This window comes from Paenibacillus silvae (assembly GCF_014639235.1).
In the GTDB taxonomy this organism is placed as follows: domain Bacteria; phylum Bacillota; class Bacilli; order Paenibacillales; family Paenibacillaceae; genus Paenibacillus; species Paenibacillus silvae.
On sequence record NZ_BMFU01000007.1, the window covers coordinates 1 to 115,343 of the forward strand.

83 protein-coding genes and 1 rRNA gene (1 of these 84 running past the window's edge) are annotated in these 115,343 nt (G+C 45.3%); 18 read left to right on the plus strand and 66 right to left on the minus strand.

What is annotated here, in order from left to right; genetic code table 11:
* Positions 1–298: ribosomal RNA gene (locus IEW26_RS20775) — 16S ribosomal RNA — on the minus strand; the annotation flags it as partial.
* Between the two features lie 578 nt (positions 299–876).
* On the opposite strand from IEW26_RS20775, the gene IEW26_RS20780 reads away from it, so the two are divergent.
* On the plus strand, positions 877–2,262 hold the full coding sequence (locus IEW26_RS20780; protein ID WP_188593723.1) for a molybdopterin-dependent oxidoreductase: 1,386 nt from the start codon (positions 877–879) through the stop codon (positions 2,260–2,262).
* 165 nt (positions 2,263–2,427) lie between these two features.
* Here IEW26_RS20780 and ligA read toward each other — a convergent pair whose 3' ends face one another.
* From ligA to IEW26_RS20895, 23 genes are all read right to left on the minus strand, one after another.
* Positions 2,428–4,440 carry an NAD-dependent DNA ligase LigA gene (ligA, locus tag IEW26_RS20785; RefSeq protein ID WP_188593724.1) on the minus strand — a complete coding sequence of 671 codons (2,013 nt, stop codon included), beginning with the start codon at positions 4,438–4,440 and terminating at the stop codon, positions 2,428–2,430.
* A 346-nt stretch (positions 4,441–4,786) separates the two neighbouring features.
* Complete coding sequence (pcrA, locus tag IEW26_RS20790; RefSeq protein ID WP_188593725.1) at positions 4,787–7,159, minus strand: DNA helicase PcrA; 2,373 nt, start codon at positions 7,157–7,159, stop codon at positions 4,787–4,789.
* Positions 7,160–7,789: 630 nt separating this feature from the next.
* Positions 7,790–8,485 carry a heptaprenylglyceryl phosphate synthase gene (pcrB, locus tag IEW26_RS20795; protein WP_188593726.1) on the minus strand — a complete coding sequence of 232 codons (696 nt, stop codon included), beginning with the start codon at positions 8,483–8,485 and terminating at the stop codon, positions 7,790–7,792.
* A 215-nt stretch (positions 8,486–8,700) separates the two neighbouring features.
* Positions 8,701–9,576 carry a phosphatidylinositol-specific phospholipase C/glycerophosphodiester phosphodiesterase family protein gene (locus IEW26_RS20800; protein ID WP_188593727.1) on the minus strand — a complete coding sequence of 292 codons (876 nt, stop codon included), beginning with the start codon at positions 9,574–9,576 and terminating at the stop codon, positions 8,701–8,703.
* 134 nt (positions 9,577–9,710) lie between these two features.
* Complete coding sequence (locus tag IEW26_RS20805; RefSeq protein ID WP_188593728.1) at positions 9,711–11,111, minus strand: undecaprenyl-phosphate glucose phosphotransferase; 1,401 nt, start codon at positions 11,109–11,111, stop codon at positions 9,711–9,713.
* On the minus strand, positions 11,108–12,097 hold the full coding sequence (locus IEW26_RS20810) for a glycosyltransferase family 2 protein (protein WP_188593729.1): 990 nt from the start codon (positions 12,095–12,097) through the stop codon (positions 11,108–11,110). The genes IEW26_RS20805 and IEW26_RS20810 overlap by 4 nt, the downstream gene beginning before the upstream one ends.
* Before the next feature lie 129 nt (positions 12,098–12,226).
* Complete coding sequence (gene cysC / locus IEW26_RS20815) at positions 12,227–12,829, minus strand: adenylyl-sulfate kinase (protein ID WP_229729961.1); 603 nt, start codon at positions 12,827–12,829, stop codon at positions 12,227–12,229.
* A gap of 105 nt (positions 12,830–12,934) precedes the next feature.
* Positions 12,935–13,777 carry a sulfotransferase family protein gene (locus IEW26_RS20820; protein ID WP_188593731.1) on the minus strand — a complete coding sequence of 281 codons (843 nt, stop codon included), beginning with the start codon at positions 13,775–13,777 and terminating at the stop codon, positions 12,935–12,937.
* Positions 13,778–13,865: 88 nt separating this feature from the next.
* The gene (gene rfbD, locus IEW26_RS20825) at positions 13,866–14,711 is read right to left on the minus strand and encodes a dTDP-4-dehydrorhamnose reductase (protein WP_188593732.1); all 846 of its coding nucleotides are present in this window, start codon (positions 14,709–14,711) and stop codon (positions 13,866–13,868) included.
* Positions 14,708–15,733, minus strand: coding sequence for a dTDP-glucose 4,6-dehydratase (gene rfbB, locus IEW26_RS20830; RefSeq protein ID WP_188593733.1), 1,026 nt, complete (start codon positions 15,731–15,733; stop codon positions 14,708–14,710). Before rfbB ends, rfbD begins: the two co-directional genes overlap by 4 nt.
* Before the next feature lie 28 nt (positions 15,734–15,761).
* Positions 15,762–16,307 carry a dTDP-4-dehydrorhamnose 3,5-epimerase gene (gene rfbC, locus IEW26_RS20835; RefSeq protein ID WP_188593880.1) on the minus strand — a complete coding sequence of 182 codons (546 nt, stop codon included), beginning with the start codon at positions 16,305–16,307 and terminating at the stop codon, positions 15,762–15,764.
* Between the two features lie 18 nt (positions 16,308–16,325).
* Positions 16,326–17,069, minus strand: a complete 744-nt coding sequence (locus tag IEW26_RS20840) for a sugar phosphate nucleotidyltransferase (protein WP_188593734.1) — start codon at positions 17,067–17,069, stop codon at positions 16,326–16,328.
* Positions 17,070–17,086: 17 nt separating this feature from the next.
* On the minus strand, positions 17,087–17,491 hold the full coding sequence (locus tag IEW26_RS20845) for a GtrA family protein (protein WP_229729962.1): 405 nt from the start codon (positions 17,489–17,491) through the stop codon (positions 17,087–17,089).
* Positions 17,442–18,377, minus strand: coding sequence for a glycosyltransferase family 2 protein (locus IEW26_RS20850; RefSeq protein ID WP_188593735.1), 936 nt, complete (start codon positions 18,375–18,377; stop codon positions 17,442–17,444). Before IEW26_RS20850 ends, IEW26_RS20845 begins: the two co-directional genes overlap by 50 nt.
* The gene (locus tag IEW26_RS20855) at positions 18,358–19,401 is read right to left on the minus strand and encodes a DegT/DnrJ/EryC1/StrS family aminotransferase (protein ID WP_308423548.1); all 1,044 of its coding nucleotides are present in this window, start codon (positions 19,399–19,401) and stop codon (positions 18,358–18,360) included. The genes IEW26_RS20850 and IEW26_RS20855 overlap by 20 nt, the downstream gene beginning before the upstream one ends.
* A 79-nt stretch (positions 19,402–19,480) precedes the next feature.
* Complete coding sequence (locus IEW26_RS20860) at positions 19,481–20,035, minus strand: acyltransferase (RefSeq protein ID WP_188593736.1); 555 nt, start codon at positions 20,033–20,035, stop codon at positions 19,481–19,483.
* Positions 20,032–20,445, minus strand: a complete 414-nt coding sequence (locus IEW26_RS20865; protein WP_188593737.1) for a sugar 3,4-ketoisomerase — start codon at positions 20,443–20,445, stop codon at positions 20,032–20,034. Before IEW26_RS20865 ends, IEW26_RS20860 begins: the two co-directional genes overlap by 4 nt.
* A gap of 27 nt (positions 20,446–20,472) precedes the next feature.
* A complete protein-coding gene (locus IEW26_RS20870; protein WP_188593738.1) occupies positions 20,473–22,311 on the minus strand; it encodes a hypothetical protein in 1,839 nt (612 codons plus the stop codon).
* A gap of 23 nt (positions 22,312–22,334) precedes the next feature.
* The gene (locus IEW26_RS20875; protein ID WP_188593739.1) at positions 22,335–23,966 is read right to left on the minus strand and encodes an acyltransferase family protein; all 1,632 of its coding nucleotides are present in this window, start codon (positions 23,964–23,966) and stop codon (positions 22,335–22,337) included.
* A gap of 28 nt (positions 23,967–23,994) precedes the next feature.
* Positions 23,995–25,347 (minus strand): mannose-1-phosphate guanylyltransferase/mannose-6-phosphate isomerase, encoded by a 1,353-nt coding sequence (locus IEW26_RS20880; RefSeq protein ID WP_188593740.1) that lies wholly within the window; start codon positions 25,345–25,347, stop codon positions 23,995–23,997.
* A gap of 11 nt (positions 25,348–25,358) precedes the next feature.
* Positions 25,359–28,673 carry a glycosyltransferase gene (locus IEW26_RS20885; protein ID WP_188593741.1) on the minus strand — a complete coding sequence of 1,105 codons (3,315 nt, stop codon included), beginning with the start codon at positions 28,671–28,673 and terminating at the stop codon, positions 25,359–25,361.
* Between the two features lie 18 nt (positions 28,674–28,691).
* Positions 28,692–29,975 (minus strand): ABC transporter ATP-binding protein, encoded by a 1,284-nt coding sequence (locus IEW26_RS20890; protein WP_188593742.1) that lies wholly within the window; start codon positions 29,973–29,975, stop codon positions 28,692–28,694.
* Between the two features lie 12 nt (positions 29,976–29,987).
* Positions 29,988–30,770, minus strand: a complete 783-nt coding sequence (locus IEW26_RS20895; protein WP_188593743.1) for an ABC transporter permease — start codon at positions 30,768–30,770, stop codon at positions 29,988–29,990.
* 99 nt (positions 30,771–30,869) lie between these two features.
* Here IEW26_RS20895 and IEW26_RS20900 point away from each other — a divergent pair, with 99 nt between their 5' ends.
* Positions 30,870–33,335 carry an O-antigen ligase family protein gene (locus IEW26_RS20900; RefSeq protein WP_188593744.1) on the plus strand — a complete coding sequence of 822 codons (2,466 nt, stop codon included), beginning with the start codon at positions 30,870–30,872 and terminating at the stop codon, positions 33,333–33,335.
* Between the two features lie 103 nt (positions 33,336–33,438).
* On the opposite strand, the gene IEW26_RS20905 is transcribed toward IEW26_RS20900, so the two are convergent.
* The 9 genes from IEW26_RS20905 to uvrB form a co-directional block, all read right to left on the minus strand.
* Positions 33,439–34,230 carry a class I SAM-dependent methyltransferase gene (locus IEW26_RS20905; protein WP_188593745.1) on the minus strand — a complete coding sequence of 264 codons (792 nt, stop codon included), beginning with the start codon at positions 34,228–34,230 and terminating at the stop codon, positions 33,439–33,441.
* Positions 34,231–34,504: 274 nt separating this feature from the next.
* Complete coding sequence (gene galU / locus IEW26_RS20910; protein WP_188593883.1) at positions 34,505–35,392, minus strand: UTP--glucose-1-phosphate uridylyltransferase GalU; 888 nt, start codon at positions 35,390–35,392, stop codon at positions 34,505–34,507.
* A 133-nt stretch (positions 35,393–35,525) separates the two neighbouring features.
* Positions 35,526–39,335 (minus strand): DEAD/DEAH box helicase, encoded by a 3,810-nt coding sequence (locus IEW26_RS20915; protein WP_188593746.1) that lies wholly within the window; start codon positions 39,333–39,335, stop codon positions 35,526–35,528.
* Positions 39,336–39,478: 143 nt separating this feature from the next.
* Positions 39,479–41,992, minus strand: a complete 2,514-nt coding sequence (locus IEW26_RS20920) for a U32 family peptidase (protein WP_188593747.1) — start codon at positions 41,990–41,992, stop codon at positions 39,479–39,481.
* A 269-nt stretch (positions 41,993–42,261) separates the two neighbouring features.
* Positions 42,262–44,157, minus strand: a complete 1,896-nt coding sequence (locus IEW26_RS20925) for a stalk domain-containing protein (protein WP_188593748.1) — start codon at positions 44,155–44,157, stop codon at positions 42,262–42,264.
* 42 nt (positions 44,158–44,199) lie between these two features.
* On the minus strand, positions 44,200–45,369 hold the full coding sequence (locus IEW26_RS20930) for a S1C family serine protease (RefSeq protein WP_188593884.1): 1,170 nt from the start codon (positions 45,367–45,369) through the stop codon (positions 44,200–44,202).
* 318 nt (positions 45,370–45,687) lie between these two features.
* Positions 45,688–45,900: a hypothetical protein gene (locus IEW26_RS20935; protein WP_111273485.1), complete on the minus strand. Its 213-nt coding sequence runs from the start codon at positions 45,898–45,900 to the stop codon at positions 45,688–45,690.
* A gap of 1,619 nt (positions 45,901–47,519) precedes the next feature.
* Positions 47,520–50,378 (minus strand): excinuclease ABC subunit UvrA, encoded by a 2,859-nt coding sequence (gene uvrA, locus IEW26_RS20940; RefSeq protein ID WP_188593749.1) that lies wholly within the window; start codon positions 50,376–50,378, stop codon positions 47,520–47,522.
* Positions 50,379–50,584: 206 nt separating this feature from the next.
* A complete protein-coding gene (uvrB, locus tag IEW26_RS20945) occupies positions 50,585–52,576 on the minus strand; it encodes an excinuclease ABC subunit UvrB (RefSeq protein ID WP_111269158.1) in 1,992 nt (663 codons plus the stop codon).
* Between the two features lie 169 nt (positions 52,577–52,745).
* Between uvrB and IEW26_RS20950 the strand changes: the two genes are divergently transcribed.
* Positions 52,746–53,546: a flagellar motor protein gene (locus tag IEW26_RS20950; protein ID WP_188593750.1), complete on the plus strand. Its 801-nt coding sequence runs from the start codon at positions 52,746–52,748 to the stop codon at positions 53,544–53,546.
* Positions 53,530–54,372, plus strand: a complete 843-nt coding sequence (locus IEW26_RS20955) for a flagellar motor protein MotB (protein WP_188593751.1) — start codon at positions 53,530–53,532, stop codon at positions 54,370–54,372. Before IEW26_RS20950 ends, IEW26_RS20955 begins: the two co-directional genes overlap by 17 nt.
* Positions 54,373–54,738: 366 nt before the next feature.
* Here the strand turns inward: IEW26_RS20955 and IEW26_RS20960 are convergent, their stop codons facing one another.
* Genes IEW26_RS20960 through IEW26_RS20970 form a run of 3 tightly spaced genes read right to left on the minus strand, consistent with a single transcriptional unit; the run spans position 54,739 to position 58,041 of the window.
* Complete coding sequence (locus tag IEW26_RS20960) at positions 54,739–55,914, minus strand: ABC transporter permease (RefSeq protein ID WP_188593752.1); 1,176 nt, start codon at positions 55,912–55,914, stop codon at positions 54,739–54,741.
* A complete protein-coding gene (locus IEW26_RS20965) occupies positions 55,907–57,094 on the minus strand; it encodes an ABC transporter permease (RefSeq protein ID WP_188593753.1) in 1,188 nt (395 codons plus the stop codon). The genes IEW26_RS20960 and IEW26_RS20965 overlap by 8 nt, the downstream gene beginning before the upstream one ends.
* 11 nt (positions 57,095–57,105) lie before the next feature.
* The gene (locus IEW26_RS20970) at positions 57,106–58,041 is read right to left on the minus strand and encodes an ABC transporter ATP-binding protein (protein ID WP_308423549.1); all 936 of its coding nucleotides are present in this window, start codon (positions 58,039–58,041) and stop codon (positions 57,106–57,108) included.
* Positions 58,042–58,288: 247 nt separating this feature from the next.
* On the opposite strand from IEW26_RS20970, the gene IEW26_RS20975 reads away from it, so the two are divergent.
* A complete protein-coding gene (locus IEW26_RS20975; protein ID WP_188593754.1) occupies positions 58,289–59,506 on the plus strand; it encodes a sensor histidine kinase in 1,218 nt (405 codons plus the stop codon).
* Between the two features lie 27 nt (positions 59,507–59,533).
* Entirely contained in the window at positions 59,534–60,235 is a 702-nt protein-coding gene (locus IEW26_RS20980; protein ID WP_188593755.1) for a response regulator transcription factor, read from the plus strand.
* 57 nt (positions 60,236–60,292) lie between these two features.
* Here the strand turns inward: IEW26_RS20980 and IEW26_RS20985 are convergent, their stop codons facing one another.
* The 5 genes from IEW26_RS20985 to ftsE all read right to left on the minus strand — a co-directional run bounded on the left by IEW26_RS20985 (position 60,293) and on the right by ftsE (position 66,489).
* Positions 60,293–61,621, minus strand: a complete 1,329-nt coding sequence (locus IEW26_RS20985) for a PDZ domain-containing protein (RefSeq protein ID WP_188593756.1) — start codon at positions 61,619–61,621, stop codon at positions 60,293–60,295.
* 63 nt (positions 61,622–61,684) lie between these two features.
* Positions 61,685–63,157 carry a S41 family peptidase gene (locus IEW26_RS20990; RefSeq protein WP_111269149.1) on the minus strand — a complete coding sequence of 491 codons (1,473 nt, stop codon included), beginning with the start codon at positions 63,155–63,157 and terminating at the stop codon, positions 61,685–61,687.
* Positions 63,158–63,366: 209 nt separating this feature from the next.
* Positions 63,367–64,647 (minus strand): murein hydrolase activator EnvC family protein, encoded by a 1,281-nt coding sequence (locus IEW26_RS20995; protein WP_145404378.1) that lies wholly within the window; start codon positions 64,645–64,647, stop codon positions 63,367–63,369.
* A gap of 248 nt (positions 64,648–64,895) precedes the next feature.
* Positions 64,896–65,813, minus strand: coding sequence for a permease-like cell division protein FtsX (gene ftsX, locus IEW26_RS21000; protein WP_188593757.1), 918 nt, complete (start codon positions 65,811–65,813; stop codon positions 64,896–64,898).
* Complete coding sequence (gene ftsE / locus IEW26_RS21005; RefSeq protein ID WP_056693908.1) at positions 65,803–66,489, minus strand: cell division ATP-binding protein FtsE; 687 nt, start codon at positions 66,487–66,489, stop codon at positions 65,803–65,805. Before ftsE ends, ftsX begins: the two co-directional genes overlap by 11 nt.
* Before the next feature lie 253 nt (positions 66,490–66,742).
* On the opposite strand from ftsE, the gene IEW26_RS21010 reads away from it, so the two are divergent.
* Positions 66,743–68,176 (plus strand): VanW family protein, encoded by a 1,434-nt coding sequence (locus IEW26_RS21010; protein WP_188593758.1) that lies wholly within the window; start codon positions 66,743–66,745, stop codon positions 68,174–68,176.
* 973 nt (positions 68,177–69,149) lie between these two features.
* On the opposite strand, the gene IEW26_RS21015 is transcribed toward IEW26_RS21010, so the two are convergent.
* The 3 genes from IEW26_RS21015 to IEW26_RS21025 form a co-directional block, all read right to left on the minus strand.
* The gene (locus tag IEW26_RS21015) at positions 69,150–70,712 is read right to left on the minus strand and encodes an MDR family MFS transporter (protein WP_188593759.1); all 1,563 of its coding nucleotides are present in this window, start codon (positions 70,710–70,712) and stop codon (positions 69,150–69,152) included.
* Positions 70,713–70,903: 191 nt separating this feature from the next.
* Complete coding sequence (locus tag IEW26_RS21020; protein ID WP_145404381.1) at positions 70,904–71,731, minus strand: polymer-forming cytoskeletal protein; 828 nt, start codon at positions 71,729–71,731, stop codon at positions 70,904–70,906.
* A 13-nt stretch (positions 71,732–71,744) separates the two neighbouring features.
* On the minus strand, positions 71,745–72,368 hold the full coding sequence (locus IEW26_RS21025) for a YhbD family protein (RefSeq protein ID WP_111269142.1): 624 nt from the start codon (positions 72,366–72,368) through the stop codon (positions 71,745–71,747).
* 161 nt (positions 72,369–72,529) lie between these two features.
* Between IEW26_RS21025 and IEW26_RS21030 the strand changes: the two genes are divergently transcribed.
* The gene (locus IEW26_RS21030; protein WP_188593760.1) at positions 72,530–73,318 is read left to right on the plus strand and encodes an alpha/beta hydrolase; all 789 of its coding nucleotides are present in this window, start codon (positions 72,530–72,532) and stop codon (positions 73,316–73,318) included.
* 151 nt (positions 73,319–73,469) lie between these two features.
* On the opposite strand, the gene IEW26_RS21035 is transcribed toward IEW26_RS21030, so the two are convergent.
* The gene (locus tag IEW26_RS21035; protein ID WP_188593761.1) at positions 73,470–75,107 is read right to left on the minus strand and encodes a PucR family transcriptional regulator; all 1,638 of its coding nucleotides are present in this window, start codon (positions 75,105–75,107) and stop codon (positions 73,470–73,472) included.
* A gap of 170 nt (positions 75,108–75,277) precedes the next feature.
* Here IEW26_RS21035 and allC point away from each other — a divergent pair, with 170 nt between their 5' ends.
* The 7 genes from allC to IEW26_RS21070 all read left to right on the plus strand — a co-directional run bounded on the left by allC (position 75,278) and on the right by IEW26_RS21070 (position 85,131).
* Positions 75,278–76,522, plus strand: a complete 1,245-nt coding sequence (gene allC / locus IEW26_RS21040) for an allantoate deiminase (protein ID WP_188593762.1) — start codon at positions 75,278–75,280, stop codon at positions 76,520–76,522.
* Between the two features lie 26 nt (positions 76,523–76,548).
* Positions 76,549–77,787: a pyridoxal-phosphate-dependent aminotransferase family protein gene (locus IEW26_RS21045; protein WP_188593763.1), complete on the plus strand. Its 1,239-nt coding sequence runs from the start codon at positions 76,549–76,551 to the stop codon at positions 77,785–77,787.
* A 680-nt stretch (positions 77,788–78,467) separates the two neighbouring features.
* A complete protein-coding gene (locus IEW26_RS21050; RefSeq protein ID WP_188593764.1) occupies positions 78,468–79,811 on the plus strand; it encodes a uracil/xanthine transporter in 1,344 nt (447 codons plus the stop codon).
* Positions 79,808–81,136 (plus strand): amidase family protein, encoded by a 1,329-nt coding sequence (locus IEW26_RS21055; protein WP_188593765.1) that lies wholly within the window; start codon positions 79,808–79,810, stop codon positions 81,134–81,136. Before IEW26_RS21050 ends, IEW26_RS21055 begins: the two co-directional genes overlap by 4 nt.
* Positions 81,133–81,993: a fumarylacetoacetate hydrolase family protein gene (locus IEW26_RS21060; RefSeq protein ID WP_188593766.1), complete on the plus strand. Its 861-nt coding sequence runs from the start codon at positions 81,133–81,135 to the stop codon at positions 81,991–81,993. Before IEW26_RS21055 ends, IEW26_RS21060 begins: the two co-directional genes overlap by 4 nt.
* Before the next feature lie 323 nt (positions 81,994–82,316).
* Positions 82,317–83,711, plus strand: coding sequence for an NCS1 family transporter (locus tag IEW26_RS21065; RefSeq protein WP_188593767.1), 1,395 nt, complete (start codon positions 82,317–82,319; stop codon positions 83,709–83,711).
* 61 nt (positions 83,712–83,772) lie between these two features.
* A complete protein-coding gene (locus IEW26_RS21070) occupies positions 83,773–85,131 on the plus strand; it encodes an allantoinase (RefSeq protein ID WP_188593768.1) in 1,359 nt (452 codons plus the stop codon).
* 184 nt (positions 85,132–85,315) lie between these two features.
* On the opposite strand, the gene argH is transcribed toward IEW26_RS21070, so the two are convergent.
* From argH to argC, 7 genes are all read right to left on the minus strand, one after another.
* Entirely contained in the window at positions 85,316–86,719 is a 1,404-nt protein-coding gene (argH, locus tag IEW26_RS21075) for an argininosuccinate lyase (protein WP_188593769.1), read from the minus strand.
* Positions 86,720–86,829: 110 nt separating this feature from the next.
* Positions 86,830–88,065: an argininosuccinate synthase gene (locus tag IEW26_RS21080; protein ID WP_145404391.1), complete on the minus strand. Its 1,236-nt coding sequence runs from the start codon at positions 88,063–88,065 to the stop codon at positions 86,830–86,832.
* A gap of 90 nt (positions 88,066–88,155) precedes the next feature.
* Positions 88,156–89,121 (minus strand): ornithine carbamoyltransferase, encoded by a 966-nt coding sequence (gene argF, locus IEW26_RS21085; protein ID WP_188593770.1) that lies wholly within the window; start codon positions 89,119–89,121, stop codon positions 88,156–88,158.
* Positions 89,122–89,466: 345 nt separating this feature from the next.
* The gene (locus IEW26_RS21090) at positions 89,467–90,720 is read right to left on the minus strand and encodes an aspartate aminotransferase family protein (RefSeq protein ID WP_188593771.1); all 1,254 of its coding nucleotides are present in this window, start codon (positions 90,718–90,720) and stop codon (positions 89,467–89,469) included.
* A 362-nt stretch (positions 90,721–91,082) separates the two neighbouring features.
* Entirely contained in the window at positions 91,083–91,865 is a 783-nt protein-coding gene (argB, locus tag IEW26_RS21095; RefSeq protein ID WP_145404780.1) for an acetylglutamate kinase, read from the minus strand.
* Positions 91,866–92,351: 486 nt separating this feature from the next.
* The gene (gene argJ, locus IEW26_RS21100; protein WP_188593886.1) at positions 92,352–93,590 is read right to left on the minus strand and encodes a bifunctional glutamate N-acetyltransferase/amino-acid acetyltransferase ArgJ; all 1,239 of its coding nucleotides are present in this window, start codon (positions 93,588–93,590) and stop codon (positions 92,352–92,354) included.
* A gap of 149 nt (positions 93,591–93,739) precedes the next feature.
* Positions 93,740–94,789, minus strand: coding sequence for an N-acetyl-gamma-glutamyl-phosphate reductase (argC, locus tag IEW26_RS21105; RefSeq protein WP_188593772.1), 1,050 nt, complete (start codon positions 94,787–94,789; stop codon positions 93,740–93,742).
* A 326-nt stretch (positions 94,790–95,115) separates the two neighbouring features.
* On the opposite strand from argC, the gene cls reads away from it, so the two are divergent.
* Positions 95,116–96,564, plus strand: coding sequence for a cardiolipin synthase (gene cls, locus IEW26_RS21110; protein WP_188593773.1), 1,449 nt, complete (start codon positions 95,116–95,118; stop codon positions 96,562–96,564).
* Between the two features lie 132 nt (positions 96,565–96,696).
* Here cls and IEW26_RS21115 read toward each other — a convergent pair whose 3' ends face one another.
* From IEW26_RS21115 to rfbH, 9 genes are all read right to left on the minus strand, one after another.
* Positions 96,697–97,605 carry a YitT family protein gene (locus tag IEW26_RS21115; protein WP_111269126.1) on the minus strand — a complete coding sequence of 303 codons (909 nt, stop codon included), beginning with the start codon at positions 97,603–97,605 and terminating at the stop codon, positions 96,697–96,699.
* Positions 97,606–97,699: 94 nt separating this feature from the next.
* A protein-coding gene (gene prfB, locus IEW26_RS21120) for a peptide chain release factor 2 (RefSeq protein ID WP_145404396.1) occupies positions 97,700–98,813 on the minus strand; the annotation gives its coding sequence in 2 pieces (ribosomal slippage) (positions 97,700–98,740 and positions 98,742–98,813; 1,113 coding nt in all).
* Between the two features lie 291 nt (positions 98,814–99,104).
* Positions 99,105–101,609 carry a preprotein translocase subunit SecA gene (secA, locus tag IEW26_RS21125; RefSeq protein WP_188593887.1) on the minus strand — a complete coding sequence of 835 codons (2,505 nt, stop codon included), beginning with the start codon at positions 101,607–101,609 and terminating at the stop codon, positions 99,105–99,107.
* 720 nt (positions 101,610–102,329) lie between these two features.
* Entirely contained in the window at positions 102,330–102,890 is a 561-nt protein-coding gene (gene hpf / locus IEW26_RS21130) for a ribosome hibernation-promoting factor, HPF/YfiA family (RefSeq protein WP_188593774.1), read from the minus strand.
* A gap of 441 nt (positions 102,891–103,331) precedes the next feature.
* Positions 103,332–103,529: a cold shock domain-containing protein gene (locus tag IEW26_RS21135; protein ID WP_024631599.1), complete on the minus strand. Its 198-nt coding sequence runs from the start codon at positions 103,527–103,529 to the stop codon at positions 103,332–103,334.
* 238 nt (positions 103,530–103,767) lie between these two features.
* Positions 103,768–104,664, minus strand: coding sequence for an NAD-dependent epimerase/dehydratase family protein (locus tag IEW26_RS21140; protein WP_188593775.1), 897 nt, complete (start codon positions 104,662–104,664; stop codon positions 103,768–103,770).
* Between the two features lie 14 nt (positions 104,665–104,678).
* Entirely contained in the window at positions 104,679–105,794 is a 1,116-nt protein-coding gene (rfbG, locus tag IEW26_RS21145; protein ID WP_229729963.1) for a CDP-glucose 4,6-dehydratase, read from the minus strand.
* On the minus strand, positions 105,752–106,549 hold the full coding sequence (rfbF, locus tag IEW26_RS21150) for a glucose-1-phosphate cytidylyltransferase (protein WP_188593777.1): 798 nt from the start codon (positions 106,547–106,549) through the stop codon (positions 105,752–105,754). The genes rfbG and rfbF overlap by 43 nt, the downstream gene beginning before the upstream one ends.
* Positions 106,546–108,129, minus strand: coding sequence for a lipopolysaccharide biosynthesis protein RfbH (gene rfbH / locus IEW26_RS21155; protein WP_188593778.1), 1,584 nt, complete (start codon positions 108,127–108,129; stop codon positions 106,546–106,548). The genes rfbF and rfbH overlap by 4 nt, the downstream gene beginning before the upstream one ends.
* A 231-nt stretch (positions 108,130–108,360) precedes the next feature.
* On the opposite strand from rfbH, the gene IEW26_RS21160 reads away from it, so the two are divergent.
* On the plus strand, positions 108,361–110,250 hold the full coding sequence (locus tag IEW26_RS21160) for a glycosyltransferase family 2 protein (RefSeq protein WP_188593779.1): 1,890 nt from the start codon (positions 108,361–108,363) through the stop codon (positions 110,248–110,250).
* A gap of 245 nt (positions 110,251–110,495) precedes the next feature.
* On the opposite strand, the gene IEW26_RS21165 is transcribed toward IEW26_RS21160, so the two are convergent.
* On the minus strand, positions 110,496–111,386 hold the full coding sequence (locus tag IEW26_RS21165) for a polysaccharide deacetylase family protein (RefSeq protein WP_188593780.1): 891 nt from the start codon (positions 111,384–111,386) through the stop codon (positions 110,496–110,498).
* A gap of 264 nt (positions 111,387–111,650) precedes the next feature.
* Between IEW26_RS21165 and IEW26_RS21170 the strand changes: the two genes are divergently transcribed.
* A complete protein-coding gene (locus IEW26_RS21170; RefSeq protein WP_188593781.1) occupies positions 111,651–112,775 on the plus strand; it encodes a hypothetical protein in 1,125 nt (374 codons plus the stop codon).
* Positions 112,776–112,849: 74 nt separating this feature from the next.
* On the opposite strand, the gene IEW26_RS21175 is transcribed toward IEW26_RS21170, so the two are convergent.
* The 4 genes in view from IEW26_RS21175 to IEW26_RS21190 are tightly spaced (at most 27 nt apart) and all read right to left on the minus strand, a layout consistent with a single transcriptional unit that may run on beyond the window.
* Complete coding sequence (locus IEW26_RS21175) at positions 112,850–113,608, minus strand: SDR family NAD(P)-dependent oxidoreductase (protein ID WP_188593782.1); 759 nt, start codon at positions 113,606–113,608, stop codon at positions 112,850–112,852.
* Positions 113,601–114,683, minus strand: coding sequence for a 3-oxoacyl-ACP synthase III family protein (locus IEW26_RS21180; RefSeq protein ID WP_188593783.1), 1,083 nt, complete (start codon positions 114,681–114,683; stop codon positions 113,601–113,603). The genes IEW26_RS21175 and IEW26_RS21180 overlap by 8 nt, the downstream gene beginning before the upstream one ends.
* A 9-nt stretch (positions 114,684–114,692) precedes the next feature.
* Positions 114,693–114,911, minus strand: a complete 219-nt coding sequence (locus IEW26_RS21185) for an acyl carrier protein (RefSeq protein ID WP_188593784.1) — start codon at positions 114,909–114,911, stop codon at positions 114,693–114,695.
* 27 nt (positions 114,912–114,938) lie between these two features.
* Positions 114,939–115,343, minus strand: partial view of a 3-oxoacyl-ACP synthase III family protein gene (locus tag IEW26_RS21190; RefSeq protein WP_188593785.1) — the 3' portion only. Its footprint extends 567 nt past the window's final position; only the last 405 of its 972 coding nucleotides appear in the window; the start codon falls outside the window, past its right edge; its stop codon occupies positions 114,939–114,941.

The window sequence follows — 115,343 nt, forward strand, 5'->3', positions numbered from 1 at the left end:
TACGCATCGTCGCCTTGGTGAGCCGTTACCTCACCAACTAGCTAATGCGCCGCAGGCCCATCCTCAAGTGACAGATTGCTCCGTCTTTCCAGTTCCCTTCAGGCAAAGAAAACAAGTATTCGGTATTAGCTACCGTTTCCGGTAGTTGTCCCAAGCTTGAGGGCAGGTTGCCTACGTGTTACTCACCCGTCCGCCGCTAAGTATCAAGAAAGCAAGCTTCCTATCCACTCCGCTCGACTTGCATGTATTAGGCATGCCGCCAGCGTTCGTCCTGAGCCAGGATCAAACTCTCCAATAAAGATGAATTTCGTCAGCGTGGTTAAGCGCTGTGAAACTCATCAGGGTATTGAAAAGAGCGATAAGCTCATTTTGAATCTGACGATTCATTTAAAACATTGTTACTATCCATTTGTTCAGTTTTCAAGGAACTTGTTCACCCTACCTTCTGTTGACTTTTGCCAACCAGACAGGAATTTTATCTTATCATGTTAACTCTTCTTCTGTCAACATTATTTTTCATCAATCTTCAAAGCAATTCGACTTTCATCTGTTTGAAGCGACAAGAAATAATATATCATGCTGACAATCTTTTAGCAAGCACTTTATTCAATTTTTATCATATTCATTGATATCAGCAGTATCCTTCATATTTATTTGATGGAAGTGATCCAAAAACTTTATAATAAGGTATCTTAAATTAGAGGAAGTGCGCTGAGCTTTTATACCCAAATATGCCCCTTTACTCAGCATACAGCTTTTTTCAACTTATCCCTTCATATATGTCTCTCTTTACTAAACAACTGTCATTGTACATCTATTTCGTTTAAGGTGTTGGCCTGCGAATTCCCCCAAATCCATAACGCGAGGTGAATACATATGAAGCAATGGTTAAAAACAATCCGCAAGGGTTATGGTAAAAAGCTGGTCTCCATTCATGCCTGGAATGCGTGGATTGTTGTTATTCTCGCCGTTTCCGGTCTCATGTTGATTGGAGGCTTCTGGCGTGAAACGCTGGGCATTGGTCGTGTATGGTTAAAATGGCTGCATATCGCTGTTGGTCTCGCTATGCTTGTCCCTGTAGTGTATTACTTATTTCTTGCCAGCAAGCACTGGAAGCAGCTTCGCAATAAGCCATGGCAAAAGGCAAATACACTCATCGTGCTGGCCCTTCTGATCGGCTGGTTACTTTCAGGTCTTGTCTTGTGGCAGTTCAAGCTCGCTGGGCCAAGCTGGTCAAACGCCGCGCTTCTCATACATGATCTGCTCACTTGGGTGGGTTTACCTTATATCATCTATCACTCCATTACACGCACACGATGGTTAAAGGACCCTGCACGACGCACGATCCAGACCAACGAATCTTCAGCACACAGTCCAGGTGTACAACATGCGGCTAATTCCTTCCCTGTAACGGATAAGCCAGATACACGGAACACACCAGCAGCGATATCTTCTGCACGTGCAGAGAGCGATTCCAGCAGAACCTCCGCATCAAAGCTGGAAAAGCCGCAGCCCGTGTACACCCGTCGCGCTTTTATCCGCTCTGCCGTTGGCGTAGGACTCGCGGTTACACTTGGACCAACCTTCGTATCGTGGATCGGCAAAAATCTCAAGTTCGATAACAGCATAGACAGCATGCTGGAGAACGATCCCAATCAGATGATTCCGCTGCCGCAGCCATCATCCGCATCTTCTCCCCCGATTGGTGGCGGAGCTGAAGGGCATTTTCGCGTATACACGGTTACCCCTATTCCTTCCTTCTCCAATGCCAACTGGTCATTTCGAATAGATGGACTGGTGGAGCGTGCACAAATCTGGAATTGGGAGCAGTTCGTCAAGCTTGCACGGACTGTACAGATCAGCGACTTTCACTGTGTAACGGGCTGGTCCGTGTATAAAAATACGTGGGAAGGCATCCCGCTGAAGCATTTTCTGGAGAAAGCCGGTGTAAAACCAGGAGCGCACAGCGTCAAGTTTTATTCAGGTGATGGCGTGTATACAGATGCCATCACGATGGAGCAGGCAGAGATGGATGATATTATGGTCGCTGTCATGCATGACGGCAAGCCTATTCCTGCTGACCTTGGTGGCCCCGTACGCCTGATCATTCCACAGATGTACGCCTACAAATCGGTCAAGTGGCTAAACCGCATCGAGATTATCGACAGTGAGCATATTGGCTATTGGGAAGAACGGGGATACGACAAGGATGCCTGGTTACCCGGGGCTTCTCAGCTTTATCCGAATACAAGTGGATCATAAAAAAGTGGATTGGCGAAGCGAGTTTTTACACCCCACCATTGCTACTCAAAAAAAGAAGCCTCCAGACACACGTCATATCCGTGGTCCTGGGGGCTTCCTTCTAGTCATCCCTTACGATTCATTATCTCCTATACAAAAGCAAATAAGTTTCGTCTGCTTCATCTGTTACGAATTCAACAAACGTACCAGTTCATCCTCATCCTCGATGGTCGGAATGCCAAGATCATGAGCTTTCGTTAATTTGCTGCCTGCCTTCTCTCCGGCAATGACGAGGTCTGTCTTTTTAGATACACTGCCTGTAACCTTCGCACCAAGCGCTTCAAGTTTCTGTGTTGCCTCTTCACGCGTCAGCTGATGCAGCGTTCCTGTGAGTACGACCGTTTTGCCACTAAAGAAGGAATCCTCCGCCACAACTGCCGGCGCTTCCGGTGCTTGTGCTTTCACGCCCAGATTCAGCATCTTCTCAATTGCCGCTTGAGTGAACGGATCAGCGAAGAAATTAACAATACTCTCTGCTACAATTCCACCCACGTCTGGCAGCTCGACCAATTCCTCTACGGTGGCGTTCATGATTGCGTGCAAATCACGATAGTGATCGGCGAGCATGCGTGTGGTCGATTTTCCTGTGTTCGGAATTCCCAAGGAATAGAGGAACGAAGCCAGGTCCCGATCTTTACTTTGCTCAAGCGCAGCAAGAAGGTTATTTGCTTTCTTTTCGCCAAATCGCTCCAGCTTCACCAGATCATTAAACTGCAATGTATACAGGTCAGCCGGCTCGCGCACGTTTAATTCATCATAAAGCTGAATGGCTGTTTTCTCGCTAAACGTCTCAATATCCATCGCATCCCGTGAAGCAAAATGGGAAATACGAGCTACGGTCTGTGGTTTGCAGGCAAGCTTGTTGTTACAGAACAAATGCGCTCCGCGCTGCTCCAGAGGGAAGCCACACGCAGGACACTGTTCAGGGTAGATGATCTCTTCGCCGTCATTTTCTTCAGTCACTTTGCCGAGAATTTCAGGGATAACATCGTTGGAACGACGAATAAAAACACGTGAACCGAGCGCATACTTCAGATTTTTACGTTCAATATCGCCAACATTGTTCAGCGTACAGTTTTGTACAGTCACTCCCGCAAGCTCGACAGGCTCTACTCGCGCCAGTGGAGTCACTTTGCCGGTTCGTCCAACATTCCACACCACTTCTTTCAGCACGGTTGTTGTCTCTTCCGCTTCGAACTTGTAGGCTACTGCCCAGCGAGGGAACTTGTCCGTATAACCCAACACTTCACGTGTCCGCATATCTGTCAGCTTGATTACAGCTCCATCAATCAGGTAATCCAGCTGTCCACGGTTTTCCTGAATCGCTGCGAGCTGCTCCATCACATCGTCAAACTCATGGAAGTAGGTAATCGATGGATTCACTTTGAAGCGGTTATGCCGCAGGAAATCCATCATTTCCTCGTGTGTGGCGAACTTTACATTATCCGAATATCCGATGTTATAAAAATAGGCATTTAATCGACGCTCAGCCGTCGTTTTCGGATTCAGGTTGCGCAGCGCACCTGCCGCTGCATTCCGTGCATTTTTGAGCGGCTCGGCAGCCGTTTCATTGTATCGATTCAGAACAGAAAGGTTCATGATGCCCTCGCCCTGCACTTCAATGGTGCCGTCCGTATACGGAATTTTGAGCGGAACAGACTTGATCGTTTTGACCTGAGCCAAAATCCCTTCGCCCACCGTCCCGTTACCGCGCGTAGAAGCTTGCACCAGTTCACCATTGGTATATGTCAGGTTCAAGGTGAGTCCATCAAATTTCAACTCGATGACATAGCCCGGGTCCGGCAGGGGATTCTCCGGGTTTTTGCTATTGTAGTCATTGACCAGCTTCAGGACACGTGTATTCCAGCTGCGCAGCTGCTCAATGTTCTGTGCTTTGTCCAGACTCCACAATGGGGATAAATGACGATGCGGGGTGAATCCTTTCAGCAGTTCGCCCCCTACACGTTGTGTAGGAGAATCGGGCAGTACGATGCCGCTCTCCTGCTCCAGTGCAACCAGTTCATCATACAGCAGGTCATACTCCTTATCACTGATCTGCGGCTGATCCATTGTATAGTACTGATAATTATGCTGGTTCAGCTCGGTAACGAGTTGCTCCATCCGGTGCATCGGGTCCATATCGGGCCATCCCTCCGTAAATTTAATATATGTATATAAGTTGAACTATTTCTTTACACATTAACGAAGAGGACAGAAAAAACCTGAAAAAGCAGAGCGATCGCCTGAAAGCTTTCTGCAAGAAAGCTGCATCGGAAGCATACGCTGTTCACCGGGTTTTTACCTTTGGATAGTGGAATCCAAAAAATCTGGGGATAACAGCGATTGGAAGGTTATTCTGTCATCGAAGTGGGTTGTGTAAAATCTTTAGTTCAACTTATATTGAACGAACATGCCTACTGCTCAAACGAACATGGAAGTATCAATTTCCTGGCAGTTCGATAAGATACAATAGGCCGTTTTATTCTTATTCCACTTTGGTAATCGGGGCGAATCCGGCGAGCAGACGTTTCACGCCCACTGGAGCCGGGAAGGCAATCTGCAGCTCGGTGTCGTTACCGCTGCCTTTGACCGCTACGATGGTACCCGTTCCCCATTTGCCGTGCTGCACTTTGTCTCCTGCTTTGAAACCTGCCGCACTATCGGACGAGACAGATTTCGAAGCTGACGTTGGTGCTGCAGTTGCTGGACGCGAGGTGCTTGTTGTTACCCGTGACGTCGGTCCAGAGGATGCCATTGCAGATGACCCGCTGCGGCTTTGCTGTTCAAACAATTTGGTAGCACTTGCTGCCCTGCCACCGAAGTTGCTTCCGCCGCTAGAGCCCAGACCACGTCCACCATACGATCCACCACCTGTGCTGGAGCCACGGCGATACCGATCACGTGCGATAGACGTATCTTCCTTCAGCTCATCCGGAATTTCATCGAGGAAACGAGAGGGCGGATTGGCCGTTGTACGTCCAAACAAGGTACGCATCTGCGCACAGGACAGGAACAGCTGCTCTTCTGCACGTGTAATACCGACATAAGCCAGACGACGCTCTTCCTCCAGCTCTTCGTTATCCATAAAGGCCCGGCTGTGCGGGAAAACCCCTTCCTCCATACCAATGATGAAGACAACCGGGAACTCCAGACCTTTCGCACTGTGCATGGTCATCAATGTGACCGCATCGCTCTGATCCTCTTCATCATCGTTCATGCTGTCGATGTCTGCAATGAGTGCCAGATCGGTGAGGAACGAAACGAGCGTTTTGTCTTCATTATTTTTCTCAAATTCCATCGTTACCGACAGAAACTCTTCAATATTCTCCAGCCTTGCGCGAGATTCAATGGTATTTTCCTTCTGCATCTCGTCACGATACTGGCTCATCTCGAGAATCTTCTCCGTCAGCTCCGTCACCGAGAGGTATTCGACCATCTGGTGAAGTGCCGCGATCATATCATAGAATTCTACCAACGCATTACGTGTGCGACCCGCAAAACCAAGATCGTCCACCACCTGTAATACGCGGAAAATGGAAACTCCACGCTCTCCCGCTGCCGCTGCCAGCTTCGCTACGGTTGTATCCCCGATACTGCGCTTAGGCACATTAATGATTCGGGTTAAGCTTATATCATCATCCGGGTTGGACAACAGACGCAAGTAAGCGAGAATGTCCTTGATCTCTTTCCGATCATAGAACTTGATGCCGCCGACAATCTGATATGGAATGTCTGACTTGATCAGAATTTCCTCGATCACCCGGGACTGTGCATTCGTACGATACAAAATCGCGTGATGCTGATAGGATTTGCCGTTTTTCACATTTTTACTAATCTCCGAAGTGACAAAATACCCTTCATCATGCTCGGAATCCGCGCGGTATACTTTGATCTTCGAGCCGCCTTCTTTGTCCGTCCACAGCTTCTTCGGCTTACGGCCCGTATTCAGGCCAATCACTTCATTCGCCGCATTCAGGATATTGGAAGTGGAACGATAATTTTGCTCCAGCATAATCGTTTGTGCTTCAGGGTAGTCTTTTTCAAAGTTAAGGATGTTGGAGATGTCCGCTCCACGCCAGCGATAGATCGACTGGTCACTATCCCCTACGACACAGATACGATGATGACTGTCAGCCAGCATGCGGCATAGCATGTACTGTGCACGGTTCGTATCCTGATACTCGTCGACATGAATGTACTGGAATTTCTTTTGGTAAAAATCAAGCACTTCCGGCACTTCCTTGAACAGTTGAATCGTCGCCATAATCAGGTCGTCAAAGTCGAGCGAGTTGTTGGCTCTTAACCGCTTCTGGTACATCGTATACACCTTCGCTACAATGCCTTCGAAATAGTCGCCAGCCTGCTTCTCATATTGCTCAGGGCTAATCAGTTCGTTTTTGGCTGTGCTCATCATTGCCTGTACGGCTTTCGGTTCAAACTTCTTCGTATCAATATTCTGATCCTTCATACAGCTGCGAATGACGGATAGCTGGTCGGATGAGTCCAGAATGCTGAAGTTGGATGTAAAACCGATGCGTTCAATGTCTCGGCGCAGAATGCGCACACACATGGAGTGAAATGTGGATACCCAGATGTCACGGCCCTGTGAGCCGCCTACCAGTTGGGAAACCCGATCCTGCATCTCCCGGGCCGCTTTGTTCGTAAACGTAATCGCCAAAATGCCCCACGGGGGTGCTTTCCGTGTTGCGATGAGATAGGCGATCCGGTGTGTCAGCACCCGGGTTTTGCCCGAGCCGGCACCGGCCATAATCAGCAATGGCCCATCGGTTGCCTCCACAGCTTGGCGTTGAGGCGTATTCAGCCGCGCGATGGCGTCATGTATATTTACAGGTTGCATGCATGCATGCTCCTTTCGTTGGTTGATCAGTATAAGGGGGCATGGGGTTACACTTGTCACTCCGAGTGCAGTAGCATCTTCCGGTCGCAGTTATTCCCGAATTTTTGAATATAAGATCTATACAATTTGAACTAAAGTAGGTTTACCCGGACACTCCGATGACAGAACAACCTTCCAATCGCTGTTATCCCCAGATTTTTTTAATTCCATTTTGCAAGGGGAAAATCCGGTGATAAAGGCGATCGCTTCGCTTTTCCAGGTTTTTTCTGTCCTCTCCGTTCACGTGTAAATGAATGGTTCAACTTATATAGTGATAAAAACTCAGGAATAAAGGCGAAAACTTCGTTTTTTCAGATTCTTCTGCACTCTCCGTTCGCGTGTAAACATAGTTTCCTTAGACTTTGGATGTAGTTAGAAACAACAAGAAAACTGTAGTAGCTTTTCAGTTTTATAATAAAACTCCATTGTTGCATTACTTCTGAGCTCTGCAATTGTACATAAACCATAAATCGTAAATACAATTGTGGTAAAAGGTTTAAAATCCCGAGTGCGATATTACCTCGTTATAAGGGCAAAGTTCTATTTTAACAGATTCAAAGAGGATTGTGGGGGTTTGGTAAACTAAACCGTTCAGGCGCTGCCTTTCACGGCTTGTACCGTCTCCAATGCCTGACTTAAATTGCTGTACACGATATTGCCAACAACAACGGTATCAGCAGCTTGAGCCGCTTGTCCTGCTTTCTCGGCTGTATCAATTCCACCGCCATAAATCAGGTGTGCACGCTCCAGCTGTCTATGTGTCTCGCTGACCAGTTCCATATCACCAAATGTTCCGCTGTACTCCATATATATAATGGGCAGATTCAGCAGCCGTTCTCCAGCCTGAGCATAGGCCGTCGCAGCCTCTGTAGTCAGTTCCGTATCTGCTCCGGTTAACCTCGCCACCGTAGAGTCCGCATGAAGCACAATATACCCTTCGGCAATCAGCATATCCCACGGAATCAAATAGCCGTAACGTTCAATTGCCCGCTGGTGTTGTCCAATGATCCACTGGCTGTCCGTTGTGTTGAGCACCATCGGAATCAAATACCCGTCAAACCCGGGCACAACCGCCTCCAGATCGGATACTTCCAGCATACAGGGCAGCTCGTAACGGCGAACCCGGGACATCAAATCGACGGTATTATCATACGTAATTCCTGATGAGCCGCCGATGATAATCGCATCGGTCCCTGACATGCATACCTGATCGAGTGCATCGTCCGTAATTTCCCGGTCCGGGTCGAGCTTAAATACGTGTCTCCACTGCTTAATCATGTCTATCAACGAACATTCCTCCAGAGGTTCTTCTGCATCCTTAAAAGCTTGTAAACTAAGTCTAAGTCAGCAGGCAGCAGGTGTCAATGTTCGTATAAAAAGGCGAACAGAAAAACACAGACTTTTCCCTGTTTTTAACCTCAAAAAAGTCTGTGTCCTGAATATTAAGCTTTTCTATTCTCCTTATATCTGCCCAGCTTTTCTTTATCTTTGCCCTACCGTGTTTAAGGGTTCCAGGCAAATCTGGTGTTCAACTCTTCCATTTCCTGCTCGGTGAGTACATCTGAATATACCCCGTACACTCCCCATTTCTCATAATTCGCAACCTGTTTGGTATCGTTGATCGTATGCACGTAGGTGACGGCTCCCGCCTTCTTCAGCCGGGCCACGAAGTTCTGATTCACTTTATACTCGGGCATCGTTACGGCATCAATATCATTATTTTGCACAAACTGCACGACCTGATCCTCTGTATCCTGTGTGGCATACAGCGTGTATATGATGGAAGGGAATGGATAGACCTCCTTGACCTTCTCTAGCATCGGTTCATTATAAATCTGCACCACGACTCGGCTTAAAGCAGACGGATCATGTTTCTTCCCTGCATCAACCAGCGATTGAAGCACCTGCTGTATATCTTCGTCCTTTTGCTCCTTGGTGTCGGTGACGATATACATGTCGGGGTACCTGGACAACACGTTCATAATGCCATCTGCATCCATAGGCTGGTACATGCCCAGAATGGGTGTGTTCATAAATTCATCATGAGTAAGTGCTCCGGCCTGCTTCTGTTCAGGCAATTCTTCATCCTGTCCCAGCATTTTGCTCATATTGGCGGTCCACTCATGCCTGGCTACAGCCACACGATCAGAGGTCAGCATAAAATCAATCTCGAATACTCTCGTGCCTTTCTCGTAATTGGCAATCATCGCTTCATATGCATTGGTATACGGCTGTTCCCGAATGCTTCCCATCGCATGGGCAATCAAACGATAGTTGGCAAAGCCGTCGCGTCCTTCCTCACTCTGGCTGTCATGCGCCAGGAATAACGTTCCTACCGTAACAAGCAGCAATGTCAAAACAGCAGCGATTCGTTTCATATGATGTTCACATCCTTATGTGTCACATTGCATTCTCATTTTGGTAACTAACTACCCGAATTGGATCAGAACAAAACAAAAAACCGCTCTGAGGCGGTTATTAGAGGTTGCGAGATATAGAAGAGAAAATCCAATCAATGTGCATTCTTCAATCCATTGCGAATGGTTTCCCATATAATTTTAATATCAAATAATAAAGACCAATTTTCAATATAAAAAATATCCTGTTCAATTCGATCTTCAATGGAGGTATCTCCACGTAGCCCTTTACTCTGAGCTAACCCCGTAATACCTGGACGAACGTGATGTTTAATCATATACTTCGGTATTTCATCCCGAAACTGATTGACATAGTATGGTCGTTCCGGCCTTGGCCCAACTACACTCATATGGCCTAACAATACATTGAAAAATTGAGGCAACTCATCCAGACTTGTTCGTCTAATAAACGTTCCAAATGCGGTCCGACGCGGGTCATTTTGAGTCGACCATCCTGTGTCTTCAACACCCTCAGGCATTACTTTCATGGAACGGAACTTATACATCATAAAATTGCGTCTGTTAAGTCCAACACGCTCCTGTTTGAAAATAATCGGCCCCGGTGAGGTCAAACGCACACCTAACGCCACAATGAGCATAATTGGAGATGTAACGATGATCGCTGCGAGTGAAAATACAATATCAAAGACTCGTTTCATGAGACGATTCACGGCAATGTCCAGTGGAATGTCGCGCACGTTAATCATCGGCATGCCTGCAAAATTATCAAAGTGAGGTCGTGCTGGCAAATAATCGAAGAAATCTGGAATTATCAGTGTGCGTACTCCTGCCTTTTCACACACATTGATAATATGCGAGTATTTATCATGTGCATCTAAAGGCAAAGCCAGAATAACCTCATCTACAAAATGCATAGACAGAAATTCTTCCAGTTCATCAATACGTCCTAGAATAGGACTGTATCTCTTTTGTTCCAACTGATCCCAATGGCGGTAATCATCCAGAAATCCCGTTACTTCATAACCCAGTTCAGGATAATTTTTGAGTTTATCATAGAAACGCTTGCCAAGCGAACCTGCCCCTAGAATAAGCACGAATTGACGGTTGAATCCTTTTTTTCGCAATCTTTTTAATTGTAATTTCACCGTATAACGATACATCAATGTGAAGGACACATTGCCGATCATATACATAGCCAGGTATGCACGCGAGATATTGATTTCTTTGAAAAAAAACATCAGGCTCAGCAGCATGAAGAATGCCACACCATGCGATTGGACAATTTTCCAAAGTTCATCGACAAAGCGTTTTTTGCGTTTAGGTACATAAAGTGACGATAACAGACCTGCCAATATAGCAAGCACCGCATATACGAGGCTCCACATCATATATTTTTCGATCGGCAGCGGGTTCTGATTCGTCAAAAGATCACTTTCGAATTTCAACCACCATGCCAGCAGAAAGGAAAGCTGAATAACAGCAAAATCAGACGCGATATACAATTGAGTTAAAAACCGTTGATTACGTCGAATCATGATTTCACCTCGGAAGATACTTCATTTTTTGCTCTCATCGACGCTGTAGTTCTCTTCGAACGAGAAGGAAGAGATACCCAGCTACGCAGGAGGGATAACATGAATTTTAACGCAATGCCCATCCACACAGCTGCATTCATCAATGGATTATATTTCTTTGCGTAGTGTTTGCGGTGAAACACCCACATGGCTCTATGAAACTCATATGTAATTTTCAAAGGTTTACGCCGGGCACTTCCGCCCTTATAATGCACAATATATGTACGCGGATAATAATAAATGCCCCATCTGGCCTCTTTGATGCGATAACACCAGTCTATATCCTCACCGTACATGAAGAAGGTTTCATCCAATCCCCCCACTTGATCGATGGCTTCGCGCCGCACGAGCATGAACGCACCGACAAGACAGTCTACCGGATACTCATCATCCGGACTTAGATGTCCGAGCTGGTACTGGTTAAACTTCGGACGATCCGGAAAAAGACGAGACAAACCAAACGCATAATAGAATGATGCAGATGGTGTAGGAAACCCCCTTTTGCATGCCTTATCCAATGAGCCATCGGGAAGAATAACTTTGCAACCCGATGCGCCCATTTCCGGATGACGATCCATGAAGGAGATCATGGTTTGCAACGTATCTGGCTGGATAACGGTATCAGAATTGAGGAGCAAAATGTAGCGTCCGCTGGCTATATCCATTCCTTGATTGTTAGCTACAGCAAAGCCGGTATTGCTTGAGTTAGCAATCATCCGAACATCTGGATACGTACTCTGAATGGCTTGAACTGAATCGTCCCTTGAAGCATTGTCTACGACAATAATCTCAGATTGGTAGGAAGTCTGAGACGCATAAACTGACGCAAGGCAATCCAAGGTCAGTTGGCGTGTATTGTAGTTAACGATGATAATAGTTATATCAGTAATGTCGACCTTTTCTATGTTTTTATCATGTAAAATAGGGCCCTCTTTGAATCTGCTCATTGCTAAAAACTCCCGACTATTGTTTCTAAATGTAGAAATCGCCTAAAAGTACTCATCTACTGGGAGTATAGCACATTATGGGTCAACGAACTAAGTCCGCTTTCCATTTCGGACGAGGAGATATCTGAATTAAATCAGGTTTTTGATCAAAAGATAATCAACAACAATATTGATACAATCATGAAAGCTATTTTTATTGGTATCCAATATCAATTCAGGATTGACAGGTTCTTCATATGGTGCAGATATTCCTGTAAAGTTAGTAATCTCACCCCTTATAGCTTTTTCATATAGACCCTTTGGATCTCGTTTTATACATACTTCAACAGGGCACTTCACAAAAATCTCCACAAATTCTCCGGGTTCAAACAAATTGCGAACATTTTCTCGATCTTCTGTATAAGGAGATATGAATGCAGCAAGAACAACTAGTCCAGCATCAACAAAAAGCTTGGAGACTTCACCGACTCTACGTATATTCTCTTTACGATCTTCAGGTTTAAATCCCAAGTCAGCATTCAGACCATGTCTGAGATTATCGCCGTCAATTACATATGATCGTACACCACGATCATGTAAGACTTTCTCTAACTCCACACTTACCGTAGATTTCCCAGATCCTGATAGACCTGTTAACCACAGGACGAAACTTTTGTGTTGATTTAATTGATGTCTATCAGCCCTAGTAACGCGATTATCGTGATAAACGATATTTTGACTAGTATATTCCAAGTTCATATCTCCTTACACCCTTACATTCTCATATTTAGGCTTATCCGATTTCAAGCTGTAAAGATTCTTAGTTAAGCATGCTGTTAATAACAACTATAAACAATTTCAATTACGATAACCAAAAAAGTTGATAGCTTCTGAAGCTTGTTTATCGATAACATCAAGCATGTCCTGTGTTATATTTTCTTTCCATGCATATGCTCTTGTTTTCATAATATCTTTGCTTACGTTCTCATGATGAGATACATTAAGATATTTTTGAGCTCGTGTTGATTTCTCTAACATGTTTTCGTCAAAAGGAACCCCTAGAAAGTCTGTCAACTGATGTAATATATGATGCGGTTCATGAAGCAAATCTTCATATTTAATCAGAGTATATTTTTGCTCACTTTTACTATACAACTGATTAAGATACAGGTTGGAATCGCACCACATTCTTGGAAAAAAGGTTTCGATGTTATCTTTCCAGTCAACGTCCCAATCGACGTTTTTCAAAGAAAGAATAACGTCTCTTATATCTCTTACAATATGAATTATCTTAATAGACTCTGACCCAAGACCAGTTTCTTCAAGAACTCTAATATTTAAGAGATCATTAGGAGATTTATCTCCCCCAATCATTGCACCATTATTCTTAGCAGATGCATTAAACAAGTTAGACAAAATAGAATCTAACTTATAATCCGACTTCCAAACAATATTGATTACTTCATTTACTGACAAAGATTGTCCTAGGCTGCAAGAAAAACGTTTAGAGGATACAATCATCCTCGAGATTAAAGATTTACCAATAGCTTCATCTTCTATCCGATTTAAGATAAAAGCCAATGGAACAATAAAATCCGTTTCATCAGGTATATGAATATAATTATTGGCACTTAACAATGTAGAGAGTAATGTGGTTCCCGACCTAGGAGAACCGAATATTATAAAAATATCTATCCCCACTCTCAAATTAATTTAACTGTTCATCAAAATAGATCTCTTCCAATTCCTTAATAAACATAGGATTTGGAAGAGACGTCTATTGTGCACCTTATATCTCCTTCAGGAAGTCTTTTAACCCCTCGCGCCATAATCTCAAATCGGAAAAACCATTTGTACGAATCGATGTATGATCCATAACTGAATTACGTGGTCGCAGAGCAGGGCGTGGAAATTGTTCGGTTGTACAAGGCTCTAACTGTGTATACATGCCTACTTTTGACTCTTCAAAGATAGCCTGAGCGAATTCATACCATGTACATTCGCCTTGATTCGAAGCATGATATATCCCGTATTTTTCAGAGGCTATAAGCTCAAGCAGAAATTTAGCTAAATCTACAGTATACGTTGGTGATCCTTTTTGATCGTTTACAACCTGTAACTTTGGTTTCTGTTGTCCAAGTTTCAACATTGTTTTCACAAAATTATTCCCATAGATGCCATACACCCACGAAGTGCGGACAATAAACCAACGTGAAGATAATGATTGTACCAAGACTTCCCCAGCTCGCTTGGATTTTCCATAAATACTTTGTGGATTGGTATTGTCATATTCCTGATAGGGAATCTCAGACATGCCGTCAAATACATAATCAGTACTGATATATATAATTTTTGCCCCTACCTGCTCAGAGGCTACCGTAACATTACGCGTTCCTACGGTATTGACCCGATATGCTCTGTCTGGCTCTATCTCAGCATCATCAACTGCGGTATAGGCCGCACAGTGAATGACTATCTCTGGATGGTAGGTTGCTATGACTTCCTGGCATTGCAGATAATCAGTAATGTCCAGTCGTTCGCGATCACATCCCAAAACATCGTGCCCCTCTTTTTCCAAGAGAAGCACCACATCACGTCCCAGTTGTCCGCTAGCTCCAGTCACCAAAACCCTCATGCCTTAGTGTCTCCTAAACGAGACCCGTACTGCTTTTCATAGTACTCTTGATAAGCACCAGATTGAATCCGTGTCCACCATTCTTTGTTATCCAAATACCACTGAATTGTTTCTTTTATGCCAGACTCGAAGTTGTGTTTCGGCTTCCAACCAAGCTCCGTCATTGTTTTAGTGGGATCAATACCGTATCTTCTGTCATGTCCAGGGCGATCCTGTACATACTGAATCAGAGATTCGGATTTACCTAACTGTTCCAAAATGGTTTGTACAATGTGTACGTTTGTTCGCTCGTTATTTCCACCGATATTGTAAACTTCGCCATTCCGTCCCTTATGGATAACCAGATCAATTGCACTACAATGATCTTCTACATACAACCAATCCCGAATGTTTAAGCCGTCACCATAGACTGGTAAAACTTCATCATTCAGTGCACGCGAGATCATAAGTGGAATAAGTTTCTCTGGAAATTGCAGTGGACCATAGTTATTCGAACAACGGGTAATATTTACAGGCAAGCCGAATGTTTCATGATAAGCCCGTACCAGTAAATCTCCTCCAGCTTTAGAAGCAGAATAAGGACTATTAGGCTGTAAAGGAGTATCTTCAGTAAACAGACCCGTAGATCCTAGTGATCCGTAAACTTCGTCTGTAGATACTTGAACAAATTTAGTGATGTTATGTTTTTTGGCTGCATCCAATAGAACTTGAGTGCCATTAACATTTGTTCTTACAAACACATCCGGTTCAAGAATACTGCGATCCACATGAGATTCAGCAGCAAAGTTGACAACTACATCTACATCTTGACTAATCAGGCGATCCATCTCTGTTGCATCTGTTATATCTGCTTTTACAAAGATATGGCGATTGTTACCTTCAAGAGATCTCAAGTTTTCCAGATTACCTGCGTAGGTAAGAGCATCTACATTAATAATCTCATAATCTGGGTATTGCTCAAGCATATACATAACGAAATTACTTCCAATAAATCCGGCACCGCCGGTAACGAGCAGTTTCATGGGGTTGAAACCTCCTGTTCCTTTGCTATCAAAAATTCATTTCTGCATCCTTAAACAGTGGGTGCTTTGTGTCTTTCTCTGATAATATGGGGTTAGATGTAGGCCAATCTATTCCAAGTGATGGATCATCCCATAATATTCCACGATCATGCTCTGGAGAATAGTATTCGTCCACTTTATACAACACTTGGGTATTGGGTACCAACGTACAGAAACCATGAGCAAACCCTTTAGGCACTAGTAACTGTCTATAATTATACTCACTTAGGATAAATGCCTCCCATTGACCGTACGTCGGAGATTCTTTACGTATATCCAAAATAACATCGTAGATCGCTCCAGCGATAACACGAATTAATTTGGTTTGAGCTCTGGGATTGAGTTGATAATGCAAGCCTCGTAGTACACCCGATTGTGCAGAAAGAGACTGATTGTCTTGAATGAATTGATAATTTAATCCCTTGTTTAACATGATTTGTTCATTGAAACTTTCCATAAAGAAACCACGATTATCCCCATGAACAATGGGTTCAAGCAATACTGCGCCATTCAGCCTGGAGGAAGTCACTTTCATCATTGAACTCCCCTTATATTATATTTTTAGTTTTCCAAACTCTTCTCCAAAATGAATTTCTTGCGAAAGCTCATTAGCTCTAGCAAGAGAGGCATGTGTACCTGCATCAGTCCACCAACCTTGCAAAATGTCAAAGCTTAGTTCTCCTTTTTGAATATATGCATTGTTTACATCCGTTATTTCAAGCTCACCACGTCCAGAGGGTTTCAACGTCTTAATGATATCAAAGACTGTGCTATCAAACATGTATATTCCAGTCACTGCATAATTGCTCTTAGGCATTTGCGGTTTTTCTTCAATAGATACTATACGTTCGCCTTCAATTTCAGGAACACCGAAACGTTGCGGATCTGAAACCTCCTGAATTAAAATCTTTGCTCCAGTTCCCTGAGCTCTAAAGTTATCCACGTAAGTACTAATATCATCCGAAAATACATTATCCCCTAATATGACAATCATTTGGTCATTCCCTACAAAATGTTTTGCAAGATCTAGAGCCTGAGCAATACCTCCAGCCTCGTCTTGAACTTTATAAGTAAAAGTAACTCCCATATCCTTCCCACTACCAAGAAGATTGACGACATCTCCCATATGTTCTTTACCTGTCACAATAAGAATATCCTCAATACATGCCAGTTTTAGCTTGTGCACCGAATGAAATATCATAGGATATTTCCCAACAGGAAGAAGATGTTTATTGGTGACTTTGGTCAAGGGAAAAAGGCGTGAACCCGTACCCCCGGCAAGAATTATACCTTTCATGAAAATATCGCCTCCATTTATTTGCTTTTTATAATCATTTTTGATAAGAGAAAAGTGATTGGAACAGTAACTACCATAGCAACCAAAGGCACAATCTGAGCAAGCATTTGAGCAAACTCTACTAGAATATACATCATTAGCATATTGACTAAATACTGTACTATATAAACTAGTGGGAATTTAAGGAATTTCCGAAATGATATTTTCTCTTTAAAAACAAATACAGAATTTAAATAATAAGACAGAAAAATTCCTGCGACATAAGATATGGAGTAAGAAATAGAGTAATTATAGAAATGTAGCAATAATAAATACATCAGATAAGTAGCCAGGGTATTTATTCCGCCACTAATTAGAAACTTTAAAAACTCCTTATTCAAATGTTTGGTCAATAACATAGGAAGGCCGTTCCCTACTTTCATCTAATATCCTCCAAAGATATTCTCCAATTGTCCCCAACATCACCATGATAACTCCCAACAAAAATGTTATAAGAGCTACAATCGTTGTCCATCCCTTTAACTCAATAATTCCGAATACCGTACTGAATACAACAAAAAGTCCATACAGTATGCTGAACAGTGCTGTGAAGAATCCAATGAAAGACATAATTCGGATTGGAGCATAAGAAAAACTGACAAACGAGTCAATGAATAGTTTGATTTTTTTTGCTAGTGTCCATCTTGACTCGCCTAGCTTACGCTCTTGTCTGACATAAGGAATTTGAACTTGATCATGTCCAAGCCAGAAGATCAAACTCATTATATTCGTGTTCTTTTCCTGGATTCGAAGCACTTCCTGAACAACCTGCCTATCAATTAGTAAAAAATCGAATCCACCTTTAGGATATCCCTTTAATGCCATTTTCTCTAACAAGTAATAATATGTATTAGAGAATAGCTTCTGAGAAAAAGATTCTTCACGATCCGATCTGGTTCCAAGTACAACCTTTTTGTCGATCTTCCAGTGGTCCAGCATCTCTCTAAACATTTCAGGTGGGTCCTGTAAGTCAGCGGCTATAATTCCAACACAATCTCCGGTTGCATATGCTAATCCAGCTTGAATTGCAGCCATCGAGCCGAAGTTCCGGCTAAGCTTGACAACCTTAATACGTTGATCTTGACTCCTTGCCTCAAGAAGCAACTCCAAAGATTTATCTTTGGAACCATCATCAACAAATACAAACTCTAGATCACACTCTGGCAAAAGATTTTGTAGTTTTTGCAACCGTGGCACGGTGTGTGGAATGTTCAACTCATTGTAATAAATGGGCACCACTATTGAGAATTTAATTCGTTCTGTACTCATTTATAACCTCCACAACTCTCAAAACCTCTCCCATTTCCATAACCGGACTTATAGGTAGACTTACTACTTCAGCATGAATTTGCTCAGAAATAGGAAATGCAAGATCACTCCACTCTCTGTAAGCTTCTTGCTTATGAGGTGGGATCGGATAATGAATCATTGTCTGCACACCGTTCTTATTCATGTACTCCATGAAGTGATTTCGTTTCTGCACTCTAATGACAAACAAATGCCATACATGAGATTTTGAAGTATGTTGTACAATAGGTAAAATCACTTCTGAATTTAATATATGGTCAGAGTAATACGAAGCTATTTCTCTTCTTTTTTCATTGTCCTGATCAAGCCACTTTAATTTTTCACTTAATATTGGTGCCTGAAGTTCGTCTAGTCTGCTATTGTATCCCTTGTATATATTCTCATATTTCTTATGTGAGCCATAATTACGGAGGGCCATTAATCGGTTATACAGTTCTTCATCATTTGTTGTGATCGCCCCACCGTCTCCTAAAGCGCCTAAATTTTTACCTGGATAAAAACTGAATGCAGCTGCATCTCCCAAATTCCCAACTCGTTTATCTCCATATAAAGCACCGTGAGATTGAGCACAATCTTCTATAACTTTCAGATTATATCGATTAGCTATTTCGAGAATTGGATTCATATCACAGGCTTGTCCATATAAATGAACGACTAATATCGCTTTCGTATTTGGAGTGATATGTGCTTCTATTTTGGCAGGATCCAGATTAAATGTTTGTAAATCCGGTTCTACCAAAACAGGGACAGCACCATTAGCAGAAATTGATAAAATCGAAGCAATATAAGTATTAGATGGAACGATTACTTCATCACCAGGTCCAATATCATAACCATGAATAATAAGTTCAAGCGCATCCAGTCCATTAGCCACGCCTACACAATATTCTGTTCCACAATATTCCGCAAAATCATCTTCAAAAGCTTTCACACTACTACCCAAAATGTACCAGCCTGAATGAAGTACTTTATGTACTCCGTCCATAAGAGCCTTCTCATGCCGTAAGTTTATTTTCTTGAGGTCCAAAAAAGGAATCACTATAGTCACCTATTTCCATGAAGTATTAAATCTCAACAATCAGACTTCGATCAATACGATATTTTTTATGACATTCCGGGCATTCCAACAATTGATTTAATTTCTCTCCACAATTACAGATATAACTCTTAAACACTGCTGGATTCCCATACCATAGCGTATTGTTAGGGATATCTTTAGTAACAACAGAACCAGCACCAACCATAGCATATTTGCCAATTGTATTCCCAGCAATTATAGTTGAATTTGCGCCTATAGATGCCCATTCTTCAAGAATGGTTTTAAGAAATTCAGTCGAGTACTGTTTAGATCGGGGTCTAAGATCATTAGTAAAAGTAACATTAGGTCCTATAAAAACATTGTCTTCAATTCTAATCCCGTCCCAAATGTACACTCCAGACTTCACAGTAACGTTATTACCAATAACGACATCATTCTCAATAAATGTATGGTCGTTAATATTACAGTTTGAGCCTATTTTTGCGTTTGGTAACACATGGGCAAACGCCCATACCCTAGTGTCGTCTCCAATATCGGTAGTCTCTACAATCGCTTGGGGATGCACAAAATGACTACTCATCCGCCGTATACCTCCCTAAATTGATTATAGTCGCGAATGTAATCTTCAGGGTCATATAAATGTGAAGCAAGAACCAAAAGTACACAATCAGCAGAAAAATCATACATCTCATGCCAATCATTTGGCTCAAGAATTAAAAGCTTGGTAGGTGAATCTAATAGAATATCAGTTTTGCGTTCAATATTATCCAAAAAAACTGTACACTTTCCGGACACACAAACTAATGCTTGTCTAGTTTTATGATGAGCATGGAATCCTCTTCTAACTCCTTCCGCTGTGCCATAGATATAAAAAATCCTTTTTGTCTCAAACGGTACATTGATATTGCTCTCTATTACCGCTAACATTCCTCTCTCGTCACCTAATTCCTGAATATCAATTAATCTGCTGTTTAAAACAGGATTACTCATACTTTCCCTCCAAAATTAAAATCTAAATTAGTACACAACCACAATAGAATCCAAATCAATTGAACCATCGTTGCTTTCCACGTTCGACCACTTGAGATCATTCAATATTTGAAACATGTTATATGTCACATGTAATCTAACATTTTCATTTTGCGTCTTAATAGTATCAGTTCCCATCAATGTAACTGAACTGTCCAAAGCAGATTTATCCTTTTTCATATTAGCAATTAATAAATATTCATCATATTTCGAAAAGTTAAATATATTAACATTATTTGTTAATAAAGTATTATTTTTAGAGTCTATTTCTGTTATTTTACTAAAAATCATATATTGATTAGGTTCTTTAGCAGACTGCTTATATTTCAAGTAATAAACCTGTTCAAGATCAATTTCAGGACTTAGTTCTTTAACTACTGTTATTTTCTTATTAAGTTTGTACGTAAAATAATCTGTCCAATAGGAGTCGTGTATTCCAACTGAACCAATATAATCCCAAAGGGTTGGTGCGTATAAAACAGAATTCTCTGGAATATTTTTTAGAAATTCTGTGTTTATTAATTCATCTACAGCATTCCACTTATAGGTAGACATCGTCTGATATTTAGAAATGTATTTATTAGTGATATCTGTCGAGACACTGAAGAATACAATCAGCATGCAAAAGAAAATGTGTATTATTCTCTTTGACCACTTTGAAGTAGCCCATTTTTGTACAAATACCATAACTGCAACAATCGAAAGCATAAGGGCAAAATAAGAGAAGTAGGATGCTGGCATCCCCAACTGTCCATTCACAACAACAGCTTCTTGATATAAGGGAGTTACAGCCAGCAGTAGATTAGGTATAAAGAAGTAACACAAACTCACCAAAACAATAATAATACTCTTCCTTAAACTAATGCTAATATTATTATTTTTTATCACATATAGGTAAAGACTCACTGCTATGATCGCCTTTACAATCCATTGCGCCTCAATTATATTCATAACATATTTAAAACTACCTATTGGATAGACAGTGTCATTGTAAATCGCAAGCAGATATTGGTACTTATGTTCAAATAAGTAGTATGATGGAATTGAAGAGATGCTGAACTGCCAGAGTACACGTATAATATTCATTATGTTAATATCATTATCCAATTGCGCGCCCTGATAATACCCCCCATTAATCATTCTAAACAAGAGATAAAAAATCAAATAAACCAAAACCAAGAGCCCAATTGGAACAAGTTTTTTAATTACTATTTTCTTATTTTGTGTAAATATAAGAGTTAATAATACAAAAACTGGAGAATATAATACAAACAATTCATATGAAAATAATACAACTGCATAACTTACCATAGTAAAAATCAAATGTTTTTTTGAACTGGTTTCTAACCATTTCATAAATAACAAAAATGAAAGTAAAAGAAAAGCAAATGGAAATGTAAAAAAGCCGGGAAAACTGGTTATGGGATTGTGCTCCCAACTGTTTTGTAAAGATACAATCATAAACATAAATGCTATATACGCAAATATATTATTCTTAAATAACTTAGCCACGAAAATCGACATCAATGAAATATTCAAAAGCAGTGATGAAAGTGTTATTATTTTGAAATATATAAAGTTATCAAACATAAAAGGGATGTAGTAGAAGAAACTCGCCAAAAAGTTTGTTCTGCCCTGGAATTTCCACGCTTCATAAAAATTCCGCATGTAAGTCAAGAAATCCTCATTATATGCATTCAAAGCATTTTTCAAGTCATCATTAATAATTAAACCAATTTTTAATAAGGGATAAAACGCTAGAATAACAAGCAACAATAAGTATAGCCATTCTTGTCGTCTAAAGTTGCCTTTCTCATTCAAATTCAATTCTAATGCTCCTCCTTGAAGAACTAATATTTCACTTCTATTTTACTAATCAATGCACTCATTTCACGCTTATCCTCGCTGGTTGAATCAGGAGAATGAACGTCATTAAACTCGATTTGTATTGTAGAACTCGCTTTCCCATTTTCAACTGGTATATCCAGAAAAAAACCTTCACCAGTCTTAAGTGGAGTCGTATATATCTCCTCATCATTCAAGTATACCTTTATAGAATTTATTTCAGTAAAGGTGTCTGGAACAAATCCATTAATCAACAACCGACCTTTGATTGGTAAGTCAAGGACAATACCTGCCTTCTTGGCAACCCAACGATACTTCTCACTATTATTCTGAGGAAGCCAGTCACCTTTAAGAATGTTCTGATTCTTTGTATATGGAAACTCAATAGTTTTAGGCTGTAATTGATACGTAAGAAATATCACAGTAGCAACTATGAAATAAACGCCAAACTTAATCCAATTCATACGGAAGAGATAACCGCATACTTTAGTTATCCAACCGTTCCAATTGTCATTCAAACGAGAGATAAACAATATTTGACTTTTCCCAAGAAGACTTCGCTTTTTCAAACGTAAAGCCTTTTTTTCTATTACATACCATGAAGCAATCGCTAATAAATATGTCATTGGAAGCGAAATCAAAAAATTCAACCAAATGTTAGTTTTCCCACCATATAAATATGTTACCACTTGTTGAATAGGAAAAGCATACAAATATAAACCGTATGAAAAATCCCCATACTGAGTTAAAACAGTCGCTTTAGATTTAGGCAAATAAGCGAGATAAAGAATCAAATATGTTCCTGCAATGACAAAAACGGGCTTAAACCCTCCATTGAAAAGGGACACCGCTATTAAAGAAAGACTGACCATCGCCAACTCTTTCCTAATTACTATAACATCCTTGAATAAGTACACCACGCTACCAGCCATGAAATAAACAGACAATTCAACCAAAGTCTTGATCTCTAACCCGAACAAATGTCCACTGTTAACTAATTGCGTATCACCAAATGTATAAAAATAATACAAGATTAAAGAAATTAAAAGTACCACATATCTATGTCTTAGAAGCCCGAAAAAACCAATAAGGCCAACAAGGAGATAACACAGGAATTCAAATGGTATCGTCCACAAAGAACCATTAACTGTCCCTTTATAAGCATTGGTTTCAAATACCCCTGGTAAATTCCATTGCATAGGGAATAAGAACACTGCTTTGAGATATTCTCTGATTCCTTCGCTAGTTAAGTAGTCTGCTAATGAAAGTGATGTAACAATAGGTCCCATGATAAATGTAGAAAATAGTATTACTCCTATTAGTCCTGGGAAAATTCTTAGTATCCTAGATTTAAGAAAAACAATTAAATTATTGGAATGTATATAACTCTGAGTAATCAACAATCCACTTATAACAAAAAATGTAAATACAGCCAAATTACCGAAGTTGACTTTCCCGTTGGATAAGTTACTTAAGGGCTCTTCCACCCCACTACCCGACAATGGATAGGCATGAGAAAATATAACAAATACTGCTGCAACCAGTCTAATGAGATCAAAATAATTCTCTCTCCCCATTAATAGTTCACTTAGGCCACGTATTTCTTTTTGTTGTTTATTACCAATCACTTTACTCATTCTGCACTCCTCATTGCTGATATAGGCATCATCTTCTCACAACATCATCTTCACCTACATACTCGCCAACTTGAACTTCAATCAAATGTAAATCGATCTTCCCCGGATTTTCAACGGTATGCTCGTCACCCATCTGAATGAAAGAGGATTCATTCCTTCTAAGCAAAGATTGTTCCCCATTTACTGTAATTAACGCTGTACCGCTGACCACGATCCAGTGCTCATTACGATGAAAATGTTTTTGCATGCTGAGCCTTTCTCCTGGCTTTACCACGACTTTTTTTATCTTGTAATTTGATGAAACATCCAGCTCCGTATGATTTCCCCAAGGCCTATAGGCAGTAACATGATTATCGCAAAGATTAGATTTTCTTAACTTTAATTCATTCACAACTTCTTTTACTTTTTGAGAAGAGCCTTGTCTGGATATCATCAATGCATCTGGCGTATCTACAATAATCAAATCTTCTACATCAATAGTCGCAATAAGCCTGTCATTCGATATAACAAGATTTCTAGAAGAGTTGACTTGAATATAATGATCACTCAAGGAATTACCTGCTTCATCTTGAAGCAATTGTTCATATAGAGCCTCAAAACTGCCTAGATCAGACCATCCAATGTCAGAAGAAACGACTTTTACATTTGAGCTGTGCTCCATTACCGCATAATCAACGCTATTGGATGGTATAGACTCCATTTTTTCTTTAGGTATACGTATTGTGTCATAATGTGTATTTGCATCATTAAAAGCTAAACGTGATTTTTGGAAAATTTCCTCATCAGAGAGCCGTAACTCTTTAAGAAACACACCTGCTTTAAACAAAAACATACCACTATTCCAATAATAGTTTCCTGATCGTAGATATCTTTCAGCAGTTAAATGATCCGGTTTTTCTTTGAAAGAAACTACATCCTGTCCATCTGCTTCTATGTAACCATAACCAGTCTCCGGGTAATTCGGATTTATTCCAAATGTCACCATATGCCCCTTAAGAGCCAGATTTTTGGCAGTTTCAAGACAGCGATTGTAAGCTTCTTGATTTTGAACAACATGATCAGATGGAGTAACAAGCACTAAATCGTCTTCACCTGCAGCAAAACAAGCCAGAGCGATAGCCGGCGCAGTATTCCGGCCGACCGGCTCCAATATAAATTTATCTGCTTTCATCTCAAGCTCATTAAGATGATCCAAAGCCAGAAAATACTGTTCTTCATTAGATACAATATATGTTTGATCACACAGGGAATTGTTTCTCTCCACAGTCATTTGGAATAAAGAGCGGTCTCCCATCATTTTATTAAATTGTTTAGGATACAGCGTCCGAGACAGTGGCCACAACCGGGTGCCATTCCCTCCGCATAACACAACATTAATCATATCGGTATCTCCTAGTCTTCAAAATCGAGAGTTAGAATATTACTAGCCGCTTCTCTCGTAAAATATTTTTCTACATACTGGACTGATTCTCTGGAACAAGCATTCCACATCATTTCGTCTTGATACAGTTGAATAATAGAATCAGCAAATTGTTGAGCATCATTGGCGATCATCATCACTTTCTCAGACTCTTCTAGTCCTTCTGAACCGATTGAAGTTGTAACAACGGGAACTTGATAATACATCGCTTCCACTACTTTTCCTTTGACACCGGCTCCATAACGTAAAGGAACAACTACAAGTCTGGACTGATTATAATATCTTTCAAGTTCTTCATCGGATACAAACCCCGTAATGATTACATCCTCATTAGATCTTGCTTTCAAATCCTCTGGAGGATTGGATCCCACAATATAAAGTTTTATGCTTGGAATACTCTGTTTGATGCTAGCGAAGATTTCATCTAGAAACCAGATAACCCCATCATAATTAGGTGTATGATTAAAGCCACCAACAAACAATAAATCTTTTCTATAATCAAACCCATTAAGCTTGTCAGTGGGATGATATGAACTTTCATATGGGAATAACGGTATGTTTCTCACCGGTTTATCAGGAAATTCATTTTGTAGTAATTCTTGTTCATAAGAACCTACAACGTGAATAACATCAGCATTATCAAAGAGTGAAAACTCTGTTTTTCTCCATTCTTCAGAAGCCTTCAAAAGACTCGTATTTCCCGTTAGTTCATAATTTCTCATCTCTCTAAGATAATGGAGATCATGACCGAAATAGATAATTTTCGCAGAAGTACTTCTACGGAAGATTTCCATGTATTTTATAGAGATGTGCGGGCGATTGAGATAAACATAATCAATATAGGCGCCATTATCTTTTATCCATTTGTCAATATTTTTTGAATAATAGTCTCCATATAGAACTTCAATTCCCATTGATTGTAAATTGGAGGTGTAGGGTTCATGTCTGAAGAAATTATCACCAATGAAGATCACATGAAAGCCCATCGATACAAATAACTTCAAGTAATAATATGTCGCTCTTCCTCCCGCATCTTTATCGTAATGCGGTACATAATGATCTACAACAACAATTGTTTTTTTATCTTTACTTCGATCCCTAGCCCAAAAGATATGTTCCGCATTGGAGAAATGTTCTTGCTTAAGTACTGACTCCCATTTTCGTAAAAACTTTTCTTTGTTTGTGACTTGATAACTTTTAATTCCACTATTTGTGTCCGTTCCATGCGATATTCCTTCGAAATGAATAATAATAGACTTAGGTTGAAAAACAACTTTGTAACCCAAATCTCGAATTGAAAATGCTAAATCTGTATCCTCAAAATAAGCAGGCACATAACGCTCATCAAACCCACCAAGTTTTTTCCATAATTCATGTTTAACTAAAATTGCCGCTCCAGAAATATAGTCAACAGATTTCACATAGTTGTACTCCGGTTTGTGCGGGTCGTCTAATCTTCCATAATTCCATCCACTCGCATCATTCCAAATAATCCCACCAGCCTCTTGCTGCCTGCCGTCAGGATATACTAACTTAGATCCTGCCATACCAATTTGTGAATCTGAATCCATTAAATCGACCAGAGAGCTTAGCCAGCTAGGTTGTACTTTTGTGTCATTATTGAGGAAAAATAAATATTCTCCTCTGGCAGATGCAGCAGCATGATTACAGTTAAGTAGAAAACCTCGATTTATGCCATCTCTTACTACTTTAACATTGGAAACAAAATCATTTATGTTTTTTGTCTCATCACTCGACATATCGTCTGCTATGATAATTTCATAAGACACATCTGGAGTGTTTTCAAGAATGGAGGCCAAACAAAGATACGTATACTTCCATTGATTGTACACGGGGATGATAATTGAAACTTTTGGATTTCTTGCAATCGGAAAGTTCAAATGAACATACTCAGTAATATCAGGCTCTGACGCCTTAAGAGACGGAAGCACTTCTTCTTCATGTTTATTGATGTAACTGTCAATTCTTCCGTTGAGTCGACCTGTGCCTTCAGATTTCAGGTAATATTTTAGTTTTCGAAAATTACCCCGATTCAAAGCAGATAACATTAATTGAGGTTTCTTTATAGTCATTTTGGCAAGCTTCAACAACATACGCCGCTTACTATTCATAGGAACTAAACTATCTCTCAAACGATAATAACGATTTAAAACATTCCAACCGCTTGATTTATAAATATTTTGGAGTACCCGCTCTTCTTGAAGTAATTTTTCAATATGCCCTTTTTGGTTCTCAATTTGTACTAATTGCTCATTCAGCTGCTGTAATAAATCTGCTCTTCCTTTTTCTGAAACTTGAAGTTTTTCCTCCGATTTCTGTAGAGCGTCGCAAAGCTCTTTCAATTTCTTCTCATTATTTTTATTTTCTTTCTCGTAGTACTTCAATGCGCTAGTTAAATCTTTTGTCGCATTCTTCATTTCTACAGTTTTGCTACGAATAGATTCAAGTTCAGTATATTTTTCTCTCAAAAATTCAATTTCCTTATTTTGAATCTCAATATGATTATTCCGTTCTGCTACTTCCTTTTGTAGAGTGTTAATACGTTCCACTAAATTTCCATATTGTCTCGATTGAACACTAACATAATTTATAGGCTTAGCTTTTTGAGAATCATTAGAGCAAAACGCAATCATATACTTTTCGTAGTACTCCTCATTTCCCTTTTGCTCTTGTACAACAAACTTAGCCTCTGCTGAGGTCGAAGGATTATCAATTATAGATACCACTTCAAACCTCTGAGAGACTATATTCACAGTGAGGAAATGGTTCTTAAGAAGTTCATTAAATTCCTCTTTATATAATTCTTTCACATGAAATTCGTTACTGTACCCTCTTTGATCAGAGTAATATTTTTTGTTTGGAGTAGAAATAATGAAAGTTCCATCTTCCTTCAACAGCCTTCGGACCTCTTTTAAAAAAGATAACTGAGTTTGTTCATCTACGTGTTCTAACGTTTCAAATGATACAATGATATCAAAAGACTGATCAGGAAAAGGCATATGATCTATGCTAGCAATAAAATATTCAAGATTATTCTTAACATATTTTTTCTTAGCATGATTGATAGTCTCCAAATCGATGTCTACACCAATGACCTTAGATGCCGAATTAGATAGCAGAAAAGAACCATACCCTTCGCCACATGCAGCATCCAAAACTGATTTATTTTTGACTAATTGATCGAGCATTCTGTACCTTTGTGTATGTTCAATCTCTAATTCTTCATCTGATTTATCAGGTATAAAGCGCTCCCCCGTAAATTCCAAATGTATCCTCCCCACTTTCTATACAATTGCTGAAAAAGAAATAGCATTTAAACAAAGAATACCACTAACCGATTCATAGCCAGTGGGTAACACCTCTACCAATAAAGCATCATGGACCCAACTGTGTTGTTTATGTTCTTGTTGAGAACCAGAGGCAATTGCCGGAGATATTGTATAAGCTCCATGATTAAGGCTCGGGAATCGAAAAGCAAAGTTAAAAACGTATCCTTCTCCCGGCTGAAGTGATTCGATTTCATACCCCAAAATATAGTTGTTAGTTTGAAAAATAATATTACCAAGCCGATCTTTCATTGAAAAACCAATGATGGGCTGTTCAATAGTCTCTTTGATATTCAGTCGTATCAAAACTTCCACTTCCTGTTCAACTTCAACAAGGACAACTTTCTCTTGACTGTCAGCTTCAACCATCGAGATCCCAGTAATCATCGCTTTCTCATCACCCATCATATCGAGATCACCTTGTAGTGGATCAACTATATGTGACTTTGAAGAACCTCTAAACTGTTCTATAGAATTCGAAAGTTCATCAGCTTCAAGTTTTTTATAATTAGCCCCAATCATAAAAGCTTGGTATTTTTTCGAAATATTCCTTGGTACCCCTTCTTCTATGAGCTTTCCTTCATTAATCCAAATGACCCGATCACAATACTTGTTAATTACAGACATATCATGCGTTACAAATAAGATGGTCTTTGTTTGCTTTAACTCATCAATTTTCCTGTAACATTTTTGTTGAAAACGTATATCACCTACACTAAGTGCTTCATCTACAATCAATATATCGGGATCCACATTTATGGCTACTGCAAATGCTAGTCTTACAAACATGCCACTGGAGTACGTTTTAACAGGTTGGTATATAAATTCACCAATATCTGCGAATTCCAAAATCCCCTCTAGCTTCTGTTGCATTTCTTCTCTAGAAAAGCCCATAATCGTGCCATTCAGAAATATATTCTCCATTCCCGTAAGTTCAGGATTAAATCCTGCACCTAACTCTAGCAGTGCAGAGATGCTACCTTGAACCATCAAGGAACCAGAGGATGGAGTAAGTACCCCTGTAATCATTTTCAGCAGTGTAGATTTTCCAGATCCGTTTTTCCCAATAATACCTAAGCATTCACCCTTATTTACATGAAAGTCAAGATGATCTAGAGCAGTAAATTTTTTGTGATAAACCTTGTTTGTAAAATGTAAAGCTTCCTTTAAACGATCTACTGGTTTATCATACAATTTGTATTGTTTGGTCAAGCCTTTAGCTTCAATCACATAATTGTTCATTATAATCCACCTTTAAAGAACATCAGCAAAATGCGGTTTAAGTTTACGATATAAAAAGTATCCTACTATAAGTGTAAGAAATGTAAACGACCAAAAATAAATCGTTAACTTTAAATCTTGCCAGAACCATTGACGATAAATAAAAATTCTTCGGTAACCATCGGTGATGTAGTACATAGGATTAGCTTTAAATAGAAACATATATTTTTCTGGAATCATTTTTAATGGGTACATAATTGGTGTTAACCAAAAGCCAAATTGAACGATCAAAGCCACAATCTGTCCGGTATCCTTAAAAAACAAAATTACTGAGCTGGTTATCCAAGATAATCCTAATACAAGAAATAATGTAGCGATCAAATAATAGAATATTTGTAGATAATATAATGTAAATTCATATCTATATATAGAAAACATGAGTACAAGAAAAAGCAAAAAAAACAAATGTACAAACAATGAAGAACAAATACGAATAATTGGAAGTATCTCTAATTTGAAAACAACTTTCTTAACAAGGAAACTATTTTCGGTTACAGATGTGGTTGCCGTTTGAAAAGCATCCGAAAAGAAATTCCACGGAATCATAGCACATATTAGCCATAATATGAATGGTGCATCATCTACAGGGGTTGATCTAAACCCAACCTGAAACACAAACCAAAACAATAGGATTGTTACCAAAGGCTGAATAAACGCCCATACAGCACCAAAATAAGATCCGAGATATCTCTTTTTAAAATCGTTTCTAGCCAAATCAAAAATCAGCCGTCTCATCTTTATAAATTCAGCATACATATTTTAAGTTCCTCACTTAGCTCATTTTAATCGAGTGGTACAGCATAATGATCATGTGATAGAATAATGTCGTATCTACCAGAAAAGGAGAATCAAACCTTGTCGAATCCAGTATACGGGAAACAGATCAAATCGTCGAGTAAAGCTACGCCCCACTCGGCATCGACGCTCCTATGGTCTTTATCCATAGGGCTTATCTTATTTTTACTCTGGTCCGCGTTCCAAGTTGCGCTATTTAATGGTCAATTGCTGCAATTCGAGGCACCCATTTATTGGGCTGTTGCCATTACAACCCTCCTGTTCATCCTTTGGGTGGGAATCTACTTTAAACAGATGAAGTTAGAGACACAACAAGATTGGCTCAAAGTAGCCGTCATATTACTTCCTCTTACCTATGTACTATCTCTTATTAATGCCGCATCAGAATACTTGGCTACTAATATGATTCTCATCCAGAGTCTTTATGCCATGATTTTTGTGATGATGATCTACCTGCTTCAAAACAACAAAATCAATTTTATCATACAGTCTTCCTTAATAGGTATTGCTTATGTTATTGTCGGTTTTGGTTTGTTAAATTGGCTGGGTGCATTCAATTTTGCTGGTAAGTTAATTGGATGGTTTTCTGCGGGTGTAATCAATGGTGTATATAACCAAGCAATTTGGAATGATTCCAATGGTGCCCGGCTCGCGTCCGTATTTCAGTATCCCAATACATACGCAGCATTCCTAATGGCTTTTCTTTTTATTTCAATTTTCAGCATGATTCGTTCCAAAAGACTATATACACAACTATTGCATGGCTTCATGCTTGTACCAATTATCCTGTCTCTGCTACTTACTCTCTCACGTACGGGACTTGTTATGCTGCCTATCGTATTTTTTATCCTGTTGCTTTTGCTTAAACCAGCCAAACAAATTCTATGGTTTATCTATAGTGGGGTTTCGGCGATCGGTACTCTGCTGGTATTGAATCCAATCAATACTGCTGGGCTTGAATTGCAAAAGCAATTCACAGGTTCTCTTGCGGCTAAAAGTTGGTTGATCCTCATTGTAGCCTCTCTTGTTGTTGCTTTTTTGTGCTTGGTTAATCAGCGCTTTGTAGCTCCTAAGCTTGAAGGCAAGCTTCAATCCTGGTCCTCTCGAAAAGCATCAAGTTTATGGATTCCACTCGGTTCTGTTGCACTAACTGTTGTTGTAGCTGCGCTTCTGCTCGGTACGAATGTCCGTAACATTTTGCCAGACAGCATCAGTACACGACTTGAAAATATTAACTTTCAACAACACAGTGTGCTAGAACGTATTACGTTCTATAAAGATGCCGCGAAACTGTTTACTGATTATCCTGTAATCGGGGCAGGTGGGGGAGCATGGACTGCATTGTATGAAAAGTATCAAAACAATCCATATGTCAGCTCTCAAGCACATAACTTCTTCATGCAATACCTTGTTGAGGTTGGACTGATTGGATTTTTAATATTCATGGCATTTATAATTTATGTTTTCTATCAATATATACGCTCATATGTCTTAAGGAATGAAGAGGAGCGGGAATCCCATTTCGTGTACTTTATTGTTTCCATGTCAATTCTCGTGTTGAGTCTTCTTGATTTCAATATGAGTTATGTATTTATTGGAATGTTAGTGTTTATTGGTCTCGGTGGCATGGCTGCCGCGATGGAGCCTCAACCAACTCGTCATTTAAAAATGGGAGGAGTTGCGGCACGCGGAGTTTACAGTACAGTTGCTGGAATAGCTATTATTGTGCTTCTCATCGTCTCTGTTCGTCTCCTGCAAGCTAATCATTATGCCATTGAAGGAAATGAGCTCGCAAGTAGCAGTCAGGATTTCCAGCAAATCAAAGCTCCACTGGACAAGGATTTGTCCATCCGCAGCACACATCCGGATTCATTAATGCTTCTAGCGTCACTTTATCAACAAGGCTACACGCAAACGAATGATGAGCAATTCTACACAGCAGCCGTACAATTGCTGCAGCGTGGCCTCGAAGCAGAACCATTTAATAAAGGTATGGTAAGACAACTCATTGGCATATACGAATTAAAAGGCGAAAATGACCAGGCATATACACTACGAAAAGAATATGCAAGTAACTATATCTGGGATATGAACTGGTATGAGCAATTGATCAGTCGTTCATTCGATCTGGGGTATCAGGCACTTAGACAAGGGGATACTACAAAAAAGAATGCCTATTTCACTTCGGGAATTGCTGCATATCAGCATGTAGTAGATGGAGTGGAACACCTTAAAACTCTCCCTAAAGGACAGCTTCAAGGTCAGCCATTCCAGATCACCCCAACCATGATTCTCAATGCTGGGAAAATGAAATATATGTCCAACGACCTTCCAGGAGCTACCGCTTTACTTAAAACAGGAATTGCGGAAGATCTGACGGATGCGACGAATCGTGAAATTGCTCGTTGGTACCTCGCTTCACTCGAAAGGGAATATAAGCTAGACGAGGCTCTATATAATAAACTGATTGCCATCTCATCTAGTGAAGCAGACGAAATTAAGCGAATTGCAAAATTAAATTTCTGAGTTCCAAAGTTAATAGCCCATGATTAGATCGATCTAATCATGGGCTATATTTAGCTACTATTAAACCTAGAAGGAGCTACATCAAAAATGAAATTGTTCCAATCTATAAAACTTGTGCAAATAAAATGACTCTATCAAAGTCTGAGTACTGATCATACATTGCTTTAGGAGGTACTGCAAGGTATATTCGATCAAACCCAACTGCATACAACATTTGATACAACGCATCTAAAGTAGGTACTATTACAATAGACAGGTCATCTTGAACATGGTTCTTATCTGACGTATAGACTCCTATGCTACTACCCGTTTTAAGACTAGTATCTGCCCCATTCAGTATCTGCGAATTAGGCATAGTTCTTGTTACTTGAGTTTCAATAACACACATTTTACTAGTTAAAGATCTAACTTTTCTAAGTGCTCCGATTGGATTTTCTAAATGATAGAGTAATCCCAAGAAAAGAGTAAGATCGAATGTTCCAAATTCATTATCTTTTATATCAAATAGGTTTTTGTTAACATAAGAGATATTTTGAAGATTTGCTATTTCTTTGATTTCGTTCGCTTTATTTAAATGTTCATTACGAATATCAAATCCAATTACCTCTGAAGCCCCTCTTATTGCAATTTGAGAGGCAAACCAACCTTGGTTACAGGCGATATCAAGACATTTAACCCCCTTCCATTTACCTCCAAAAAATTCATCTAAGTATGGAAAGATAATATCTGCTCTAGTTTGATGAATTGTATTTATTAATTCATTATCCAAATTAGTAGAAATACCATTAGAGAAATTATATTTGTAAAACCATCCGTCATGCTTCTTTATTGCAGCTTCAGTTTGTTCAGCTGATTGATTTGTTTGAAGATTCAGTATTGATTTTGATGTATACATTGCTTTACCCCATTCATTATGGATTTAATCCTTATTCATATGCTTTAAAATATATTGAATCAAAATCTGAATTCATGAGCCATATGATTATATATGAAATGTACCCTTCAATAACCATTCAGCTCTAGACTTAACTTGAAAGGTCAATTTGTGACATGTTTTTTTAGTTAAAAAATGGTCAAGAGCTAAAATGAAAACCTTAACCTCATGTGGATACATTTCAGAAAAGCCCTATACTTGGCTTAACAGTTCTTCATACAATGTTTTTTTTAATTCAAGTCTCAACATGTCTCTGTAAAACTTTTTTCAAATAATTCAGCAAATCCTCTCGCAGATCAGGACGCTGGAGTGCATAGTGAATGGATGTTTCAATAAAACCTAACTTCTCACCCACATCATGGCGCAAGCCATCAAAATGATACGCAAGTATTTGTCTCTGCTCATTCAGACGGGATAAAGCATCCGTCAACTGAATCTCTCCACCTACACCCGCAGACTGACTCCCCAAGATTTCGAAAATGTCGGGAGTAAGAATATAACGGCCCATAATCGCTAGATTCGAAGGGGAATCCTCCGTTTTCGGCTTTTCAATCAAACGACGCGCACGGAAGACACGTTCATCCGTACGAGTTAGCAGCTCTCCGTCCACAATACCGTAACGAGAAACATTGTTCCATTCGACAGGCTGTACGCCCACAATGGGTGACTGTAATTCGTCATAGACTTCCATCATTTGTTGCAAACAGGGCTTTCCAGATTCTACGATATCATCTCCAAGAAGCACAGCAAAAGGCTCGTTACCGATAAACTTGCGAGCACACCAAATGGCATGTCCCAGCCCTCTCGGTTCCTTTTGACGTATATAATGAATATCCGCCATTTCTGACGATTTTCGAACCTCACTTAGCAACTCCCACTTTTTTTTATCGACGAGATTCTGCTCAAGTTCAAACGAATAATCAAAGTGATCCTCGATTGCCCGTTTTCCTTTTCCTGTAACGATAATGATATCTTCAATGCCTGAGGCAACAGCTTCTTCGATAATATACTGAATGGTTGGCTTGTCCACGATGGGCAGCATTTCTTTGGGCATGGCCTTGGTGGCAGGCAAAAAACGGGTTCCCAGTCCGGCGGCTGGGATGATCGCTTTGCGAATACGTATAGGAAACACTCCTTTGGCTGCATTAGTAAGATGGTATAGAAGCTGCACGATCAATTCGGTTGAGATAAGAGATACATTTCTCTATACATTACCATAAATAATTGAAAATCGTTGTATAAAAAACAGACTTGCTCTAAACCATCAACAGCTCGCGTATGTCCTGTTCGCATAATGTCGTTGATCCCCCGTCGCCCGGTTCGATCACCTCGGCAATGAGATCCTTCTTGCGCTGCTGCAGCTCCAGAATTTTCTCTTCAATGGTGCCCTCCGTGACCAGACGAATCACCTGAACGACCTGTTTCTGACCCATCCGGTGCGCGCGTCCAATCGCCTGTTCCTCGACCGCAGGGTTCCACCACAAATCATATAAAATGACAGTATCTGCTCCCGTCAGGTTAAGCCCGGTTCCACCAGCCTTGAGCGAGATGAGAAACAGCTCCGCTTCCCCCTCGTTAAACCTGCGGCACATGTCCACCCGGCTCTGGGCAGGGGTCTGTCCATCCAGATAGAACAGGCTGTTTCCTTGGGCTGAAAGGGTCTGACGTATAAGATTAAGCATGCTCGCGAACTGGGAGAAGATCAAAATCCGTTTACCCGCGGCCAGACAGTCCTGAACGGTCTCAAGCAGCTGCTCCATTTTGCCCGAATCCCCCTGATATCCATCTACAAAAAGAGCCGGGTGACAGCATAACTGACGCAGGCGGGTGATTCCGGCCAAAATTTTGATCCGATTTTTCTGGAATCCGTTATCCTCCATATTTTTCGTCGTTTCATCCTGAAGCTGAGACAGATAAGCCGCGTACAGCTTTTTCTGCTCTACCGTTAGCTCGGAGCGCTGCACTGTCTCGATACGATCCGGCAGCTCTTCCAGCACGTCTTTCTTCAAGCGGCGCAGTATGAACGGCCTTACCATCCGCGAGATGCGTTCCGGCGGCAGATCACGAAATCTTCTATAGCTCGGGAACAGCCCAGGGAATATCGCTTCAAAAATAGACCACAGCTCATCCAGCGAATTTTCCACGGGTGTGCCTGTCAGGGCAAAACGGCGCGGCGCCTGAATCTGCTTGACGGCCTGAGCCGTCTGGGATGACGCATTTTTGATCGCCTGTGCCTCGTCCAGAATCAGCGTATGGAAGGTGCGACCCAGATACGTATCCAGATCACGGCGCAGCAGCGGGTATGATGTCACAACGACGTCTGCCTGATCCAGTTCCTCCAGCATGCTGGCACGTTCGTGCTTTTGCCCGGCCGCAATCAATACGTTCAGATGCGGAGCAAAACGGGCAAACTCATTCGCCCAGTTGTAGGTCAATGAAGCGGGCGCAACAACCAGAATCGGCGGATGAGTGGTGCGTGTGCGGATGGTCAAACCGTCCTGCTGAGAGATATGCCATGAATTATCTGCGTTTCGCGATGCACTGGCGGCGTCCATTGATATCTGCCTATGCTCATCTATTAATAAGTTGTGAGTCGAGCGGCTGCCCGCTTCCAAATCTGTGCCCAATGCCGCCTGGTTCGATCGCGCCTGTTCCTGCTCATATACGGGATTCTCCTGCAGCGATGCTGTAATATAGGCGATGCTTTGCAGCGTTTTTCCCAATCCCATATCATCAGCCAGAATGCCGCCAAACCGATAATGCGCCAGTGTGCGAAGCCATTGATACCCGCTCGCCTGATAATCACGCAGGACAGATTCAAGGGTCTGAGGCAGCGGAAAGTCCATCCGGTGGGGATCACGCAGATCATCGAGGAAACGTTTGAGCGAGCCTCCCCATTTCACATGACCGGATACCTCGTCTCGGCCTGGAAGCTGCAAAGCCCTTACTGCAGGCAGCCGGATATGGCTGCTCTGGATGTCTCCTGCCTCCAGCCCAAGCGCATCAGCCATCTGAGCGAAGCTGCTTGCACCATCATGTTCAAGTGACAGGAAGACACCGCTTCGCAGGCGGAAGAAAGCTTTCTTTTCCACAATGCTGCGCATCAGCTCTTGCAACTCCTGCTCATCAACTCCCTCCATCTCGAAGGAAATCTCCAGCCAGTCCAGTCCTTTCCCCAGATCAGCACGCACCTTCGGCGGTACTGGATGAGTCGGCATCATCGCTTTCACCGCATTGGGCATGTAGATATCCGCCAGCTTCTCCAGTTCGGGTAAAAGGTGATACAACACATCATAGATCGCGTCCTCGCGCTCACTTGCCCAGACACTGCCCTCGCGCTCCAGAAAGGAGCGGTCCAGCCGCTCAATCAGATTGCGTTCCTTGAAGCGGTCGCGGATCAGAATAACCTTCTTTTCTTCTTCCTGGATCAGATACTCTGCGAGCGGGTTGATCACCATCACACCATAATCAAATTCCAGGCGGGCTGTAATGCGTTCCCGGTAAAAGTCGATATACAGCTTCGGTGTCAGCTCAGGCTCGGCAATCCGCTCACGCACACGTGAATCAATTGATAGATGCCCCAGTGTCCTCAATTCCGGTACAACATGCTGCACAAACTCATCCACCTGCTGCGCCGATATATCAATACTCTCTTTGATTCCATAAGACGTGAGCGCACTGCTAAGGTCCTCCAGACTCCGGATCTGCATTGGCTCCAGCATATAGAACTGGCCTTCAAGCACCGCTGCATCATACGCCGGAAGCAGGATCAACTCACGCAGTCCCGATACCTCCAGTTGATATCCTTCATTAGCCCCCTCTGCAATTCGATAAAACAAGGGCAGCGCTCCTTCTGCCACAGCAAGCGGCCCGTTAGCCAGTCCCGCTCCCTCCATCCGACTGTCAGCCTGCAAAAGCAGCTCTAACAGCGGTTTCCAGATCATAGGCGCGATCAAAATATCCCTTCCGTCCGAAGCCCCCAAATACCCGGAAATTGACTGTCGGTATGCTTCTTCACTCTGCTTCATGCGAATGAGCATGGATAGAATCGATTGATCCCGGGCATTAAACACATGCAGCAGCGGATCATAATGGAACAGCTTGGTGAAGGACATCGGCTCGCCCTTTTCGACACAGCTCAGAAACTGCTTGACCTTCTGTACAACATAGAGACGTTTGTTGCCCACCTTTAACTCAAGCGCAAGCTTGGCTCCTCCGCGAGAAACGTGCACCAGCTTGCAGATGAACTGAACCTGAAGCTCCTCACGCAGCATGGAACGAGTGACTGGTGCCGTATATTTCTGCTCCCGTTCATGCGGCAATCTGCGCTTTTTGGCAAACAGGGACAAAATCTGATCTGCTGTACGGTAGGACGGTTTATCCGCGGAACGCCCCCAGCCTGAAGCAGAGCTTGGACGACCCGCCTGCGCAAAGGGAGACGGCGTTAACGCCTCCGGTTGTTGCCGCGGCTCTTCCCGCTGAGCCCGTGCAGAAGCTGGAGAGTCGATGCCTACACGATGAGATATCGCTGACGGTTCAGAGGATGCATACCTGACCTCGTCTGATGATGCCGATGTCCAACTGGACGAAGACTTTGATAAAGAAGGGAGCGAGGATGCGGATAAAGCCGATGTTGAATTCGAAAATGAATCTAAAGTTAAATTTGAAGCTGAAGTTGATAATGACGTTGATGGAGACGCTGTGTAAGGCCGCTCCCATGTCTCTTCTTCGACCAGTGTACCCACTTTTGATGGCCCCTTGCTGCTTGATGGCTCTGGCGTGTCCGCACGTTCATGTATCGCGAGCAATACAGCGGCAATATGCTTGCAGTAGTCATAGTAGTTGCCATATGCCGGGCAATCGCAATGTGCTTCAATCTCTCCCGCATCATCCAGATCAACCTGAACCTTATACGACTGGGTGCCCCGGACAACTGCCTCATAATGACACCCGTCCTCACTCACCGTCAGTTTGCCAATCCTGCCCGACTGTTGATATTCTTCTCCGCGTTTAAATGCCGTAACTCCGCACAGCAATTTGATATCCATTATCGTAAATGGCACCATATTTCACACCTCCTTGACTGCAGATGCCCCTTTTATAGAAAAAACCCCAAGAGCTCCGTAAAGCAGAGATTGGGGTTGCTTATTAAGTTGAAATAAGGTTTTTGTGTAAAAAATAGTTCAACTTATTTAGCTTGTTGTTGCATTTATTTCACCAATTGACCGCGTGTTACGCCCAGCTGGTTCGTTGCTTTCAGTGTTTTCCATACTTGCGTACCGCTGATTTCGCCGCGCAGTGCACGGTTATACAAGTCGATAACTTCTTTTACTTGCTCCGGCGTCTCTTCCAGGAACTCTACCCGGTAACGGGATACACCCAGATCCATGAAGTTGGTCAGGTATTCGGCTCCCGATTGTTCTACTGCGTTATAAACGGTGTTACGGCAGCCTTCATCTACACGTACCGGGTGAGACATACCGATCCGGTCCTGCAGGGATGCCCGTTTTTCCTCACAAGGGCGACCACAGTTCGTATAGTCCGTACCTTCACTCATAAACGTACAGTATACGCAGTGCTCGGTATGGAACATCGGCAGATGCTGATGAATAACGACCTCCGTCTGGCTTGTCCGCGAGTTGCCGAGCAGATCAACCATCTGCTGAATGTTCAGGTCATACGATGGGGTGATCCAGTCACAGCCTGCTTCCAGGAACAATTCAACCGCTTTGTGATTGGCAATGTTCAGGGAGAAGTCGCCGATCAGCTGCGGATGCTTCGCGTCCGGGTTCATTCTGCGGTGACGCAGATAGAAATACAACGCACCTGTGTTGCGTACCAACACGGCATCCGGCTCCAAACGCAGGATGTTGTTGTGGTAGCCGTTCTCGCCAGGCATATGGATGCGCGGTGTAGCCAGCGCAATTTTGCGGCCTGCGGCATGCACAGCTTCCACCGCTGCCGGGAACTGCTTGATGAACTCGAAGTCGGCGTAGATCATGCCGACACCCGCCTCCAGCGCTGCCTCCACTTGTGGCAGGCTGCGGCACAGCGCGGTCAGCTCCGCTTGACCGCGAGCTACTGGCGATGCCGGTTGTACCGCATCGCCGTATACGTCCACCGCCCGTTTCACGTAGATGGGCGGTTTAGGGCGCTCGCCCGCGAGTTGTTCAACCGCCTGACGGCGAATATTATTCAACTCGCGCATCGGGATGATGACGTCACCGTGCAGGTTGACGTCCAGTTCCTCCAGCTGGAACACGGTGCCGCCGAGACGTCCGAATTGCTCCTCGAGCAATTCATGGGTCATCGGACGTTTCTGGGCAATGTCCAGTTCCATCTCCGAATCCACGCGCACGGTTGTGCCCTTCTGCACGTCGGTCCACCACGTGCTGAGCGGCTGGCCCGGGCTGCCGATGACTTTGACTTTGACCGGGAAGACCCGATAAGGCTTGTCGGTCTCAAAGGTTTGGCGCAGACGTTTGTCGAGCGCAGGGTCATTCGTTTTCCATACCTTATCGCCCACCTTCACGCGGCGTAGGTCCACATCACTGCGACCTGGCACGAGGTCTACGATCCAGCCCTCGCCAGCTTCGCCTTCGATCTTCACACCTTTGCGGCGTACATCATATACACGTCCGCCTTCTTCTTTTTTCGTTGGATCACCCGCGTCAAATACAATGCCGTCTCCACGCTTCACAGGTGCATCCAGCTTCAGCACAACACCGTCACGCAGCACTTGGTCTACCCGACCAAGATACACGCCGCGGCTTTTCGGGAACGTACCGTCCACCAGTTGTTTGTTGTTGATACCATCCAGGAAACCATGTGTGAAACCACGCGAGAAGCTTTGCTGCAGCTCACGGATTTCTTCTTTGCTTGCTCGTGTATTGTCACCGTCAAAATAACGGTCAATCGCTTTACGGTATTTGCTAACGACATTCGCTACGTACTCCGGCGTTTTGAGGCGGCCTTCGATTTTGAAAGACGTCACGCCCGCTTCGATCAATTCCGGCATAATATCAATGGCTGCCAGATCTTTCGGAGACAACAGGTATGCCACATCCCCCATTGGCTGGTGCACACCATCCACCATAAGGTCATAGGGCAGACGGCAAGCCTGCGCACATTCCCCACGGTTCGCGGAGCGTCCGCCCCACATTTCGGAGGTCAGGCACTGCCCGGAATAAGACACGCAGAGTGCGCCGTGCACGAATACTTCCATCGGAAGTTTGGCCTGCTCGCCGATCTTCTGAATCTGCTTCAGATTGTTCTCCCGTCCGAGTACGACACGTTCCATGTCAAACGGCTTGGTAAACTCCACCGCTTCAGGTGACGTAATCGTCATCTGCGTGGAACCGTGAATCGGGAAATCCGGCGAGATTTCACGAATCATTTTGACCAGACCCAAATCCTGTACAATAACGGCATCCACACCTGCATCCACGCAGGCATCAATTAGTTCCTTGGCGTCTTTCAATTCATTTTCAAAAATCAATATATTAAAGGTCAGAAACCCTTTTACGCCATAACTGTGCAAAAACGCCATAATCTCCGGCAGCTCGTCCATGCGGAAATTGTTCGCGCGTGCACGTGCATTAAACTTTTCGACTCCGAAGAAAATCGCATCCGCACCGTTGGCTACCGCCGAACGCATGCAATCCCAGTCCCCTGCCGGTGCCAGAAGCTCAACGTCTTCTCTTCGTATTGTTGCTGTTTTCATGTAGATCCTCCCCATACCGGCCTGTGCCGATGTTCTTCCCTTGGTACCTGATTTTCGATACACCTGCATTGCTGTCAACGTCAAGTATCACGATATCTATACATTATGTCTGTATTGCCTGAAATTCAGGCGTACAGTCTCTCTATTTATGCAATCAGCAGTAATAACTCCTGAACTAGTATAGTGTACCACTTCTGCACTGACTCTTCTACGCTTTCCTGAAAAAACCGGAAGGTCCTCAGACCCCCCGGCATTATTTCTGGTTCACCTTATTTATTAAAAGTAAATGAGTTCACTGCCTTCTCCAGCATATCTGCCTGGACCTGCGTACGATTGGCATCATTCAAACCTGTGGTGATCGTATACGTCGTGCCATTCTTCTCAAACACAATCTGACGTCCGGTATACGGCACGCCTTTGTCCGATTCATGATACGTGAAAGAGAACGCCGGTACTCCAGCAAAGGTCAGCTCTTCACTGCGAATCAGATTAAAGCTCTTCCGGGTCTTGGCTGCCTCGGCATACGCCTCTCTCAGCTGACTTACTGTCATCTCGATGGATTTGTCCTCCGTAGCCGCGATGGATAATTCTCCACCTGTAAAGGTATAAATGACAGGGGAGCTTTCAAACTTATCACTGTACGGCGTCCAGTAGCGCGGGATATCGACGCTGTAATGGTAACGCTTGGACGTGCGAGTGATTGTTTTCGTTTTGTCTGTCAAATATGGATCTTCATCCAGCTGACCAAAGTTATCTTCGACCATTTCGAACTCGATCTCGATGCTCTTCATAATGCGTTCAAACCATGCCCGGTCATCCTTCTGTTCCTCAGGGAAGGTATACTCCACATAATAACGATACCCGTTCTTCTGCAAAAGAACGTCGAACTCCGTCTGCCAGCCCGCGCCGAAGTTATAACGGAACTCGTTTACCTCCGCCGTTTCACCGTATATCTCAGTCTTGAAGGAGCCCACTTGTTCATAGCTTTCGGGCGTAAACGTATCACTCATCCACTTGTGCAACTGGTCACTCCAGTCTTTCACCGTTGCCCCGGCCTTGGCAGAAGTCACGCGAAGCTGCAGATAAGCACCGTCCTCGCTTTCATATACCATGTTTTTATTATCCATGGACCAGCCTGCCGGAACCCTCAAGCCGATACCATAATCCTCATTCCATACTACACGCATGCCATCTTCTACCGTTGAAAGGTCCTTGATCGTGCGATCGGACTGTGCGTAGCTTGGCTCAAAGGAGTTCAGCAATGAAGCGTGCTTGCCCAGATCCTTGTAATTCGTTGCTTCATAATCCGCTAAATAAACATCATATTGACGCCCATCATGGACATACTGACGGAGCTCCCATAACAGACCTTCCATATCTTTGACAACGACACGTGCATACGGTTTGTTTTTAGCAGCTACGGCTTCACGATCAAGGATCGTATCTCCCGACTGTTTGGCCACCTGTACAAGCTGTGTCAGCAGGTCGTCCGCATCCAGTGCTACATTCTGGTCGCTCACGTACACTTCCAGGTAATAGCTTTCGTCCGCTGCTCCAAAGGTCATCATGCTTTCCTGCTCGCTGGATTGCAGCACAAGCAGATCAGCCGGGTAATGGATGGACCAGCCATAGTAGCTGTTGCCGATACGTGTTTTACCCTTGTCCAGATCAATGCCGCCATCATCTGTCCCCTCACCCGTTTGCAGCAGACGAATGACGATCTCTCCCGAACTGTTCGGCGCAATCGTAGCACCAATTCCAGTAGCAACCGGGCGAAGCGGAACCATCAGCACACCATTCACCATTTTGGGCGCTGCACCCATCTCCACTTTGATGCCATCGATCCAGGCGATAGGGCTGTTTATCGTCAAGGCCGCCACATGCGGGCCTTGTTTGATTTTAATTACGTCATTTTTCTCAAGCACGATCTCACTGCCAAAAGCCTTCTTGAACACCCCGACAGGTACCATGGTTACCCCTTGAATTACAAGAGGTTTCGTAATATTTTGTTTCTTGCCGTTGATAAAAGCACTGGTGCTTCCTGCTTTGACCCGCAGCTCGCTGGTAACCAGTTCATCCGATGCCCACACCGGCAGCGCTGTTCCAGCCAACAACACACCCGCCAAAACAGCCGTGCTTAACACACGTAACCATGACTTCTTCATTCCGTTCATTCGTCCTCTCTACATCCGGTTACTTGCCGGCTCTTATTCTTCTTCGTCTGCCAAAAGTGAATCATCCGCCTCGTCCAGCAGGACTGCACGATCAGCAAGGACCAAGGTGCGGGTAACAATATCTCCATCGGTTTGCACCAGCAGCTTCACTTTTTGTCCAGGCAAGTAGGCTTTCAGCAGCTCATTGATGTCTACAACCGAAGATACACGTTTGCCTGCTACGCTGTAGATAGCATCGCCTTCTTTAATCTTGGCCTTTTTGGCTTCCGGGCTCAGCACTTCCGTTACGGTCAGTGGATCTTCCGCAGGCAGGCCTACAATGGCGGACCAGCTCTCTTCCAGCTGCAGACCGAGGCTTGCCCGTTTGATTGCTCCATACTTGAAATATTGATTCACGACATAATTAACAGTATCAATCGGGATGGAAAATCCCATGCTCTCAATGCCCACCGCTGAGAATTTCATCGAGTTAATTCCAACGACTTCGCCCTTCAGGTTAACTAGGGGTCCTCCGCTGTTACCCGGATTAATGGCCGTATCCGTCTGAATGAGACGGTAGGATGCTTCCACGCCGCGATTCAGACCACTTATGACACCGACCGTTGCCGAGTTGCGCAATGAAAAAGAGATTGGCGTACCAATCGCAATGACCGTTTCACCCACAACCGCTTGTGAAGCTTTGGCAAATGTAGCCGGTTTGAGTGACTTCGCATTAATTTTAATGAGTGCCAGATCACTTAACGGATCACTGAATGATTCGGTTATGTTATATGTATTGCCATCTGTCGTGACCACGACCGGATTGATCAGTCCATCAATGACATGGGCGTTGGTTACAATCCATCCATTCGACCGGATAATGACACCTGTACCATGCGCCAGATTGTAACGATCGTTATCCGGACCGTCCTGCCCCTCTGTTGATTGGCCAATAATGCCTACAACCGACGGAGATAGCTTTTCAATTACTTTCGGAATGGCCGAACTTCCTTTATACGTATACGTTCCTGACTTTGAATCGTACTGCCCGCTGCCGCCAAACATGTTCACCAGATCCTTGGTATTCACATACACCTGGCCGTCGATGACTTTCGCTTGCAAGCCTGTTTTGGATGCCGCTGCACCAGCTGAAGCTGCCATCATACCGATGGAGAGCGCCGTGACCATCATTATAGCTGTTACTCGTTTCACTACCCTTTTCATCATTTCACCTGACCCTCTCTATACATCCTTCTTGCGCGACTGGACAGGCGATCCCTGGCCGAATCTATGATCTCTCTCATCTGCAATACTGGTATCCCTCAATGTATCATACAAATAATGGCTATACAATCGTTTTAATTTTCGATTTAATTCGACAAAAATTGCAGCTGGATTGTTAAAAAACAACCATGAAAAAACACCTTCCATGTCTAGCGTGGAAAGTGTTCGTTATTACCATTGCATGTCCATATGTCTGTTGTATGCCAGGTTAGTTAATACTGCTTTGTACTCCATTACATTGCCACTACTATTGTCGCGTTATGAACCAAACCATCCCGTAATCATCGCATAGTCTGTCATCAAAAATACGAGCAAACTGACAACTGTAAACCCGATGGCAAACAGATTTTTCTTCGGTGCCCGCAGTAAACGGACCAATCCGATGAAGATCAGGATTGTAAACAGGATGACAAAGATATCAAATGCATTAAAATTCGATGTACTCGCCGTGGCAGCTTCTGCAAGCAGCATAGATAGACAGACCTCCTCACCATAGTTGAACAACTGATTAACGCATACCCTAAACTCTTCCTCTATGTTATCTGTACCCTGTTAGTAATGCAAGCCCTATCATCCAGAAAAATGAAAAAAATCCAGCCTGACCTCTCTGCCCACGAAAGCTTGCCCCCTCTTATATGTAAACACTTTCATTAAATCACTCGATTCATGAACATTTCGTATTTTTTGTCGACCACAACTGTAACTAGCGGCCGCTGCCCCTCACCAAATCATAGCCATTTCTTATCCCGAGAGGGCGATGACTCGGAAGATGACTCCGAAGTGGAAAATGAAGCTGAATGAGGAGGAGTGTCTATAGACGTACTGTTCTCTATATACGTGATTACGCTCGTTGGAGGTGTTCCTATGAAGACGTGGATTGGTGTGTGTGGGCGGTATGCTCTGAGGACGTGGGATCGGTGCGTGAGCGGTGTGCCCTGAGGACGTGGATTGGCGCGTGAACGGTGTGCCCTGAGGGCGTGGATTAGTGCGTGAGGGGTATGCCCTGAGGACGTGGATTAGTGCGTGAGCGGTATGCCCTGAGGACGTGGATTAGTGCGTGAGCGGTATGCCCTGAGGACGTGGATTAGTGCGTGAGCGGTATGCTCTGAAAGCGGGGATCGGTGCGTGGTAGTCGTGGTAACTAATCATGTTGGAGAGACGAAGCGCTAACGATCTCCAGAAAGCTTATTTCGCCTAATATGACGTGTTTATAAATCTAACGAATCGAGGGAACCCTATTTTACTCAAAATCATCAAAACATAGCCTAATTCACACATTTTTGTTGGAATAGCATTCCTAGGAATCGTTAGAATTTTTCGCACCCATTAAATGCCTACAGCTGATGCGGCTGACCGACTTTGCTGAGTAATTGGTACAACTTACGAATTTGAATTGTGATTTCTAGTTCTGACTTGCAACTTGCAAACTGCGAATGGCAAAAATCGTGACTAGAGGCTTGAGAATTTTGAATTGTAAATTGTGAATTGCAAATCGCAGATTGCGAGTTTTGACTCTCGACTTGAGACTTGCGAACTGCGAGTGGCGTCTCGTATCTGGTGACTTTTGGCTTGTGCGTGTAACTTGATACTTGGGGTTCGGGCTTGTAACTTGAGACTTGTCACTTTTGGTTTCAGCCTGTAACTCCTGACTTTTAGCTGCAGCTTGTAACTCGTGACTTTTAGCTGCAGCTTGTAACTCGTGACTTTTACCTTGCGGCTTGTGGCTTGGATCTTGTGGCTTACGGCAGCTTTAATCTTGAAAACTGCGAATAGCTGCTCGTGACTTGATACTTGAGAGCTGATACTTGAGACTTGAGACTTTCGAATTTTAAATTGTGACTTGCGGCTTGTAACCTGCGACTTGTGACTTGTCACTTTTGGCTTGTGACTTGCGGCTTGCCAACATACAGACTTATCACCAAACTTACAACTTATGCCTTGCAACGTACAGCTTGCTGCACATGGCAGAAACGAATTCAACACGGACATAATGCAAAAAACCTTCTGCACCTGGGAGAGAGTGCGGATGATCATGCACAGCTCTTCTCAGGCGTTGAAGGTCTTTCTTCAGCTTATTACACGCTATAAGGTTAGTCTGCCAGTTGCAATGCCCGGCTTCGTTCCGTATCGCGCTCCAGAACAGGCTTCAGGTACTTGCCCGTGTATGAAGCTTCCACTTGAATGATATCCTCCGGCGTTCCTGTCGCTACAATCGTGCCGCCGCCGCTACCGCCTTCCGGCCCCAGGTCAACGATATAATCGGCTGTTTTAATCACATCCAGATTATGCTCGATGACAAGCACGGATTCGCCTGAATCCACGAGGCGATGCAGTACGTTCAACAATCGATCGATATCATCAACATGCAACCCCGTTGTCGGCTCGTCCAGAATATAGATCGTTTTGCCGGTACTGCGTCGGTACAGCTCGGAAGCAAGCTTCACACGCTGTGCTTCACCACCGGACAATGTCGTTGCAGGTTGACCCAGATTAATGTAGCCCAGTCCAACATCCAGCAGCGTTTGCATTTTGCGGTGAATCTTCGGAATGTTCTCGAAAAATTGAGTTGCGTCCTCCACCGTCATTTCGAGCACATCTGCGATATTTTTATTTTTATACTTCACTTCCAGCGTTTCACGGTTGTAACGTTTGCCCTTGCAGACTTCACACGGTACGTATACATCCGGCAGGAAGTGCATCTCGATTTTGATAATGCCGTCTCCGCGGCAGGCTTCACAACGTCCACCTTTGATATTAAAGCTGAACCTGCCTTTTTTGTATCCGCGTACCTTCGCTTCGTTGGTCTGTGCAAACAGGTCACGAATATCGTCAAATACACCTGTATATGTGGCCGGGTTGGAACGCGGTGTGCGGCCGATTGGCGACTGGTCAATATCAATGACTTTATCAATATGCTCCAGTCCGCGAATCTCCTTATGCTGACCTGGGCGTACACGCGCACGATTCAGGTCACGCGCCAGCGTTTTGTACAAAATCTCGTTAATCAGTGTTGATTTACCCGAACCGGATACTCCGGTTACCGCAGTAAATACGCCGACCGGAATCTTCACATTCAGATTCTTCAGATTGTTTTCTTTCGCTCCGCGCACTTCCAGCCAGCGGTCACCCACACTTCGGCGCTCCGTACGAACCGGGATAAACTTCTTGCCGCTGAGATACTGACCCGTTAACGATTTCTCGTCGTTCATTATCTCCTCAGGTGTACCTTGCGACATGACGGTGCCGCCGTGAATACCTGCGCCTGGACCGATGTCGATAATATAATCTGCCGCCATCATCGTATCCTCGTCATGTTCAACCACGATCAAGGTGTTTCCGATATCACGCATATGCGCCAGCGTAGAGATCAAACGGTCATTATCCCGCTGGTGCAGACCAATACTCGGCTCATCCAGAATATAGAGTACCCCCATCAGACTGGAACCGATCTGCGTAGCCAATCTGATCCGTTGCGCTTCACCCCCGGATAATGTTCCGGCAGCACGGCTTAGCGTCAGATAATCCAGACCGACATTGACAAGGAATCCAAGGCGGCTGTTGATTTCTTTTAAAATCAGCTTCGCAATCGTCTGCTCTTTCTCCGTCAGCTGCAGTGAATCAAAGAAACGTCCCGCTTCACCGATCGACAGACCCGTTACATAAGCCATATTGTGGTCATTAATCGTAACTGCAAGGCTTTCGCGTTTCAAACGCTGTCCTTTACACGTACCACATGGCTTCGCACTCATATATCCTTCGATAAATTCACGGATGCCTTCAGAAGCCGTTTCGCGATAACGGCGCTCCAGATTATTCACAATGCCTTCAAACGTAACCAGTGCTTCCTTGCGCTGACCAAAATCATTTTCGTAACGGAAACGGATTTTCTCCGAACCTGTGCCTTGCAATAGCTTGTTCATCTGATCGGCAGGCAGATCCTCCACAGGCACGTCCTGCGGAATGTTGAAATGCTCGCATACGGATCTGAGGAACTGTGGATAATACGTGGACGTTCCGCCTGTCCAGGCATCGAACGCTCCTTCTTCAATTGTTTTGCTGCGATCCGGTACAAGTAAATCCGGGTCTACAATCATTTTCACACCCAGACCGTCACAATCCGGGCAAGCACCAAACGGACTATTAAAAGAGAACATACGCGGTGCAAGCTCATCAATGCTGAAGCCGCAAACCGGGCAGGCAAAGTTCGAACTGAATCGCAGCTCTTCTTCGCCAATGATGTCAACAAGCAGCTGCCCGCCGGACAGATTAAGCGCCGTTTCAATGGAATCCGCGAGGCGTGCCTGAACGTCATCCTTTACGACAATCCGGTCAACGACAACATCAATGGTGTGTTTTTTGTTTTTCTCCAATTGAATGTCCTCTGACAGATCACGCAGTTCACCATTCACCCGCACACGGACAAAACCTTGTTTGGACACGTCAGCGAATACACTTTTGTGCTCACCTTTACGTCCTGCAACAATCGGTGCGAGAATCTGCAGACGGGTACGTTCCGGGTACTGCATAATACGGTCCACCATCTGTTCCACCGTTTGCGATGTAATCTCGATGCCATGATCCGGACAATGCGAGTGGCCGATACGCGCGAACAAAAGACGCAAATAATCGTAAATTTCGGTAACCGTCCCGACAGTGGAACGCGGGTTACGGCTTGTTGTTTTTTGATCTATCGAGATGGCAGGAGACAACCCTTCAATGGAATCCACATCCGGTTTCTCCATCTGGCCCAGGAACTGACGCGCATAAGCCGACAATGACTCTACATAACGCCGCTGTCCTTCGGCATAGATCGTATCAAAGGCCAGCGAGGATTTGCCTGATCCGCTCAAGCCGGTCAATACGACAAACTTGTCACGCGGAATGGTAATATCAATGTTTTTCAGGTTATGCGCTCGCGCGCCTTTAATGACAATATTCTCGCTCGCCAATACTATTCATCCTCTCATTGCTAATCTATAAACCTTTTAACCAATTTTATCTGTTATACCAGTATTGACCTGATTACAACATTTCAATATGGAATAATATCGGATCATTTATGCCGGTTCATTACTCAACAAGAGAACGGCCAATTGGCCGTTCTCTTATCGCAAATTCTCCATCCAAGAACATCTTCTATCAAATTACGAACAATCTATTCAGCTCGCAGCTCCAGCAGTGCATCACGCAGCTCGGCAGCACGCTCGAACTGAAGGTTTTTGGCTGCATCTTTCATCTCTGCTTCCAGACGCTGAATGAGCGACTGACGTTCCTTCTTCGACATCTTCTCGGCAGCGCCGGTCAGATACTCGTTTTTCGATTCGGCAACCTTCGTTGCCTCAATGACATCACGCACTTTTTTGCGAATCGTCTGTGGTGTTATGCCGTGCTTCTCATTGTATTCCATCTGTATGGCGCGGCGGCGCTCCGTCTCTTTCATCGCTTTATCCATGGAATCCGTCACTTTGTCACCATACAAAATAACTTTACCATCGCTGTTCCGCGCCGCACGACCAATCGTTTGAATGAGCGAGCGCTCGGAACGCAGGAAACCTTCCTTATCGGCATCCAGAATCGCTACCAGTGATACTTCCGGCAGATCCAGACCTTCCCGCAGCAAATTGATCCCGATCAGGACGTGGAATGTCCCCAGCCTCAGATCACGCAGAATGGCCATACGTTCGAGCGTTTTGATCTCGGAGTGCAGATATCGGACCTTGATGCCAATCTCTTTCAAATAATCCGTCAAGTCTTCCGACATCTTCTTCGTAAGCGTGGTGATCAGCACCCGCTCATCCTTCGCAATCCGGTCATGAATCTCGGCAATCAGATCATCAATCTGCCCCTTCGTCGGACGCAGCTCAATGACAGGATCAAGCAGACCGGTTGGACGAATGATCTGCTGCACCATCGTATCTGTATGCTCGATCTCATAAGGACCTGGGGTTGCCGAGACATAGATAATCTGGTTCATTTTCTCTTCAAATTCTTCGAATTTGAGCGGACGGTTATCCAGAGCAGATGGCAGCCTGAAACCGTGATCTACCAGCACCGTCTTTCTCGCCTGGTCACCATTGTACATCGCCCGAATCTGCGGCAGGGTCACATGAGACTCATCGACCACAATCAGCATGTCATCCGGGAAATAATCGAGCAGAGTATACGGCGTATCCCCACGCTCACGGAAAGTCAGCGGTCCGGAATAGTTCTCAATGCCCGAGCAGAAGCCCACTTCCTTCATCATCTCGATATCATACCGCGTACGCTGCTCCAGCCGCTGAGCCTCCAGCAGTTTGCCCTGCTCACGCAGCACTTCAAGACGTTCTTCCAGTTCACGCTCAATATTCACCAGCGCCACACGCATCGTCTCTTCCTGTGTTACGAAGTGAGATGCCGGGAAAATAGCAATATGCTCGCGCTCACCGATCAATTCACCCGTCAAAACATCAATTTCGGTAATTTTCTCAATCTCGTCTCCGAACAGTTCGACCCGAATCGCATGTTCACCCTTGGAAGCCGGGAATATCTCAATGACATCACCACGAACACGGAACGTGCCCCGCACAAAGTTAATATCATTCCGCTGGTACTGAATCTCCACCAGACGTGACAATATCTGATTGCGCGGCTTCTCCATGCCTACCCGCAGTGACAACAGCATGCTGGAATAATCATGCGGCGAACCGAGACCGTATATACACGACACACTCGCTACAATAATGACATCCCTGCGCTCAAACAACGAGCTGGTCGCCGCGTGCCGCAGCTTGTCAATCTCTTCATTAATGCTTGAATCCTTCTCGATATACGTATCGGATGAAGGAATATAAGCTTCTGGCTGGTAGTAGTCATAGTAACTGACAAAATACTCTACCATGTTGTTCGGAAAAAATTCCTTGAACTCACTCGCCAGCTGCGCTGCCAGTGTCTTGTTGTGCGCAATAATCAGCGTAGGACGCTGCAGCTTGGCAATCGTCTGTGCAATAGTAAATGTCTTGCCCGTACCCGTTGCACCCAGCAGTGTCTGGTATCTCTTCCCTTCCTGAACACCCTTCACCAATTCCTGAATGGCAGCAGGCTGATCACCCTGGGGAGAAAACTCTGACTCGATTTCGAACGTTTTGTCGCTCATAATAATATCGCTCATTGCCGTATCTCACCCTATCGTCTAAAATAATAGTCACTATATATTGTCGAAGTTCCCCGAATTTCCAGTTGGGAAAACTTATAGTAATAGGAATATTTGTTCCCGTTCAATTATACCTTGTTCGTTTTCGTGTTGCAAACGTGAATTGAAGATAGGAGTGGGTTAATTTATGGATATTGCGACACTTATCGGTATAATCGCCGGAATTGCCGCAGTCATCAGTGGTTTTCTGTGGGAAGGCGGACAGCTGTCAGGTCTGCTTCAGAAAACCGCTGCTTTAATTGTGTTCGGTGGAACGATTGCTGCTGTTGTGGCCAGCTTCCCCACATACCGTCTGCGTACGATACCTGCTGCATTGCGCATGGCGTTTGGACGTCATCGTTACGATTCCAAACAATGGGTGGAGGAACTGATTGAGATGTCCACCATTGCCCGCAGATCGGGGGTGCTTGCTTTGGAGCGCAAAGTTGTAGATCATCCCAATCCATTTTTACAAGATGGCATCCAGATGGTGGTTGACGGAACAGACCCGGATATTGTTCGCCAGATTCTGGAGATGGAGATTGACTCTGTCGAGCAGAAGCATGAAGGTTACGCCAAAATATTCGAAGCAGCCGGTGGCTATGCCCCAACGATGGGTATCATCGGGACCGTAATGGGACTAATCCAGGTGCTTGGAAGCTTAACTGATCCCACGGGGCTCGGGCCAGCTATCGCTGTTGCTTTTACCGCGACCCTGTACGGGGTGGCCAGTGCCAACCTGATCTTCCTGCCTATCGCCTCCAAGATCAAGTCCAGAAGTGCTGACGAAGTTCAGGCGATGGAGATGATGCTCGAAGGTGTGCTTGCAATTCAGAACGGTGAGAATCCACAGCTTGTCCGCAAACGGCTGGAGTCTTTTACACTCGCACATCGTCAGGACGCACCGTCACCACTGGCAAAGGAGGGATTGGATGAGTCGGCGCAGTAAACGGCGTGCGAAACGTGAGACGGCTGACCATCGGGATCGGTGGATGATTACCTATGCCGATCTTATTACGCTGCTGCTGATCTTTTTTGTCATCATGTACGCCATGAGCAATCTGGATACAGGTAAATACGACGTCGTTACCCAATCCCTTCAGAGCACTTTTAACAAATCCAACTCCATACTTGAACTGGGAAATGGACTCGGGGATACTCCCGGTCAAACAATCAGTAAAACACCTTCTGCCCAGGTTCAGGGGGAATCGGATGACAAACAGGAGAACCCTGCATCGGATTCGGAAAAAGATACCCCGGATGATACCAACCGTCCGCTTACCGAACGGGAAGAGCAGTTCAGAACACAGGAGCAGGAGCTGCAGAATCTGTTCAATGTGATTACCCAATATATTGAGGATAATAAACTGGAGAACCAGATTTATGTTGCGGACAAGCCGCAAGGTATCTCCATTACGCTCAGTGACCGATTTCTGTTTGACCAGGGACAGGCTGCACTGAAAAAGGATGCGGCACCTACACTCAGCAAACTTGCAAGCTTGTTTCGTAATCTTCAAATGGTCGTCAGTATCGAAGGGCATACGGACAATGTTCCGATTGGAGCAAACTCGACCTACAAGGATAACTGGGAGTTGTCTGGTGAACGTGCATTATCGATCCTGCGTTTTTTTCTGGATAAAGAAAAACTTGATCCAGACCACTTCCAATATGCAGGATACGCAGATACTCGTCCAACCGGAGATAACAAAACTCCTGCCGGACGGCAGAAAAACCGCCGGGTTGAAATTACCGTTCTTCGCCAGCTGCAGCCTTAGTTGATGACTGAATGTGATGCCTTCTAATAAATCGAGCTTGTCTGTTCCGTTATGATGGAACCAATCATGCAGCTTCAAGAATGTGCTGCCCTGCATTATGACATGGTGGTATACTTTCGAATCTGTAGAGACTAGAAACAGCAAAAAGCACGTCCTGCGGTATGTTCATCTACCTGACAGACGTGCTTTTTTGATTTTATTTTTACCTACATTACCTATTCCTCTTTTACCTACATCATCTCATCCTCTATTACCTAAACATCTAATCCTCTATATTATCTTTCGATCTAATCCTCTACTTAAATTCATTCGTCTATTCGTTTATTTATCCACTCATCTATTGATTCTATGCTTGTTCTCGCATCACTACGCATCCGTACCTGGCTGATCTGGCCGAAGGATGGCGGAGCCGACAGCCAGCAATATCACAGCCATTGCACACAGAATGAGCAGAGGAAGTGTAATGTCTGCGAGCGTACCCCCGGCAGAGATCGTTTCGACGGCCTGAATCGTCCATTTCTGCGGCACAAAGTTCGCCAGCTTCTGCATATATTCCGGCATGATGGACAAGGGCCAGAAGCAGCCTCCAATCATACAGGTGGGTACAATAATAAGGGAGTTCAGCATACTGGCATTTTTCGTTTCACGGATCAGACCGCTTACTGTGCTTGCAAGCCCCATGGATACCAGCATAAACGCGCCAAGAATCAGAAAATGAATGCCAAACGGAATTCCTGCATCATAATGCAGCACCCACCTGCTAATCCCCAGCACAAGCACAATCTGGATGACTCCGATCGCAAGACTGCCCAGAAAATTGCCCAGCGCAATCTCGTAGGACCTGACTGGAGCCGTATACATCCGGGCCATCGTACGCTGCTTACGATCCTCCATAATAACAGACACTGCACTGGTTAACAGCCCCATCATAAACATGACGGTAAACCCGGTGACATTATTCAGCCCTGGCTTGGGATAGAGCCGCAGATGCAGTTCTTCCCCTGATAACGTATGCTTGCTCAGCTCTTGAAGCAGCTCTTCAAACTTTTTCCCGGTGTCTACCGCTTCAAAATTAGAGGAAGACTTTAGAGAAAAGGCACGAACAGCAGATGCGGACTGCATAATTCCCTCTGTCAAACCTTCAACAGCCGCCCGAAGTGTATAAGAACTTTCACTGACACGCATCTCGATCAGTTCGATATCAGTCTGCTTGCCTTCCAGCAGTGACTGTGTGTAATGAGCCGGAATAACGATGCCCGTGCTGCCTTTTTGCGAAACGATATCCGACCTCACTGCTGCTTCACTTTTTACAGCCTTGAAGCTGTATTCTTTGTTCCGGGCAAGCTCCTGGATCAGCCATGATCCCGCACTACCTTCATCCAGGTTCACATAAGGAACGACAGCACGACCTGCCTGCTCACTTCCAAAAAGAGCAACCGCCCCTGTCACCACGAGACACGGAAGCAGGAGAAAAGCTATAAACCCTCGCTTGCGTCCCATTGTTCTTCTGATCATCAGCCAAGCGATATGCAGACTATTCATAGCGGTATCCAACCTTTCTGTAGATCACTGCCGCTGCGGCAGCGAGCACTGCACATACCGCTCCAAGCATATAGATGTTGTACATAATTTCGCGTAACGAGGCATCCAGCATCATGCTGAGAAAACTTTGAAGAGCCCAGTGATTTACGGTAAACTCGCTGATTCGCTGGATGACATCTATGGCAATTGGAGTAAATCCACCACTAATAAATGTCATGACAATAATAATACCCTGCATCAGCGAACTGGCTGATGCAGCACTTTTGCTTACAAGTGCCACGATGATGCCCAATGTCATGGATGCCATCGTAATTAATAAACAGACCAATATAATCAACCAAAGGTGACGACCCCAATTCACACCAAATAACAGATATGTCATTACAATAATAATGATGGCCTGCATGAAGGCAAGAAGACTGTTACCCGCAATTTTACCAGCAAATATAACCCCGCTGCCCATGGGAGCAGCCTGAAGACGAGCAAGTGTTTTTTTGTCTTTTTCCGTATACAAGCTATTAATCGCGGTCATGCCGGAATACAGCATGAACATCGCCAGCATCGCTGCGGCGTAATATTGGGAAGCACTGTAAGACTGATTAGACTCGCCGGGACTGCTAATCGTTATATTCGATTGCGCAGCCGCCCTCGTTTCAGCCCTTGCACCTGCGTTCGAGATCATCTCAGGCCCGAGAACCTTTGCAACCGCCGCCTGCCGGTTTAACTCATCCGTAAACCGGGTGAACAGCGTCTGTCCCACCACATTCAGTGTGCCGTCTTTGCCCAGTATCCATTGCAGTCTGGTTTCTTTCCCCGCCATCCACTGCTGCACCATATCGGACGTCACGATAACCGCAAAATCAAGCTTGCCTTCTTTCAAGGCGTTTACTGCTTCATCCTGAGAAGACATATACTGGAACGTAAGCATCTTGGCCACTTGAGGAGCAGTCACAAATGCTCTCATCGCCTCCCCCACAGGAGAGTCTTCAGCTTCAACGGTTTCAACCAATCCCACACGTACCTGACCAGGTACAGCTTCCTTTCCAGTGCCCATCGCACTGGATAGGGCAGTTCCTAATATAAAAATTAACAATAAGGGCAAAAGAAACAGATTCAGCACAACGGATCGAATTTTCAATATCCGTCTTAACTCAAACAAGCAAATATGCCATACTCTCATTCCATAGCCCCCTAATCTCGCAGCGTGCGCCCGGTCAGATTAAGAAACAATGTTTCCAAATCAGGCTCCTCGACTCGCAGGGAATGAATGGACACCTCATGTTTACTGCAAATGAACAGCATATCCTGCAGCGCGAGCTGTGCAGAAGGCAGGGTAATGGTCAGTGTATCTCCACTCACTTCAACTGCCCGGACACGCGGGTGAAGCTTTAGCTCCTCCACAACGCCGGCATCAATTCCAGAGGTGGTGAGCACCATTTTTTCCTCCGATGCAACACGTTCTCTCAGCTCAGCCTCTGTTCCGCAAGCAATGATTCTCCCTTGATCCATAATAGCCACCCGATCGCTAATCGCCGCAACTTCCTCCATATAATGACTGGTGTAAATAATTGTCGAGCCCATCTTGTTCAGTGTTCGAACCGATTCAAGAATGTGATTGCGGGACTGCGGATCAATGCCGACTGTCGGTTCATCCATAATAATCAGATCGGGATGATGGCTGAGAGCACAAGCGATGTTTAACCTGCGTTTCATTCCTCCTGAAAAGGTGGACGGGGCTTCCTTGGCTTTATCCTGCAATCCGACAAACTCAAGGGACTCCTGCACTCTCTCTTTAAGCATTTTCCCTCGCAATCCATACAGCCGGGCAAAAAAGGTAACATTATCCGCAGCACTCATTGTTTCGTATAACGCCAAATCCTGTGGCACAAGCCCGATTTTGCGCTTTGCATCCAGCGGCCGCTCCTTCACGGATATACCATCCAGCCTGATCTCTCCCTGATCCATGCTCAGGAGACCGGCAATCATACTGATCGTTGTACTTTTACCCGCTCCATTGGGACCGAGCAGCCCAAAGATTTCTCCCCGGCCTACATCCAGATTGAGGTGATCTACTGACAGCTTGCTGCCGTACCGCTTCACAACATGATCGATTTCCAGTATGTTCATTGTTATACGCCCCTTATCGGTTTGAGCTTTTGCCACGAACTTTCGTATTTCCAGTATAATAAATGGTTTACTTTTCTGAAGGTACACAAAGTCATGAGCCAAAGGTGACTTAAGTCACCTCCTGTATCGGAGTTGGGCTGTGCTATAATCAAGGATGCATTATCAACAGGATTGATTTTTATTTTTTTACTAAGATCTGTTTTGTTCACTTTCAACCCTATTATCATACAAAGGATGTCCACTACATATGCCGATGCGGTTTCTGCAATATGGTTTATTACTTGTGCCCGCTGTGTTGTACAGTCTGATGCTGCCCGTAGAAAGCGAGGCGCTGTATACCTTCTATATCCTCATTGCTGCAGGACTGGCTGTTGCCCACCGTTTCACTCGTTCAGGTGCATCGCAGGCGCTTTTATTTCTGGCAGAAATATTGTGGGGCTGTTATCTGATTGCTTTATACGGCCCCTTCATGTTATCCACCGGCTTATCAGCGCTCTACGTATATATGTACCGACTCAATGGGTCTATGCGATGGATGATGTTAACCATACAGGTCATTGCCATTAATCTTGCATTATATGTGTATTATTCATCTTCAACAGGGCTAATGTGGAACGCTGCGGAGCTTCAGGCTTGGGACTGGTTCTCGGAATCAACACAGGTGAGTCTTGCTGTGAATTTGCTCCTGATCATGACCACTGCGCTGTGCTGGCAGGGAGCCAGCACAGCAGCGAGCAGAGGGCAACTGGAGCATGTGTATGACGAACTGCGGAATAAACACTATGAGCTGCAGGAGGCACGCGCGCAGTTACTGCTGTTTTCCAAACAACTGGAGGATGCAGCCCAACTCGAAGAACGCACCCGCTTATCCAGACAGCTGCATGACGATATAGGTCATCGCCTGATCCGTACCAAGATGATGTCCGAAGCTGCCCTGCTCACACTACCCTTGCATCCAGCACAAGGCTTTGTCATGGTTGAGCAGATTCGGGATCAATTAACGGCGAGCATGGATGACATGCGTAATGCGCTGCTGAAACTCAAAAATGACTCACAACCTTCGGATGCCTACGCGTTAGATCGTCTGCTAGAGGAGGTTGGCCGGGACACCGGTATTAAAACCAATTACGAGATTCGTGGTCAGGCTTACCCCCTCTATCCGAGCACACAAATTGTGCTGTACAAAAATGCCAGAGAAGCGATAACGAATGCACTAAGGCACGGAAAAGCGAATGAGATTACGCTAAAACTGGTATTCGAACCACATGAGGTCACGATGATGATCAGTAATGATGGCAGCACATTCTCGCTTCTACATGCAGAGGGCTCCACCAGTACAGGTCTTGGACACGAGGGCATGCGTCAGCGAACACAGTTCATGGGAGGCCTCGTGGAGATTCAAGCCGGCTATCCGTACACTGTAATTACACGCATCCCCGTTTCAAATCAAATGAAGCTACTCTAATTAAAGCATTTAGAAGGGAGCACACTTATGTCTGAGCCGGAGCAAGAACGGAACGTTGACAGCAAGCAGTTGCCACCTGACGTCACTTCTCGTATTCAGGTGCTGCTGGTGGACGATGATTACTTTATCCGAGAGAGCCTGAAGGTTGTACTCGGTCTTGATGCAAGCATTCACATCACAGGCACAGCCTCCAACGGGAAGGAAGCACTCGATCTACTTGAGTCAGGAACGCCCGCAGATGTTGTACTCATGGATATTCGAATGCCCGAATGTGATGGCGTCGAAGGCACACGTCTGATCAAATCCCGTTTTCCCGACGTTCAGGTGCTGATGCTGACAACCTTTGACGATGACGAATATATTATTCAGGCTTTGCAGAACGGAGCAAGCGGATATTTGCTGAAAAATGTACCTCCTACCCGCATCATTCAGGGGATCGCAGCGGTATACCGAGGGGACATGCTGATTCATCCCGATATTGCTCGCAAACTTGCGGGGCTCCTTCGTACACCGGCTTCTCCACCCGCCCATGAGCCTCTCGAAACCTATGGTCTTACTCGGGCAGAGCTGTCTGTTGCTAAGGCAATATCCGAGGGTCTATCCAACAAAGAGATTGCCGCCAAGCTGTTCCTCAGCGAAGGCACCGTCAAAAACTACGTTACAGACATTCTGGGCAAGCTGCACTTGCGTGATCGCACTCAAATCGCCATTTTTATGTTAAAAAAATAGCCAAATCAAAAAGGCAGCTCCCTTCGCTAATCCTGGCGGAGGGAGCTGCCTTTTTGATTACATTTCAACAGAACCTTTGTCGCTCACTACAGGAGCTGATGGCAGGGCAAGAGGGGCCTCATCCATACGCCGCTCTTTCCGGCGTGTGAACAGCTTGAGCGTCAATACCTGAAGCAGCGTCACTGGACGCGGCTGCACGGCCCAGGCCTCATGATTATCCGGTGCCATAACGACTCCAAGCTGGTGATGCTCGCCTTCGTAGATGGCGCGCTGCATAAACTTGCTCTCTCCTTGATGGTTCCGTACCTCCAGCTTGCAGAAGGCCGAATTCGTACGCAAGGCCCGATGCAGCTCTTCCGGTGAATGAACAAGCATGCCATTCACCTTGTACAGCGTCTCCCCTGCTTCGATGCCAAGTTCAGCGGCCGGACTGTTCGGGATTACACTCAGAACCTTGAGTCCATGCTGTGGGTGCACAAATGCCGGACTGAGATGCTGCTCCTCCAGCGCGCTGTACCATACCAGAAGCTCATGCCCGGCAAATGCCACCAGCGCAGCAACTACGGTCAACGGCGGCCACCACACGGCAAGCAAACTAAACACGAGCAGGGTCATGCTGTATAACAACATACGCTTAGCTGTAAGCTTCATTTTACGTCCTGGCAGCATGCTTTGTGTGTTGTCACTCAGTCCTAGCAGGACGGGAAGTGCAATCAACGTGTAACCTTGCCCCGCTTGAAACAGCGGAGTCCATGGAAGGGCTGCACCGCCTCCATTGGTGGGAACAAGGATGAGCAGCGGGAGTGCCCAGAAAAGCTGCATCTGATATCCGCCTACCAATTTGCCACGTTTGCCCTCCATCAGAAACGGGGAAGCCATAGACACTCCCTGCATGCGGGCGAACGCCGCTTCGCCAATGTGCAATAACGCAGCCAGCACAAGCAGCGCAGGCATGTCCAGTCCACGCACAGTCTCTACAGCCTGTCCAAGCATACCGGAAGGCTGCCATCCGGAAGCTATATTGAAGGCAAATTGAAGTATACCAAGCGCGCCTACTGCATATGCAAAGCACAGGTAACGTATACGAATAAGAGCTAATACTAACGCTGCAGCCCATATGCTGATCAAACTGCCCAAGGTAAGGTGCGCGCCGAGGAACAGAAACACGATGGATACCGCGGCGCCTATGACAATACCTCCAAGTACAGCTCGAATCGTCTGTGTAATCGAGCTCTGCATACGAACAAGGAACAGTTTACGCTCCTGGAGCAGCTGACGATGGTACATCAAGGCAATCAGAATGATTGCGATATAATAAAACGGCTGAATCAACAACTGTAACAATGCTTCCCCTAAAGCATTTAACCACGGCCATACCCATTCCATTGTGGCGTTCACTCCTCTCCTTCAGCCGGTTCAGAAAAAAAGAAGGCTGAAATTCAGCCTTCTCTATGGCTTCGACACAGCGGACGAAATATCCTTCGAGACATTTTCGATCGCGCGCTTCAGCTGTGCATCATATTGAGGATTAGCAATCCGTTCGATCAGAGATGCTTCCAGGGATTCAGCCGTTTTTTCATCAATCTGACCTGTAACCTGAATGCCTTTTTTCTTCTGGAATGCCTTGACTGCTTCTTCCGTCTTCTGATCGTAATATCCGTCTACACGATCCGGCTTGAAGTCAAGTCCTCTCAGCATCGTCTGCGCGCTTTTCACATCCGTGCTATTGCTGTCATATTTCAGCGGCAGCTTCTCTTTATTAATCGGAGCAACCGAGAAATAGTCCGGCTGATTTACGGCAATATCCGGTTTAATGCCTTTTTCATGAATCCAGTCTCCGTTAGGCGTCAGCCACTTGGCAATGGTAATTTTCAGCAAGCTGCCGTCACCCATTTGTTTATCGTAGCTGGTCTGTACGGTTCCTTTACCAAACGAGTTCTCACCCACCAGCGTAGCACCTGCCGACTGCTGCAGAGCTCCTGCCAGAATCTCGGATGCACTCGCGCTGCCCTTATTCATCAGTACCGTAATTGGATACGGTTTGGCTGATCCACTCGACTTGCTTTGTTCCTTCTTGCCATTTTTATCTTCAACCTGAACGATGACTTTGCCCTTAGGTACAAACTGCTCCGCAATATCAATAACGACTTGCAGCACGCCGCCCGGGTCATTCCGTACATCAATAATCAGGCCTTTCATGTTCTGCTTCTCCAGCTTGGCCAGCTCTTCCTTGAAGCGTTCACCTGTATTCATTGAAAACTGGGTGATGTTAATGACACCAATACCGCCGTCCTCCATATGTGCATAGACGGTTTCCAGATCAATATCATCACGTACAATCGTGAATTCAATCGGCTCTGTGGACCCGGCACGTTTCACCTGTACTTTGGCTTCACTGCCTTTAGGTCCTCTGATCTTGTTAACGGCTTTGTTTAATTCAAGCCCTTGAAGAGATTCCCCGTTAACAGACAAAATGATGTCCTTCGCACGAATACCCGCTTTTTCGGCCGGTGAACCTTTGATCGGGGATACAACAACAACATAACCATCCTTCGAGGATACCTCTGCGCCGATGCCTGTAAATGAACCTTCGATCGACTCTTCGAATTGGGCCGCCGTTTCCTGGGCCATGTAATTGGAATACGGGTCACCAAGTGATTCCATCATGCCATTAATCGCACCATCAATCAGCTTGGTACGATCCACTTCTTTATAATAGTTTCTGGAGATCAAATCCATCGCGGTTTCAATCTTCTTCATATCGTTCTTCTGCTGCGAACTTCCGGTAACACTTGCCAGAAGTCCTTCGCCTGGTGCAGCCTGACTTGTAATCCCCGGGTAAGTCATTAACACCAGCGTCAAGAGACTTCCGCCAAGCAGACCCAGTATAACGAACAGCAGTGCCGATCTTTTTTTCATCATCCCGTTTGTCACCGCCTTTAGTTTTGAAGCTCCTCTGATTCGCACGATCCGAATCATTCCCTGAACATGCCAGCTTAGTATATGTCTAGCTTGTACGGATTATGTTTTTTCCATTCGGGCATTAAAAATTTTATGCACTTTATCAAAGAGTTCAACATGAATGCAGTCGTCAATGATTTAACGTTTATACAGTCATCAATGTGACCATTCTACAGATAATTCATCGGGTTCACAGCCGTTCCATTATCACGCACTTCAAAGTGCAAGTGTGGCCCGGTAGAGTTGCCTGTATTACCAGACTCGGCAATAACATCCCCTTTGTTTACGGTATCGCCTTTGCTGACCTTCAGACCGCCCTCACGCAAGTGTCCGTATAATGTCCACAGTCCGCTACCATGGTCAATGATAACCGCATAACCATATCCGCTATACCATTCAGCCATAATAACAATCCCGCCTGCCGCAGCATGAACTGATGTCCCCTGTGGAACAGCGAAATCGACACCTGCATGCAATTTACCGACTTCTCCCGTAATCGGGTGAACCCGAGGGCCAAATGGCGAAGATATACGTCCGCCAGATACTGGTTTTGCGAAGATACCGCTGCCTGTGGAATAGGTCACTGCACTGTCGCTGCTTGTGCTTACACGGGTCGGCGTCTTCGCCGCTGCTTTGGCTCTTGCCGCAGCTTCAGCACGAGCTTTAGCCGCTGCAGCAGCTTGCTGCTCGCGCAATTTATTTTTCTCCTGCAGCAGAGCTGAGCGCTTGCTAGCAATTTGCATCAACACATCTTCCTGCTCTTGTGTCAACTCTTCGGATTCTTCAATTTTAGCATCATATGAAGCCAGAAGCACCTGCTTTTCCTGCTCTTTCTCGTTCAGCTGTGACTTCCGCTGCTTCTTTTGCGCATACAGACTTTTGGCTTCGGCATACTGCCGGTCCAGGTCTGCTTTTTTCTCCACAACCAGCTGCTTGTCGGCTTTGTGCTCGTCCAGCAGATGCTGATCCTGGTCTACAATCGTTTTGAGTGAATCAGCACGGGTCAGAAAGTCAGTGAAGCTGGTGGAGGACAACAGGACATCCAGATAGGATACCGCACCGTCTGTATACATCAGGCGTACACGTGATTCCAGCAGCTTTTCTCTTGCCACAATGCGCTCTTCCGCGGCCTGCAGATCTTTTTTCGTTGTACGAAGGTCCTCCTCCGTGTTTTCAATCTGCAGCGATACACTGGCCAGCTCATCACTAACGACATTGATCTGCTCCAATACAACCTTCAGATACGCATTGGTTTTATTCTTATAATGCTGTGCTTCCTTTTTGTTGGCAGCAGCTTTCTTCTGCTCCTGCTTGGCAGTGGCTGCCTTGCTCTCCAGCTGCTGAATCTGCTGATCAATATCGCTAATGCTGTTCTTGGCATATCCGTCAGAAGGTTGAAACGTCATCCCGGCCAGTAACATAAAGGCCAGCAGCGAAGCGGTTTTTTTCAAAATGATAATCCCCCATCCTATGAATTCACAAGAAAGCAATCTGCACAGATGGCGAACAGCATGTTCCTTTGCTTTCTTTCATTGCATGTTCCTTGGCTTTCCTTTATTGACATGTTCCTTGACTTTCCTTCATCAGCATGTTCCTGTGAACATTTTGAAACGTTGCGTCTTTTCTACATATCGTCAAACAGCGCCCAATAATGAACCTGTTCTGCTATTCTTTTTCGACATTTGCTGCGCAATGCAGCTTACACTTTGAGCGACTTGCGGATGGACAGCGTGCTGCCCAGAATACCAACCAACACACCAAGCCCGATCAGAAGTGTTCCCATCAGCGGCCAAATCTCACTAAGCGGAATCAGATTAAGCATCTGCATAAAGACATCCTGACCAACAGTCGCCATCAGGCGGCTGTATCCGAAGAAGAGCACACCCACTGTAACAATTGAACCGATAAGTCCAATCAATGCCCCTTCAATAAAGAAAGGCCAGCGAATAAAGGTGTTGGTTGCACCCACCAGCTTCATAATGCCAATCTCCCGGCGGCGTGCGAGAATCGTTACGCGAATCGTATTCGAGATCAGGAACATGGACATGAGACCCAGTCCCCCGACAAAAATAAATCCGATGTTCCGAACAAGCTTCGTAAATTTGAACAGCACTTCAACCGTTTCCTTGCCGTAGTTTACTTTCATAATCGGCTTCTCCGGGTGCTTCTCGTTCAATGCTTCAATCTTCTGTGCTACAAAAGTAACCGTCTCCGGTTCAATCACTTTCACTTCAATCGTATCCGGCAGTGGATTGTTATCCACATCAAAGCCGCTTAATACATTATCTGCGCTTGATCCAAGACGTTCGCGGAACTCCTTGAGCCCTTCCTCCTTGGAAACAAAACGAATCTCGCTGACCTCAGGCATCGCGCTGATCTCCTGCTGCAGCGTATTACGCAGGTTCTCGTCCACATTCAGCTCCAGAAACGTACTGATCTCCACCTGACTATCTACCTGATTCGCCATGGAGTTCACGTTGAGCACCAGCAGCATAAACACGCCAAGAATAAACAGAGAGACGATGATCGACATGACGGATGCCACTGACATCCAGCCATTGCGGAATACGTTCTTGAAGCCCTCCCGCAGATGCCGCAAGAGAGTACTAAAATTCATAACCGTACTCCCCTCTCATCTGATCCCGTACAATCTGTCCGCGTTCAATGGCGATAACCCGTTTACGCATCGTATTAACAATATCCTTGTTGTGCGTAGCCATCACAATTGTCGTTCCCCGGAAATTGATCTCGTCCAGCAGCTGCATAATGCCCCATGACGTCTCCGGGTCCAGATTCCCTGTAGGCTCGTCCGCAATAATCACCGAAGGATTGTTGACAATCGCACGTGCGATGGCAATCCGCTGCTGCTCTCCGCCGGAGAGCTGTGAAGGCTCACGATTAGCCTTGCTGCGCAAGCCTACCAGATCAAGCACTTCCATGACCCGTTTCTTGATATGCCGCTTGGGTGCTTCAATAACTTCCATTGCAAAAGCAACATTCTCAAAAGCGGTCATCTTCGGCAGCAAACGGAAATCCTGGAACACTACGCCGATGTTGCGGCGCACGTAAGGAATTTTGCGTGGTTTTAACTTGCCAATATTAAATCCGTTAATGGATATTTGCCCTTTGGTCGGCACTTCTTCTCTGTACATCAGCTTCATAAAAGTCGATTTGCCTGCACCGGATGGACCCACGATATAGACAAATTCATTGCGGTCGATCTTCACCGACACCCCTTGTAATGCGTGGGTCCCATTGGCGTAGGTCTTCCACACGTCCTGCATTTCTATCACATCATCACTTCCTGCTCACATAGTTAGCCATTATGATTTCGACACAATCCCGGCATTTCCTTTAAAAAGACCTGAAATTCATCAGGAAAAATCCACGGTTCCCCTCTTATGCTGGTGAAGCATGGATTCATATGAAGTTTATTGTAACAAATTTGTTACCTATTGAGTACCCGAAAGTTTTCCACCCCTGGATCATATAGATAGATAATGTTACGAATTCCGAAACAACAGAAGCCAAAAGGAGCGTTCGGTTATGAAAAAAATTCATGTTACGGTCATCGTCCTGTTCTCCCTGCTCTTGATCGGCTCCGCGTCCTATGGATTGCTCTATATGTACGTGAATCAGCCCAATTTGCCTAAAGGTGTGAAGGTCGGCGGCTGGGAAATGGATGGCAAACCACGCAAGGAAGTGCTGACAGAGCTGCGCATACGCATCCAGCAATTGCAGGACTGGCCTGTTACTCTTGAGATCGCTGAGCCAAGCCCGATCATAATGACATATGCCGCAGGCGAACTAGGGGTAAGCTACCACGCAAACAGCTTTGTTAATGCCCTTAAAGAGCTGGAGGAGGGCAATCTGTGGGAGCGCGCATACGCAAGGTATCAGTTTCCCGAAGTTTTCCCTTTGGATATGACCTATAATGAACCAACACTCAAGCAACTGCTTAGCCCTGCCTGGGAAAAAGAAACCTTCGGTTCCCCGACGGAAGCCGTGCGCCGCATCACCGATAATGATAAAGTACAGTACATTCCGGAGAAAAGCGTGCACCGGATTGATTGGAAAACCCTCTCTACCCTTTTGCAGACGAAGCTGCACCGGGAACTGAGCGATGTACATGAAGGCGCAAAGCCAGATCCCGTTCGCATTTCTTTACCCTTATACCTCCTGAAACCCGAGGTTACGATTGATTCATTGAAGCAGGAAGGCATCGACCGCAAAATCATTCAATTCTCCACGAGTCTGGGCAACAGCAGTAAAGGCCGGGTACATAATGTCAGCGCTGCGGCTCAAGCGATTAACGGCATGATTTTGCCGCCCGGAGGTGTGTTTGATTATGAGAAAGTCATTCGTAAAGCGGAGAAGGAATATGGCTTTCGAGAGGCTCCGGTCATCGTCAATGGACGACTTACACCGGGAATCGGCGGAGGGATCTGTCAGGTTTCCAGCACCGTATATAACGCTGCCCTGCTGACTGGACTGGATATTGTGGAGAGACGTAATCATTCGCTGCCGGTAAAATATATACCGAAGGGACTCGACGCCACCTTTGCGTCAGGAGCAATTAATTTCCGTTTCAAAAACAACACTGAAAAATCATTATTGATTCACGCGAAGGTGCAGGGCGGGCGCATGGTTGTGAAGTTTTTTGGCACATTTCCCGAGAATGTCAGCTATGCGCTGGAGTCCCGTACCATTGAAACGCTGAGCGTGCCCGTAAAATATGTATCCAGCAACGTGCTGCCCGATGGAGCCCAGCAGGTGCTTCAGAATGGACAGCCTGGTTATATTGTCGAGACGGTTCGCACCAAAAAAATTGATGGCAAGGTAGTCGAGTCCAAAACGATCTCACGTGACGTTTACAAAGCTCAAAGCCGGCTTATTGCGCGTTCAGGTCACATCAGCATGCCTGATCCGAAACAGCCTTCTGTAGTGGAGGACGGCATTCGTGAAAGTAATCAGCCTTAAAATTAGATGTACTACAAGTTAAACGAGAGAACTTTACACTTGGCACTCCGGGGTCAAAACAACTTCTGTCACTGTCCCTCCGGGTTTATATAAATGAAAAGTTTAATCTCAACTTATACAGGAGGACGAATTTTAAAGGAGGGCGAGCTGGCTTCGTTGGTTGTCAGCTGATTTGGAGGAAAAGCGGACAAATGGATGTGAACTTTCCCCCAAGCCAGCCGATATCAGGTGAGATGATCGCTCAGACCGCTAACGATTCCCAGAAACCTTATTCCGTGCAAAATGGGTCGTTTAAAAATGTAACGATTCGTAGAAACGCTATTTTGCTGGAAATCATGCAAAAGTGGCGGGAATGGCATCATTTTGACGAAATAACGTCTCGTAAAATCGTTAGAATTTCAGGACGGTCTAATTTGTATAAATAACGTTTCCTGGAATCGTTAGCGGCGAGGTCAGCAACTGCACTGCGTGCAGCTCCCAGCATGCAGTGCCCTGATTCATGACGAGGGTGTTCAGCCTATACGGAGTTTAGTTCAAGCCTGGTTGGAGTCAGGTTAAAGTGTGTGCAGGAGAAGGTTGCCGCGCAAGCTGCTGCTACAACCATGCCCATCACCCATCCAGCTCACAGCCAAAACCATTCCAACACGTAGCTACATCAGGTATACATTCAAAAAAGACACATTCTCATGCACTTTACAGCATACATGAGAATGTGTCTTTTCGGATGTGTCTTTTCAGGGTCTATGTTAATTCGTGATACATTTCCAAAAATTAAAGGTAAAGAGACTGGTGTGTGTCTGAAAAAGCTGAAGGCGTTGAATTTTCGTTCCAAGCCAGGAAGTTTCCGCAGGCATGCCAGAGCCCATCAACCGAAGGCTACACAGCAGAGGCGAAACGGTGGTACAAGATGCACTTCAGCGGGTCTCAAGACACGCCTAGTAAAGCTTGAAATGACTCCGCCTAATTCCTTGCTTTAATGCCCGGCTGTATACTCATGCTGCTCTTCGCCCACAACCATCTTCTCATTGCCCATGAAGAATGAAGCAAGCAGCGCAAGCGCCGCAGGAATTACAGCCCATGCAAACAGCTGCACAATGGAGGATGACAACGCGTGAGTAATTGCCTCCAGAACCTGCGCAGGAATTCCTTGGCGCAGTTCTGGTGATAACAGTGCGTGCGGGTCCGTCAGATCCATTCCGGCAGGCAGACCGCCAGCAGGCGCTCCAGCTGATGCGCCAGCCTCTCCGGCAGCACCAGCCACGCTGTCCGTCATTTTACGCGTGAACACCTGGCTCTGCACAATTCCGAATACCGTAATGCCCATCGTCATCCCGAGTGAACGCAGGAAATTCAGCGTAGAGCTTGCCGCTCCTCTTCTGCGAGGCTCAAATGCATTCATCGCTGCATTGCTCAGCACGGAGAACGATGAACCGACACCAAGGCCAATCATAACCATGTACACCCGAATGGTCCATAAGGAGGAATCCTCGTCCAATGTAGTCAGCAGGCCCAGACCCAGAACCAACAGTGCCAATGTAGGAATCATAATGTTGCGATACTTGGTTTTGGTCATAAGCACACCGCCCATGGAAGCCGTCACTACAGAACCCAGCATCATCGGCAGCAGGACAAGACCCGAGTTGGTCGCTTTGCCGCCGAGTACACCCTGGATGAAAATAGGGATATATACCGATGCCGTAATAAATGCAGCCCCGCTAAACATCGCAATAACATTGCTTGACCAGTACACCCGCTTGCGGAACATGCTGAACGAAATAATCGGCTCCTTCGCTTTGCTCTCAGCATACAGGAAGAGCAGTGCAAGCACGACGAATCCGGCAAATAACCCCAGAATCTGCGGGGAGTCCCAGGCATATGTTTTGCCGCCCAGCTCCAGTCCGAAGATCAGGCATACCACTGCTCCGATCAATGTCACAGCACCCATCCAGTCAATCTGCTGCGACTGATGCTGATGGGATTCCTTATAGAAAAATGCGATAAACAGGAAGGCGACCAAGCCAAGCGGAAGGTTAATGTAGAAGACCCATTCCCAGGTTGCATATTCTGTAATATATGCCCCAAGCAGCGGTCCAAACACGCTCGATAGTCCAAATACCGCACCAAACAATCCACCCAGCTTGCCTCGCGCTTCTGGTGCCACCACATCAAACATAATGGTAAAAGCAATCGGCACCAATGCTCCTGCCCCAATCCCCTGAATCGCTCTGTACATCGTGAGTTCCACAATGGATGTCGCCGTACCGCATAAAGCCGAACCCAGCATAAATACGATAATTCCGAATACAAAAAACTTCTTGCGTCCATACATATCGGACAGCTTGCCAAAGATGGGCATACCCGCCATCTCCGCTACCATATAAGCCGAGGTGACCCATACAAACTTGTCGAGTCCTCCGAGCTTGCCGACGATATCCCCCATCGCCGTAGCCACAATGGTATTATCCATTGAGGCCATTAATATGCTGAGCAGCAGCCCTGCCAGCACAAATCCAATTTTATTATTACGTGCAGCCATTGTTGTTAATCTCTCCATTCCCGTTCTATATCATATGACTGCATTAGTATATCCGAAAAGCAACGGCAAGCAATCAGTCCAAGGACCGATTGCTTTGTGGTAAAACCTTCTACCTGTGGAGGATAACTCGTCACCAGATAAATAGCCATTTAACTCTAGCAGTCCGCCCTCAGCCTCTAGCAGTGCAGCATCTAGATTAACTGGCTGTGTCCTACCTTTGCTTCAGGATCAACCGAAAGCTCGCCAGAATACTCTACGATGCGAATATTACAGCCGCGCCCGATATGAACCCTCGTGCCCCGAACCGTATCTGCTTCGGTATCCTCGAGCACAATTTCATCCCCTTCGATGAGCTGCGCCCGGAAGGAAGGTGCACCGCCCAGCCCAAGTGCTTTCCAGAAGCCGCTCCGTTCCTTGCGCCGAATATCGATACGCTCCCCGCCTACTTCTCTCGCGGAAGAAGACGTATATAAACGAATCTGCACACTGTCTGCATTAAGCAATCCGCCTACCTTGATATTGCCTTGAACGCTGATTACTTCACCCTGAACATCTCCATCAATTGTAGCCATACCGCCAATATCGATGCGTTCTCCATCCACTCTGCCGCGTACATTACATTTTCCGTTCACCGTTAATTCAGGCGTAGACAGGTCACCATTAATCGTGGTCATGCCATCAATCCGAACTCGGGAGCTGTCCAGTGCACCATTGATCGTACACATTCCGTTAACCGTAGTATGTTCAGCACGAGCCGGGCCATGAACCCCAAGCGTTCCATTCACATCAAGGGACTGAGTGCGCATCTCCCCCTCCACCTTGGCCATTCCGTTAACCGTTGTGCTTTCGGAGGTTAGGGAACCATAGATTTTCAGAGTTCCGTTAACGCTCAAGGAGAAACAATCCAGGTCTCCATCCAGTTTGGCCATACCGTCGATATTAACCCGGTGATAACTTCCCCCGGTCGTTTTGCGTGACCCTGTAACATTCAGATCGTTTCTCAAATGACGTTCTTCCATGCATAACTCCCCCTCAGCCCAATTTAAGTTTCAATTCTTCCATAAATGATGCCAGCGGAATGCGCAGTACCACTTTTACGCCTTGATCAAAATAAAGCTCTGCTCCCGCGCCCACCAGCATGAAGGCAGGTACGCCCATCTTGCGAATCAGCAGCAGTTCGCTCGCACGGTCACGGAAGCGATAGTAATGTTCAGACATCACATCAATCAGCAGCATGCCTTCCTGTTGGGTAATGTCTCCGCTCAGCAGCAGCTTCTCAAGCACATACAGCATCATAATCTGTTCCAGGCCATATAATGACTGCTGCCGTCCGGTTTCGTTTAACAAATCCAGCGAAGATAATGAAACAATGTTTCGATCCAGCAGCTGCTGGTCAGACATCTCCACCTCACCGAGTGTTGGCGAGAATACATCAGCCAGTTCATCCAGCGATAATCCGTCTTTCATATGAATGATCTTGTCAATTCGCTGTAAAATCTGTTGTTTCGGAAAGAACGTTTCTTGGCCCGTAAACGAAGACTTCCGAATAAACCATTCCTCGGGAATGAGGTTTTTCCGTTTCCAGCGATACAATTGACCATATGAAATGCCTGTCAGATCAAGCAGTTCTTTTTTGGAGATCAAATCATCCGTCATATCCGGACCCCCTTTTCACAAAAATAGTGTAACAAAACATTGTTACGTTGTAAAACAAAATGATTGAATGCGTTTTCGAAAATGTCATTGAATTCGCTATATTTTAGTTATAACCTTTGATTACAGGCTAATCTTCAATAATGAAAGGGGTTACTTTTTTAATGGCACTCATCAAATGTGAATTTTATTCGGACACGCTCGGACTAAGCACCAGTATGCATGTGATTCTGCCTCAGCAAACCCATAGTCAGATCGGCATGCACAATGTCACCGGTTCTGGTCTGCACCCTACCCTGTATTTGCTTCACGGTCTGTCTGATGACGACTCCATCTGGCTTCGCCGTACATCGATCGAACGTTACGTTGCCTCTCTTGGCATTGCTGTCGTTATGCCTCAGGTTCACCGCAGCTTCTATACCGATATGGCCGAGGGAGGACGATACTGGACCTTCATCAGCGAGGAATTGCCCGCACTTGCCCGCTCCTTCTTCCCGTTGTCTCCTCAAAGAGAAGATAACTTTGTCGCCGGACTGTCGATGGGCGGATATGGAGCTTTCAAGCTGGCTCTTCGCAAACCGGATCAATATGCCGCTGCCGCAAGCCTCTCAGGTGCTCTGGACATGGCTGCTCATATGAACAACGAAGCACCTTCGGCCTTACAGCGGGCCGAGCTGTTACGTATCTTCGGACCCGAATTTGCCGGTTCGGATAACGATCTGATTCATCTGCTCAAGGAAAGCAAAAACAGTCAGGACCCACGCCCTCTCCTTTATCAATGCTGCGGAACAGAGGACTTTTTATATGAAGAGAATCAGACATTCCGCAAAGCCTGCGCAGAGACCGATTTCGAGTTAACTTACGAGGAAGAGCCAGGCGAGCATGAATGGGGATATTGGGATATGAAGATTCAGGATGTATTGAAGTGGCTGCCGCTGCCTAAACAGGGCTAAAGAACCGCCACAACCCCGACTTAAGATTCAACAAAACAGGCCTGGGATCAAGCTGTATTCCATGGGTTAGTGTCATGTCGTTCTTGACGATGACCATCCTTGGAGGCAGCTCTTCCCGGCCTGTTTTTTTATCCGAATCTGTATATTCCCACTATGTTAACCAATCCGATTTCCCCTCTTCTGGCAGCAAAGCTTTAATTCGAAAAGCCATTCGAAGGCGCAGCGTTTCTTCCGGGTCCTTCAGACTGCGGCCAATAATCTCCTCACATTTTTCCAACCGATAAATGACTGTATTGCGATGAATGTACAGCCTTTTTGCCGTCTCGGCAAAATGACAGTGCGTTTCCAGATAGACAGACAGGGTATGGAGCAGCATCTTGTGGTCCTTGAGCGTTTCATCTTCAAAGCCCTGCATCGTATCCATATAAAACTTTCGCAGATGCTCTTGGGGGATCAGACGCAGAATTTCCGGCACCTCCTTGGGCTGGTATAGCTCTATAAAACGTTTCTTTCCCGTAATGCCTCCGAAATAGAGCGCTTCATTCGCTTCTTTGTAGGACAAAGGAATCTGGGGCAGCGACTGGGCGTAACTGCTGAAGCCAAAGGACATGTCCGACTCGTAATATGCTGCAATTTTGCTCTGCAAACGTTCCAGCAGCTCAATGAAGAAAGGCTGGATTACTTTCCATTCCTCGGTCAGCTGCATCAGTAAAATGTAGGATTGATCGTAGGTATACACATGGATCGGATAACGAAACTGAGCCACTTCTCCTTCAAGATACTCAGCGATCTGATCCTGCTCCGCCTTGTACTGCAGAAACGAAGTCGTTCGATCCTTATTGTTCAGCTTGCCGACTGCACAAATATATCGTTGGTCATTAGACAGCCCAAACTCCCGTCCCCGACTGGCAATCTCTTCACTGCTGGAGAATACACCCCCAATGAAATTCGAAAAAAATTCATTCTGGATGCGGCGACGATTCTGCTTCAGGGCATTGTCCTTCATTAATTCAAACGCAATAACGTTGGTCGCTTGTTCAATGGTCAGGATACTCGAACGTTCAGAGGGCGGCACAAAACCTGTAATACAGAGGTAGTGCAATTGTCTATGCGTATAAACAGGAAACAGCGTTAACGTCTCACCTTTCTCTCCTAACAAGGAAAACGCCGAGAAGGTGGAAGTCGGCAGGTAGAAACGCATGCCTGCGGATAAAATTTCCTCTAGCTGCGAAGTCGTTCGGGGTGACAAGCGACCAAAGACAGGCTGCAAATAGGGGCCCAGCAGAATGACAGGCAATTTTAGCAAGGAGGACAGCTGATCTAACAACTTGGGAACACCCTGGCCGCTCATAATCTGCTGCGTGAACTGTCTGTGGGTTTGTATCGCATGATGCAGCTGTGCCGTCTGTACATCGAGAATATGATTAAGCGCCTTATTGACAAGATCGCCAAGCGAAGGCTCCACGGGCAGCTCCAAGAGAGGCAGATGCAGTTCGTCAGCCAGTTGAACGGCTGATTCAGGTATGCTACCAAGAAATCTTTTGCTTTTGATGCCCAGTCCCGCGCATTCCTGACGGCCCATCTCCCGAATCAGTTCTAACAAAGCTGGCAGATCATCCTTGAAGTGAAAAGCCGTTGTGATCAACAATTCACTCCTTTTCAGATAAGGAATAATATCAGGAGCATCCATCATATTTACCGTATGAACTTCCCTGTTTAAACCCAGCTCACCCCCCACAATGGTTGTCCCGTTGAATATGGGCAGCTTTAGCAGGTCATTTATTTTCATCTTCCCCACCCCTATGGTTAACATGCACAATGAATTGAATGATTCTTCTACATTTTCGTGAATGATTTCTATTATTTTTTATTTTACGATTAATTACACGCAATGCCAAGTCAATTAATATAACATCAATTGGAAAGCTTGCACTGCCGGAATGGGGGTTATTGCATTTGATGATTAAACAATTGAAACCATCTGCCTTATCTGCGCAGATTGAAGACATGGTTGAATGGCTGGCCTCATACGGATTAGAACAAAGCGGTGGCGTAACCCGTTTACTCTATGACCAAGCTTGGAGTTCAGCTCAGAAGGCAATCCAGGCGAAAATAGAACAGCTCGGACTTACGGCATGTTACGACGATGTCGGCAATTTATTTGGCCGGCTTGCCGGAAAAGATCCTGAAGCCAAGGTTATATTAACCGGCTCTCATATTGATACCGTTACAGGTGGCGGCAAATACGACGGAGCGTTCGGAATTGTCGCTTCACTCCTTGCCGTGGAATATTTACTGACGCATCACGGTCAACCACTCAAACCGATTGAGATTGTATCACTGTGTGAAGAAGAGGGAAGCCGTTTCCCCATGACGTACTGGGGTTCAGGGAATATAACAGGAGTAAAGGATCGGGATACCATCCATAACGTCAAAGATGCAAATGGAATATCACTTGAGCAGGCGATGCGGGATGCAGGGTTTGGATCAGGCCTTCATTCGCCCCCCAAGCGTACGGACCTTGAATGCTTCATCGAATTACACATCGAGCAAGGTGAGGTGCTTGAACGCAAGGGGAAATCCATCGGGATCGTCAGCCACATCGTCGGGCAGCGCCGCTATAACATTACGGTGTACGGCGAGAGCAATCACGCGGGAACAACACCTATGCAATGGCGCCAGGATGCGATGTTCACCGCCGCCGAAATGATTCGCCTTTTGACGCATCGCGCCAAAGCGGACATGAGCGGACTTGTGGCTACTGTCGGACATATGGAGGTCAAGCCGAATGTAGGCAACGTTATCGCACGCGAGGTTACCTTCAGTCTGGATGTACGCCACAGTGATGCGGGTACCATTGAGCAATTTTGCGAGACATGCTTTCGTGAATTCGAGACAATCGCGGCGGAACACGGGACACGACTCATGTATCATAAATGGATGGACGAACCGCCGGTCGCGATGGATCACACGTTGAACGAGGCGGCTGAAGACATCCTGAGGCGCGAGGGAATCTCTTATAAACGGATGACCAGCGGCGCAGGACACGACTCACAGATCTTCGGAACCTATTGTCCGACAGCTCTGCTGTTTGTACCCAGTCGGGGCGGAATCAGTCATTCCCCCGCTGAATTTACCCACACGGAAGATTTGCAGCGCGGTGTACTCCTGCTCATCGACCTGTTATATAAGCTGGCATATTGAATGAACAATCAGGAGGCGATTACGAGATGACACAGTATCGGGAAATTAATGCACCTTTGAGAACGATTATGACACCCGGCCCCGTTGAGGTGGACCCTAGAGTTCTTCGAGCCATGAGCACCCCTGTTTTGGGTCAATTTGATCCGGAATTCACCCGCATGATGAATGAAACGATGGATATGCTGCGGCAAACATTCCAAACGACAAACCAATGGGCTTTCCCCGTAGACGGCACTTCACGTTCAGGCCTGGAAGCCGTGTTATGCAGTCTGATTGAGCCTGGCGACAAAGTGCTTGTACCCATTTTCGGACGCTTCGGACATCTGCTGACCGAAATCGCCGAGAGACAAGGTGCCGAGCTCCACCTGATGGAATGTCCATGGGGACAAGTATTCGACCAGCAAGCGGTGATCGACGAAGTGAAACGGGTTCAGCCGAAAATACTGGCAATCGTGCACGGCGAAACATCCACAGGCTGCATGCAGCCATTAGACCTGATCGGTCCAGCCTGCCGGGAGCTTGGTGTACTCACGGTAGTGGACACCGTCGCTTCCATTGGAGGCACCCCGGTCAAAGTGGACGAATGGCAGCTGGATGCGGTGATTGGCGGAACCCAGAAGTGTATCTCTGTTCCTTCCGGCATGGCGCCGGTCACCTACAACGAGCGGGTGGAACGTATTTTGACGAGCCGGAAAAAGGTTGAACGCGGCGTTGCACTGGATAGCGATCGCCGGGATGTCGCACATCCGATCCGCAGCAATTATTTTGATCTCAGTCAGCTGCAGGACTACTGGGGACCGCGCCGTTTGAATCATCACACCGAGGCAACCTCCATGCTCTATGCACTGCGCGAAGGTCTGCGTATCCTGCTTGAGGAAGGACTCGAAGCACGTTTCGCTCGCCACAAACTGCATGAACAAGCACTAATGGCCGGCATACGCGGTATGGGACTCGAGCTATTCAACGATGTGGCATGGAAGCTTCCAGTCGTAACCTGTGTAAAAATTCCGGCAGGTGTTGATGGCGAGGCTGTGCGTACCACTCTTCTGAAGCAGTTTGGCATTGAGATCGCCAGCTCGTTCGGTCCATTGCATGGGCAAATCTGGCGAATTGGAACGATGGGCTACAGCTGCCGGAAGGAAAATGTACTCTTCGTCCTTGCCGCACTGGAAGCCGTGCTTATTCGGAATCAAGCTCCAATTGTCATCGGGCGCGGCGTGCAGGAAGCTCTGGACGTTTACGAACATGCTGATTCCTTATGTTAAATATGATCACTAAGGCCGCTAACGATTCCCAGAAGTCTTATTCCGTGTAAAAAGAGTTGTTTGAAAATGTAACGATTCGCAGAAACGCTATTTCGCTGGAAATCATCTAAAAGTGGAGAAAATGGCATCATTTTATCAAAATAGCGTCTCGTGAAATCGTTAGAATTTCAGTATGGTCTAATTCGTATAAATAACGTTTCTTGGAATCGTTAGCGTGATCAGCAACGTAGAGGGAGTGTAGTTAAGGCTGGCTGGAGATTGCAGTATAAAAGATTAGGTCAATCTATATGCCCCGCTAATAAACCTTGTAATGGTGCAGGTAAGAAGGATTCCGGGAATTACCGGAATCCTTTTATATCATGGAGCGAATCAACGATGCAAAGATGCAACGATGCAGTGAATCTATGAAAAATGGATTCGGTAATCCCGCAGGCTGCTGACTCGACTCCGCAATGCAGACGTTTCAACAATTAACTTTGCATTCAGATGGGCAGAACTCCTTATCCATTTAGATATAATCGATCTTTAATATTCATTTGAATACACAGACATTTTTATATATGTATTTTTGATATACTGGCTTCTATATGCAGACATTCAGGTTTCTTATAGAGGTACGTTAATGTTCTGTAACTACACACGCTCAACTTATCAACGAAGCGTTAAACGGAAGGTGACACATGGTTCATATCCACTGGCTGCGCTCCGGACTGGCCGGACTGCAGTGGCTTTTCTTTTTATTTACCAATACAGTCGTTATCCCCATTACCGTTGGAGCTGCATTTTCGTTGCCCCAAGACAACATTCAATTCCTGATCCAATGCTCATTTGTACTCACAGGATTGGCCTGCGCTGCCCAGGCAGCATTCGGACATAAAAGAGCTGTCATGGAGGGTCAGTCAGGGTTATGGTGGGGTGTTATTCTGAGTCTTGCAGCCGCCGCTCCCTCACTGGGCATATCACTAACCCAGCTTGGAGGCAGTCTGGCTGTCGGAATAATGATCTCGGGCGCGATCACAATTCTCATCGGTTTATGCAATCTGGCTGAGCCATTTTCGAAGCTGTTTACGCCGGGCGTGATGGCTGTGTTCATGTTTCTGCTCGCCTGTCGGTTGAATATCATTTTTCTCGAAGGCATGCTCGGTATTTCGTCAGGTTCATCTGCTGAAGGCAAAGTGATCCAGCCGCTCGTCTTTCTTCTGGCTGCAGCTGTAGCCATCTTTGTTGTTGTCCTGTCCGTGAAAGCGCGACCAGCCATCGGACAGTACGCCTTGTTAATTGGCATTTTGGGCGGATGGATACTGCACATTTCTATCTTCGGCAGCACAAGCGAAGCATCAAACGTCAGCACTGCGGGAACAGGCTGGTTTCCGCTCGGAGCCCCCTCGGACGGACTGAACGCAGGTGTAGTGACTATTGCAATCATTACCGGCCTGATTAACACCTCGAATACGTTCGGGGCCCTGAAGGGCACAGATCAGCTATATGAACGGGAAACGTCTGGTCATCAATATAAACGATCCTTTACAATAAGTGGTGTACTTGCGGTGATCTCCGGTTTGCTGGGGCTGGTGCCCTATGCCCCTTATGTCTCATCCATCGGATTTCTCCAGCAGACCCGCATCCGTGATCGCATGCCGCTTGTCATTGGCGGTCTGCTGTTCGCAGCGATCGGGCTGGTCCCGGCCATCAGCAATGTGCTGACCACACTGCCGCTCAGTATCGGAAGTGCCGTACTGTTCGTAACATACCTGCGACTGTTAGGCTCCTCGCTGCAGTATTTCGGACGCATTCATATGAATGCAGCGAACCTGTATCGGACAGCCGCACCGTTATTCACAGGCATTATCGTTATGGGCTTGCCATCTGACGCTTTCGTTTCACTGCCTCCTTTGTTACGCCCCCTGCTTGGCAACGGGCTATTAGTAGGCATATTACTTGCATTGTTATTAAATCAAGTTCTCTCCAGCTCTCCCCGGAGTATGCTGAATCCAAGTATGAATACGAAAGGAGAACAACCATGAGCGTTTATGACGAGAATCAATCCGAGGTTTTGCTGCCACATTCAAATAAAACAGGGCACACTTCCCCGTCTGACCGTTGGGGAGCGTATGTAAATGCCGGGTTAAGACTGCCTGCCATGCAGTCCGGCCCGCTCAGCGGACTGGCTTTTGCCGTGAAGGATGTCTTCGACATCAAGGGTAACACCAGCGGGGCAGGCAACCCGGATTGGCTGCGCACACATCTTCCGGCAGAATCCACCGCTCCGGCACTGCTCGCCTTATTGCAGAGCGGCGCTGCGCTTGAAGGTACAACACAGACGGACGAGTTGATGTACAGCCTGAACGGGGAAAATGCCCATTACGGAACCCCGATCAATCCTGTTGCTCCTGATCGAATCCCGGGCGGATCATCCAGCGGTTCAGCTGTTGCAGCGGCAGCCGGACTGGTTGATTTCGCCATTGGCACCGATACCGGCGGTTCTATACGCATCCCATCTTCCTATTGTGGTCTATATGGCTTTCGTCCGACACACGGGGCTGTTTCCACAGAAGGCCTCATCCCGCTTGCCCACAGCTTTGATACCGTTGGCTGGATGAGCCGGGATGTCAACATTTTACTCAAGACAGGTCGTGTCCTGTTAAAAGAAAACCTCGCAGCTCCTGAAGACGCAGCAGCACTTCAGACCGATATCAGAAACGATGCACAGCACCCGTCTGACCTTGATTTTTCACCTTTCACCCACTATTATATCGCGGCAGAAGCGTGGAACTTGCCAGAAGCAGCAGACCGCTCCCTTCTACTTTCGAGATTGCATCAGCTTCCGGGTTGGCAGCCGGATCACACAACTACAATACAGCTAACAGAACCCGGCGAAAGCTTGGCAGACTGGTCAGCAGCCTTCCGTGTTCTTCAGGGGCTGGAAATTGCGCAAGAACATGGCGAATGGATTGCCAAGGAGCAGCCCACATTCGGCCCAGGTATCGCAGAACGCTTCGCATGGGCCGGGCAACTGGAACAGTCTGCAAGCACTGAAGAAGCGAACCTTCGCGCTCGTGTCAAACAAACACTGGTGGATCTGCTGGGAGAACAAGGATTGCTCGCGATTCCAACCGCACCCGGGCCGGCGCCCCTCCTTGGCCTGGAAGGTTCCGAAGCCGAAGCTTACCGCGCCAAAACGATGCAGCTCTCTTGTATTGCCGGGCTTTCCGGCCTGCCTCAGATTACTGTGCCCGTCCTTCGACCGGATGGACTGCCTATCGGCTTATCATTCATTGGCGGTACACATACAGACCTGAGACTCCTGCAATGGGCAGCCAAGCATTTTACAGAAGAGGTGTGCAGATGAAACTGGTAACGATTGAACACGAAGGCCGGGAGCAGGTTGCTTTCTGGACCGAACGCGGCGTTATCCCGATGACTTGGCTGAATGATCAAGCAGGCACAGACTGGAACACTGAACTTTTCGCCTTACTGCAACACAATCAGTTCACCGAGCTTCGTGACTGGTATGACAATCAGGGTCAGGAGAAACTCTCCTCTCTGCCTTATCTTCCAGCGAATGAAGCAACCTATCGCGCACTGTATCGCAGACCAAGAAAAATCATCGGGGTTGGCCTGAACTATCGAGAAAAGGCGATCGAGCTCGCTGGACGGGCAGCCGAGGAAGAACCTGTGATCTTCATTAAACCGGATTCGACATTGATTGGTCCCGGGGAATCGATCCGATTGCCGGGCGAAGCAGGTCAGGTTACGGCCGAAGCTGAGCTCGCCCTGGTCATTGGACAAACATGCAAAAACATTCAGGAAGAACAGGCCATGAGTGTCGTGGCCGGTTTTACAACGTCTCTTGATATGACCGCCAAGGACATTCACGCACGCAACCCGCGATTCATGCAGCGCGCCAAGAGCTTTGATACCTTCCTGAGCCTTGGCCCCTCCATCTCCACGCCTGACGAATACAGCAATCTGGAGGCTCTTGAGATTAAGACAGTGCACAACGGGCTTGTTGCGCACAGCAATACGGTTAGCAGCATGATCTTTTCTCCTGCCTACTTGATCGCTTTCCTCTCCGATGTAATGACACTGCATGCAGGAGATATCATTTTGACAGGAACTCCGGGTTCAGTCCCTATTCAACCGGGCGATACAACAGGCTGCGAAATTGCAGGACTCATGCAGCTAAACAATGTGGTTGAGGGCTAAACCCGAACATTCACAGGCATCTTTTACAACAAATTACGCTTTTAACACCCCCACTCCTCTAAAATAACATCATATGTCATATTTTTTCATGCAAATTCAACAGAAATTTAGATGATAATCTACGTTTTTGTCAATGAAATGTGCAATCAAGCTGATAAAATAAGATATATGAAGTTTAGGTAAGGAAACATAACACATTAAAGTTATTATACCTTACATTTTTTTCGATCATTCATGGTGTGGATGCAGACTGTACGAATCACTCGTAACCTCGACATCGTTCAGCCTCTGCATGCCCCATATTAAAGAGGAGTGGGGAAGTTATGTCTACCAATTTAGCAGGACAATCACTGGAGCAGGCACAGCTGCATGAAGAAATCAGCATGGATGACTCCCTGAAGCCCAAACGTGAGAGTGATCGAACGATGGGGCCCGTACCTTATATGTTCATGTGGATCGGGGATGGTGTAAATCTCGGTAACATGACACTCGGAGCAAGCCTGATCGTTGCCGGAGTTGCTACGCTTAATGTGTTTCAGACATTTATAGCAGCGATGATTGCCATCGGCATCATTTCCTTGATCTTTGCGATCAATGACCGCTTCGGTTATCGGACAGGCATTCCCTATGTTGTTCAGCTGCGCATGTCCTTTGGTATTAAGGGAGCCATTATCTCCTCCTTCCTTCGCGGTGTACCGGCAATCGTCTGGTACGGTTTCCAGAGCTGGGTCGGAGCAACAGCACTGAATGAAATCGTCAAGGTGTTCAGCGGTGGCAGCTTCGATAGTATTCCAATCTGTTTCGTACTGCTTCAGGCTGTTCAAATCGTCCTGTCCATGTACGGATTCCATGCCATCAAGTGGGTGGAAACTCTCGCTTCCGTTGTAATCATGCTGGCACTGGTTTATGTGTTCGGCCTCCTGCTTAACTCCCACAGTGCAGCAATCAGCCAAAACTGGGTGAATGCCAAAGGCACATGGGGACTTCCCTTCTTCGGCTTTATCATGGTGTTCCTGGGCAATTATGCAGCCATTTTCCTGAGCGCAGGTGATTATTCCCGCGAGCTGAAAAGCGGCATCAGTGACAAAAAGCGCAGTATGCTCTACTTCTTGCCTATCGTGATCGCCTACGGTTTCGTGCTGACCATTGGAGCAATGATGGCCGCAGCAACAGGCATATCCAATCCTGTCAAAGCCTTCGCTGTCATTGTAGACAACTCGTACATCACCGTATTCGTATCTGCCTTCATCGTCATTGGCGCAGTTGCTGTCAACATGGTCGCTAATATCGTGCCACCCGCTTATGTCATCTCACTGGTTACCAAGCTGAAATACAAAGCAGCAGTAATCATCACCGGCCTGCTTGCACTTTGTTCCTTCCCATGGGTACTTGTACAGGATTCCTCCGCTCAAGGCTTGAACACGTTCATCCTGATCTATTCTGCCTTCCTTGGCCCGATTGTAGCGATCATGCTGGTCGAATACTACATTTTGCGAAAACAAAAGGTGGATACCGCTGAGCTGTACATGGATAACGGTATATTCAAAGGGTATAACCCCAGCGCTCTTTTAGCGATGGTAATTGGAGCTGGCGCTGCCTTCCTGCTCGTAGATATCGGCTGGATCATCGGATTTATAACAGCAGGCACAGCCTATTTGCTGCTAAGCAAGTTTGCTTTTAAAGGCTCATCCTTCAAAAAAGGAACCATCTACGAGTAAACAGACCTGAATCAGCGTAGCAAGACATACAATTATCAACGATGGAAGAGGAGAGAGGTATATGGAACGTTATGATCTGATCATACGCGGCGGCAGTGTGGTACTGCCGGAAGGTGTCACAAACGTAGATATCGGCGTGAGGGATGGCAAAATTGCAGCAATCGCTGCTGCTCTGGAAGGAGAAGCCGCACAAGAATGGGATGCTGCAGGGCATCATGTGCTTCCAGGCATGATTGATGTGCACGTGCATTTCAGCGAACCCGGACGCGAGCATTGGGAAGGTTTCACCACCGGTTCAGCGATGATGGCCGCTGGCGGCTGTACCACCTTTTTCGATATGCCGCTTAACGGAATCCCATCTACGGTAACACAAGAGGCATTGCTGGACAAAGCACGGATCGGTACAGAAAAATCATTCGTCGATTTCGGTCTCTGGGGCGGGCTTGTACCGGGCAACGAGGAAGATTTGCAGCCCTTAGCCGAATCTGGAGTCATTGGATTCAAAGCATTTCTCTCTACCACAGGCAACAAAGAGTTTGAAGCGGTAGATGATATGACCCTTCTTGCGGGCATGAAAAAGATTGCGGCTCTCGGCAAAATTCTGGCTCTCCATTCCGAAAGCGCGGCGATCACCAACTGGCTGAAAGCGGAGAAGGAAGCCGCCGGGCTGGTCAGTGCCGATGATTATCTGGAGACACGGCCAATTGTTGCGGAAGTTGAGGCGGTTGAACGAGCACTCTATTATTCAGAAATTACAGGCTGTGCCCTGCATTTTGTGCACATCAGCTCCGCCGCAGCGGTAGCCAGAATCGAAGCAGCCAAAGCACGCGGCATGAACGTAACAGTCGAAACGTGTCCGCATTACCTGCTGTTCAACCATGACAGCCTGCGTGAAAAAGGTACCATTGCCAAATGTGCACCTCCACTGCGGGAAGCGGATGAACAGCAGCGGCTGATCTCCCTTCTGCTTGAGGGCCGATTCGATATGCTTTCTTCAGACCATTCACCTTGTCCTTACGAGATGAAGGACCCGAAAGATTATAATCTTTTTCAAGCATGGGGCGGCATTAGCGGCGGACAATTCACACTGCTCTCCGCTCTCGAACTTGCAATTGCACACAACGTTCCACTTGAAAAGGTCGCTGCCTGGACAGCCTCGAATCCGGCAGAACGCTTTGGTCTTGCAGACCGCAAAGGCAGGATCGCCGTTGGCATGGATGCAGACCTTGCCCTCGTACAGCTGCATCAGCCCTTTACTGTAACGGAAGAAAACTACTACGCGAAGCATAAGCAAAGCCTTTATATCGGTCATACCTTCCCGTCCAGCGTGGCCGGTACGATTGTCCGCGGACATGTCGTTGTTCAGGACGGCAGGGTACTCACTTCTACAGCTCCTGAAGGCGGCTGGCAGAAGCCCTGAGATTGCGTGCACATCAACCTGAATTCAATTGCACTCAACCTTAGATCACGTGACACAAAAAAAGAAGCATGTCAGAGAATACTTTTCTCGAACATGCTTCTTTTGGTATGCTTCTTTTGGTATGCTTCTTTTGGTATGTTTCTTATCGTATCTATTTGGACCCTGGTCAGGTGCAGCTTAATGGTTAACCTCTGTTTTCAATCCACTGCTCTGTTGCTCCGAGCACCTTCTCGCTGCGAGCAATCGCCTCGGCCACTTGACCTGAAGCCGTGCCACCGTATACATTACGGGCGTTGACTACCGCTTCCGGCTGCAGTACATCGTAGATGCGATCATCAAACAGCGGTGAGAATTGCTTGAATTCATCAATCGTCAGATCAAGCAAATATTTGCCGTTCTGGATACAATACAGCACCGTTTTACCAATCACCTCATGCGCTTGACGGAAAGGCAACCCCTCACCTACGAGGAAATCAGCGATATCTGTTGCATTCGAGAAGTCCTGATTCACGGCTTGACGCATGCGATCCTTGTTGACCTTCATTGTAGCAATCATCGGAGCGAACAGCTGAAGCGCTCCTTCCAATGTAGCTACGGTATCAAACATGCCTTCTTTGTCTTCCTGCATATCTTTGTTGTATGCCAGCGGGAGAGATTTCAGCACCGTCAGCAATCCGATCAGATTGCCGTATACCCGTCCTGTTTTACCACGAACAAGCTCAGGCACGTCCGGATTTTTCTTCTGCGGCATGATACTGCTGCCTGTGCAGAACGCATCATCCAGCTCAACAAAACCAAACTCCGTACTGCTCCACAGCACCAGTTCTTCACTCAAACGGGACAAGTGAGTCATAATCAGCGAAGCGTCTGCCAGAAACTCCACGATGAAGTCACGGTCACTTACCGCATCCAGACTGTTCTCATATACACCATCGAAGCCAAGCTGCTCTGCCACAAAATGACGATCAATCGGGAACGTTGTTCCTGCAAGCGCCCCTGCCCCCAGCGGAAGCACATTAATGCGTTTGTAGCTGTCCATCAGACGTTCAGCATCACGCTGGAACATTGATACGTAAGCCATCAGGTGATGTGCAAACAGAATCGGCTGTGCGCGCTGCAAATGAGTATAGCCCGGTACAATCGTATCCAAGTTATCCTTGGCTTGTCCGATCAGCGCCTCCTGCAGCGCATGCAGCATGCCAACAAAGCCGACTACACGCTCACGCAGATACAAGTGCATATCTGTTGCGACCTGATCGTTCCGGCTGCGGCCTGTATGCAGTTTTCCGCCGACAGGACCAATCGTTTCAATCAGGTTTTTCTCAATGTTCATGTGGATGTCTTCATCGGATACCGAAAACTCCACCTCACCTGCACGGATTTTATGCAGAACGGTAATCAGGCCTTCTTTGATCGTTTCTACATCTTCCGCAGGCAAAATACCGCATTTTCCCAGCATCGTTACATGGGCCAAACTGCCTTGAATATCTTCTTCTGCCAACGCTTTGTCAAAGTTGATCGATGCCGTGTATTCCTCAACCAGATGGTTGGTTTGCTTTGTGAAACGTCCTCCCCACAGCTTGCTCACAGTGAGTATCCCCTTTCGCTCATGGACAAAGCCGCCCCTGCCAGAATGTGCAAGAACGGCCCGCCTTGTCAGTAAAATAATTATAAGTTAGCGTGAACACACGCTATACATTATTTTTTGTTTTGCTCCACACCGGAATGTACTTTCAAGCGCAGTGCGTTCAGGCGGATAAAGCCCGTTGCATCGCCTTGATCATACGCCTCCGATGGATCAGCTTCCATTGTAGCAATGTCCGGGTTGTACAGGCTGACAGGGCTTTTCACTCCTGCGCCAATGACGTTGCCTTTGTACAGCTTCACACGAACCGTACCCGTTACGTTCTTCTGACTTTCGGTCACCAGCGCTTGCAGTGCCAGACGTTCAGGTGCGAACCAGAATCCGTTGTATACGAGTGTGCTGTAACGTGTGATCAGGCTGTCACGCAGGTTCATCACTTCACGGTCCATCGTAATGGATTCCATTTTGCGATGTGCTGTGAACAGGATCGTTCCCCCTGGTGTTTCGTATACGCCGCGGCTTTTCATGCCGACAAAACGGTTCTCTACCATGTCCACACGACCGATGCCGTGTTTGCCGCCCAGTTCATTCAGCTGCTCCATCACTTGCAGCGGGCTTAGACGCTCGCCGTTCAGGGCAACACAGTTGCCTTGCTCGAACTCCAGTTCGAGGTACTCCGGTTGATCCGGTGCATCCTCAGGTGCGCTGCTCAGCAGGAACATGTCTTTGTTCTCATCCGCGCTCGGATCGAACCAAGGATCTTCCAGCACACCGCTCTCATAGCTGATATGCAGCAGGTTGCGGTCCGTGGAGTAAGGCTTCGCCGCAGAAGCTGTAACCGGGATGCCATGCTTTTCAGCATAAGCAATCATCTCGGCACGTCCCGGGAACTGGTTGCGGAACTCTTCCAGACGCCAAGGCGCAATCACTTGAATATCCGGCGTGAGCGCAGCGGCGTTCAGCTCAAAACGAACCTGGTCATTCCCTTTCCCCGTAGCGCCGTGAGCAATCGCTGTAGCGCCTTCTGCACGAGCGATATCCACCATACGTTTAGCAATAAGTGGACGTGCGATGCTTGTACCGAGCAGGTATTGGCCTTCATAGAGGGCGCCTGCCTGGAACATAGGGTAGATGAAATCTTTCGCGAACTCGTCGCGCAGATCGTCGATGTATACTTTGGAAGCGCCCGTAGCCAGTGCTTTTTCCTCCAAGCCATCCAGCTCATCCTTCTGACCGATATCCGCTGTAAAAGCGATGATCTCTGCATCATAGGTTTCTTTCAGCCATTTCAAAATTACAGATGTGTCCAGTCCGCCGGAATAGGCGAGTACGATTTTTTCCTTAGCCATGTGATATGGTCCTCCCCAAGATCAATTACGATATTTCATCTATCATCGCCAAATTGGCGTGTAAAATCAACCCATGATCGCAAACTGCGATTATTCGCTCATCAATGCAGCCATCAATGCCTTCTGTGCATGCAGACGGTTCTCTGCTTGATCAAAGATCAAGGAGTTCGGGCCGTCGATAACTCCTGCGCTCACTTCTTCGCCGCGGTGTGCTGGCAGACAATGCAGGAACATGAAGTCCGGCTTTGCACCTTTCATCAATTCCTCATCAACCTGATAAGCCGCAAATGCCTGCTCCCGAATCTTCTGCTCTTCCTCAAAGCCCATGCTTGCCCATACATCGGTATACACGATATCGGCATCTTTCACCGCATCCTGTGCACTGTACGTTACGAGCACTTCCGATCCGCTCTCCTTCGCGATTGCACGCGCCTGCTCAACCACAGCACTGTCAGGCTCATATCCTTCCGGCGTTGCTACGGCAACATGCATGCCCATTTTCGCCGCACCCAGCATCAAGGAGTGTGCCATGTTGTTGCCATCGCCAACATAAGCCATCTTCAGACCAGCCAGTTTACCTTTATGCTCAAGCACCGTCTGGAAATCCGCCAGCACCTGGCACGGATGCGCCGCATCGCTCAGGCCGTTAATGACGGGAACATCTGCATGCTCTGCCAGTTCAATCACATTATGATGTCCAAACGTACGGATCATGATGCCGTCAAGATAACGGGACAGCACTTTCGCTGTATCATGTGTCGTTTCACCGCGTCCCAGCTGAATGTCATTTTTGCTCAGGAACAGCGCGTGCCCACCGAGTTGGAACATGCCGACTTCAAAGGATACACGTGTACGTGTAGATGATTTTTCAAAAATAAGTCCGATCGTTTTGCCTTTCAACGGTTGAAACGGAACACCGCTTTTTTGCTTGCCTTTGATCTCGATCGCAAGGTCCAGCAGGTAACGAATTTCCTCTGCCGTATAGTCCGTGAATTCGATAAAATCCCGGCCTCTCAAGTCAATCTTCTGAACCTTGTCTGTATGCTGTACTGCCATCTCTTGTATTCCTCCTCATTTCCGGTTCCCTGCACCCGCACGGGCAGAAGTCTCGCATCCACGTTGACATCCATGGCTGAATTCAAGCCCTCTTATGTTGGTCAATCCCTTTTTAAAAGGGGAAAATCCGGTGATAAAGGCGACCGCTTCGCTTTTCCAGGTTTTTTCCGCCATCTCCGTTAACGTGTAAATGAATAATTCATCTTTATAGCCTACTCCGTGGGTGAACCATAACACTCTCTACGACTTCCGCTGCCTGATCACCACGCGGCTACAGGGATTCTTTCGCTTTAATCTGCGCCGGGGGCCGTATTGGCCCCGGTTCAGTCATTTATTTTCAACAGATCAGGCTTTCGCCGCAACGTGCTCTTCAATCAAGGTTCCCACTAGGGATACCGCTTCATCAATCTCTTCTTTACTTACGTAAAGGTTAGGAAGCAAGCGGATCACATTTGGGCCAGCGGAAACAAACAGTATACCGCGCTTCTGTCCTGCCACCACAATGTCACCAACCGGCTCTGCGCATTCAATACCTACCAGCAAGCCCATGCCGCGAACGTCTTTTACGAACGGGATACCCGCCAGGCGGCTGCGTAACGACGTCATGAGATAGTCTCCCATCTCTGCCGCACGCTCTGGCAAACGATCCTCCAGCATTGTCTCAATGGTTGCAATAACGACGGAAGAAGCCAGTGGAGTACCGCCAAACGTTGTGGCATGACTGCCTGGCGTAAACGCATCCCGCAGGAAACCTTTACCTAGCATCGCGCCGACAGGGAATCCGCTACCGATGCCCTTAGCTACAGTGAACACATCCGGCTCAACACCATAGTGCTCGTGAGCAAACAGCTTGCCTGTACGTCCCATGCCAGTCTGCACTTCATCCACAATCATGAGCAAGCCGTGCTCATCACACAGTTTACGTACATGTTTCACAAATTCCGGCTCTACCGGATACACGCCGCCCTCGGCCTGAACCATCTCCAGCATAATCGCTGCGGTCTTCGGCCCAATCGCTGCTTCTAGGGCAGAGATATCATGCAAAGGCACAGTTACAAATCCGGCTGGCAGCGGCAAAAATCCTTCTTTTACTTTATCCTGTCCGGTAGCGGTTAACGTTGCCAGTGTCCGTCCGTGGAAGGATTGGGCAAAGGTAATGACTTCGTACCGATCTTCGCCCTTTACCTTCTGCTGATAACGACGAGCCACTTTGATGGCTGCTTCATTCGCTTCAGCACCGCTATTGCAGAAAAATACAGCGTCTGCACAGGTGTTCGCCGTCAGTAGCGCGGCTGCCTTTTCCTGACCCGGAATCTGGAACAGGTTGGATACGTGCCACAGCTCATCGATCTGAGCTTTCAGCTTCGCGCCGACTTTCTCCGGTGCATGGCCCAGGCTCGTTACAGCAAGTCCACACATGAAATCGAGATAGCGGTTCCCCTGATCATCCCATAACCAGCTGCCTTTTCCTTTGACCAAGCTGATTGGATACCGTGCATACGTTTGAAAAAGTGAGCTTTCCGTCTGTGCCGCTGCACCTGTTGCTGCTGCGCCTGCGACGGCTGTGCCAGAACCCGGCTGTTCGTTGCCTTTTGCCATGACCAAATCACTCCTTGTCGATGAGTACACGCATAAGGTGAGTCAAAAACATAACACTGACCACTCGGTTGCAGAAGCATCTTCAAGCTCTTATCGCACCAACCACTCAGATTACAGAATAACCTTCCAATCGCTGTTATCCCCAGATTTTTTTGATTTACTTTCCTAAAGGTAAAAATCCGGTGATAAAGGCGACCGCTTCGCTTTTCCAGGTTTATTTCTGTCCTCTTCGTTATGCTCTATCGCTTTCAGATCTTTACTCAACTCTTCGTTAATTGTGTTATGAACCAGACTCACAAAAGTCGTGTACAAATTCTTTTTTATATAATTAAAAACCTAAAATCTGAATTTCGTGTTTCGTCCTACTGCATTCGAATAATTCGGGTACCGATCGTCTCTCCGCCAAGCACTCGGCTCAGAATCTGCGGCTCGCTGCCGTCCACGATAATAACCTCGCGCACATCGCCATGGATGCATGCAATCGCCGCGCGCACCTTAGGGATCATGCCGCCGTAGATTTCACCCGTCTGGATCATATCCTCGATCTCCTGTACAGATACGGATGGCAGTACCTTTTTCTCCCCGCCAATGGTCTTCATAATGCCTGGTACGTCTGTTACCACGATCATGCGGCTTACGCCGAGATGGGAAGCCACTGCACCTGCTGCGGTATCTGCGTTAATATTATAGCGCTGACCGCTGGCATCCACACCTACAGGTGCAATAACAGGCATGTAACCCATGTTTACGATACCCTGAATAATCTCAGCTTTAACACTAGTTACGTCGCCTACCCAGCCGATTTCAGCGTGGTTTGTTACAGGCTTCGCCTGGATCAGTCCGCCGTCTACACCCGACACACCCAAGGCCTGCCCCCCTACGCGCTGAATCAAACGTACGATTTGTTTGTTAATGCTGCCAGCCAGCACCATCTCTACGACATCCAGCACAGGCTCGGTCGTTTTGCGCAGACCATTCACAAATTCCGTTTCGATCCCAAGCTTCGCCAGATTATCCGAGATGGCGGGTCCACCGCCGTGAACGATAACCGGACCATTTCCTTGAGACTGCAGGTCACGAAGGTCTGCAAAAAAGGATTCAGGCAGTGCAGCCAGTGTACTGCCTCCACATTTCATCACAAACATTTGTTTCTCCGTACCTGTCTCCGCTGCAATACTGCCATTCGGCAATGTAGAATTCAAGAGGCAAGGCTCCTTTCGTTGGACGATTACATAAGGCTTAACACTTAAAACAACTATTGGGTAGACGACATAAGCCGTTCCAGATTCGGATCGTTCCTTCGATCGCCGTTGCCTCCAGGTTTTTTAGGATTCCCTTCTCCAAAGGGAAAACCCGGAGACAAATGCGAACGCTCCGCTTCTACAGAATCGATTCCGCCTCTTCCACTACAGTCGTCTATTGTTATTTTTTAAAAAGTTTAATCCTTATAGATCATTTTTTTTACATCTATGATGGTACGCAGCTTTCCAAAGATCAAGCTGCAAGAGATTAAGATCGTCAGAATCATATGATTTCAATTATAGGAATTTTCAATCAATTGGAATGGCATTGAGACAAGCTGATCGATATAAGATCAACCGAACATACAAATCAATGACCCAAGCATTTATTTACGTGCGGTATGCCGCGTTAATGCGTACATAGTCATACGTCAGGTCGCATCCCCACGCAACTGCATGGCCTTCGCCGTGATGCAGATCCACTACAATGCGCACCGTGTCGGTCTGCAAGTATGCCAGCGCCGCTTCTTCGTCAAATACTACTGGACGAGACTGTGTAAGCACCGCGATGTCTCCCAGCCGGATATCGACCGTATCCGGGTTCACCGGCTGGCCTGCACGGCCCACAGCGGCAATAATCCGGCCCCAGTTTGCGTCAGCACCAAACATGGCGGATTTCACCAGGCTGGAACCGATCACCGTTTTGGCAATCGCTTGAGCAGACTCATCGCTAACCGCACCTGTCACTTCCACTTCAACCAGTTTCGTTGCCCCTTCACCGTCACGCGCAATGGCTTTGGCCAGTACTTGGCACACATAGGTGAATCCGGCAGCAAATGCTTCCCAATCCGGGTGCTCCATCGTCAGCTCTTCATTGCCTGCATAACCACTGGACATCGCTACGAGCATATCATTGGTGCTGGTATCTCCATCTACAGTAATCATGTTGAACGTATGGTTGGTCGCCTGACGCAGCAGGCGCTGCAACGCTTCTGCGCCGATGACCGCGTCTGAGGTCATAAATGCCAGCATGGTGGCCATATTCGGATGAATCATACCCGAGCCTTTGGCCGCTCCCGCAATCGTTACCGTCTTGCCGCCAACAACGACGGAGACGCAAGCTTCCTTTTTGACCAAATCGGTAGTGAGAATCGCCTGTGAAAATTGTTCTGCCTCGTTCGCTTCCTTGCCCATCTGCTCCGGCAGCGCCTTGATGCCTGAATGCACCGCATCCATCTTCAGCAGCTCACCGATAACACCCGTGGAGGCCACAGCTACATCCTCTTCGGCTACTCCCAGCTCACGAGCCGCTGCTGCACGCATCGCATATGCATCGTCTTCGCCCTGTTTGCCTGTGCATGCGTTCGCGTTGCCGCTGTTAACAATTACCGCCTGCAATTGCCCGTTGCTTAGGCTTTCACGTGTGACTTTAAGCGGTGCTGCCTGAAACACATTCGTCGTGTATACCGCCGCAGCTGTCGCAGGAATATCACAGCGAATAGCTCCGATGTCATTGCGAGATGTTTTTTTCAATCCGCAATGCAGTCCACCCACGGTGAACCCGGCTGGCGTTACAATGGTTCCATTTTCAACTATAGTAAAAGCCTGTTGCTCCACGTTTGTTCCCATATCATATCCCCCGTATGCGTTCAGCCACATGCTGATCAACCGCCTGCTTCAACTGAAACTGCCCAACCTCCGCTACCCATACTGTATGACGGCCAGATAAGACACCGCTTATTCGTGTTCCCCCTGCGGTGCTTACCAGCTGCATGTTGTTATGGATACACTGGTGTCATGTTCAGCCCGAGGTTTTCCTCCCATCCCATCATCAGGTTCATATTTTGAATCGCTTGCCCGGATGCACCCTTCACCAGGTTGTCAATGACTGAAATGATCGTCAAACGCCCTGTTCGCGGGTCCACCGAAAATCCGATATCACAATAATTCGATCCATATACCTCTTTGGTTGAAGGCCAGATGCCCGGCTCACGCATACGGACGAAAGGTCTGTTTTCATAATATTTACGGTATAAATCAACAATCTCCCGGTCACTGTGTTCTCCCGTCAGCTTCGCATACATCGTACTCATGATACCGCGTGTCATAGGCACCAGATGTGTTGTGAATGTCACGGTTACCGGGCTACCTGTGATGTTACCAAGAACCTGCTCGATCTCAGGGATGTGCTGATGTTTATTCAGTTTGTAAGCTTTAAAATTCTCATTCATCTCGGCATAATGGTTGGTCAGGCTCGTTCCGCGCCCTGCACCCGATACGCCTGATTTAGCGTCAATGATGATCGTTGATGGATCAATCCAGCCTGCCTCCACCGCTGGAATCAGACCCAGCAGCGTCGCTGTCGGATAACAGCCCGGGTTGGATATAAAATCCTTACCCTTCACTTCATCCCCATACACCTCAGCCATACCGTATACTGCCCGTTCCAGCAAATTAGCCGATGGTGCAGGGTGTTTGTACCAATGCTCGTAGACCGATCCATCCTTCAAACGAAAATCACCGGACAGGTCGATAACCTTCAGCCCAGCTTCCAGCAAGCTTGGTACGAGCTTTGCGCTTACGCCGGACGGGGTCGCGGTGAACACGAGATCTGCACGGGTTGCAATCTCCGCCGGATCAACGCCGTCCAGCGGCCTGCGAATTACGTCCGTTAAATGTGGAAATCCATCTGCGATGGACTCCCCACTGCTGGATGAAGAGATTACCGATGTAATTTCAACCTGCGGGTGATTCTGAAAAAAACGAATCAGTTCCACCCCGCCGTAGCCGGTGGAACCGACGATTGCCACTCTTAATTTGTTATTCACTCTCGCTCCCCCAATCCTGTTGTATGCGCTACTTGTGCCATGTTCATGCTTCACACAGCAATTCCGTCGCTTCTATGCATATTTGTGTATTATTATACGACTCTAGTTATATAAATACAACACTCTATCATCAATTTAACACGGATTTCCAACAAATCCGAACGATATCTTTTTTGCTGTAGGGACGAACAGGGTTTCTTCTGTTAAAATACATAATAGCAGGAAACATTACGTACAGAGTCTTGTTCCCATGTACATCTTGTTATACGAGGTTATATGGTAATGAACAGACCCTGATAAGCCATTATGAGACACGGAGGACTAAAGTGCATATTGAATCTATCTTACTTGTTATACTCCTGGGCCTGAATATTATTTTTGCGGCGGCTGTTGTCTTCTTCGAGCGCAAGGATGCCAGTGCTTCCTGGGCGTGGCTGCTGGTTTTGAACTTTATTCCGGTCTTCGGGTTCATACTTTATCTTCTGACAGGGCAGAATCTGACGAGATACCGGCTCTTTCAGTGGAAAGAACGTAAAAAGCTCGGTCTGGAGGAACGCATAGCAACCCAACTGGAGCAGCTGCAGGATAATCGGACTCCTTTCAACAACAAAGCGACCGAGCACAGCCAGGACATGATCTATATGAACCTCAAGCAGAACGGCGCTTTGCTCACCGAAGATAATGAGGTGGAGATTCTGACCGACGGTCATGTCAAATTCCAGCGACTTCTGGATGATATCGAGGCCGCACAGGACCATGTGCATGTTCAGTATTACATCTACCGCGGGGATAGCCTTGGCAAACGCATTCGCGATGCCCTGATCCGCAAAGCACGCGAAGGCGTGAAGGTACGTCTGCTCTATGACGCGCTGGGGTCACGGCGGGTCACAAGTCGCTTTTTCAAAGAGCTGCGCGAAGCGGGTGGACTGGTGGAAGTCTTTTTCCCATCCAAATTCAGTCTGATCAACCTGCGGATGAATTACCGCAACCACCGTAAAATCGTCATTATTGATGGTAATCTTGGTTATACAGGCGGGTTCAACGTTGGTGATGAGTATCTCGGTCTGAATTCGAAATTCGGCTACTGGCGCGACACCCATCTGCGGATACGAGGCAATGCGGTGCATGCGCTGCAAACCCGTTTCCTGCTGGACTGGAACGAAGCCTCCAAACAGCATGACACACCTTACATCCCTGCTCATTTTCCTCATATTGAGGGCTCAGGCAAAACCGCGATGCAGATTGTTTCCAGTGGACCTGACGCCGAAACGGAGCATATCAAAAATAGTTATCTGAAAATGATCAACAATGCCAAGCATTCGATCATTATTCAAACCCCGTATTTTATCCCGGATGCCAGTGTCTATGAAGCGCTTCGTCTTGCATGCTTGTCAGGCATTGATGTGCGCATTATGATACCGAATAAACCGGATCACGCCTTTGTATATTGGGCCACGTTGTCTTATATTGGAGAGCTGTTAAAAGTAGGGGCCAAAGCGTTCATCTATGATAATGGTTTTATTCACGCCAAAATACTAATCATCGACAGTCTGGTCGCTTCCGTCGGAACCGCCAATATCGACTATCGCAGCTTCCGGTTAAACTTTGAGGTGAATGCCTTCGTATATGATGAAACGATCGCTACCGCGCTTGTACAGACGTTTGAGCATGATCTGCAAGTATCGCGCGAGCTGACGTCTGAGGAATATCGGAAGCGCAGTTTGCTCATTCGATTTAAAGAGGCTATATCACGTCTGTTGTCTCCGATTCTGTAAACGCGTGGCTGAGGGGCCTGATCCCCAACGTATGGAAAGAAAACAAAAAGCAGATTCTCCCGTCCGTCACTCGGATGAAAAGAGAATCTGCTTTTTTGGTGTACCATTTTCCATGCTATGCCTGCTTGGATTTTATATATGCTCGCCGCGTTTAAAGCCTTCTCCCAGCACCTCTTGAGCATGGCTTATAATGACAAATGCATCCGGGTCTACCGACCGGATCAACGCCTTCAGACGTGGCACTTCACTTTGTCCTACGACCACCATCAGCACCGTACGCTGATCATCCGTATATCCGCCCTTCGCCTCCAGCTTGGTTAGACCGCGATCCAGATCAGCCAGAATAACCTTCGTAATCGCTTCTGTCTGGTTCGAGATAATATACGCTACCTTGGAGTATCCCAGCCCCATCTCGATGGCATCAATCACTTTTCCCGTCACATACAACCCGATCAATGCGTATAAGGACTGCTCCAGAGACAGCACAAAGGCCGCCATAATAATAACGGTCGCATCCATGATCACCACACATACCGAGTAGCTGAGTCCGCTGTACTTCTGCACAATTCGCGCCAGAATGCTCATGCCCCCGGTTGAACCTCTCCCCCGGTACACAATGCCGATCCCCAGTCCCACGCCGATGCCCCCATACAATGAAGCAAGCAGCGGATTGGTAGTTGGTATCACCCAATGACTCGTCAGATACACAAAGAGAGGCAGCACGATACTGCCGAGGATTGAACGAACGCCGTACTGCTTGCCGATGAGCAGGAAACCTGCAATCAGCAGTGGAATGTTAATCGCCCATTGTGTATATGCCGGTTCCCAGCCGAACCACTCATGCCCCAGAATGGATAACCCGGATACTCCGCCGGAAGCAATCTGATTGGGAAGTAAAAATAAATTAAAGGCTACCGCGATCAAAAACGAGCCTACAATGATGAACAGGGTATCGATGACGTTCCGCCACGGCCCGTTCAGGGGAATGGAGGTAGCCAGCCTCTTTTTGCGTTGAGGGTATGAATGTTGTTGCTCTTGCATGATGTCGTGCTCTCCTTTTATATAATTGATCAAAAAAAAGCCCCTGTATACACCAGCATGCGCATGAGCACACGGGTCCATACAGGAACTTGGATTAATCGGCTTCTACTTTAATTTGGCTGCGCAAATAACCGTCGATGAATGCATCGAGGTCGCCGTCCATAACCGCTCCAGTATTTCCTGTCTCTACGCTCGTACGGTGATCCTTTACCATACTATAGGGATGGAATACATAGGAGCGAATCTGGCTTCCCCACGAAATATCCGACTGATCCCCTCGGATTTCGTCCAGTTCTTTTTGCTGCTCTTCAATTTTACGCTCATACAATTTCGAACGAAGCATCGTCATCGCACGCTCACGGTTTTTGATCTGTGAACGTTCGTTCTGACAGGTTACAACAACACCGGTCGGGATATGTGTAATCCGCACGGCTGAGTCCGTGGTGTTAATATGTTGTCCACCTGCACCGCTCGCACGATAGGTATCAATCTTGAGGTCCTCGGTGCGAATATCGATCTCAATCGTATCATCAATCTCCGGCACAACATCACAGGATACGAAGGATGTATGTCTGCGGCCTGACGAGTCAAAAGGAGAAATCCGTACCAGACGGTGAACTCCCTTCTCCGCCTTCAGATAACCATAGGCGTTATGTCCCTTGATGGACAAGGTTACGCTTTTGATGCCTGCCTCGTCGCCCGGAAGGTAATCCAGCACCTCGACCTTGAAGCCGCGCTTCTCGGCCCAACGGGTGTACATGCGCAGCAGCATCTGTCCCCAGTCCTGGGACTCGGTGCCGCCTGCACCCGGATGAAGCTCAAGAATCGCATTCATTTTGTCATACGGCTGGTTCAGGAGAAGCTGCAGCTCGAACTCTTCAAGCTTGGCTACAATTGCTGCTACACTGTTACCAATCTCGGCAGCCAGCTCCTCGTCGCCCTCTTCATCTGCCAGTTCAGCCATCATCAGCGCATCGTCGTAATCCTGCTGCAGCTTGGCGTATTGATCTACAGACCCTTTTACCGCATTCATCTCGGCAATTAAGGCTTGTGCCTTCTCATTGTCATCCCAAAAGTCGGGAGCGGACATTTTCTCTTCAAAGTTCTCAATCATCTCTTGCTTGAGATCTAAGTCAAAGAGACCCCCTAAGGTTTGTTAATTTCTTGCCTATTTCACGCAGGTCCTGCTTCACGCTTGGATCAATCATGTGCAATTCCTCTTTTCATTAAGATAAGCTCCCCGCATTCCGGGAGGTTCAATCAGACCCAGTGCCGAATACATCTCTTCTTCTTACAGAGCAGCGTCCATGCTGTTACCAGCAGGCAAGCCAGCCCTATCAAGTGCCATATGGTTATTCATATGCACCAGTCAAAGATTATGCATCCTTCACTTTATCCTATTGAACCCCCGGCTGCAAGGAGCCGTATAAGTCAAACGATATACATTGGACTAGATGATCTTACTTGTTGTACCTCGATGAAAGAAATGAGACAAAATACTACTCTTGACCGTGGCAGTGCTTGAACTTTTTGCCGCTGCCGCAAGGACAAGGATCATTACGGCCAATCTGGTCGGAAACTCGCACCGGACGCTTCTCCGCAGGTTCACCGCTTGTCGAGATTTGGCTCTCGTCCACAACCGCTTGACGCTCCTGGTTGCTTTCGATCTGTGCTTTCATCACATAGGTCGCCACTTCTTCCTGAATCGAAGAAATCATCTCATGGAACATCTCGAAGCCTTCGAACTGATACTCACGAAGTGGATCCGTACCGCCGTATGCACGAAGATGGATGCCTTGACGCAATTGATCCATCGCATCAATGTGGTCCATCCACTTGCTGTCAACTGCGCGAAGCACAACCACTTTCTCGAACTCACGAACCATTTCTTCACCGATACGTTCCTCGCGAGCATTGTACTTGTTCTGCACTTTCTCGAACAAATACTCGATGATCTCTTCGGCCTCTTTGCCCCACAGCTCATCCTTGGTAATAGAGCCATCATCCAGAAGTTTGCTGTTCATGTAGTCAGCAACCTCTTGCAGCTCCCAGTTCTCAGGAATGTCGTCACTGCAATGCGCTTCAACGATGCGCTCAATGGATGGTTTGATCATATCCATAACGATCTGTTTAATATTTTCGGACTCCAGCACCTCACGACGCTGTTTGTAGATGATCTCGCGCTGCTGGTTCATCACATCGTCATACTGAAGGACTACTTTACGCACGTCAAAGTTATTGCCCTCAACCCGCTTCTGCGCAGACTCAACAGCACGAGTAATCATGCGGCTTTCGATCGGCTGATCTTCTTCAAAGCCAAGACGCTCCATCATATTCAGCACGTTGTCTGCACCAAAACGTTTCATCAATTCATCGCCCAGCGACAGATAAAACTGTGTAGAACCCGGGTCACCCTGACGGCCCGCACGACCACGCAGCTGGTTATCGATCCGGCGTGATTCGTGACGCTCTGTACCGATGATATGAAGGCCGCCAACTTCAGCAACACCTTCACCCAAAATAATATCTGTACCCCGGCCGGCCATGTTCGTTGCAATGGTTACTGCACCCGCTTGACCCGCACCGGAGATAATTTCAGCTTCTTCCGCATGGAACTTCGCGTTCAAGACCTGGTGTCTGATACCGCGGCGTTTCAGCATGTCCGACAGACGCTCCGAGTTCTCGATGGATACTGTACCCACCAGAACCGGTTGGTTTTTGCTGTGACGCTCCACGATTTCTTCCACAACCGCTTTGAACTTGCCATCAATGCTTTTATATACGACATCCGCCATATCATTCCGTTTGTTCGGACGGTTGGTTGGAATCTGCAGCACTTCAAGGCCGTAGATTTTCTTGAACTCTTCTTCCTCTGTCTTCGCTGTACCTGTCATGCCCGCAAGCTTACGGTACATCCGGAAGTAGTTCTGGAACGTAATCGTTGCCAGCGTCATGCTCTCGTTCTGAACCTCGATGCCCTCTTTTGCTTCAATCGCCTGGTGCAAGCCATCGCTGTAACGGCGACCAGCCATCAGACGACCTGTGAACTCATCGACGATCATGACTTCTTCATCCGTAACAACATAATCCACGTCACGGCGCATAATCACGTTAGCTTTCAGCGCCTGTACAATGTGGTGGTTCAGCGTCACGTTAGCATGGTCATACAGGTTCTCGATGCCAAAGGCCTTCTCTGCTTTCGCTACGCCGCCCTCTGTCAGCGCTACGGATTTCACTTTGATATCTACTGTAAAATCCTCTTCCGGCACAAGACGTTTCACAAAACGATCTGCTGCATAGTACAGGTCGGTCGATTTCTGAGCTTGTCCGGAAATGATCAGCGGTGTACGCGCCTCATCGACAAGGATGGAGTCCACCTCGTCAATGATACAGAAGAACAATGGACGCTGTACCATTTGCTCTTTGTACAGAACCATATTGTCACGCAGGTAGTCAAAACCGAATTCGTTATTCGTACCGTACGTAATATCACAAGCATATGCATGCTGCTTCAAAGCGTGATCCATGCCGCTGAGGTTAACCCCAACCGTCATGCCGAGAAATTCATAGATTTGTCCCATCTCCTGGCTATCCCGTTGAGCCAAATAGTCATTGACTGTGACTACGTGTACACCTTTGGACATCAATGCATTCAAATATACCGGCAGTGTTCCTACCAGCGTTTTACCTTCACCCGTTTTCATCTCGGAAATACGGCCTTCATGCAGCGCAATCCCGCCCAGCATCTGTACGTCATAGTGACGTTTGCCGAGCACACGGCGTGAAGCCTCACGTACGGTTGCAAATGCTTCAGGAAGAAGCTCGTCCGTTGTTTCTCCCTTTTCAATACGGGCACGGAACTCCTCCGTTTTTCCTTTCAACTGCTCATCAGACAAAGCCTGAAATTGCGGTTCCAGTTTATTGATTACATCGACCGTCTTCATTAGACGTTTCACATCACGCTCGTTCATGTCTCCGAAGATCTTTTTGACAAGTCCTAACATGGTATACCCCTTTCGTGCAAAACAGAATAGACCCCCTGCTGCCGCCATGCGGCACCATCCGATGGATTGTTCATCCAATGTCCCCGGGGGGTGACAAACAAAATTAAAATATAGATGAATCAACCCCAGGCTTGCCATGTCTCATGAAGCTGATTCGGTACTCACTCGAGCCTGGTTTTTAATAAAAAAATGCCTGCACTCAAGCCTATTGAATCATGTTCATGGTGCTGTGCCTGTCATTGATTGTGATTAGCGATCATTCGTTGACAATTCTTCATCAGGACAATGATTCTCTTTGCATAAATTGTAACAGTTTGTAAGGGTCGCCGCAACACGCCGCAGCAGACTTCTTCGAACTTCACTCCCCCAATCAAGAGAGTTTAAGTGCAAAAAATCATAGTCGTTAGCAGAAGTGATAAGATAACTCGTTTATTTCCCGGCAAGCGACAAGGCGCAAGCATCAATTAATGGGAAATATGGAAGTAAACGGAACGCCGCGCAAACAGCCCAACTTCTACTCTATTAGACGCAGCAGCCCCCGTAATAGTTTCATCATTTTATTTCCAAACAATGTCCATTCTACTATAGCTGCTACGCACAAAAGAGCCCCATCCCTTAAAGGATGGAAGCTCTTGTTAGGTTCATTTCAGGAAGCATAGTTCCTGCTTATATTCAATAATGGGATGTTCTATTCAATTGAACCGATGTCATTGCGTAAGCTTAACCTTGCTCGATCAAACCGTACTTGCCATCGTTCCGTTTGTAAACCACGCTTACTTCCTCATTCTCAATGTTGGAGAATACGAAGAAGTTATGACCAACCATGTTCATCTGAAGAATGGCTTCTTCCACGTCCATCGGTTTCAGCATAAAGCGTTTCGTACGTACAACTTCCAGGTCATCATCCGTATCCATGTCCAGTTCGGCTGTAGCTACTGTACCTGATGGTTCTTCCACGAAGAGTGTCTTCAGGCTGCCTTCCTGACGGAATTTACGGTTAATTTTTGTTTTGTGTTTGCGAATCTGACGTTCCAGCTTGTCCACAACGGCGTCAATGGATGCATACATATCATCGCTGCCATCCTCCGCACGAAGCACAAAGCCCTTCAAAGGAATCGTCACCTCAACTCTATGCAAGCCTCTTGTCGTGCTCAGTGTAACCGCACCATCAGAGGTAAGGGGTGCATCGAAATACTTCTCGAGTCTACTCAACTTTTTGTCGACATAATCTTTCAAAGCCTCAGTAACCTCGATTTGTTGACCTCGAATACTCAAATTCATAGGGCACTCCTCCTTTATCTTTGCACCTTCATTATACCACGAATGTAAGCGTCATGTAAAAACTCCCGGTGACCGAATAATGACATCTCCTCCAGCCACCTCAGGCAATGTCTGTTTAACGCCATATTTCGTGATTTTTCGCCATTTTCGGGCAAAATCAAATGTTTTTATGGAGTTATTTATCCGGTGCTTGATGATGTAATTAACCGTTTTGGAGCTGGTTTAATCGGTTATGTAAAATGAGCTCTCCAGAGGCCCAGAAATTCATGACTTGACGCAGACCTGCGCCACCCTTCAAATACGCTGCTGAAAGAAATCAGAGACGTTCTCCCGCAAGCTAAACTCAACAAAAAAAGACCCCGGATCACCGGAGTCTGATGCTAGCGATAATTCAATTTGGTAACCATCTAACCATATATGTAGGTCGGATTAACCGGATGATTATAATTTGATTACGTTAGCTGCTTGCGGTCCACGTGCGCCTTCGACGATATCGAATTCTACGGATTGACCTTCTTCCAAAGTTTTGAAGCCTTCGGATTGAATTGCGGAGAAGTGTACGAATACGTCGCCGCCGTCTTCAGTCTCAATGAAACCGTAACCTTTTTCTGCGTTGAACCATTTTACTTTACCTTGCATGCACTAACATTCCCTTCGTCATCAAATGAAGTGAAGCCCTGGCCAAGACCCTAGCCCACAATTCAGATGATATCACCTAAACTTATCCATTGTCAATTGGTAAAGAAAATGTTTTATTGGTATTTTTTTGTAGATTAATCAGTCTTTTTGTTGACCTTTGTTACTACACAGAGATTTTTGTTGGTATTTCTTTCATGACTATGAGCTCGGATTAGAAAGAATGCTTGGAAGTCGGAACCTATGCCAACCCGCCTTTGTCCATTATTTCTATAATTGATGAAATTCCATAACTAAGCTCGGTTTCAGCTTTCCAACCTAGAGCTTGCAAATTTTTATGATTCGCATAAGACTCCATGATCTCAGATTCACGATAAGATAATGAACCAAACTCAAGTACCGTCCTTGAACCAGTCAACTCATACGCAAGCTCTACAAATTCACGTACAGATACACTGAATCCCCTACCAACCTCGAACTCTGCTATCCCAGATATATCTTTCAAATTATCTATTACGGCTAGATACGCTTTCGCCACATCTTTCACATATATGAAGTCACGTCTCTGCTCTCCCGGTGTGAGCCGCAAAGAGGTTTCCTGAAGTAATGATCGCATAACAAAACTAATGAATTTATGCTCCTGATCCCTTGGACCATACACATGCTCTAATCTCATATTTACATATTTAATGCCATGACATGCCGCATACGATCTAGCCATCGTATCCATGAACTTCTTACTTTTACTATAACTATCCAAGTATGCGTATGAATGGTGCTCATCTTTTCCGAAAAAAGTATCCGTATTAATAAAAGCTTCTGCTTGATACTTCGCTCCCAACTCAAGCAGTTCAATGGGATAATGGACATTGGCATTCAATTGTTGACTCAATCGCTGGTTATGCCCGTAAGAAGTAGCTGTATGAATAATCACGTCTACCTGCTGGCTTTCAAAAATAGATTCCACATCAGTTTCATTAAGATTAAATACCTTTTCTAACTCATCCAATCTATTTTGAATCCTGTGAAGATCTGAAGAGCTTCTTGTAATAATGGATACTTTATGGCCCTGATCAAGTAATTCTTCAAGCACATGACTCCCTACAAATCCAGTAGCTCCAGTTAAAAGTATATTCATTGAAACCATCCACCTTATTGACTTGAATTTGTAAATTCTTGAATTTGTCTTAGGCAAATTGCTTTCATCTGGTTATTGGCTTGAGATGCCAAAGTCCATTCTACAATTTTATCTATGGCTTGATCCAGATTCCAACGTGGATACCAGTTTAGGTATGCTTTAGCTTTTGAACAATCCAATTTTAACTGATGCGCCTCATGCAAAGTTGTATCGGGTTGAACTATAATTTTCGACTTACCGCCCCATTTCCTACAAAAGGATTGTACAATCCACTCAACGGTTTTCACATCTGTGTCATCCGGTCCAAAGTTCCATGCTTCTGCTACTTTATCCCCTTGATATAAATGTTTTGCTAATCTCAGATATCCACTAAGTGGCTCCAGCACATGCTGCCATGGTCGTACTGCTCTCGGGCTACGGATGATAATGTCATTTCCCTGAATCAGGGCCCTCAAGATATCTGGCACCAAGCGATCTTCCGACCAATCGCCTCCACCTATGACATTTCCAGCTCGGACTGACGCAAGTGCAACTCCCGTTCCACTCTTATTGTTAAAGTAGGAATTACGATAAGCAGATGTTACTAATTCAGCACAAGCTTTACTACTCGAATATGGATCGTATCCTCCTAAAGGTTCGCCTTCACGATATCCCCATATCCATTCTTTATTTTCATAACATTTATCTGTTGTAACATTCACTATTGCCTTCACCGTATCACTTTTCCGACATGCCTCAAACACATTAACCGTTCCCATAACATTGATCATATATGTGTCTACGGGATTACGGTAAGATTCCCTAACAAGCGGCTGTGCGGCCAAATGAAATACAATTTCCGGCCCTGTCTTTAGAATGGACTCAGTGAGTAATTCATGATCTCTAATATCTCCAAAGATACTATGTTCAAGCTCACTTTCCACCTCTGCCACATGGAATAAGTCATTTTTATTGGTTGGGGGCAAAGCATATCCTGTTACTTTCGCACCTAAAGAAGACAGCCAAAGACTCAGCCAGGATCCTTTAAAACCAGTATGACCTGTAACAAATACCCGTTTACCATGCCAAAATGACTCATCCTCGAACACTATTTTACTATCCCAGCTATGTTGTTGTCCCACACTCTCCAAGGTGCCCCACCTCTCCATAACTCTTCTAACTGATTTTTATCACGCATAGTGTCCATGGGTTGCCAAAATCCTTCATGCTTATAACCCACCAGTTCTCCATCTCTAGCGAGATGCTCCAAAGGTTCCTTTTCAAAAAAAGTAGAATCTCCCTCAATGTAATTGAATACTTCAGGTTGTAGGACAAAGAAGCCAGCATTGATCCAGGCTCCGTCACCCGCCGGTTTCTCTTGAAATCCTCTAACAGCATTATTTGAACCAATATCAAGTGCCCCAAAACGCCCGCTTGGTTGGACAGTACTCACTGTAGCCAGGCGACCATGTAGTTTATGATGCTTTACCAATTCGGTAATATTCACATTAGATACTCCATCCCCATATGTCAGCATGAAAGGCTCATTTCCAACATACTTCTGTATCCTTTTGATACGTCCACCGGTCATTGTGTCTATACCTGTATTGGCTAAAGTAACTTTCCATGGCTCAGCTGAATGAGTATGTGTCACTAACTGACTATTATTCGTAAAATCGAAGGTGACATCGGACTCATGTAAAAAGTAATGAGCAAAATATTCTTTAATATAATAGCCTTTGTAACCCAAGCAAATGATGAAATCGTTGTAACCATAATAGGAATACAACTTCATAATGTGCCATATAATCGGTCTCTCCCCGATTTCAATCATAGGCTTGGGTTTTAAATGAGACTCCTCGCTGATTCTAGTTCCGTATCCTCCTGCCAAAATAACTACTTTCATACCGTTCCCCCAATTTCGTTTTTAGCCAATACGAAATCCCGAATTTTATTAATCATATAGTCTATCTTTTCATCTGTTAAACCAGGGTACACGCCTATAAGGAATGTATCGTGCATGATTTTATCTGTGTTTGTAAGATCTCCACTAATTCGATAATTGACATTTAGAAATGCAGGTTGACGCGTAAGATTGCCTGCAAAGAGCATTCGTGTCTGAATACGATGGGTTTCCAAGTAAGTAACTATTTCGTTTTTAGTGAATTTTGTACTCTCACGCACGGTTAATATAAATCCAAACCAACTAGGGTCGGAATCCCTTGTAGCTCTTGGAAGAATGAAAAACTTCTCCAAATCTTTGAGTCCTTCCAAAAGTCGATTGAAATTACGTTTGCGAGCTTGGGTAAAGCCAGGCACCTTCTTTAGCTGCTCTACTCCAATCGCAGCCTGCATCTCCGTTACTCGAAGATTATAACCAATATGAGAATAGGTATATTTGTGATCGTAACCATAAGGCAATGACCCTAATTCCCAACCGAACCTCTTATTGCAGGTATTATCACATCCGGAAGGGCACCAACAATCTCGCCCCCAATCTCTGAAAGATTCGATAATTGATTTTAATAATGCATTATTTGTATAAACTGCTCCACCTTCTCCCATCGTCATATGGTGTGGAGGATAGAAGCTGGATGTTCCGATATGCCCATGAGTTCCCGTCAGCTTCCCTTTGAAGGTAGAGCCAAGAGCATCACAGTTATCTTCGACTACCCATAGATTATGCTTGCCGGCAATTTCCATTACTTGGTCAAGTTCAAATGGATTCCCCATCGTATGAGCTATCATGATCGCCTTAGTTTTAGGAGTAATAGCCGCCTCAAGCCGATCAACCATAATGTTATAGGTGCCTAGCTCCACATCAACAAATACAGGAACAGCACCATTCTGAACTATAGGTGTTACTGTTGTTGGGAACCCCGCAGCTACTGTAATGACCTCATCACCCGGTTTAATCTGACGATCTTTTAATTTAGGCGAGGTGAGAGCCGAAAAAGCTAGTAAATTTGCTGAGGAACCAGAATTGGTTAAAAGTGCGTACTTTACTCCCAGAAATTTTGCATATTCTTGCTCAAACTGTTTATTATATCGGCCGGCCGTTAACCAAAAATCTAGAGAAGAATCGACAAGACTCCTCATTTCCCGTTCATCATAAACACGTCCACCATACGAGATGGAAGAAGTATCCGGATCAAAGACTCCATCCCGACCAGCATGAAACATGTTGTGAAATTTTTCCACTTTAAGAAGTATTTCAAGCCTGTTAATCCTTTCAAGATATGAAATATCCAGTTCGCCAATTGTCACAAGACTAGAAAGTTTCACAACATCTTTATTACGGACATCCAGAAACACTTTTTGTTCAAATATTGACAAGTGCATTTCAACTATATATTTTTCGTCATACTGGTTCAGACTATTGAAGGCCAAGGGATAGATTTCTATCGTGTCCTTATTGATTTCAGAAGCAACAAAAGCATATCCTTCAGTTTCCTTTATATGAACGATCTTTCCAGAATCAATCATTTTGCACACCCCTTAAAATTTCAGGCACATCCTCTATGTAACTAATGCAGGCTGAAACAACATAGCCTTAGATTGTAAAATCATGACAATAAGCTACAAAATTAAGAATATGTGAAGGCCTGATAATATAAACCACTAATTAATTTAACGACAAAAACCGTTAATTTAATTAGAGCATATCTTTACTTGATTAGTTATTCTAATAATTTATTTCACTTAGGAGCCATGCATATGAAAAACAATGAATCATTTGATCCTGGTAAAACATTAGAACAAAAATTAATGGAGATTCAAGAAACGATTCACACGAAGCATGCCGATGACATCTTCCATGAATATAACTCGCTTGTAGCCGAGGTAGAAAAGAACATTGTATTGATAGATATAAGTCTAGCTGCTATGATCTATAGTTCATTTGCTAATTTTTTGTTCAACGTATCGGAATACGAATATTTTTTTACTACACTAATTAAAGCCCAGGAGTATGGATACCCATCAGAAGAAGTGGAATCCTTTTTGTATGCTGCATTTATAGAACCTAATATTCCTGAGTTTGAAAGGAACTATGAAGAGAATATTCGATTTCTTCAAATACATAATAATCTTCATGTTGATTCGATCCCTTTATTTCAGGATCTCCCTTACTGGATGCTTCCTACAGGAACAGAGAGTGAATTCTATCTATATAACAGAATGAACAAACGAATAGAAGAGCGAATTGTCTTATTCAAATATGAAAGTCTTCAGAAGCTTCCAACCATCGATGCCTTAGCAGATTATTTAGTTATGGTCAACTGGAACTGGAGTAATACTTTAACGTGTACTCAAGCCATTAAAATCAATAACAAAAAAAGCTATATTGTAGTTAATGAAATAGACAAATTTCTCTCTTGCTTACAAGGACGACTTTTGGATGCTGGGTTAATCTCGGATACCGTGATAACTGATAATATAAGTAAACTGGATGTTTATTTTTCCGATTCCTCCATAAGATTGCCAAGAAATATTATTGACCTAACTCGAAACCAAGAATTAGTAGAAAAATATATCAATGGTTGGCATAAATTTCGGCTTTCAGAAGAGAATCGAAATGGCTCACATATTTTATTGAGTATTTGCATTCCGAGTCATAATCGTGGAAATCGTGCATACGAAAATATCCTAGCTTTAATGCAATCATATTATGATGAAGAAATCGAATTTGTATTATCCAACAACGGAACTGAAAATGATACAAAAAACTTCTATGCTAGAATTAATGAGCTGCAAGATTCTCGAATTAAATATTTTGAATTTGAGGAAAACCAAGGATTTGCAATAAATTGCTGCAAGGTATGCGAGATGGCCAGTGGAAAATTTATTTTATTGCTTAGTGATGAAGACATGATCGACCTTGATTCGTTACATTTGATTATGCAGCAGCTCGATGAATCATCTGACAGTCTGGCTATTCTAAAACCATCCATTTCTAATCAGATCCCATTAGGTGACATTATTAAAACAGCTGGGGCAAACGCTTTGGAACAGTTCATGCTCACTTCCAACTATATGTCTGGATTTACAATGAACAATGCGTTACTCAGACAATATGAAGGTATTGAATATATAAAAAACAACTTGGATAACCAAGCGTGTTATTATTATCCTCACATGTATTGGGAAATGCTACTTGCCCAGTACGGAACTGTAGTTAGTAAGTCTATCGTACTAATTCAAGCAGGTTCAGAAGAAAAAACAAGTTTCTCACAAAGGCGAATTGGAAATAATTCGGTAAAGATAAGACATTACTCTACAATTGAAGGAAGACTTGAACAACACGAAGGTTTTGCGAAAATCATAAAAGAACTAGAAATCTCAAAAGATAATAGTAACTTCCATAGAATGATGTACATTCAACTGTGCTCAAAAACTTTGTTCCTAACCAGTCTAGCTATTAATGCATGTTACAGTAACACAGATGTAAATACAGATGACATATCTATGCAAGTCTTTCATTTCATTGCTGATATCAATTTCTATAAGCTCTATGTAAGTACTAGTGAAGAAACATGGGCTACAGATTCCAGACATATCACTTCCATTTATGAAAATTGGAAGCGGAATTATCTAAAAAAAACGTAATATTAATAAAAATTTAAAACCAAGTCTCTGTTTACTAGTATTGACAGAGGCTTGGTTTGTATATAAATCAGGTGAAAAGTTATACTATATTAATCTAGTTTAAGTTCGCTTGGCCCATTTAAAAACACCTCGTAAACTCCGGAATAAATACAAAAATAATTAAATTAAACTTTCAACGAGTTCGAGATCTACCATAAGATAAAGAGTCAAGGATCCATCATAATTCTTATCTCAAACTTCCACTACTACCTTATATTTACACGCATTAATGTCGAACAGTCAATACGATCAATCCAAAACCCCGGTTTCTTTGGGACTTCCTTTGATGTGGTGGTAAATGCCCCTTTGAAACCCTTAGCAAGTAATATTGATGTTAGCTGTTCTTTCATCAATACGTGGTTAACACCTCCACCAAAGGCAGGAGTATACCATTCAGGCTCCCCCCCTAATACTTTCATAAGATAGTCCCGGCATGGCTTGATTTCTCTATCGTAGAACTGTTGAGGATCACCACAATAAGGCTCATGCTTATGACAATGTACGCCAATAGTCATTCCTTCACTGTGCATTTGCTTAATTTCACCCTCGGTCAAGTAAAAATTATCAATGAACTCGCTTCTATTAGGAAACAAACTGTCAAACATTGAACCTAAAATTTCAATTGATTCTTGTGTTGTCAGTTTTACATTCAACATATACTTATTGTACCTTCGCAATCTATTAAGTTCATAAGAATAGATTGTGCTAGCTTCTTCTATGCCAGTCGTATCATGCTTCGAACGAATTAATTCCCATATTTCTTCATCAGTCACAAATGATAGAACTGTATGTACTAGATGCATTACAGGTATAATCCCCAAAACCAACGGACCAGACATCACGGTAAAATAAGCAGGCACTCCTTTGCGTTTTAAAATTTCAAATGCATTAGTATATTGATCCTTAGTTCCATCATCAAAAGTTAATATACACCATGGTCTTGATCTTGGTTTATACATCTGATCCAACGAAATAATATCATAGGTCCTACTTAAAGTATCTATTTGATGAGAGAAGTCCTGAGGTGACAACGGAATGATACCACTCCATCCATTTTGCCCCCGAATATAATGGTACATTACGGCAATATTATTCATAAGAATTCCATCCTTTATACTGTAGCTAAGTATCAGTAAAATAAGTCTCGGGCTAGCGATATATATTATTTGAGCCAATTTCCCCTAAGTTTTCTGCACAATCCAACAAACGTAAGATTACGTATTAAGTTATCAATGTGGTTAGTCGATAAATATTTATAACAGAGTACCTTATGTTATTCAGGTAAAGTAGAAACAAGGTTCTCACTCAAGAATAATCCTCCGATTTGTAATTCAAAAAATTTGCAAAGGATGAATCAAACTATGGAAATACGACTCTTTAGGAGAGATGAAACTGATCTATATATGGATTCAATAGATAAAATATGGAAGAAAGGGCATATCCTGAGTCGGGATAAGGCTCTTTCTGATTTTATGTTCTATAACAACCCACAACATGAAAAATATATCGGAAAAGATAATTATGGTGCTATCGGTGTTTGGATAGATGACAAGATTGTTGGTTTGGGTGGTTTAATGGTATTTGAATTTAACTTACAGGGAGATGCAGTAGCTGCATGTAACGTAACCAATTCTATCGTATTAGAAGAATATCGCAGCTCTATGGCTGGTTTATTATTGTATGCAAAACCTTTAGATATATATCCTTTTTTTTGCAGTTTCGGAATAGGTCTTAGCAAATTTTCACTGCATGTTTCGCCAGCCTCTATTTCAAAAGATGCTGTAACACAGCCTATTCATAAGTTAGACCGATTAATCGGAATTTTTGACAAGAAGAAAACAAGCGAAATTTTATTAGATAAAGATGAGAATTATTTAAGAAATTATGGTACGGTTTTTAAGGCAACGCAATATGGAAAAAAAACAGTCAAACAAGAACTGGTAAAAGAAAAATGGGATAACTTTTACTACACATATATTGCACCCAAAACAATCAGTATTACACGTGATTTCGAATTCTTAAACTGGAGATATTTAAATCATCCTAGCTTTGTTTATTTGTTGTATATTGTGCAAGATCAAGTTGGAAATTATGAAGGATTATTTGTTGCAAGGGTTGAAAATATCGTTAATAATACTGCAAAGATTATACGTATTGTTGAGTTTATTGCTAAAAACCAAGATGCTTCCATTGCTCTTGCAAATAAAATCTTAGAGATTGGATTTGCAGAAGATATACTTTTTGCGGATTTCTATTGCACCACAGATATGTTTAATTTTGGCCTAGAATCAGTGGGCTTCAAAAAAGAATTTACTTCACATGACGATAAACTTGTTCTACCCTCACGATTTCAGCCTGTTGATTTATCAGTCGTTAATTTAAATGCAGTAATATCTTTTTACGGGAAGAAAATCAAAAAATTAAATCTATTAGATAATAATATTTATTTTACAAAAGGCGATTCTGATCAGGACAGGCCAAATTAAGCAACATAAAGCAATTAACAGGTCCTTTTATGTAACAATAAACGGACCTGTTAATTTTATAGCATTTAGATCTTTTAGTGTGATGTTACTCCCGCATCAATGATAAAATCTGTACCAGTAATATATTCAGAAGGTTTTGAGAGCAAGTAAGCCACTGCATTTGCAATATTCTCAGCAGGAATGTAGCCCAAATATTGCTTTTCCAACATTTTAGTTCTTGCTTCTTCACCCGCTGAGATTATATATTCCTCAAACATGTCGGTTTCAACAAAGGAAGGGCATACTGTATTCACACGTATTTTTTTATCAGCTAGCTCCACCGCCATTGATTTTACAGCACTATTTAATGCACCTTTTGTTGCACTATATGCTATTTTTGTCTTATCACCTTGTAAAGAGGCAGTAGATGATATAGCGATTATACTTGAATATGAATTGAAATTACCTTTTTTCGAGAACATCCTAGATAATTCAATAAATGAAAAAAAGTTGATTTTGAATAGTTCATTTGTGAATTTATACGTCGTCATATTTAATGGTCGCATTGGAGAAAGTCCAGCACAATGAACCAGACCATCCAGAGGCCCTGTTTCTGAAATCACTTTCTTCATAAGAGGCTCAATACCATCAATTTCCTGAAGATCATATACAAAATAAATGTGGTTTCCATCTTCCATTTGCTCTAAAGTTTTGAGTATATTTTGCTCATTTCTAGCTACCATAACAACTTCAGCCCCTAATCGGCTTAGTTGAATACATGTAGCTCTTCCGATACCAGAAGATCCTCCAGTAACTAACACCTTCTTACCACTCAAATCCATAGGATTAATCAATCACAATTCCTCCGTCTTCGAAATAACTATTTGTTTCAATTATTGGCAAGCAGTTTTCTGCTAAAATGTCAAAGTAATTAGTTCCCCACGAGAGTCCTATACCGAATCCGGGCGCCAATATTTTTTTGTTCCCTTGTTCTTTGCCTCCATAGGTGTCACAAATTGTTATAGGTATTGAGGTTACACTTGTGTTTCCATATCTGTCCATAGAAACTCCAAGCTTATCCAAAGGAATTTTAACTTTTTTAGCAATATGTTTGAGCATAAATACATTAGCCTGATGGGGAGCAAACAGGTCATAGTCATTTTCAGATATATTATGTTCAGCCATAAAACTTTTTAACATTTTTGGAACTTCAGTAATAGTAAAATCGAATACCTCTGCTCCATTCATGTATAAATCATAATCCGACCGGATTACCCCTTCCCCAAACTCTCTGAGTTCCTGACTCCCATTTGGATTGCGGCAAGCTCCGACTGGTGTAATTATGGATTTATAACCTGTACCATCAGTGTAATAACAAAATGGAATTTTCGATGTTTCATCAAATTCAAGAGCTGTGGCGAATCCCGCATCGCCAAATAACATAGCAGCAGACTTGTCCAAGAATGATATACCTTTGGTTGATGTATCCCCTCCCAAAAATAGAACGCGCTTCGTATCTCCAGTCTGCATTAATGAACCTGCAATGTATACGCCATACACAAAGCCAGAACAGCCCAGGTTTACATCAAATGCAATACAATCTTTTTTCAAGCCTAGCCGTCCGTGCAAAACACATGCAGTGGCTGGAGCTTTATAATCAGGACTTTGTGTTACAAAAACCACACCATCTATGCTGTCAATTTCCCATTTTAAATGTTCAATAAGATTCTGTGCAGCTACAAAAGCCAAGTCTGAAGCTGTCTGCTTTTCACTTGCTACATGACGCTGCCGAACACCAGTCATTTTCACGAATTTCGAAACATTTTCTTCTCCGAATATATCGTTGCTTTTCGATGCCTCAACTATAGTTTTAGGAACTGCACAAGCAACGCCTCGTACGGCTACATTTTTTAAAATTCCTTTTGGCATTTTAAAGCCTCATTCCATAAAATCCAAAATGTCTTGTACTGTTTTAAACTCTTTAATCTGAACTGCAGTTAACCTCTTTTCAAAATGCTCATCCACAAGAGCAATTAATGAGATTGCCGCAAGCGAATCCCAACTTTCCAAGGTTTCAAGACTGATAGTTTCCTCTAACGTCCCCGCTTCAATCTCCAGCATATCTTCCAGCAAGTTTAATTTTGTTTGAACGTCCATATTAATTTCCTCCTAATTGTAATATAGTTACCATATAATAACAGTTGAACCCCAAGACAAACCTACCCCAAAACCAACAAGAAGGATAGTATCACCTTTTTTGATATGCCCTTCCTTTTGTGCCCGATAAAGTGCGATGGGTATTGTTGACGACACTGTATTTCCGGTTTCTGACATATCAACATAGAATTTATCTTCCGAAATGTTGCATTTTTTTCTTAAGTGATCTAGCATATAACTGTTTGCTTGATGAAAAACAAAATAATCAATATCATTATAAGTTAAATTATTTTTCTTTAAGACATTATCTATTGATTTCGGAACAACATCTATAGTGAAATTGAAAATTTCTGGCCCGTTCATGAATAGATCGCCTCGAATGCACTTCTCTTCCATGCCCAATCTGGCTCCACTTGAGGCAGCTATCAAGTG

What these genes read in the sequence shown, in the direction of transcription:
- IEW26_RS20950 (WP_188593750.1), top strand. Translation starts at nt 52,746, where the DNA reads ATGGATATTGCGACACTTATCGGTATAATCGCCGGAATTGCCGCAGTC.
- IEW26_RS20985 (WP_188593756.1), bottom strand. Translation starts at nt 61,621, where the DNA reads ATGGAATGGGTATGGCCGTGGTTAAATGCTTTAGGGGAAGCATTGTTA.
- IEW26_RS20935 (WP_111273485.1), bottom strand. Translation starts at nt 45,900, where the DNA reads ATGCTGCTTGCAGAAGCTGCCACGGCGAGTACATCGAATTTTAATGCA.
- IEW26_RS20890 (WP_188593742.1), bottom strand. Translation starts at nt 29,975, where the DNA reads ATGAACAATTATGTGATTGAAGCTAAAGGCTTGACCAAACAATACAAA.
- IEW26_RS20865 (WP_188593737.1), bottom strand. Translation starts at nt 20,445, where the DNA reads ATGAGTAATCCTGTTTTAAACAGCAGATTAATTGATATTCAGGAATTA.
- IEW26_RS20965 (WP_188593753.1), bottom strand. Translation starts at nt 57,094, where the DNA reads ATGAGAGTATGGCATATTTGCTTGTTTGAGTTAAGACGGATATTGAAA.
- IEW26_RS20855 (WP_308423548.1), bottom strand. Translation starts at nt 19,401, where the DNA reads ATGGACGGAGTACATAAAGTACTTCATTCAGGCTGGTACATTTTGGGT.
- IEW26_RS20970 (WP_308423549.1), bottom strand. Translation starts at nt 58,041, where the DNA reads ATGAACATACTGGAAATCGATCATGTTGTGAAGCGGTACGGCAGCAAG.
- IEW26_RS20805 (WP_188593728.1), bottom strand. Translation starts at nt 11,111, where the DNA reads ATGATTCGACGTAATCAACGGTTTTTAACTCAATTGTATATCGCGTCT.
- IEW26_RS21080 (WP_145404391.1), bottom strand. Translation starts at nt 88,065, where the DNA reads ATGGCTAAGGAAAAAATCGTACTCGCCTATTCCGGCGGACTGGACACA.
- IEW26_RS21020 (WP_145404381.1), bottom strand. Translation starts at nt 71,731, where the DNA reads ATGGAAGAACGTCATTTGAGAAACGATCTGAATGTTACAGGGTCACGC.
- rfbH (WP_188593778.1), bottom strand. Translation starts at nt 108,129, where the DNA reads ATGATTGATTCTGGAAAGATCGTTCATATAAAGGAAACTGAAGGATAT.
- IEW26_RS21025 (WP_111269142.1), bottom strand. Translation starts at nt 72,368, where the DNA reads ATGACGGATGATTTGATCTCCAAAAAAGAACTGCTTGATCTGACAGGC.
- rfbC (WP_188593880.1), bottom strand. Translation starts at nt 16,307, where the DNA reads ATGAAAGTGACTTCCTCCAGGCTGAATGGCGCAGTATTGCTTGAACCC.
- IEW26_RS20925 (WP_188593748.1), bottom strand. Translation starts at nt 44,157, where the DNA reads ATGAAGAAGTCATGGTTACGTGTGTTAAGCACGGCTGTTTTGGCGGGT.
- IEW26_RS21160 (WP_188593779.1), top strand. Translation starts at nt 108,361, where the DNA reads ATGAAAAACAATGAATCATTTGATCCTGGTAAAACATTAGAACAAAAA.
- uvrB (WP_111269158.1), bottom strand. Translation starts at nt 52,576, where the DNA reads ATGAGCGATATTATTATGAGCGACAAAACGTTCGAAATCGAGTCAGAG.
- IEW26_RS21010 (WP_188593758.1), top strand. Translation starts at nt 66,743, where the DNA reads ATGAAAAAAATTCATGTTACGGTCATCGTCCTGTTCTCCCTGCTCTTG.
- IEW26_RS20975 (WP_188593754.1), top strand. Translation starts at nt 58,289, where the DNA reads ATGCCGATGCGGTTTCTGCAATATGGTTTATTACTTGTGCCCGCTGTG.
- allC (WP_188593762.1), top strand. Translation starts at nt 75,278, where the DNA reads ATGATTAAACAATTGAAACCATCTGCCTTATCTGCGCAGATTGAAGAC.
- IEW26_RS21060 (WP_188593766.1), top strand. Translation starts at nt 81,133, where the DNA reads ATGAAACTGGTAACGATTGAACACGAAGGCCGGGAGCAGGTTGCTTTC.
- IEW26_RS21140 (WP_188593775.1), bottom strand. Translation starts at nt 104,664, where the DNA reads ATGAATATACTTTTAACTGGAGCTACTGGATTTGTAGGGAGTCATGTG.
- argF (WP_188593770.1), bottom strand. Translation starts at nt 89,121, where the DNA reads ATGGCAGTACAGCATACAGACAAGGTTCAGAAGATTGACTTGAGAGGC.
- ftsX (WP_188593757.1), bottom strand. Translation starts at nt 65,813, where the DNA reads ATGAATTTTAGTACTCTCTTGCGGCATCTGCGGGAGGGCTTCAAGAAC.
- rfbB (WP_188593733.1), bottom strand. Translation starts at nt 15,733, where the DNA reads ATGAAACTGCTCGTTACCGGCGGTGCCGGATTTATTGGAAGTAATTTC.
- IEW26_RS21170 (WP_188593781.1), top strand. Translation starts at nt 111,651, where the DNA reads ATGGAAATACGACTCTTTAGGAGAGATGAAACTGATCTATATATGGAT.
- IEW26_RS21035 (WP_188593761.1), bottom strand. Translation starts at nt 75,107, where the DNA reads ATGAAAATAAATGACCTGCTAAAGCTGCCCATATTCAACGGGACAACC.
- rfbD (WP_188593732.1), bottom strand. Translation starts at nt 14,711, where the DNA reads ATGAGGGTTTTGGTGACTGGAGCTAGCGGACAACTGGGACGTGATGTG.
- IEW26_RS20875 (WP_188593739.1), bottom strand. Translation starts at nt 23,966, where the DNA reads ATGAGTAAAGTGATTGGTAATAAACAACAAAAAGAAATACGTGGCCTA.
- IEW26_RS20800 (WP_188593727.1), bottom strand. Translation starts at nt 9,576, where the DNA reads ATGAAACGAATCGCTGCTGTTTTGACATTGCTGCTTGTTACGGTAGGA.
- IEW26_RS21030 (WP_188593760.1), top strand. Translation starts at nt 72,530, where the DNA reads ATGGCACTCATCAAATGTGAATTTTATTCGGACACGCTCGGACTAAGC.
- IEW26_RS21015 (WP_188593759.1), bottom strand. Translation starts at nt 70,712, where the DNA reads ATGGCTGCACGTAATAATAAAATTGGATTTGTGCTGGCAGGGCTGCTG.
- hpf (WP_188593774.1), bottom strand. Translation starts at nt 102,890, where the DNA reads ATGAATTTGAGTATTCGAGGTCAACAAATCGAGGTTACTGAGGCTTTG.
- IEW26_RS20920 (WP_188593747.1), bottom strand. Translation starts at nt 41,992, where the DNA reads ATGAAAACAGCAACAATACGAAGAGAAGACGTTGAGCTTCTGGCACCG.
- IEW26_RS20880 (WP_188593740.1), bottom strand. Translation starts at nt 25,347, where the DNA reads ATGATTAATGTTGTGTTATGCGGAGGGAATGGCACCCGGTTGTGGCCA.
- IEW26_RS21180 (WP_188593783.1), bottom strand. Translation starts at nt 114,683, where the DNA reads ATGCCAAAAGGAATTTTAAAAAATGTAGCCGTACGAGGCGTTGCTTGT.
- IEW26_RS21055 (WP_188593765.1), top strand. Translation starts at nt 79,808, where the DNA reads ATGAGCGTTTATGACGAGAATCAATCCGAGGTTTTGCTGCCACATTCA.
- secA (WP_188593887.1), bottom strand. Translation starts at nt 101,609, where the DNA reads ATGTTAGGACTTGTCAAAAAGATCTTCGGAGACATGAACGAGCGTGAT.
- IEW26_RS21090 (WP_188593771.1), bottom strand. Translation starts at nt 90,720, where the DNA reads ATGGCAAAAGGCAACGAACAGCCGGGTTCTGGCACAGCCGTCGCAGGC.
- IEW26_RS20960 (WP_188593752.1), bottom strand. Translation starts at nt 55,914, where the DNA reads ATGAATAGTCTGCATATCGCTTGGCTGATGATCAGAAGAACAATGGGA.
- IEW26_RS21065 (WP_188593767.1), top strand. Translation starts at nt 82,317, where the DNA reads ATGTCTACCAATTTAGCAGGACAATCACTGGAGCAGGCACAGCTGCAT.
- IEW26_RS20810 (WP_188593729.1), bottom strand. Translation starts at nt 12,097, where the DNA reads ATGAGCAGATTCAAAGAGGGCCCTATTTTACATGATAAAAACATAGAA.
- IEW26_RS21050 (WP_188593764.1), top strand. Translation starts at nt 78,468, where the DNA reads ATGGTTCATATCCACTGGCTGCGCTCCGGACTGGCCGGACTGCAGTGG.
- IEW26_RS20905 (WP_188593745.1), bottom strand. Translation starts at nt 34,230, where the DNA reads ATGTATACATCAAAATCAATACTGAATCTTCAAACAAATCAATCAGCT.
- IEW26_RS20895 (WP_188593743.1), bottom strand. Translation starts at nt 30,770, where the DNA reads ATGTATGCTGAATTTATAAAGATGAGACGGCTGATTTTTGATTTGGCT.
- IEW26_RS21115 (WP_111269126.1), bottom strand. Translation starts at nt 97,605, where the DNA reads ATGCAAGAGCAACAACATTCATACCCTCAACGCAAAAAGAGGCTGGCT.
- IEW26_RS21045 (WP_188593763.1), top strand. Translation starts at nt 76,549, where the DNA reads ATGACACAGTATCGGGAAATTAATGCACCTTTGAGAACGATTATGACA.
- rfbF (WP_188593777.1), bottom strand. Translation starts at nt 106,549, where the DNA reads ATGAAAGTAGTTATTTTGGCAGGAGGATACGGAACTAGAATCAGCGAG.
- argJ (WP_188593886.1), bottom strand. Translation starts at nt 93,590, where the DNA reads ATGGGAACAAACGTGGAGCAACAGGCTTTTACTATAGTTGAAAATGGA.
- IEW26_RS20845 (WP_229729962.1), bottom strand. Translation starts at nt 17,491, where the DNA reads ATGAAAGTAGGGAACGGCCTTCCTATGTTATTGACCAAACATTTGAAT.
- IEW26_RS20840 (WP_188593734.1), bottom strand. Translation starts at nt 17,069, where the DNA reads ATGAAAGGTATAATTCTTGCCGGGGGTACGGGTTCACGCCTTTTTCCC.
- IEW26_RS21165 (WP_188593780.1), bottom strand. Translation starts at nt 111,386, where the DNA reads ATGAATAATATTGCCGTAATGTACCATTATATTCGGGGGCAAAATGGA.
- IEW26_RS21070 (WP_188593768.1), top strand. Translation starts at nt 83,773, where the DNA reads ATGGAACGTTATGATCTGATCATACGCGGCGGCAGTGTGGTACTGCCG.
- IEW26_RS20780 (WP_188593723.1), top strand. Translation starts at nt 877, where the DNA reads ATGAAGCAATGGTTAAAAACAATCCGCAAGGGTTATGGTAAAAAGCTG.
- ligA (WP_188593724.1), bottom strand. Translation starts at nt 4,440, where the DNA reads ATGGACCCGATGCACCGGATGGAGCAACTCGTTACCGAGCTGAACCAG.
- IEW26_RS20980 (WP_188593755.1), top strand. Translation starts at nt 59,534, where the DNA reads ATGTCTGAGCCGGAGCAAGAACGGAACGTTGACAGCAAGCAGTTGCCA.
- IEW26_RS20860 (WP_188593736.1), bottom strand. Translation starts at nt 20,035, where the DNA reads ATGAGTAGTCATTTTGTGCATCCCCAAGCGATTGTAGAGACTACCGAT.
- IEW26_RS20930 (WP_188593884.1), bottom strand. Translation starts at nt 45,369, where the DNA reads ATGAAAAGGGTAGTGAAACGAGTAACAGCTATAATGATGGTCACGGCG.
- argB (WP_145404780.1), bottom strand. Translation starts at nt 91,865, where the DNA reads ATGTTTGTGATGAAATGTGGAGGCAGTACACTGGCTGCACTGCCTGAA.
- IEW26_RS20850 (WP_188593735.1), bottom strand. Translation starts at nt 18,377, where the DNA reads ATGAGTACAGAACGAATTAAATTCTCAATAGTGGTGCCCATTTATTAC.
- IEW26_RS20955 (WP_188593751.1), top strand. Translation starts at nt 53,530, where the DNA reads ATGAGTCGGCGCAGTAAACGGCGTGCGAAACGTGAGACGGCTGACCAT.
- IEW26_RS21135 (WP_024631599.1), bottom strand. Translation starts at nt 103,529, where the DNA reads ATGCAAGGTAAAGTAAAATGGTTCAACGCAGAAAAAGGTTACGGTTTC.
- IEW26_RS20915 (WP_188593746.1), bottom strand. Translation starts at nt 39,335, where the DNA reads ATGGTGCCATTTACGATAATGGATATCAAATTGCTGTGCGGAGTTACG.
- pcrA (WP_188593725.1), bottom strand. Translation starts at nt 7,159, where the DNA reads ATGCAACCTGTAAATATACATGACGCCATCGCGCGGCTGAATACGCCT.
- IEW26_RS21185 (WP_188593784.1), bottom strand. Translation starts at nt 114,911, where the DNA reads ATGGACGTTCAAACAAAATTAAACTTGCTGGAAGATATGCTGGAGATT.
- IEW26_RS20990 (WP_111269149.1), bottom strand. Translation starts at nt 63,157, where the DNA reads ATGATGAAAAAAAGATCGGCACTGCTGTTCGTTATACTGGGTCTGCTT.